Origin of the sequence: Cryobacterium sp. PH31-O1 (assembly GCF_030063455.1) — a bacterium.
In the GTDB taxonomy this organism is placed as follows: Bacteria; Actinomycetota; Actinomycetes; order Actinomycetales; family Microbacteriaceae; genus Cryobacterium.
On record NZ_JASITB010000006.1, the window covers coordinates 114,781 to 229,063 of the forward strand.

106 protein-coding genes, 2 tRNA genes and 1 pseudogene (2 of these 109 running past the window's edge) are annotated in these 114,283 nt (G+C 64.6%); 62 read left to right on the forward strand and 47 right to left on the reverse strand.

Annotated elements, in window-relative coordinates; all coding sequences use genetic code 11:
* The 7 genes from QMK31_RS13190 to QMK31_RS13220 all read right to left on the reverse strand — a co-directional run.
* Positions 1 to 1,162, reverse strand: the 5' portion of a protein-coding gene (locus QMK31_RS13190; RefSeq protein WP_283501407.1) for an L-serine ammonia-lyase. It extends 224 nt beyond the left edge of the window; 1,162 of the gene's 1,386 nt are visible here — the first part of the coding sequence; its start codon is at positions 1,160 to 1,162; its stop codon lies off the left edge, out of view.
* A 117-nt stretch (positions 1,163 to 1,279) separates the two neighbouring features.
* On the reverse strand, positions 1,280 to 1,867 hold the full coding sequence (locus QMK31_RS13195) for a WxL domain-containing protein (RefSeq protein ID WP_283501408.1): 588 nt from the start codon (positions 1,865 to 1,867) through the stop codon (positions 1,280 to 1,282).
* 249 nt (positions 1,868 to 2,116) lie between these two features.
* Positions 2,117 to 4,549 (reverse strand): ice-binding family protein, encoded by a 2,433-nt coding sequence (locus QMK31_RS13200; protein WP_283501409.1) that lies wholly within the window; start codon positions 4,547 to 4,549, stop codon positions 2,117 to 2,119.
* Entirely contained in the window at positions 4,546 to 5,673 is a 1,128-nt protein-coding gene (locus tag QMK31_RS13205) for a WxL protein peptidoglycan domain-containing protein (RefSeq protein WP_283501410.1), read from the reverse strand. The genes QMK31_RS13200 and QMK31_RS13205 overlap by 4 nt, the downstream gene beginning before the upstream one ends.
* Positions 5,674 to 5,797: 124 nt before the next feature.
* Positions 5,798 to 6,403 carry a hypothetical protein gene (locus QMK31_RS13210; protein ID WP_283501411.1) on the reverse strand — a complete coding sequence of 202 codons (606 nt, stop codon included), beginning with the start codon at positions 6,401 to 6,403 and terminating at the stop codon, positions 5,798 to 5,800.
* A 187-nt stretch (positions 6,404 to 6,590) separates the two neighbouring features.
* Positions 6,591 to 7,691: a fatty acid desaturase family protein gene (locus QMK31_RS13215; protein ID WP_283501412.1), complete on the reverse strand. Its 1,101-nt coding sequence runs from the start codon at positions 7,689 to 7,691 to the stop codon at positions 6,591 to 6,593.
* 155 nt (positions 7,692 to 7,846) lie between these two features.
* Complete coding sequence (locus QMK31_RS13220; protein WP_283501413.1) at positions 7,847 to 9,403, reverse strand: dolichyl-phosphate-mannose--protein mannosyltransferase; 1,557 nt, start codon at positions 9,401 to 9,403, stop codon at positions 7,847 to 7,849.
* A 62-nt stretch (positions 9,404 to 9,465) separates the two neighbouring features.
* On the opposite strand from QMK31_RS13220, the gene rsmI reads away from it, so the two are divergent.
* The 9 genes from rsmI to QMK31_RS13265 all read left to right on the forward strand — a co-directional run bounded on the left by rsmI (position 9,466) and on the right by QMK31_RS13265 (position 19,548).
* Entirely contained in the window at positions 9,466 to 10,329 is an 864-nt protein-coding gene (rsmI, locus tag QMK31_RS13225; protein ID WP_283501414.1) for a 16S rRNA (cytidine(1402)-2'-O)-methyltransferase, read from the forward strand.
* Between the two features lie 62 nt (positions 10,330 to 10,391).
* Positions 10,392 to 11,978 (forward strand): methionine--tRNA ligase, encoded by a 1,587-nt coding sequence (gene metG, locus QMK31_RS13230; RefSeq protein ID WP_283501415.1) that lies wholly within the window; start codon positions 10,392 to 10,394, stop codon positions 11,976 to 11,978.
* On the forward strand, positions 11,971 to 12,966 hold the full coding sequence (locus QMK31_RS13235; RefSeq protein ID WP_283501416.1) for a TatD family hydrolase: 996 nt from the start codon (positions 11,971 to 11,973) through the stop codon (positions 12,964 to 12,966). The genes metG and QMK31_RS13235 overlap by 8 nt, the downstream gene beginning before the upstream one ends.
* Complete coding sequence (gene rsmA / locus QMK31_RS13240) at positions 12,963 to 13,838, forward strand: 16S rRNA (adenine(1518)-N(6)/adenine(1519)-N(6))-dimethyltransferase RsmA (RefSeq protein WP_283501417.1); 876 nt, start codon at positions 12,963 to 12,965, stop codon at positions 13,836 to 13,838. The genes QMK31_RS13235 and rsmA overlap by 4 nt, the downstream gene beginning before the upstream one ends.
* A 48-nt stretch (positions 13,839 to 13,886) precedes the next feature.
* Positions 13,887 to 14,813: a 4-(cytidine 5'-diphospho)-2-C-methyl-D-erythritol kinase gene (locus QMK31_RS13245; RefSeq protein WP_283501555.1), complete on the forward strand. Its 927-nt coding sequence runs from the start codon at positions 13,887 to 13,889 to the stop codon at positions 14,811 to 14,813.
* A gap of 69 nt (positions 14,814 to 14,882) precedes the next feature.
* Entirely contained in the window at positions 14,883 to 16,676 is a 1,794-nt protein-coding gene (locus tag QMK31_RS13250; RefSeq protein ID WP_283501418.1) for an ABC-F family ATP-binding cassette domain-containing protein, read from the forward strand.
* Positions 16,677 to 16,857: 181 nt separating this feature from the next.
* A complete protein-coding gene (locus tag QMK31_RS13255; protein ID WP_502853175.1) occupies positions 16,858 to 17,760 on the forward strand; it encodes a MetQ/NlpA family ABC transporter substrate-binding protein in 903 nt (300 codons plus the stop codon).
* A 98-nt stretch (positions 17,761 to 17,858) separates the two neighbouring features.
* Positions 17,859 to 18,887 (forward strand): methionine ABC transporter ATP-binding protein, encoded by a 1,029-nt coding sequence (locus QMK31_RS13260; protein ID WP_283501419.1) that lies wholly within the window; start codon positions 17,859 to 17,861, stop codon positions 18,885 to 18,887.
* Between the two features lies 1 nt (position 18,888).
* Entirely contained in the window at positions 18,889 to 19,548 is a 660-nt protein-coding gene (locus QMK31_RS13265) for a methionine ABC transporter permease (protein WP_283501420.1), read from the forward strand.
* A gap of 3 nt (positions 19,549 to 19,551) precedes the next feature.
* Here the strand turns inward: QMK31_RS13265 and QMK31_RS13270 are convergent, their stop codons facing one another.
* Positions 19,552 to 20,043 carry a MarR family winged helix-turn-helix transcriptional regulator gene (locus QMK31_RS13270; RefSeq protein WP_283501421.1) on the reverse strand — a complete coding sequence of 164 codons (492 nt, stop codon included), beginning with the start codon at positions 20,041 to 20,043 and terminating at the stop codon, positions 19,552 to 19,554.
* Between the two features lie 122 nt (positions 20,044 to 20,165).
* On the opposite strand from QMK31_RS13270, the gene QMK31_RS13275 reads away from it, so the two are divergent.
* From QMK31_RS13275 to QMK31_RS13285, 3 genes are all read left to right on the forward strand, one after another.
* Positions 20,166 to 20,237: transfer RNA gene (locus tag QMK31_RS13275), tRNA-Gln, on the forward strand.
* A 48-nt stretch (positions 20,238 to 20,285) separates the two neighbouring features.
* Entirely contained in the window at positions 20,286 to 21,746 is a 1,461-nt protein-coding gene (glmU, locus tag QMK31_RS13280; protein WP_283501422.1) for a bifunctional UDP-N-acetylglucosamine diphosphorylase/glucosamine-1-phosphate N-acetyltransferase GlmU, read from the forward strand.
* On the forward strand, positions 21,747 to 22,724 hold the full coding sequence (locus QMK31_RS13285) for a ribose-phosphate diphosphokinase (RefSeq protein WP_283501423.1): 978 nt from the start codon (positions 21,747 to 21,749) through the stop codon (positions 22,722 to 22,724).
* Positions 22,725 to 22,870: 146 nt separating this feature from the next.
* Here QMK31_RS13285 and QMK31_RS13290 read toward each other — a convergent pair whose 3' ends face one another.
* The 3 genes from QMK31_RS13290 to QMK31_RS13300 form a co-directional block, all read right to left on the reverse strand.
* Positions 22,871 to 23,236: a hypothetical protein gene (locus QMK31_RS13290; protein WP_283501424.1), complete on the reverse strand. Its 366-nt coding sequence runs from the start codon at positions 23,234 to 23,236 to the stop codon at positions 22,871 to 22,873.
* A gap of 71 nt (positions 23,237 to 23,307) precedes the next feature.
* Positions 23,308 to 24,765, reverse strand: coding sequence for an NADP-dependent phosphogluconate dehydrogenase (gene gnd / locus QMK31_RS13295; RefSeq protein ID WP_283501425.1), 1,458 nt, complete (start codon positions 24,763 to 24,765; stop codon positions 23,308 to 23,310).
* A gap of 83 nt (positions 24,766 to 24,848) precedes the next feature.
* Positions 24,849 to 25,631 (reverse strand): FadR/GntR family transcriptional regulator, encoded by a 783-nt coding sequence (locus QMK31_RS13300; RefSeq protein ID WP_283501426.1) that lies wholly within the window; start codon positions 25,629 to 25,631, stop codon positions 24,849 to 24,851.
* Positions 25,632 to 25,769: 138 nt separating this feature from the next.
* On the opposite strand from QMK31_RS13300, the gene QMK31_RS13305 reads away from it, so the two are divergent.
* The 11 genes from QMK31_RS13305 (at position 25,770) to mfd (ending at position 38,664) form a co-directional block, all read left to right on the forward strand.
* A complete protein-coding gene (locus tag QMK31_RS13305; RefSeq protein ID WP_283501427.1) occupies positions 25,770 to 27,065 on the forward strand; it encodes an ABC transporter substrate-binding protein in 1,296 nt (431 codons plus the stop codon).
* Between the two features lie 81 nt (positions 27,066 to 27,146).
* Positions 27,147 to 28,070 (forward strand): carbohydrate ABC transporter permease, encoded by a 924-nt coding sequence (locus QMK31_RS13310; RefSeq protein ID WP_283501428.1) that lies wholly within the window; start codon positions 27,147 to 27,149, stop codon positions 28,068 to 28,070.
* A complete protein-coding gene (locus QMK31_RS13315; RefSeq protein ID WP_283501429.1) occupies positions 28,067 to 28,948 on the forward strand; it encodes a carbohydrate ABC transporter permease in 882 nt (293 codons plus the stop codon). Before QMK31_RS13310 ends, QMK31_RS13315 begins: the two co-directional genes overlap by 4 nt.
* A 26-nt stretch (positions 28,949 to 28,974) precedes the next feature.
* Positions 28,975 to 29,493: a gluconokinase gene (locus QMK31_RS13320; protein WP_283501430.1), complete on the forward strand. Its 519-nt coding sequence runs from the start codon at positions 28,975 to 28,977 to the stop codon at positions 29,491 to 29,493.
* Complete coding sequence (dgoD, locus tag QMK31_RS13325; protein WP_502853230.1) at positions 29,468 to 30,619, forward strand: galactonate dehydratase; 1,152 nt, start codon at positions 29,468 to 29,470, stop codon at positions 30,617 to 30,619. The genes QMK31_RS13320 and dgoD overlap by 26 nt, the downstream gene beginning before the upstream one ends.
* A 5-nt stretch (positions 30,620 to 30,624) precedes the next feature.
* Positions 30,625 to 31,290: a bifunctional 4-hydroxy-2-oxoglutarate aldolase/2-dehydro-3-deoxy-phosphogluconate aldolase gene (locus QMK31_RS13330; protein ID WP_283501432.1), complete on the forward strand. Its 666-nt coding sequence runs from the start codon at positions 30,625 to 30,627 to the stop codon at positions 31,288 to 31,290.
* Complete coding sequence (locus tag QMK31_RS13335; RefSeq protein ID WP_283501433.1) at positions 31,287 to 32,246, forward strand: sugar kinase; 960 nt, start codon at positions 31,287 to 31,289, stop codon at positions 32,244 to 32,246. Before QMK31_RS13330 ends, QMK31_RS13335 begins: the two co-directional genes overlap by 4 nt.
* Positions 32,247 to 32,292: 46 nt before the next feature.
* A complete protein-coding gene (gene manD, locus QMK31_RS13340) occupies positions 32,293 to 33,522 on the forward strand; it encodes a D-mannonate dehydratase ManD (protein ID WP_283501434.1) in 1,230 nt (409 codons plus the stop codon).
* Between the two features lie 246 nt (positions 33,523 to 33,768).
* Positions 33,769 to 34,380, forward strand: coding sequence for a 50S ribosomal protein L25/general stress protein Ctc (locus tag QMK31_RS13345; RefSeq protein ID WP_283501435.1), 612 nt, complete (start codon positions 33,769 to 33,771; stop codon positions 34,378 to 34,380).
* 56 nt (positions 34,381 to 34,436) lie between these two features.
* Positions 34,437 to 35,021: an aminoacyl-tRNA hydrolase gene (pth, locus tag QMK31_RS13350; protein ID WP_283501557.1), complete on the forward strand. Its 585-nt coding sequence runs from the start codon at positions 34,437 to 34,439 to the stop codon at positions 35,019 to 35,021.
* A 13-nt stretch (positions 35,022 to 35,034) separates the two neighbouring features.
* The gene (mfd, locus tag QMK31_RS13355; RefSeq protein WP_283501436.1) at positions 35,035 to 38,664 is read left to right on the forward strand and encodes a transcription-repair coupling factor; all 3,630 of its coding nucleotides are present in this window, start codon (positions 35,035 to 35,037) and stop codon (positions 38,662 to 38,664) included.
* 18 nt (positions 38,665 to 38,682) lie between these two features.
* On the opposite strand, the gene nhaA is transcribed toward mfd, so the two are convergent.
* A complete protein-coding gene (nhaA, locus tag QMK31_RS13360; protein WP_283501437.1) occupies positions 38,683 to 40,047 on the reverse strand; it encodes a Na+/H+ antiporter NhaA in 1,365 nt (454 codons plus the stop codon).
* Positions 40,048 to 40,215: 168 nt separating this feature from the next.
* Between nhaA and QMK31_RS13365 the strand changes: the two genes are divergently transcribed.
* A complete protein-coding gene (locus QMK31_RS13365) occupies positions 40,216 to 40,971 on the forward strand; it encodes a nucleoside triphosphate pyrophosphohydrolase (RefSeq protein ID WP_283501438.1) in 756 nt (251 codons plus the stop codon).
* 12 nt (positions 40,972 to 40,983) lie between these two features.
* On the opposite strand, the gene QMK31_RS13370 is transcribed toward QMK31_RS13365, so the two are convergent.
* Entirely contained in the window at positions 40,984 to 42,072 is a 1,089-nt protein-coding gene (locus QMK31_RS13370) for an ABC transporter permease (protein ID WP_283501439.1), read from the reverse strand.
* On the reverse strand, positions 42,069 to 43,067 hold the full coding sequence (locus tag QMK31_RS13375; RefSeq protein ID WP_283501440.1) for an ABC transporter ATP-binding protein: 999 nt from the start codon (positions 43,065 to 43,067) through the stop codon (positions 42,069 to 42,071). Before QMK31_RS13375 ends, QMK31_RS13370 begins: the two co-directional genes overlap by 4 nt.
* Positions 43,068 to 43,195: 128 nt before the next feature.
* On the opposite strand from QMK31_RS13375, the gene hisS reads away from it, so the two are divergent.
* The 7 genes from hisS (at position 43,196) to QMK31_RS13410 (ending at position 50,047) form a co-directional block, all read left to right on the forward strand.
* A complete protein-coding gene (hisS, locus tag QMK31_RS13380) occupies positions 43,196 to 44,464 on the forward strand; it encodes a histidine--tRNA ligase (RefSeq protein ID WP_283501441.1) in 1,269 nt (422 codons plus the stop codon).
* 138 nt (positions 44,465 to 44,602) lie between these two features.
* Positions 44,603 to 45,883: a phosphopyruvate hydratase gene (gene eno, locus QMK31_RS13385; RefSeq protein WP_283501442.1), complete on the forward strand. Its 1,281-nt coding sequence runs from the start codon at positions 44,603 to 44,605 to the stop codon at positions 45,881 to 45,883.
* A 115-nt stretch (positions 45,884 to 45,998) separates the two neighbouring features.
* Positions 45,999 to 46,502 carry an FtsB family cell division protein gene (locus tag QMK31_RS13390; RefSeq protein ID WP_283501443.1) on the forward strand — a complete coding sequence of 168 codons (504 nt, stop codon included), beginning with the start codon at positions 45,999 to 46,001 and terminating at the stop codon, positions 46,500 to 46,502.
* Entirely contained in the window at positions 46,499 to 47,047 is a 549-nt protein-coding gene (locus QMK31_RS13395) for a DUF501 domain-containing protein (RefSeq protein WP_283501444.1), read from the forward strand. The genes QMK31_RS13390 and QMK31_RS13395 overlap by 4 nt, the downstream gene beginning before the upstream one ends.
* Positions 47,044 to 48,360: a S8 family serine peptidase gene (locus tag QMK31_RS13400; protein WP_349361568.1), complete on the forward strand. Its 1,317-nt coding sequence runs from the start codon at positions 47,044 to 47,046 to the stop codon at positions 48,358 to 48,360. The genes QMK31_RS13395 and QMK31_RS13400 overlap by 4 nt, the downstream gene beginning before the upstream one ends.
* A 22-nt stretch (positions 48,361 to 48,382) precedes the next feature.
* Positions 48,383 to 49,897: an NAD(P)/FAD-dependent oxidoreductase gene (locus QMK31_RS13405; RefSeq protein WP_283501445.1), complete on the forward strand. Its 1,515-nt coding sequence runs from the start codon at positions 48,383 to 48,385 to the stop codon at positions 49,895 to 49,897.
* A gap of 73 nt (positions 49,898 to 49,970) precedes the next feature.
* Positions 49,971 to 50,047 (forward strand) — tRNA-Leu (locus QMK31_RS13410).
* A gap of 9 nt (positions 50,048 to 50,056) precedes the next feature.
* On the opposite strand, the pseudogene QMK31_RS13415 reads toward QMK31_RS13410, so the two are convergent.
* Both QMK31_RS13415 and QMK31_RS13420 read right to left on the reverse strand, forming a co-directional pair.
* Positions 50,057 to 50,248 (reverse strand): annotated as a pseudogene (locus QMK31_RS13415) (hypothetical protein); the annotation flags it as partial.
* A gap of 564 nt (positions 50,249 to 50,812) precedes the next feature.
* A complete protein-coding gene (locus QMK31_RS13420) occupies positions 50,813 to 51,550 on the reverse strand; it encodes a hypothetical protein (RefSeq protein ID WP_283501446.1) in 738 nt (245 codons plus the stop codon).
* 284 nt (positions 51,551 to 51,834) lie between these two features.
* Here QMK31_RS13420 and QMK31_RS13425 point away from each other — a divergent pair, with 284 nt between their 5' ends.
* The 3 genes from QMK31_RS13425 to QMK31_RS13435 all read left to right on the forward strand — a co-directional run bounded on the left by QMK31_RS13425 (position 51,835) and on the right by QMK31_RS13435 (position 54,205).
* Positions 51,835 to 52,653 (forward strand): hypothetical protein, encoded by an 819-nt coding sequence (locus QMK31_RS13425; protein WP_283501447.1) that lies wholly within the window; start codon positions 51,835 to 51,837, stop codon positions 52,651 to 52,653.
* 280 nt (positions 52,654 to 52,933) lie between these two features.
* Complete coding sequence (locus QMK31_RS13430; protein ID WP_283501448.1) at positions 52,934 to 53,476, forward strand: DUF7010 family protein; 543 nt, start codon at positions 52,934 to 52,936, stop codon at positions 53,474 to 53,476.
* Between the two features lie 180 nt (positions 53,477 to 53,656).
* Positions 53,657 to 54,205 carry a hypothetical protein gene (locus tag QMK31_RS13435; RefSeq protein ID WP_283501449.1) on the forward strand — a complete coding sequence of 183 codons (549 nt, stop codon included), beginning with the start codon at positions 53,657 to 53,659 and terminating at the stop codon, positions 54,203 to 54,205.
* A 171-nt stretch (positions 54,206 to 54,376) separates the two neighbouring features.
* On the opposite strand, the gene QMK31_RS13440 is transcribed toward QMK31_RS13435, so the two are convergent.
* The 5 genes from QMK31_RS13440 to QMK31_RS13460 form a co-directional block, all read right to left on the reverse strand.
* Positions 54,377 to 56,263: an HNH endonuclease signature motif containing protein gene (locus tag QMK31_RS13440; protein ID WP_283501450.1), complete on the reverse strand. Its 1,887-nt coding sequence runs from the start codon at positions 56,261 to 56,263 to the stop codon at positions 54,377 to 54,379.
* A gap of 122 nt (positions 56,264 to 56,385) precedes the next feature.
* Positions 56,386 to 56,781, reverse strand: a complete 396-nt coding sequence (locus QMK31_RS13445) for a RidA family protein (RefSeq protein WP_283501451.1) — start codon at positions 56,779 to 56,781, stop codon at positions 56,386 to 56,388.
* A complete protein-coding gene (locus QMK31_RS13450) occupies positions 56,778 to 57,329 on the reverse strand; it encodes a dihydrofolate reductase family protein (RefSeq protein ID WP_283501452.1) in 552 nt (183 codons plus the stop codon). Before QMK31_RS13450 ends, QMK31_RS13445 begins: the two co-directional genes overlap by 4 nt.
* A gap of 37 nt (positions 57,330 to 57,366) precedes the next feature.
* Positions 57,367 to 58,293 (reverse strand): Ppx/GppA phosphatase family protein, encoded by a 927-nt coding sequence (locus QMK31_RS13455; protein ID WP_283501453.1) that lies wholly within the window; start codon positions 58,291 to 58,293, stop codon positions 57,367 to 57,369.
* A 26-nt stretch (positions 58,294 to 58,319) separates the two neighbouring features.
* Positions 58,320 to 60,551: a hypothetical protein gene (locus tag QMK31_RS13460; protein ID WP_283501454.1), complete on the reverse strand. Its 2,232-nt coding sequence runs from the start codon at positions 60,549 to 60,551 to the stop codon at positions 58,320 to 58,322.
* Between the two features lie 138 nt (positions 60,552 to 60,689).
* On the opposite strand from QMK31_RS13460, the gene QMK31_RS13465 reads away from it, so the two are divergent.
* Positions 60,690 to 62,183: a glycoside hydrolase family 1 protein gene (locus tag QMK31_RS13465; RefSeq protein WP_283501455.1), complete on the forward strand. Its 1,494-nt coding sequence runs from the start codon at positions 60,690 to 60,692 to the stop codon at positions 62,181 to 62,183.
* 46 nt (positions 62,184 to 62,229) lie between these two features.
* On the opposite strand, the gene QMK31_RS13470 is transcribed toward QMK31_RS13465, so the two are convergent.
* The gene (locus QMK31_RS13470; protein WP_283501456.1) at positions 62,230 to 62,964 is read right to left on the reverse strand and encodes an ABC transporter permease; all 735 of its coding nucleotides are present in this window, start codon (positions 62,962 to 62,964) and stop codon (positions 62,230 to 62,232) included.
* The gene (locus QMK31_RS13475; protein ID WP_283501457.1) at positions 62,961 to 63,728 is read right to left on the reverse strand and encodes an ABC transporter ATP-binding protein; all 768 of its coding nucleotides are present in this window, start codon (positions 63,726 to 63,728) and stop codon (positions 62,961 to 62,963) included. Before QMK31_RS13475 ends, QMK31_RS13470 begins: the two co-directional genes overlap by 4 nt.
* A 161-nt stretch (positions 63,729 to 63,889) precedes the next feature.
* Here QMK31_RS13475 and QMK31_RS13480 point away from each other — a divergent pair, with 161 nt between their 5' ends.
* The 3 genes from QMK31_RS13480 (at position 63,890) to QMK31_RS13490 (ending at position 66,119) form a co-directional block, all read left to right on the forward strand.
* Entirely contained in the window at positions 63,890 to 64,474 is a 585-nt protein-coding gene (locus tag QMK31_RS13480; RefSeq protein WP_283501458.1) for an SOUL family heme-binding protein, read from the forward strand.
* A 182-nt stretch (positions 64,475 to 64,656) separates the two neighbouring features.
* A complete protein-coding gene (locus tag QMK31_RS13485) occupies positions 64,657 to 65,223 on the forward strand; it encodes a LemA family protein (protein WP_092108227.1) in 567 nt (188 codons plus the stop codon).
* Positions 65,224 to 65,234: 11 nt separating this feature from the next.
* Positions 65,235 to 66,119 (forward strand): M48 family metalloprotease, encoded by an 885-nt coding sequence (locus QMK31_RS13490; protein ID WP_283501459.1) that lies wholly within the window; start codon positions 65,235 to 65,237, stop codon positions 66,117 to 66,119.
* A gap of 16 nt (positions 66,120 to 66,135) precedes the next feature.
* Here the strand turns inward: QMK31_RS13490 and QMK31_RS13495 are convergent, their stop codons facing one another.
* Positions 66,136 to 67,341, reverse strand: coding sequence for a winged helix-turn-helix domain-containing protein (locus QMK31_RS13495; protein WP_283501460.1), 1,206 nt, complete (start codon positions 67,339 to 67,341; stop codon positions 66,136 to 66,138).
* A 161-nt stretch (positions 67,342 to 67,502) separates the two neighbouring features.
* On the opposite strand from QMK31_RS13495, the gene QMK31_RS13500 reads away from it, so the two are divergent.
* Together QMK31_RS13500 and ilvA are read left to right on the forward strand one after the other, a co-directional pair.
* On the forward strand, positions 67,503 to 68,918 hold the full coding sequence (locus tag QMK31_RS13500) for an AI-2E family transporter (RefSeq protein WP_283501461.1): 1,416 nt from the start codon (positions 67,503 to 67,505) through the stop codon (positions 68,916 to 68,918).
* Positions 68,919 to 68,921: 3 nt separating this feature from the next.
* Positions 68,922 to 70,157 carry a threonine ammonia-lyase gene (gene ilvA / locus QMK31_RS13505; protein WP_283501462.1) on the forward strand — a complete coding sequence of 412 codons (1,236 nt, stop codon included), beginning with the start codon at positions 68,922 to 68,924 and terminating at the stop codon, positions 70,155 to 70,157.
* A 214-nt stretch (positions 70,158 to 70,371) separates the two neighbouring features.
* On the opposite strand, the gene greA is transcribed toward ilvA, so the two are convergent.
* Positions 70,372 to 70,863, reverse strand: coding sequence for a transcription elongation factor GreA (gene greA, locus QMK31_RS13510; RefSeq protein WP_283501463.1), 492 nt, complete (start codon positions 70,861 to 70,863; stop codon positions 70,372 to 70,374).
* A 96-nt stretch (positions 70,864 to 70,959) separates the two neighbouring features.
* Positions 70,960 to 71,448 (reverse strand): DUF4307 domain-containing protein, encoded by a 489-nt coding sequence (locus QMK31_RS13515; protein WP_283501464.1) that lies wholly within the window; start codon positions 71,446 to 71,448, stop codon positions 70,960 to 70,962.
* A 99-nt stretch (positions 71,449 to 71,547) separates the two neighbouring features.
* On the opposite strand from QMK31_RS13515, the gene mca reads away from it, so the two are divergent.
* Together mca and QMK31_RS13525 are read left to right on the forward strand one after the other, a co-directional pair.
* Entirely contained in the window at positions 71,548 to 72,396 is an 849-nt protein-coding gene (gene mca / locus QMK31_RS13520) for a mycothiol conjugate amidase Mca (protein WP_283501465.1), read from the forward strand.
* A complete protein-coding gene (locus QMK31_RS13525; protein WP_283501466.1) occupies positions 72,393 to 72,650 on the forward strand; it encodes a hypothetical protein in 258 nt (85 codons plus the stop codon). The genes mca and QMK31_RS13525 overlap by 4 nt, the downstream gene beginning before the upstream one ends.
* Before the next feature lie 14 nt (positions 72,651 to 72,664).
* Here the strand turns inward: QMK31_RS13525 and trhA are convergent, their stop codons facing one another.
* Positions 72,665 to 73,366, reverse strand: a complete 702-nt coding sequence (gene trhA, locus QMK31_RS13530) for a PAQR family membrane homeostasis protein TrhA (RefSeq protein ID WP_283501467.1) — start codon at positions 73,364 to 73,366, stop codon at positions 72,665 to 72,667.
* 69 nt (positions 73,367 to 73,435) lie between these two features.
* On the opposite strand from trhA, the gene QMK31_RS13535 reads away from it, so the two are divergent.
* The 3 genes from QMK31_RS13535 to phoH2 all read left to right on the forward strand — a co-directional run bounded on the left by QMK31_RS13535 (position 73,436) and on the right by phoH2 (position 76,993).
* The gene (locus QMK31_RS13535; protein ID WP_283501468.1) at positions 73,436 to 74,221 is read left to right on the forward strand and encodes an isoprenyl transferase; all 786 of its coding nucleotides are present in this window, start codon (positions 73,436 to 73,438) and stop codon (positions 74,219 to 74,221) included.
* Positions 74,222 to 74,288: 67 nt separating this feature from the next.
* Entirely contained in the window at positions 74,289 to 75,410 is a 1,122-nt protein-coding gene (locus QMK31_RS13540; RefSeq protein ID WP_283501469.1) for an aminotransferase class V-fold PLP-dependent enzyme, read from the forward strand.
* Between the two features lie 272 nt (positions 75,411 to 75,682).
* On the forward strand, positions 75,683 to 76,993 hold the full coding sequence (gene phoH2, locus QMK31_RS13545) for an RNA 5'-3' helicase PhoH2 (protein WP_283501559.1): 1,311 nt from the start codon (positions 75,683 to 75,685) through the stop codon (positions 76,991 to 76,993).
* Positions 76,994 to 77,053: 60 nt separating this feature from the next.
* On the opposite strand, the gene QMK31_RS13550 is transcribed toward phoH2, so the two are convergent.
* From QMK31_RS13550 to xseA, 5 genes are all read right to left on the reverse strand, one after another.
* Positions 77,054 to 78,478, reverse strand: coding sequence for a class II fumarate hydratase (locus QMK31_RS13550; protein WP_283501470.1), 1,425 nt, complete (start codon positions 78,476 to 78,478; stop codon positions 77,054 to 77,056).
* A 64-nt stretch (positions 78,479 to 78,542) separates the two neighbouring features.
* Complete coding sequence (locus tag QMK31_RS13555) at positions 78,543 to 79,193, reverse strand: carbonic anhydrase (protein ID WP_283501471.1); 651 nt, start codon at positions 79,191 to 79,193, stop codon at positions 78,543 to 78,545.
* Positions 79,190 to 79,843: a DUF4245 domain-containing protein gene (locus QMK31_RS13560; RefSeq protein WP_283501472.1), complete on the reverse strand. Its 654-nt coding sequence runs from the start codon at positions 79,841 to 79,843 to the stop codon at positions 79,190 to 79,192. Before QMK31_RS13560 ends, QMK31_RS13555 begins: the two co-directional genes overlap by 4 nt.
* Positions 79,840 to 80,094 (reverse strand): exodeoxyribonuclease VII small subunit, encoded by a 255-nt coding sequence (locus QMK31_RS13565; RefSeq protein WP_283501473.1) that lies wholly within the window; start codon positions 80,092 to 80,094, stop codon positions 79,840 to 79,842. The genes QMK31_RS13560 and QMK31_RS13565 overlap by 4 nt, the downstream gene beginning before the upstream one ends.
* A 5-nt stretch (positions 80,095 to 80,099) precedes the next feature.
* Positions 80,100 to 81,341, reverse strand: a complete 1,242-nt coding sequence (xseA, locus tag QMK31_RS13570) for an exodeoxyribonuclease VII large subunit (RefSeq protein WP_283501474.1) — start codon at positions 81,339 to 81,341, stop codon at positions 80,100 to 80,102.
* A 162-nt stretch (positions 81,342 to 81,503) separates the two neighbouring features.
* Here xseA and QMK31_RS13575 point away from each other — a divergent pair, with 162 nt between their 5' ends.
* Positions 81,504 to 82,544, forward strand: coding sequence for a 4-hydroxy-3-methylbut-2-enyl diphosphate reductase (locus QMK31_RS13575; RefSeq protein WP_283501560.1), 1,041 nt, complete (start codon positions 81,504 to 81,506; stop codon positions 82,542 to 82,544).
* 12 nt (positions 82,545 to 82,556) lie between these two features.
* Here the strand turns inward: QMK31_RS13575 and QMK31_RS13580 are convergent, their stop codons facing one another.
* Entirely contained in the window at positions 82,557 to 83,132 is a 576-nt protein-coding gene (locus QMK31_RS13580) for a DUF6264 family protein (RefSeq protein WP_283501475.1), read from the reverse strand.
* A gap of 22 nt (positions 83,133 to 83,154) precedes the next feature.
* The gene (fbaA, locus tag QMK31_RS13585) at positions 83,155 to 84,180 is read right to left on the reverse strand and encodes a class II fructose-bisphosphate aldolase (RefSeq protein WP_283501476.1); all 1,026 of its coding nucleotides are present in this window, start codon (positions 84,178 to 84,180) and stop codon (positions 83,155 to 83,157) included.
* A gap of 209 nt (positions 84,181 to 84,389) precedes the next feature.
* On the opposite strand from fbaA, the gene glpX reads away from it, so the two are divergent.
* Positions 84,390 to 85,322, forward strand: a complete 933-nt coding sequence (gene glpX / locus QMK31_RS13590; RefSeq protein WP_092108627.1) for a class II fructose-bisphosphatase — start codon at positions 84,390 to 84,392, stop codon at positions 85,320 to 85,322.
* 144 nt (positions 85,323 to 85,466) lie between these two features.
* Here glpX and QMK31_RS13595 read toward each other — a convergent pair whose 3' ends face one another.
* Positions 85,467 to 86,909, reverse strand: a complete 1,443-nt coding sequence (locus QMK31_RS13595; protein WP_283501477.1) for a DNA recombination protein RmuC — start codon at positions 86,907 to 86,909, stop codon at positions 85,467 to 85,469.
* Between the two features lie 75 nt (positions 86,910 to 86,984).
* A complete protein-coding gene (locus QMK31_RS13600) occupies positions 86,985 to 87,614 on the reverse strand; it encodes a 3'-5' exonuclease (RefSeq protein ID WP_283501478.1) in 630 nt (209 codons plus the stop codon).
* Between the two features lie 61 nt (positions 87,615 to 87,675).
* Here QMK31_RS13600 and ychF point away from each other — a divergent pair, with 61 nt between their 5' ends.
* Positions 87,676 to 88,749, forward strand: coding sequence for a redox-regulated ATPase YchF (gene ychF / locus QMK31_RS13605; RefSeq protein ID WP_283501479.1), 1,074 nt, complete (start codon positions 87,676 to 87,678; stop codon positions 88,747 to 88,749).
* Positions 88,750 to 88,782: 33 nt separating this feature from the next.
* Positions 88,783 to 89,766 (forward strand): Ppx/GppA phosphatase family protein, encoded by a 984-nt coding sequence (locus tag QMK31_RS13610; RefSeq protein ID WP_283501480.1) that lies wholly within the window; start codon positions 88,783 to 88,785, stop codon positions 89,764 to 89,766.
* Between the two features lie 51 nt (positions 89,767 to 89,817).
* Here the strand turns inward: QMK31_RS13610 and QMK31_RS13615 are convergent, their stop codons facing one another.
* Both QMK31_RS13615 and QMK31_RS13620 read right to left on the reverse strand, forming a co-directional pair.
* Complete coding sequence (locus tag QMK31_RS13615; protein WP_283501481.1) at positions 89,818 to 90,447, reverse strand: MBL fold metallo-hydrolase; 630 nt, start codon at positions 90,445 to 90,447, stop codon at positions 89,818 to 89,820.
* Positions 90,447 to 91,541, reverse strand: coding sequence for an S-(hydroxymethyl)mycothiol dehydrogenase (locus QMK31_RS13620; protein WP_283501482.1), 1,095 nt, complete (start codon positions 91,539 to 91,541; stop codon positions 90,447 to 90,449). Before QMK31_RS13620 ends, QMK31_RS13615 begins: the two co-directional genes overlap by 1 nt.
* Before the next feature lie 204 nt (positions 91,542 to 91,745).
* Between QMK31_RS13620 and fadE16 the strand changes: the two genes are divergently transcribed.
* From fadE16 to QMK31_RS13655, 7 genes are all read left to right on the forward strand, one after another.
* Complete coding sequence (gene fadE16, locus QMK31_RS13625) at positions 91,746 to 92,885, forward strand: Rv1679 family acyl-CoA dehydrogenase (RefSeq protein ID WP_283501483.1); 1,140 nt, start codon at positions 91,746 to 91,748, stop codon at positions 92,883 to 92,885.
* Positions 92,886 to 92,892: 7 nt separating this feature from the next.
* Positions 92,893 to 93,717 (forward strand): Rv1680 family SBP-like protein, encoded by an 825-nt coding sequence (locus tag QMK31_RS13630; protein WP_283501484.1) that lies wholly within the window; start codon positions 92,893 to 92,895, stop codon positions 93,715 to 93,717.
* Positions 93,711 to 94,709: an Rv1681 family radical SAM protein gene (locus QMK31_RS13635; RefSeq protein WP_283501485.1), complete on the forward strand. Its 999-nt coding sequence runs from the start codon at positions 93,711 to 93,713 to the stop codon at positions 94,707 to 94,709. Before QMK31_RS13630 ends, QMK31_RS13635 begins: the two co-directional genes overlap by 7 nt.
* Entirely contained in the window at positions 94,664 to 95,281 is a 618-nt protein-coding gene (locus tag QMK31_RS13640; protein WP_283501486.1) for a DoxX family protein, read from the forward strand. The genes QMK31_RS13635 and QMK31_RS13640 overlap by 46 nt, the downstream gene beginning before the upstream one ends.
* A complete protein-coding gene (locus QMK31_RS13645) occupies positions 95,278 to 95,664 on the forward strand; it encodes an Rv1678 family membrane protein (protein ID WP_283501487.1) in 387 nt (128 codons plus the stop codon). The genes QMK31_RS13640 and QMK31_RS13645 overlap by 4 nt, the downstream gene beginning before the upstream one ends.
* Positions 95,665 to 95,748: 84 nt before the next feature.
* A complete protein-coding gene (locus QMK31_RS13650; protein ID WP_283501488.1) occupies positions 95,749 to 96,318 on the forward strand; it encodes an HhH-GPD-type base excision DNA repair protein in 570 nt (189 codons plus the stop codon).
* Between the two features lie 9 nt (positions 96,319 to 96,327).
* Complete coding sequence (locus QMK31_RS13655) at positions 96,328 to 97,047, forward strand: DUF2461 domain-containing protein (RefSeq protein ID WP_283501489.1); 720 nt, start codon at positions 96,328 to 96,330, stop codon at positions 97,045 to 97,047.
* 31 nt (positions 97,048 to 97,078) lie between these two features.
* Here the strand turns inward: QMK31_RS13655 and QMK31_RS13660 are convergent, their stop codons facing one another.
* The 5 genes from QMK31_RS13660 to QMK31_RS13680 form a co-directional block, all read right to left on the reverse strand.
* Entirely contained in the window at positions 97,079 to 97,882 is an 804-nt protein-coding gene (locus tag QMK31_RS13660) for a hypothetical protein (protein ID WP_283501490.1), read from the reverse strand.
* 92 nt (positions 97,883 to 97,974) lie between these two features.
* A complete protein-coding gene (locus QMK31_RS13665) occupies positions 97,975 to 100,311 on the reverse strand; it encodes a hydantoinase B/oxoprolinase family protein (protein ID WP_283501491.1) in 2,337 nt (778 codons plus the stop codon).
* 52 nt (positions 100,312 to 100,363) lie between these two features.
* The gene (locus tag QMK31_RS13670) at positions 100,364 to 102,490 is read right to left on the reverse strand and encodes a hydantoinase/oxoprolinase family protein (RefSeq protein ID WP_283501492.1); all 2,127 of its coding nucleotides are present in this window, start codon (positions 102,488 to 102,490) and stop codon (positions 100,364 to 100,366) included.
* 2 nt (positions 102,491 to 102,492) lie between these two features.
* Positions 102,493 to 102,948: an acetone carboxylase subunit gamma gene (locus QMK31_RS13675; protein ID WP_283501493.1), complete on the reverse strand. Its 456-nt coding sequence runs from the start codon at positions 102,946 to 102,948 to the stop codon at positions 102,493 to 102,495.
* A 48-nt stretch (positions 102,949 to 102,996) separates the two neighbouring features.
* Positions 102,997 to 104,853, reverse strand: coding sequence for a hydantoinase/oxoprolinase family protein (locus QMK31_RS13680; RefSeq protein WP_283501494.1), 1,857 nt, complete (start codon positions 104,851 to 104,853; stop codon positions 102,997 to 102,999).
* A 167-nt stretch (positions 104,854 to 105,020) separates the two neighbouring features.
* Between QMK31_RS13680 and QMK31_RS13685 the strand changes: the two genes are divergently transcribed.
* A complete protein-coding gene (locus tag QMK31_RS13685; RefSeq protein WP_283501495.1) occupies positions 105,021 to 106,883 on the forward strand; it encodes a sigma-54-dependent Fis family transcriptional regulator in 1,863 nt (620 codons plus the stop codon).
* 45 nt (positions 106,884 to 106,928) lie between these two features.
* Here QMK31_RS13685 and QMK31_RS13690 read toward each other — a convergent pair whose 3' ends face one another.
* Complete coding sequence (locus tag QMK31_RS13690) at positions 106,929 to 108,194, reverse strand: MFS transporter (RefSeq protein ID WP_283501496.1); 1,266 nt, start codon at positions 108,192 to 108,194, stop codon at positions 106,929 to 106,931.
* Positions 108,195 to 108,360: 166 nt separating this feature from the next.
* Here QMK31_RS13690 and QMK31_RS13695 point away from each other — a divergent pair, with 166 nt between their 5' ends.
* The 3 genes from QMK31_RS13695 to QMK31_RS13700 are packed head-to-tail and all read left to right on the forward strand — an operon-like array spanning position 108,361 to position 110,614.
* A complete protein-coding gene (locus tag QMK31_RS13695) occupies positions 108,361 to 108,729 on the forward strand; it encodes a rhodanese-like domain-containing protein (protein WP_283501497.1) in 369 nt (122 codons plus the stop codon).
* A gap of 43 nt (positions 108,730 to 108,772) precedes the next feature.
* Entirely contained in the window at positions 108,773 to 108,889 is a 117-nt protein-coding gene (locus tag QMK31_RS17420) for a DUF8730 family Cys-rich protein (RefSeq protein WP_502853204.1), read from the forward strand.
* Between the two features lie 60 nt (positions 108,890 to 108,949).
* A complete protein-coding gene (locus QMK31_RS13700) occupies positions 108,950 to 110,614 on the forward strand; it encodes an ABC-F family ATP-binding cassette domain-containing protein (RefSeq protein WP_283501498.1) in 1,665 nt (554 codons plus the stop codon).
* Between the two features lie 72 nt (positions 110,615 to 110,686).
* Here QMK31_RS13700 and QMK31_RS13705 read toward each other — a convergent pair whose 3' ends face one another.
* On the reverse strand, positions 110,687 to 111,061 hold the full coding sequence (locus QMK31_RS13705) for a LysR family transcriptional regulator (protein ID WP_283501499.1): 375 nt from the start codon (positions 111,059 to 111,061) through the stop codon (positions 110,687 to 110,689).
* 129 nt (positions 111,062 to 111,190) lie between these two features.
* Here QMK31_RS13705 and QMK31_RS13710 point away from each other — a divergent pair, with 129 nt between their 5' ends.
* A complete protein-coding gene (locus QMK31_RS13710; protein ID WP_283501500.1) occupies positions 111,191 to 111,793 on the forward strand; it encodes an LON peptidase substrate-binding domain-containing protein in 603 nt (200 codons plus the stop codon).
* Between the two features lie 20 nt (positions 111,794 to 111,813).
* Here the strand turns inward: QMK31_RS13710 and QMK31_RS13715 are convergent, their stop codons facing one another.
* Together QMK31_RS13715 and QMK31_RS13720 are read right to left on the reverse strand one after the other, a co-directional pair.
* Positions 111,814 to 112,647 (reverse strand): efflux permease Rv1217c-related protein, encoded by an 834-nt coding sequence (locus QMK31_RS13715; protein WP_283501501.1) that lies wholly within the window; start codon positions 112,645 to 112,647, stop codon positions 111,814 to 111,816.
* Positions 112,644 to 113,672, reverse strand: coding sequence for an ABC transporter ATP-binding protein (locus QMK31_RS13720; protein WP_283501502.1), 1,029 nt, complete (start codon positions 113,670 to 113,672; stop codon positions 112,644 to 112,646). Before QMK31_RS13720 ends, QMK31_RS13715 begins: the two co-directional genes overlap by 4 nt.
* A gap of 68 nt (positions 113,673 to 113,740) precedes the next feature.
* On the opposite strand from QMK31_RS13720, the gene QMK31_RS13725 reads away from it, so the two are divergent.
* A protein-coding gene (locus QMK31_RS13725) for a DNA-3-methyladenine glycosylase I (protein ID WP_283501503.1) crosses the window boundary here: on the forward strand, positions 113,741 to 114,283 show its 5' portion. 84 nt of this gene lie beyond the right edge of the window; the window shows 543 of its 627 coding nt (coding positions 1-543); its start codon is at positions 113,741 to 113,743; its stop codon lies off the right edge, out of view.

The window sequence follows — 114,283 nt, forward strand, 5'->3', positions numbered from 1 at the left end:
AGGTGAGTCCAAGGTGGTGCTCCATGGCGATCTCGGCCGCATTCTCGACCTGTCGGGGGGTGCCGCCGAGCACGGCACACAGCGCGCCGGACGCCATCGCGCACGCGGCACCCACCTCGGCCTGGCAGCCGCCCTCGGCCCCGGAGATCGACGCATTGGCCTTCACCAGGGAGCCGATCGCGACGGCGGTGAGCAGATACCGACGGATGCCGGCGGCATCCGCTCCTGGGACAAAGCGAAGGTAGTAGTGGCCGACGGCCGGGATGATGCCAGCGGCCCCGTTGGTCGGTGCGGTGACGACCCGGCCACCGGCCGCGTTCTCCTCATTCACCGCGAGGGCGAAAGCGTGCAGCCATTCGGTTGAGGTATCGCGGTCGCGCAACGGCTGGTCGTCATATTCCTCCAGGCGCATACGTACCGCGCGTGCACGACGCTTGACCTTGAGGCCGCCCGGGAGAATGCCGGTGGCATTGAGGCCGGCATCCACACAGCTGTGCATGGCCTCCCAGATGGCATCGAGCCCCGCATTGAGCGCTGCGACGCCGTGAATTGCTTCCTCGTTGCGGCGGGCGACCTCGCAGATCGAGAGGTCGTTGGTGTCGCACAGGCCGATCAGTTCGGCGCTGGAATCGTAGGGGAGCGGCTGCGTAATGCGGGTTTGGGCGCTCGAGCGTTCGGTTCCCCGCCGGATGAACCCGCCCCCGATCGAGTAGAACGTTTCCTCGAGCAGCGGCGCGGCATCCGCGGCACTGTCGCTTGCCCAGGCGGTGAGCGTGAGGGCATTCGGATGACCCGGCAGCCGGGTGCGCGGTTCGAAGCGCACGTCGTTGGCATTGATCGCGATGCTGTGCCCGCCCAGCAGGGTGAGAGTGGCGCCAGGCGTGAGGCCAGACCAGGCGGCGCGCACCTGAGCGGGGTCGCACGTCTCCGGGCGCAGACCGGTCAGGCCGGCGAGTACGGCATCCGGGGTGCCGTGGCCGAGTCCGGTGGAACCCAGAGATCCAAACAGTGAACAGCGGATGCGCACCACCTCGCTCAAGCGGCCGGTTGCCACGAGGTCTTCAGCGAACACGCGGGCAGCGCGCATCGGACCCACCGTGTGGGAACTGGACGGGCCGATTCCAATGGAAAAAAGGTCCAGGGCCGAGACGTACGCTGTCACGGTCCTCATGGTACGGCACGCACACGCACGCGGGTGCTTAACGCGACAATGCCCCGCACCGTGAAGTGCGAGGCATTACCCGATAGGTCCAACCGGCGGACCCATCGAGAACGGGGATCAGGCGATGGTGAACGTTATGGTCGACACGTAGGCGTTGACGGCGGTGGTGCCGACGGCGGCCGAGAAGTTGGAGCGGTACGTGTTGGCCGGAACGCTCAGGTTGAAGGTCGGGGCGAGGGTGAAGGTGCCCTTGCCGAGAGTCGTCGTGTAGACCAGCGACTGTGCAACGTTGCTGATGGTGATGGGCGCGGCGGTTGGTGCAGCGTCGGAACCGGAGCCGGCAGTGATGGTGCCAGGGGTGATGACGAGGTTGGATGCCGGCAGAGTGCGTGCGGTCGTGTCGATGGTGCCGGCAGCGCTGACGAAGTCGGTGGCGCTGGCGGAGAGCGACCAGGCCGTGTTGGTGCCGCGGGCGTTGGTGATGGTCCAGACGGCTGCGGTGCCGGTGGAGGACTGCGCGTTGACGCCGTCGAGAACGACCGCGGTCATCGCATCGGGTGCGGTCGGGTTGGCGGTGAGGTTGCCCGCGCTGATGGTCGCGTTGATCGTGTCGGTGCTGTCGACCGCCTGGGCGGGGGAGAGTGCGACACCGAACAGGATGCCGGTCGCGACGATGATGCCGGCGGTCTTGGTGAAAGCGTGCATGGTGTGTCCTCTGGGTTCGTGCATTCGATGTGGGCACGCTCAATAACGTGTCCACGCAAAGTGTGGGAGAAGCGGATGTCGCAGGTTGTGTACCGAACTCGTTATCCGCTGGAAACGAGTTCCGGTGGCGATAAATCAATACTCACATGGGGGGCACCCAAAAGGAGTGTTCGTCGCGCAGGGTTGAATCAGCGTTCGCTCAAGGTTGGCGCAATGCCCAGAATGGGGGATTGCGCTTGCCGCATCGGGCTAAGAAATTGTGAACGTGAGCACCGTGACGTAGGGGTTCATGGCCGAGTTGTCGATGGCTCCGGAATAGTTCGACCGGTAGGCGTTGGCTGGAATCATCAGGCTATAGGTGGGCGTCAGCAGGTAGGTGCCGCGGTGCGGGCCCGACGTGGCGATCAGGGTCTGCGAGGTCGTTGACAGTGCCAGTTGCGGCGCGGTGATACCAATGGCGGAATCGGTGTTCGGTCCGGTCGTGATGGCACCCGGCGTGATGCTCAGATTGGCTACCGGCAGCACGCGGGCCTGGGTTTCGATGGTGCCCGCCTCGCTGGTGGGCGCGGTCGCGCTCACCGAGAGGGTCCAGGCCGCGCCGGTACCGCGCGCATCCACGATCGACCACTGGCTGGAGGTGCCGGAGGCAAACTGCGGCTGGGTGCCGAGCAGGGTCACCCCCGACAGCATCGCCCCGGCGGTGGTAGCGGTGAGGTCTCCGGCGGCTGGTGCCGGGCTGGTCGAACTCGCCGTGCTCATGCTGACGGCGCCGTTGGACGTCAGTGCCCGGCCGACGTAGCTGACGCCGGCGCCAATCGAAATCGCGGCCATTCCGAGGATGGTGCCGGTGAAACCGGATGCCGCCCCCAGCGACACCGCCCCGGCGATCTGCCAGTAGACCCGCGATGCCTGCGCCCCGTTGATGAGAATGATGCTGCTGCCGGCGGCGGTGTTGAAGGCGGCATCCACCTGCATGATGAAGATGGCGTTCGGGTTGCCCTGGCCGTCGAGGGTGAGCGTGGTGCTGATCGCGAGGGCCGCGGCCGACTTGTAGACCCCGGAGGTGAGGGTGCGGCCGGCGAGATCGCCGGAGATCGCGGCGGTCGCTGGCCGCGCCGCGGCATCCTTGTATGCTGCGGCAAGGTCGACCTGTGCGGTGGCCGCGGCGGCGTCGCCACCGTGAATGGTGCCCGTGAGTACTCCCGGTGGAAACCCGGTGACCGCGGTGCCCGGGCTCACACCGATATCCCCGTCGAACGAGGAGTTTCCGGTGTTGGCGACCGAGGTGGTCGCCAGGATCGCATAGGTGCTCGCGCTGCCGAGATTGACCGTCGGTTCGGTCGTGAAGGTGTTGCCGCCCAGAGTGACGGTGCCGGAACGAGTGAGGGCGCGGCCGGTGAAGCTCGCATTGGTGCCCACGGTGATGGCAGCCCGGCCGACGATGCTGCCCGAAAACGACGACGACGCGCCCAACAGCACGGCGCCGTCGACCTGCCAGAACACCCGAGACGGCTGCGCACCATTGATGAGGCGTACAGTGCTGCCGGCACTCGTGGTGAGGGTGTCGTCGAGCTGAAAGATGAAGACGGCGTTGGGGGTACCCTGCCCGTCGAGGGTGACCGAGGATCCGACGTTCAGTGCCCCCGGTGCCGCGTAGACGCCAGCGTTGTAGGTATGCCCGCCCAGGTCGCCGGTTAGTGTAGTCGTCGGAGTGCGGGCAGCCGCGTCGTCTATTGCCGTTTGCAGGTCGCTCTGGGCCGTGCCGCTCTGGGCCGTGCCGAGGTGGGTGCTGCCGGTGACCAGCCCGGGTGGAAAGCCGGTCAGGCCAGTGCCGGGGCTCACGCCGAGGCTGCCGCTCATCGTGGTTCCACCCGAATTCACAACGGATGTCCCGGCCAGCACCGAATAGGTGCCGGCGGTTCGCAGGTTCACCGGTGGTTCGGTCATGAAGATGTTGCTCGCCATGGCGATGGCGCCGTTGGACGTCAGCGCCCGGCCGATGAAGCTCGTGTCGGCTCCGATCGAGATGGCCGCAAGGCCGAGAATGTTTCCCGTGAACGACGAGGCAGCGCCGAGCGAAACAGCGCCGACCACCTGCCAGAACACGTTGGAGGCTTGGGCGCCGTTTACGAGCACAATACTGCTCGCTGCCGCGGTATTGAATGCCGCGTCAATCTGAAAGATGAATACCGCTGTCGGGTCGTTCTGTGCGTCCAGGGTGAGCGTCGTACTGACGGCAAGGGCCGCCGATGACCTGTAGACGCCGGGGGTGAGGGTGCGCCCGGCCAAGTCTCCAGCGAGGGAGGCGGTGCTCGCGCGGTCGGCGGCATCGGTGTAGGCCGCGACCAGGTCGGCCTGGGCGATCATGGCGTGGCCATCGCCGGCGTGGATGCTGCCGGTGAGAATTCCCGGCGGGAATCCGGTGATCGCCGTACCCGGGCTGGTTCCGGCATTGCCGCTCAGGGTGCTGTTGCCGGTGCTCGCGATGGCATTTGTGGCGAGCACGGAATAACTGCCCGCAGTCTTGAGGTCGACGGTGGCGGGGAGGGCCTGCGCCGCGTCCTGCGGCGTGAGCAGACCGCATAGCAGCAGGAGAATGGTGAAGGTCGGCAGGCTTATAAGGTGTGTTCGGCGGCCCCCGAACCGCCTGGCGCGGCGTCGGGGTGTCTGCGGGGAAGTCATCGGTGTCGTCGCCGTAGCGGTTCGTCGGTTTCTGCGTTGGCGGTCGCGGGCACAGCGGCAGGCTCAGCTGCCAGACGGGGTTCGGCTTGGGCGACCTGAGCGAGCGCCAGGCGGGCACGCCGCACGAACAGCGTCATGCGCCAGGCACCGAAAGCGATCGCGGCCACGAGCAGCAGCAGAATCAGAATGATCCACCAGGGCACATCGTTGAACGTGGCGCTGACCTGCTCGGTACCGGCGTCAGACAGCAATTCGGCGTCGGCGCTGCCGATTTGGATGAAAGCAGCCTGCGGTAGTGTCGCCTCGAGGTCGAGAGTTGCCCCGGGGAGGATGCTTTCCGGTGTCGTGAATTGCAGTTCGGTCGTCACCCCGATCACACTGTTCAGGCTTAGTTTGGCCGTGGGATACAGAATGGTATTGCCGGTGTTCTCGATGGGCAGGGTGAACGTGACCTGGTCACCGGAGCGCTCCCAACGCAGGGCGCCATGGTTCAGCGCGGTCGTGGCCGTGCCGGCAACGGTCAGGTAGATGCGCACGCCTTGACGTTGGATGACGTCGAGCCGCAGCGCAGCGTCGCCCGTGGATGTGGTGGTCTCACCCTGAATCGGGGGGCTCTGAATGATGATCCCACCGGCGTAATCTCCGGGTGTGGCCGTGACGGGAACGCTCAGCCGAAACGGCACCTTGAGATCGGAGTTGGCGGGCACGGTGATCGATTCGGCACCGAGCGTTACCCAGCTTCCGAGCGCCGTTTGCTCGTCGGCCTGCGCGGCGAGGGCGAAGGAACCCTGCTCGGTGCTTTGCCCATCGACGGCATAATTGAGCAGCGTGACCGGGACATCCGTGTGGTTGCTGACGATCGCATTAGCCTCGATGGCGGCGCCAGCAGCGAGATTAATGTGAAAGAAGTCCGATTCCAGTTCCGGGCGGATGCCGAGGGTACCGTCATCGATAGCGGATGCCGGTGAACCGACAGCGAGGGTGGCCAGCACCGGGGCCAGCAGGGCGACGGCCAGCAGTAAGCACAACCGGCGCAACAACCGAGTGCGGCCCGTTTTTCTCGTAGACGAGCTCGCGGTGGAGGCGGTCGGTAGCGGGCAACGTGCGGTGGGGTGGTGCAACATGGGTGGACCTTTAGCTGGTATCCGGAATGACCCCCGAATGAGGTGCTCTCGCTATTCTCACACGGGCGCTTGCCTTCTCGGCTAATGGGGTCGTCAGTATTGACTCAAGGTTCGCGCAGAAACCTCAGGCGATGGTGAAGGTGAGCACCGAGACAAAGGGGTTTACGGGCGAACCGTCGATGGCGCCCGAGAAATTGGACCGGTAGGCGTTGGGCGGAATATTTAGGCTGAACTCGGGCGTCAGGGTGAAAGTGCCCTTGCCGAGCGTGCTGGTGTAGACCAGTGCCTGCGGTTGGTCGGAGACGCTGACCGGTTCGGTCGTGGGCGCCGCGTCGGCTCCCTCACTGGTTCGGGCCGTCACGACTCCGGGCGTAATGGTTAGATTCTCCACGGCTACCGTGCGTTCGAGGGTGTCGAGGGTTCCCGCGGCACTGACGAAGTCGGTGGCACTCACGGACAGGCTCCAGGCGGCGCTGGAACCACGGGCATTCGTAATGGTCCACTCCAACGATCTGCCGACGGAAGAGTGGCTGGAGCGGCCGTCGAGAACGACGGGCGACATCTCTGTTGGCGCGGAGACGACGGCCGTGAGCGCACCGCCAATAACGGCGGCGCTGACCGTGTCAGAGGAGGTGTCGGCGTTCGCCACCGGGGTGAGCACAGCGATCAGACCGGCAGCGAGGGCGAGGCTCGCGAACCCAATGAGACCGCGCTCGGTCTTACCGACCATGAATGACCCCCAAGAATCGCCGACAGTTTCGGCACCTTCAATTTAACGAGCCAAGTCGAAGGAATCTCATAGTAACAACATTCCGCTACTTGTGGTATCAAAACCCTAATACCCATATTTTTCAATCGCGTAGAAAAAACAGGCCACCTCCCCGAGGGGAAGCGGCCTGTCGTATTCTGCTGGCGTACTAGTGCGTGCGGAAGCGCTGCACCATGGGGCAGTCGAACGGGTCACGCGCCGCGAGGCCGACCTTGTTGAGGTAGGCGATGACGATGCCGTAGCTCTCGAAGACGCCCGTTTCGGTGTACTTCACGTTGTGCGAAAGGCAATATTCTTTGGCGATCTCCTGCGCCTTGCGCAGGTGCGGGCGGGCCATGTTCGGAAACAGGTGGTGTTCGATCTGGTAGTTGAGGCCACCCATGTAGGTGTCGATGAAGGTTCCACCGCGAATGTTGCGGCTGGTGAGAACCTGGCGACGCAGAAAGTCGACGCGGCTTTCGGCCGGAAGCTGCGGCATCCCCTTGTGGTTGGGGGCGAAGGATGCTCCCATGTACACACCGAACACGGCCATCTGCACGCCGATGAAGGCGAACGCCATGCCGAGCGGCAGAAAGTAGAAGATGACGGCGAAGTAGGCGGTAATGCGGGTGACGAGCATCGTGATTTCGACCCAGCGTTCGCTGACCTTGTTCTTGCCGAACACGGTCTTGAAACCCTGAATGTGCAAGTTGATGCCTTCGAACATGAGCAGGGGGAAGAACAGATAACCCTGCTTGCGTGTGACGATGGCTCCGATGCGGCTGACCTTTTTGGCATCCTCTTCTCGGAACACAATAAAGTCCGGTTCGATATCGGGGTCTTTGCCGATGACGTTCGGCTGGGCGTGGTGACGGCTGTGCTTGGTCATCCACCAGGCGTAGCTGATGCCGACGAAGAGGTTGGCGAGAACGCGACCAGCGCGATCGTTGGCCTTGCCGGAGGTGAACACGGCGCGGTGCGAAGCTTCGTGGGCCAAAAAGGCAAACTGGGTGAAGATGAGGCCGAGAGCGCCGGCGATGATCAGCTGATACCAGGTGTCACCAAGCAGAACGAAACCGGCCGCAGCACCGAGGGTGGCGACCACCAGAATGGAAAAGACCATCCAGTAGAAGCCGGTGCGACGGCCGAGAAGGCCGAGATTGCGCACCGTATGCAGAAGTGCCGAATATTCGGTTGTGGGGTTTTTGGTATCTCCACCCGGTCGGGTCCTGATGATGCGGACCGAGGGTGCGGCTAGTGCTTCCGACATGAGGCCTTAGTGGATCGGGACTTCTCAGCCGGGACGTGAGTAATTACTCGTGGAGCAGATATGCGCCAGTCTACGTTCGCGAGCGCCGTGATCATGTCTAATTCACACGCGTTTCTCAGTCATTATATGCCAAAAATGGAATGTATTCGACCGATCTATCGCCAACTTGGCATCCATATATGGAGCTGCCAGAACACGAACGGAGTCTGCATTCCGGTCCACACAGGGAAGAAGAATGCCGTGAGTGCTAGCGCGACCCCGAGGCCGACGGCCACCCCAACCAGTGCCCCGGAACGTGGTTGGGCGTCATATTCGCTCACCTGCGAATGTGCTGAATGCCGCCGAACAGGCCGCGCCAGATCCGGAATGCGCCCCAGTAGCATCCCAATGACGAAGGTGAGGCCCAGCAGCAGGTACGGCTCGAAAGCGATGGTGTAGAACTGGAAAACCGTGCGGTTCAGGTACATTAGCCACGGCAGGTAGCCGGCGACCATACCCATCAGAATGAAACCCACCCGCCATTCCCGGTAGCGGGCCAGCCGATAGACGAGGTAAAACAGTGCGGCCGTCGCCGCCCACCAGATCAGTGGGTTGCCCACGGATGTGATGGCCTCCGAGCAGTTCTGGAACTGGCAGCCGAATTCGCCCTGGCTGGAACCTCGGTAGTACATGCTGGTCGGGCGAATCATGAACAACCAGGTCAGCGGGTTGGCCTCGTACGGATGTGGTGTGGCCAGACCAACGTGATAGGTATAGGCGGCCGTCTGGTAGTGCCAGAAACTCTGCAGCGTGTGCGGTACCCAGGCGAACGGTCCGGTCCAGGCCGCTCCCGTTGAATCGGACCACTCCCGGTAATACCCGCCGCGGGTGACGAACCACCCGGTCCACGACACCAAAAACGTCACGACGGCTACGGGCACCAGGAGCAGGAATGTGGCCGGTGCTTGCTTCAAAATGGCGGCGCTGGCCCAGAACGAGACGCCGTTCCGGCGCCGGGCGAGTGCGTCAACAACGACGAGGTAGAGGCCGAACGCGGCCAGAAAGTAGAGCCCGGACCATTTCACCGAGCTGGTCAGACCGAAGGCGAGGCCGGCGGCAATCAGCCAGGGGCGCCACCACAGCGTGGGCCCCCAGCCGGGATCGACCAGGCCAGCCAGCCGGCCGGCGAGTCGCATCGAGTGCCACTCTCGGTCCATCAGGACGGCGCCGACGCCGAGCAGCGCGAAGAACATGACGAAGTTGTCCAGCAGGGCGACGCGGCTCATGACGATGGCGTGGCCGTCGATGGCGAGCAGAAAGCCGGCGATCAGCGCGAGCAGGCGGGACTGAAACAGTTTGCGCGCCACGAGCATGATGAGTACGACTGCGAGCACCCCGACCACGACGGTTGCCAGGCGCCAGCCCCAGGGGGTGCCAGGGCCAAGCAGGTTCATGCCGAGGGCGATGAGCCATTTTCCGAGCGGCGGATGCACCACAAATGAGGGATCCGTCGTGAAGATGTTGGTCTGCCCCGCTTCGAACAATACATTGGCATCGGCGGGCCAGGTGGACTCATATCCGTTGTTGAAGAGCGACCAGGCGTCTTTCACATAGAAGGTCTCGTCGAACACGAGGGCGTGCGGCGCACCGAGGTTCCACAGACGAAGCACGGCGGCCAGCAGGACCACGGCGAGGGGGGCGCCCCAGCGAACCCATCGACTAGTTGCGAGCACCTGACCATCGTATCGAGAGCCGGGCGAGCGCTCGTGCGGCCAGGGCTGCGAGAATTGCAGGCATGATCATCCTTGCTGCCACCCCGATCGGAAACCTCGGCGACGCCTCCCGGCGCCTGATCGAAACCCTGACGACCATCACCATCGTGGCCGCCGAGGACACCCGCGTCACCGTGCACCTGCTTAAAGCCCTCGGCATCGAGAACCGGCCCAAGCTCATCGCCTTGCACGACCACAACGAACGCGGTAAGGCGGCCGAACTCGTCGAACTGGCCCGCGACGTGGACATCCTCGTGCTGAGCGACGCCGGCATGCCGACCGTGTCCGACCCCGGCTTTCATCTGGTGGATGCCGCGGTGGCGGCCGGCGTGCAGGTCACCGCCCTGCCGGGCCCATCTGCGGTGCTCACCGCCCTCGCCGTGTCCGGGCTGCCGACCGACCGGTTCACCTTTGAAGGTTTCCTGCCGCGCAAGCACGGCGAACGGGTCAAACTGCTGCGGGGCCTCGCCGCCGAGCGCCGCACCATGGTGTTCTTCGAATCGCCCAATCGCCTGGCCGATTCGCTGCTCGACCTCGCCGCCACGCTCGGCGAAAGCCGCCGGGTCGTGGTCTGCCGGGAACTGACCAAATTCTTCGAAGAGGTCAAACGTGGCACGGCGGCGGAGTTGGCCGAGTGGGCGGCGGCCGGCGTGCGCGGCGAGATCTGCATCGTCGTCGCTGGCGCGGAAGTGCGGGTACTGGACCTGGCCATGGGCGTGGCCGAGGTGCTCGACCTGGTGGCCGGCGGCATCCGTTTGAAGGAGGCTGCGGCCGACGTGTCGGCGGCCAGCGGCCTTAGCAAACGCGAATTGTACGAGCACGCGCTGCAGGCCAAGGCCGGCGCCTCGACGCCGAAACCCGACCGGTCTGCCTTTCCGCTCGGGTAACAACAGTGCCGCTCGGCCGTAACAGGGCCAGAGTCCTCGCGCTCGCCGCATAAGATGAACGCATGTCCGCAGGCTCTTTCTACATCACCACGCCCATTTTCTACGTGAATGATGTGCCACACATCGGGCACGCCTACACCGAGGTGGCCGCCGATGTGCTCGCGCGCTGGCACCGGCAGTCCGGCGATGACGCCTGGCTGCTCACCGGCACCGACGAACACGGTCAGAAAATTCTGCGCACCGCGATCGCCAACGGCGTCACGCCCAAGGAATGGGCCGATCGCCTGGTCGAGACCGCGTGGAAGCCGCTGCTGGAAACAGTCAACATCGCCAATGACGACTTCATTCGTACCACTGACGAACGCCACGAGGTAAACGCGCAGAAGTTTCTGCAGCACCTGCACGATGAGGGCCACATCTATACCGGCGAGTATGAGGGCTACTACTGCGTCGGCTGCGAGGAATACAAGCAGACCAGCGATCTGGTCGACGGCACCGGCGCGTACACCGGCCAGCTCGTCTGCGCCATCCACTCCAAGCCGGTCGAGCTGCTGCACGAGAAGAACTATTTCTTCAAGATGAGCGCTTTCGCCGAGCGGCTGCTGGCACTGTACGAGGAGAACCCCAACTTCGTGCAGCCGGAAGCGGCCCGCAACGAGGTCATGTCCTTCGTCAAGCGCGGCCTCTCCGACCTATCGATCTCCCGGTCGAGCTTCGACTGGGGCATCAAGGTGCCGTGGGACGAATCGCACGTCGTCTACGTCTGGTTCGACGCGCTGCTCAACTACATCACCGCGGCCGGTTACGGCCAGAACGACGAAGAATTCGCCAGCCGCTGGCCGGCCACCCACATCGTCGGCAAGGATATTCTGCGTTTTCACGCGGTCATCTGGCCGGCCATGCTCATGGCCGCCGGCATCGAGGTGCCCAAACAGGTCTTCGGCCACGGCTGGCTGCTGGTCGGCGGTGAGAAGATGAGCAAGTCCAAGCTCACCGGAATCGCCCCGAGCCAGATCACCGACACCTTCGGCTCCGACGCTTTTCGTTACTACTTCATGCGCGCCATCAGCTTCGGCCAGGACGGCAGTTTCAGCTGGGAGGACCTGTCGGCCCGCTACCAGTCAGAGCTCGCCAATGGCTTCGGCAATCTCGCCTCCCGCGTGATCGCCATGGTCCTGCGGTACTGCGACGGCACGATTCCCGCGCTGTCTGAAGGCACAGCCGGCGACTTCACCGCCGACGACCTGGCCATCCGGGCCACCGAACAGCGCGTGACGGATGCCGCCACAGCGTTCATCGATACGCTCGCCATTCACGACGCCCTTGCGAGCGTGTGGCAACTCGTCGACGAACTCAACGGCTACATCACCCTGCAGGAGCCGTGGGTGCTGGCCAAGAACCCCGAAAGCCGCGAACGCCTCGGCACCGTGCTGCACACCGCGGTGCGCGGCCTCGGTACCCTCGCCGTGCTGCTGTCCCCGGTCATTCCGGTCGCCACGGGCAAATTGTGGACGGCTCTCGGCGGCGACGGTGACCTCGCCGACCAGCGCGTCGACCGGGCCTGGGAATGGACCGGCGGCGCCAAGGTCAGCGCACTCGAACCGCTGTTCCCGCGCATCGAATCGATCGTGGAGCCGGCCGATGGCTAGTGATTCCCCCACCAGCCTCGACGGCGGCGTCGACGGTTACGGCAGCGCCATTCGCAAGCGTGAGAACACGGCTGGTCGCGACCTGAGCTACCCGCCGCTGCCGGAGCCGCTCACGGTTCCTGTCTACGACAACCACACCCATCTCGAAATCAGCGACGGGGAGCATCCGCTCAGCTACCGGGAACAGCTCGACCGTGCCTCGAGCGTTGGCGTGCGCGGTGTGATCCAGGTCGGCGGCGATGTCGAAACCTCACGCTGGTCGGCCGCCGCAGCCCTGATCGAGCCGCGCATGCTCGCCGCCGTCGCGATCCACCCCAACGAGGCGCCAGCGCTCGAGACGGCCGGAACGCTCGACGAGGCCCTCGCGGTGATCGGCGAACTCGCCGGGCAGCCGCGCGTCGTCGCGGTCGGCGAGACCGGCCTTGACTTCTTTCGCACTCCCGAAGAAGGCCGCGCCGCCCAGTTTCGCTCGTTCGAAGCGCACATTCGCATCGCCAAAGAGCACAACCTCGCACTGCAGATCCACGACCGCGACGCCCACGAGGCAGTGATCGACACCCTGCTTCGGGTCGGGGCTCCCGAACGCACCGTCTTTCACTGCTTTTCCGGCGACGCCGACATGGCCAGGCTGTGCGCCGATCATGGCTGGTATATGTCGTTCGCGGGCAACGTCACCTTCAAGAACGCCTCCATGCTGCGGGCCGCCCTGTCGGCCGCCCCGCGCAATCTGCTGCTGGTCGAAACGGATGCCCCGTTCCTCACCCCGCTGCCCTACCGTGGCCGCCCCAACGCGCCGTACCTGCTGCCCAACACGCTGCGCGGCATGGCCGCCCACCTCGAAACGGATGTCTCCCTGCTCTCCGCCCAAATCACCGCGAACACCGAGTTGGTCTACGGCCGCTGGGACGCCGAACCGGTCACCGCTGCCTTCGCCGGTCAGGATGACGACTCCCGCCCCGAGCAGACCCCCCGCGGCGGGCTCGCATGACCGAGGAGGCGGCTGACGCGGTCAAACCTGTCAAAACCCTTCTCGGCCCGGCCGAGATTCGCGACCTCGCCGAGATGCTCGGCGTCAATCCCACTAAGAAGCTCGGCCAAAACTTCGTTATCGACGGCAATACCGTGCGGCGCATCGTCAAGGTCGCCCAGGTCATGCCGGGTGACACCGTCGTCGAGGTCGGCCCTGGCCTCGGCTCGCTTACCCTCGGCATGCTCGAGGTCGGTGCGAGCGTCGTCGCCGTCGAAATCGACGACCGCCTCGCCGAGCAGTTGCCGCTCACCGTGGAACTGATGCAGCCCGGCGCCAGCCTTTCGGTCATCCGCGCCGACGCCCTGAAAATCACCGAGCTGCCCGGCAACCCCACTAGGCTCGTGGCCAACCTGCCCTACAACGTCTCGGTGCCGGTGCTGCTCTACCTGCTCGAACACTTCGCGTCGATTCGCGCCGGTGTCGTCATGGTGCAGGCCGAGGTCGGCGAACGCCTCGCCGCCCCGCCGGGAAACAAGATCTACGGCAGCCCGAGCGTGAAAGCCGCCTGGTATGGCAATTTTCGTACCGCCGGCAAGGTGAGCCGCCAGGTCTTCTGGCCGGTTCCGAACGTCGACTCCATCCTGATCGCCTTCGACCGGCGGCCCCAACCTCTGGAATCCGATGAGCTGCGCCTGAAAACCTTCGCACTCATCGACGCCGCCTTTCAGCAGCGCCGCAAGATGCTGCGCCAGTCTCTGTCGGTCGTTCTGGGGGACTCGGCGTCGGCATCCGCTGTGATGACGGCGGCCGGCATCGACCCGACGACGCGAGGCGAGCAGCTGAACGTGCACGACTTTCTCGCCATTGCCCGGGTTTGGGCGCCGGCCTGACCCGCGTTGTTTTTTTGGTCCGACGGGCTGGGCTAAGTTAAAAGCATGATGACGACCGCCGCCACCACCGTCGTGCACGCGCGGGCTCCCGGCAAAATCAACGTCTTTCTCAAGGTCGGCGCCGTCATGGAAGACGGCTACCACGACCTCGCGACTGCCTACCAGGCCGTCTCCCTGGTGGAAGAGGTGCGGGCGAGCGCGGCCGGTGACTTCTCGGTCGAGTTCAGCGGCAGCATCGACACCTCCGGCCTCGCGACGGGCGGCAGCAACCTCGCGATCAAGGCGGCTCGGGCCCTCGCCCGCAAGTCCGGCTTTCGCGGCGGCGTACACCTCGAGATCGAGAAGAACGTACCGATCGCCGGTGGAATGGGCGGCGGCTCCGCCGACGCGGCAGCCACCCTGCTCGCCTGCGACGCGCTCTGGGGCACGAGTGCCACCAAAGACGAGCTGCTCGCCATCGCTGCGACCCTCGGCGCGGACGTGCCGTTCTCCTTCACCGGCGGTACCGCCATCGGTACCGGTCGCGGCGATCAGCTCAGTCCAGCCCTGGCCAAGGGCAAGTTTCAATGGGTGCTCGCCCTCGCCGACTTCGGCATGTCCACGCCCGGCGTGTATCAGGAACTCGACCGGCACCGCGATCGTCACGCCCAGGACATCTTTCCGGCCGAGCATCAGCCCTCCGTCGACGCCAACGTGCTGCAGGCGCTTCGCGCCGGCGATCCGCACATGCTCGCCGACGTGCTGCACAACGATCTGCAGGCCCCCGCCCTGCATTTGGCGCCGGGTCTGGGCAAGGTGCTGCAGCTCGGCGAACAGAACGGCGCCCTGGCCGGCATCCTCTCCGGCTCCGGACCGACCGTGGCTTTCCTGGTAGCGGATGCCGACAGCGCGCTCGAGCTGCAGGTCGCGCTCTCCGCCAGTCGCCTGAAGGTCGTGCGCGCCACCGGCCCCGTGCACGGCGCCCGTCTCATTTAGCCCGTCTGAGCTGGCCCGTCTGAGCTAACCCGGAATCCAACGCCTGGGCGTGCCGTAAACTCGGAGGCTATGGCACATCTTCTCGGGGCTGAGTCCCTGCACCTCGAATTTCCTACCCGCGTCATCTTCGACAGCGTCACCGCCGGCCTCAACGAGGGCGACCGCATCGGCGTCGTCGGCAAGAACGGTGACGGCAAGTCCACCCTCATGCGCCTGCTGGCCGGCCGGATGGAACCCGACGAGGGCCGCGTCACCCGTCGTCGCGGTGTCACCATCGGCATGCTCGATCAGGCCGACGACCTCGCCTCCGGCCAAACCGTCGGCCACACCATCGTCGGCGGCATTGAAGAACACGTCTGGGCGGGCGACGCCAAGGTGCGCGACGTTATCGGCGGCCTCGTTCGCGACATTCCGTGGGACGCGCTGGTCGACGACCTCTCCGGTGGCCAGCGCCGCCGGGTGGCCCTCGCCGCCGTGCTGATCGGCGACTACGACGTCATCTTTCTCGATGAGCCCACCAACCACCTCGACGTGGAAGGCATCTCCTGGCTCGCCGGGCACCTCAAGACTCGCTGGGCAGCGCAGAGCGGCGGGCTGGTAGTCGTCACCCACGACCGGTGGTTCCTCGACGAGGTCTGCAACATCACCTGGGAGGTGCACGACCGGTTAATCGAGCCCTTCGAGGGCGGCTACGCCGCGTATATTCTGCAGCGCGTCGAGCGCGACCGCATGAGTTCCGTCGTCGAGTCCAAGCGGCAGAACCTCATGAAGAAAGAACTGGCCTGGTTGCGTCGCGGCGCCCCGGCCCGCACCGCCAAACCCAAGTTCCGTATCGACGCCGCCAACGAACTGATCGAGAACGAGCCGCCGCCCCGCGACACCGTCACCATGCAGTCGATGGCCATGCAGCGCCTCGGTAAAGACGTGGTCGACCTCATCGACATCGGCGTGAAGTTTGGCGATAAGACCGTGCTCAACGACCTCACCTGGCGCATCGCGCCGGGGGAGCGCACCGGCATCATGGGCGTCAACGGCGCCGGTAAGTCGACCCTGCTCAACCTCGTCTCCGGAGTTTTGCAGCCAACGACCGGCACGGTCAAGCGCGGCAAGACCATCAAGGTGGCCGTACTTACCCAGCAGCTCTTTGAACTTGAAGACATTGCCAACGACAAGGTCAGTGAGGTTATCGGGCGCCAGAAGACCAGCTACATGGCCGGTGGCAAAGAGATCACTCCCGGCCAGATGCTCGAACGCATGGGCTTTATGAGCGCCCAGCTCTCTACCCGGGTCAAGGAACTCTCCGGTGGCCAAAAACGCCGGTTGCAGTTGCTGCTCATTGTGCTCAGCGAGCCGAACGTGCTCATCCTCGACGAGCCCACTAACGACCTCGACACCGACATGCTCGCCGCAATGGAAGACCTGCTCGACTCCTTTCCCGGTACCCTGCTCGTCGTCTCGCACGATCGGTACCTCATCGAGCGCGTCACCGACAACCAGTACGCGGTCATGGACGGTGGCTTTCGCCACCTGCCCGGCGGTGTCGACCAGTACCTCGAGGTGCGTCGCAAGGCCGTGGCCGGCCCGGCAGCCGGTTCCCCGACGGATGCCGCCGGCAAGCCCAAAAAGATCCCCACCCTCGGCGGCGCCGAACTGCGCAACGCCCAGAAGGAACTCGGGTCGATCGACCGCAAGGTGGTTAAGTTGCAGGAACGCATCGCACTCAAGCACGAGAAACTCGCCGCGCACGACCAGTCGGACTTCGCCGGTCTCGGAGCGCTCGGCGTGAAGCTGACCGAACTCGAAGAGACCATCGCAACGCTCGAAACCCGTTGGGTCGAACTTACCGAGCTGATTGAGGGCTGATTCGAAAGAAGCTGTGACGTAGTGTGTCGGCACCGGCCACGCGTCGCAGCTTCGGCACGTATCGTTAAGGGGTACCTGCGCAGCCGCGGTATCAGCCCCGCATGGGCGCAGCCTTCTGGTTTGACTGGTCGTTGCTGTGTGCCCGGGGCCAACGGAACCCAGAACGCCCGAAGGAATCATCGTGAAGAAGAAGAACAGACTCGCTGCACTCGCCGTGCTCCCGCTCGTCGCCCTGCTGGCCGGCTGCGCCGGAGCTTCAGGATCCGCTGACGGCCCCGCCACCGGCGCCGACGGTGACGCCATCAAGATCGGCGTCGTGGGCGCCAGCGACCCGTACTGGGCCGTGTACACGCAAGCCGCCGCGGCGGAGGGTATCGAGATCGAGATCGTCGACTTCGCGCAGTACCCGCAGGTGAACCCGGCCCTGTCCGCCGGCGAGGTCGACCTGAACCAGTTCCAGCACATCGTCTACCTGGCCGAGTACAACGAGGCGAGCAACGAAAACCTGGCCCCGATCGGTGCCACGGCCATCTACCCGATCGCCCTGTACTCCTCTGAGTACAGCGATGTCGACGACATTATCGCGGGTGACACCGTCGCCGTGCCCGACGACGACAGCAACCAGGCCCGTGCGCTTGTGCTTTTGCAGTCCGAGGGGCTCATCGAGCTGACCGACGGCGGTACCATCTACTCCAGCATCGACGACGTCGACGAGGACGCCTCAAAGGTGAAGGTCACGGCACTCGAAGCCTCGCTCACCGCGAGTTCGCTACCCGACGTCGCCGCCGCGATCATCAACAACGACTTCGCTGAGAAGGCCGGACTCAAGTTCGAAGACGCCATTGCCACCGATGATGCGGCCGACCCCAAGGCCCTGCCCTACGCAAATATCTTCACCGCACGCGACGAAGATAAGAACAACGAGACCTTCCGGAAGCTCGTCGAGATCTTCCAGACCACCAAGAACGTACAGGACGGCGTCTTCTCCGTGTCCGGCGACACCGCGGTTTTGCTGACGACCCCGGTCACCGACCTTGAAGCATCCCTGGCCAACATTCAGGGCGAGATTAAGGCCGCCGAGTAAGCATCTGTTTCTAATATCAACGCAGTCCGGGGGCGTACACGCTCCGGACTGCGTTGACGTGTTCAGCGGTACCCGAACGAAATGAGCGAGGCAAACGGATGGCTGTAGTCAGTCTGCGCAACGTGGGCAAGGTGTACCCGCCCACGGCCAAAGACGGCGCGAGCGTCACGGCGATCGATGCTGTGAGTCTCGACGTCGAGGCCGGCGACATTTACGGCATCATCGGCTATTCCGGTGCCGGCAAGAGCACCCTGGTGCGGCTCGTCAACGCTCTGGAACGCTCTACCTCGGGCGAGATCTGGGTGAACGGGCAGAATATCGCCGCGCTGCGGGAACGTGAGCTGCGCCGGGTACGCCTTGGCATCGGCATGATCTTTCAGCAGTTCAACCTGCTCGGCTCGCGCACGGTGGCCCGCAATGTGGCCTACCCGCTCGAAGTGGCTGGGTATCCCAAGGAGCAGCGCGCTGCCCGAGTGGCCGAACTGCTCGACTTCGTCGGCCTCAGCGATAAGGCGGGGTCCTTTCCCGACCAGCTCTCCGGCGGCCAGAAGCAGCGCGTGGGCATCGCCCGCGCCCTCGCCACCCAGCCGAGTATCCTGCTCGCTGACGAGGCCACGAGCGCGCTCGACCCCGAAACCACGCACGAGGTCCTCGCGCTGCTGAAACGGGTGAACGCGGAATTCGGGGTGACCATTATCGTGATCACCCACGAGATGGACGTCATCCAGACCATCGCCACGAAGGTCGCCGTGATGGACCAGGGCCGCGTCATCGAGCGCGGACCGGTCTTCGACGTGTTCTCGAACCCGCAGGCCGCGGCATCCGCTCGTTTTGTCTCTACGGTGGTCAAGGGCGTGCCGTCTGCGGCCGAACTCGCCGTGCTGCGCGAGCGGCACGCTGGCCGCATCGTCACGCTCACATTTCGCGACAGTGCGGTCGACCAGAAGGCCGTCTTCGGCGAATTGTCGACCGCTGGAGTGGCCTTCGAGGTCGTCTACGGCGGCATCAACGAGATTCAGGGACGCCCGTTCGGACACCTCACCCTCGCCCTCACCGGCGCCGACGCGGTAATCGACCAAGTGCTCGACCATATTCGAACCCTCACGACCGTCACAGAGGTGCGCTGATATGGATGCACTCATCGATCTGCTGCCCGAACTGTGGAAGGCCAGCATCGAGACGCTCTACATCGTCGCGCTCACCCTGTTCTTCGGCGGCCTCGGCGGACTGCTGGTGGGCCTCGGGCTCTATCTCACCCGCGCCGGCAGCATTCTCGAGAACAAGCCGTTGTTCTTCGTGCTCAACCTCTTGGTCAACTTCATCCGCCCGATTCCATTCATCATCTTTCTCGCGGCGGCGCAACCGCTCGCCAGGGCCGTCACCGGCAGCGGCATCGGCAACAACGCGATCATCTTCACCATCGCCCTCGCGGCCTCCTTCGCCATGGCTCGCATCGTCGAGCAGAACCTGCTCACCGTGACCCCCGGTGTGATCGACGCAGCGCGCAGCGTCGGCGCCGGGCCGGTTCGCATCATCTTCACGGTGTTGCTGCCCGAAGCGCTCGGACCGCTCATTCTCGGCTACACGTTCATTTTCGTTGCGCTCGTGGACATGTCAGCGGTCGCCAGCTATGTCGGCGGAGGCGGCTTGGGAAGTTTCGCCCTGACCTACGGTTATCGCCAGTTCAACCCGATCGTCACCTGGGCGGCCGTGCTGCTCATCATCGTGCTGGTGCAGTTCGTGCAGTTCTTCGGCAACTACCTCGCCCGCAAGGCGCTGCGCCGGTAGGTTTTAGTCGAAGTCGAGGCTGAGCTTTCTCAGGAGCGCGGCCAGCCGCTCCTGATCGGTTGCCGAGAGGGTGTCGAGCAGGTCGGCTTCGGCGTCGACCAGCCGGGTGATGGCTGCATCCACTCGGGTGAGGCCGGCTGGCGTCATACCCACCAGGATGCCGCGGCCATCATTGGGGGCAGAGCGGCGCTTCACCAGCCCCCGGTCGACGAGCCGGTCGATGCGATTCGTCATGGTGCCGCTCGAGACGAGGGTTTGCTGCAACAGCGCCTTCGGGCTCAGCTCGTAGGGGGTGCCGGCCCGGCGCAGAGCCGAGAGTACGTCGAACTCCCACGACGAGAGCTCGGAGCGGGAGAATGCGGTGCGGCGAGCCCGGTCGAGGTGTTTTGACAGGCGGGCGACACGGCTGAGCACCTGCAGCGGGGCAAAATCAAGATCGGGGCGTTCGCGCAGCCACGAATCGACGATTCGGTCGACTTCATCATGGCCAGGCATTGCTCCATTATCCCGCCTACCGGGGGGTTTCTTCGCCCAGAACGTCGCGAGCGCGCCAGTCGGTGCATGCTGGCCGCCGGAATCTGGCAGACTTGACAGGTTGCTGGCCCCGGTCAGCATGGTCCGCCATAGTGTAACGGCAGCACGGCAACCTTTGGAGTTGTTCGGTCCAGGTTCGAATCCTGGTGGCGGAGCACGCATTGACATGCGCCTTTCTCTATTACGACCGTGTTAGGAATCCTGTGACAGACGCCCGCCTCGCCATCATTGTGTTGGCCGCCGGCCAGGGCACTCGCATGAAGTCCAGCCTGCCCAAGCTGCTGCATCCGCTGGCTGGAGTGCCGATCGTCAGCCACGTGCTGGCGACCGCGCGCGCGCTCGAGGCCGCCCACGTCGTGACCGTTGTGCGGCACGAGCGGGACCTGCTCGCTGCTGTCGTGGCCGAAGACCTGCCGGAGAGCACAATCGTCGATCAGGACGAGATCCCCGGAACCGGCCGCGCCGTCGAACAGGCCGTCGCAGCGCTGCCCGCAGATTTTGACGGAGACGTGCTCGTCATTAATGGTGACGTGCCGTTGCTGAACGCCGCCACACTCGCCTCCTTCATCGCCTCGCACCGCAAGGGCCAAGCCGCGGGTACCGTGCTCTCCGCCTATCCGGATGATGCGACCGGCTATGGCCGCATCATCCGCTCGGTCGAGGGCGCGTTCGACCGCATCGTCGAGCAGAAAGATGCGACGGATGACGAATTGGCCGTCACCGAGATCAACGCCGGCGTCTACCTGTTCGGTCTGGCCGCGCTGCGCGAGCAGCTCGCCCAGCTGACCACCAGCAATGCTCAAGGCGAGAAGTACCTCACCGATGTGATCGAACTGCTGCGCCGGGCCGGCTCCGAGGTGAGCGCCGTTCCCGTCGCCGACGCCTGGATTGTCGCGGGCATCAACGACCGCGCCCAGCTCGGCGACACCGCCCAGAAGCTCAATGCCCTGATCGTGCGCGGCTGGCAGTTGGCCGGTGTGACCGTGCAGGACCCGGCCACCACGTGGATCGACCTGAAGGCCGTGCTCGCGCCCGACGTTACCCTGCTGCCGGGCACCCAGATCGTCGGGGCGACCGTGGTGGCGACCGGTGCCACCATTGGCCCGGATACCACTCTGCGCGACTGCGAGATCGGCGAGAATGCGCGCGTGAATCGTACCGACGCGACCCTCGCTGTGATCGAGGCCGGCGCATCCGTTGGCCCGTTCTCCTACCTGCGGCCGAACACTGTGCTCGGCACCGACGGCAAGATCGGCGCCTTCGTCGAGACCAAGAACGCCCAGATCGGCGCTGGAAGCAAGGTGCCGCACCTGAGCTATGTGGGCGATGCCACGGTCGGTGCCCAGTCGAACATCGGCGCCGGAACAATTTTTGCCAACTATGACGGCGTAGCCAAACACCACTCCGTGATCGGTTCGCATGTGCGTACCGGATCGCACAACGTGTTCGTCGCGCCGATTACAATTGGAGACGGAGCGTACACGGGCGCAGGCACGGTCGTTCGCAAGAGCGTACCCGCCGGCGCGCTGGCCATCAACGTGGCCCCGCAACGCAACATGGACGGTTGGGTTCACGCCAACCGTCCGGGCACAGCCGCGGCGACCGCCGCGACCGCCAGCCTGAGCAACACAGAACCCGTGGACAGCACGAAGACTGGAGAATAGGTGTCGGAAATCAAGTCAAGCGGCGATAAACGACTAGTACTGGTTTCGGGGCGAGCGCACCCGCAGCTCGCGATCGACATCGCCACGGAGCTTGGTTCAGAGCTGCTCCACACCGACGCTCGCACCTTCGCCAACGGCGAACTGTACGCCAGGTTCGATGAGAGCGTGCGCGGCTCGGATGCCTTCGTCATTCAGTCGCACACCGCGCCGATCAACGAGTGGCTGATGGAACAGCTCATCATGGTGGACGCGCTCAAGCGGGCCTCGGCCAAGCGCATCACCGTGGTGGCGCCGTTCTACCCCTATGCCCGGCAAGACAAAAAGGGTCGTGGTCGCGAGCCGATCTCGGCACGCCTCGTCGCCGACCTGTTCAAGGTCGCCGGCGCTGATCGCATCATGTCGATCGACCTGCACGCCGCCCAGATCCAGGGCTTCTTCGACGGCCCGGTCGACCACCTGTTCGCCATGCCGGTGCTGCTCGAGCACTTCCGTGCCCGGCTCGACCCGGCCACCCTCACCGTGGTCTCGCCCGACATGGGCCGCGTGCGCGTCGCCGACATCTGGAGTGACCGCCTCGGTGTGCCGCTCGCCATCATCCACAAGCGTCGCGATCCGCTCGTGCCCAATCGGGTATCCGTGCACGAGATCGTTGGCCAGGTCAAGGGCCGTGTTTGCCTGCTCGTCGATGACATGATCGACACCGGTCGCACCATCGCCCTGGCCGCCGAGGCCCTGCGTGAGGCCGGTGCCATCGGCGTCGTCGTAGCCGCGACCCACGCCGTATTCAGCGACCCGGCAGTAGACATGCTGCAGAACCCGGCGATCAGCGCCGTTGTCGTCACCGACACGTTGCCAATCCCGCCGGAGAAGCGCTTTCCGACACTCACCGTGCTGCCGATCGCCCCGCTGCTGGCCCGCGCCATCCACGAGGTCTTCGACGAGGGTTCGGTCACCTCGATGTTCGACGGCGCTGCGTAGCCGGTAGAACGCTCAGCCTCGTAAACGGCTGATTTTTGGAGGCGGTGGCTGCGGCTGCCGCCTTCACTTTCTTTGACGCCACCGAGACCCTCGAAATCACGGCTCGGCGAGCGAGCGGGGGCCCGCACAGTGCGCGAGCGAGGCCGCTAGGCCGGGGTGCCGGGGGCGGGCTGGCGCGGTGCTGACGGAATGATGCCGAGCGATTGCACGAAGGTGTCGCGCTCGTTCAGGTCGACGGCGTAGCACTGCCAGCCGAACCCGCCGGGCCCGGCGACTTCGAAGCGGGCATCGAAGTCGACCGCGGCGGGATAATACTGAGCCACCGCCGTCGCGCAGGCGTTGGCGGCGGTGTCAGAGGCGACGCGCATGGTCGTGAGTACGCCAGGCACGACCAGGGCGATCAGCCCGAGCACGACCACGATCCGCAGAATCGACGTGAAGTGTTTGCCGCGCAAGGGGCGGTAAGCGTCGTTCGGCTCGTAGCCGGAGAGTTCTGGATGATTGTCAGTCATGAGTACTCACATTGTTCCAGACCCGGGTGTTAAATGACCGGTGAGAATATGCCGGCCGGCAACGCAAGTCGTCAGTGCGTGGACGCCTCGGTGACGATCTCGCTGCGGTCGCCGGACCACAGGGTGTGGAAGGTGCCGGGCACGTCAACGCGGTGGTAGGTGTGCGCTCCGAAGAAGTCGCGCTGTCCCTGCACCAGGGCGGCCGGCAGGCGAACGCTTGCGAGCGAGTCGAAGTAGCTCAGGCTCGAAGCGAAGCCGGGAACCGGGATGCCCGAGAGGGCTGCGGTCGAGACCACGCGGCGCCAGGCTGCCTCGCCGGAGGCGACGGCTTCGACGAAGTAAGGGTCAACGAGCAGGCTGGGGATGGAGGGGTCGTTGTTGTAAGCGTCGACGATGCGGTTGAGGAACTGGGCGCGAATGATGCAGCCGCCGCGCCAGATGGTGGCGATGGCGCCCTTGTCGATGTTCCAGCTGTACTTCTTCGCACCGGCGATGATCGCATCGAATCCCTGGGCATAGGCGACGATCTTCGACGCGTAGAGTGCCTGGCGCACGTCTTCCTGAAAGGTGTGGCCGACGACGGCGATCTCGGGGCGCGCGGTGAGGGTGGCGCGCACCGGTCCACGCTGCTCCGGGTGCGACGAGACGGCGCGGGCGAAGACGGCCTCGGCGATGCCGCCGACGGGAACGCCGAGGTCGAGCGCGTTCTGCACGGTCCAGACACCGGTTCCCTTTGAGCCGGCCTCGTCAAGGACGACGTCGATGAAGGGCTCGCCGGTTTTCGCGTCGACCTGGCGCAGAATCTCCGCGGTGATTTCGATCAGGTAGCTGTTGAGTTCCCCGCTGTTCCAATCGGTGAAGACATCGGCGATGGCTTCGGGGGAGTGCCCGCCGACCTTGCGCAGAAGGTCGTACGCCTCGGCGATGAGCTGCATGTCGGCGTACTCAATGCCGTTGTGGATCATCTTGACGAAGTGGCCGGCGCCGTCCGTGCCGATGTGGGTGACACACGGCACACCGTCAACGACGGCGGCAATTGATTCCAGAATGGGCCCGAGGGTCTTGTAGGCCTCGACCGAACCACCGGGCATAATGCTCGGGCCGTTGAGGGCGCCCTCTTCACCACCAGAGATTCCGGCGCCGACGAAGTTGAGGCCCTTGGCGCTCTGCTCCTTCTCGCGACGGATGGTGTCGGTAAATTCGGCGTTTCCGCCGTCAACGATGATGTCACCGGGTTCAAACAGCTCGGAGAGCTGTGAGATGACGGCGTCGGTTCCGCGGCCGGCCTGCACCATGATGATCGCGGTGCGCGGCTTGGTCAGCGAGGCGACGAAGTCGGCGATGTTCTCCGAGGCCACGAAATTGGCCTCCGGGTGCTCGGTCGTGAGCAGGCGGGTGCGTTCGGGGGAACGGTTGTAGACCGCGACGGTGTTCCCCTCGCGGCCGGCGAGGTTGCGGGCGAGATTTGAGCCCATCACCGCCAGACCGACGACACCAATATTTGCCTGTGCTGAACCGGACTCTGACACGTTTTCTCCTTTGGGGCTGAGATCAACAGACCACTGTCAAGGGTAGTCCACCCGTCGGGTGGCCCCACATTGGGGTTTAGCGTTCAGGCGACTGGCTTACCATCCCAGATCGAACTCATCTCGCTAAAGGCGCGTTCCATGATGCCGAGCATGGCTTCGTGAGCGGCCTCGGGGTTGCCGCGCTGAATTGCACTGGCGACATCCACGTGCAGTTGTAAGGCCTCATTGTGCGGATGCCGCGGCATCAGGCCGTAGTTCGTCCGTCCGGTCAGCACCTCGGCAACGAGGGTGTTTAGTTTGGCGAACATTTCATTGCCCGAACTGGCCAGGACGAGGCGGTGAAACTCAATGTCTAGCACGAGAAAGGCGTCTGGGTCATCGGCCTGGCCGGCGGCCCACAGCTTGCCGGCCAGTCCCATGAGCTCACTGGCATTCGCGAGCGGAGCTCGGATAGCCGCCAGCCGTGCGGCCTGCGGTTCGATGGCGGTGCGTAATTCGGTCAGTGAGCGCAGCTGGGCGATGCGTGCCGGCGATGCCAGGCGCCAGCGAATGACCTGTGGGTCGTAAAGGTTCCACTCCGATGCCGGCAGGATTTGCACGCCCACCCGGCGCCGGGAAGCGAGCATGCCCATTGAGGCGAGGACGCGGATGGCCTCGCGCACCACAGACCGGGAGACACCAAATCGTTCTTCGAGCTCCTCGATGCGAAAAACGGACTTGCTCGGGAGCTCGCCGGCACAGATGGCGAGCCCGAGCATATCGACGACGCGGGCGTGCAGGCCGGTCAGGGTTCCGCTGTCGTTCAGCGCGGAGGGCAAGTCAACCAGCGAGTTCGTGGCCGAGGGCGGCATCACAGAGTGCGTCATGCGCTTGATCATATCGGTCGGCGGGAAGACTTGAATAAGTATGCTTTATTAGGTAGCGTTTCTTTTCGAGACAGATGTAAAGATGCATTTTGTTGGGGACCGTGCGTCAGAGTGCCGGTTCTGCGAATGGGAGACACAGTGAAGCGTCATTCAATTGTTCGTGTTGCGGCCATCGTCGCTGCGACTTTTATCGCCGCGGGCACGCTGACCGCGTGCAGTGCCGGTACCGGGAACGACGACGGGGGCTCGAAAACCCTTCGAGTCACCCTGGCCAACCACGTCTGGACCGACACCATCAAGGCCAAGCTGCCGGAATTCGAAGCGGCGACCGGTCTCAAAGTGGAGCTCAGCCAATACGGTGAAGACCAGCTCTCAGACCAGTACAACGTGAAGCTCAACGCCGGCACCGACGAGATCGACGTCATGATGTATCGCCCATTGCAGGAAGGCAAGCTGTTTGCCAAAAACGGCTACCTCGCTGACCTGAGCGACGACGTTGAGTCGAATGCAGAATGGGACTGGAGCGACTTCCAGCCAGGTCCAGTCGGCTCAACCACCTACGAAGACAACGTTGTCGGTATTCCCATCATTACCGAGCAGGAAGTGTTGTATTACCGCAAGGACCTGCTCGCTGCCGCTGGGCTCGAAGTTCCCACCACGATGGAGGCACTGGAAGCGGCGGCCAAGGCCGTCACTGAGCAGAACCCCGGTGTTGCCGGATTCGTGGCTCGCACGGGTAAATCCGCCGCTGTCACCCAGTTCTCCAGCTTTTTGTACAGCTTCGGCGGCGACTTCATCGACAAAAACGGTGATTCCGCTATCGCCAGTCCGGAAGCCAAAGAAGCCTATGCCTTCTACGGCAAGCTCATTCGCGAGTACGGACCCGAAAACGTGAGTACGGACATGAGCTGGCCCGAAGCCATGGCCATCTTCACGCAGGGCCAGGCCGCTTTCTACACCGAGGCGGACAGTCTCTACAAGAACGCGACCGACCCCGAAACCTCCAAGGTGTCCGACACCGTCGGTTTTGCGCCGATTCCGGCCGGCCCCGGCGGTTCCGTCGCCTACAACGTTCCGTCGTGGGCTCTCGGTATCAACGCCGAATCGGCAAACTCGGCGGAAGCGTGGAAGTTCATTGAATGGGCAACGAGCCAGGAACTGACCTTGGCAGTGCAGCAGGATGGTGTTCCGGGTGCACGCCAGTCGGTGTGGGAAGACCCCGCTGGCACGTCAACCTATCCGGCCGACCTCGCCGCTGCAATCGCCGCGAGTACCAAGAACGGTGTCGGCCATGACCGCCCTCTCGTGATCAAAGTGCCCGAAGCGCGCGAGATCGTGGGAGACCCCATTGTTATCGCCATCACCGGCGGCGACTCCGATGCGGCAGCGGACGCCGCGAGCGACGCCTTCCAGGGCATCCTCGACGACGAATAGAACCATTGACGGGGCGCACGCTCACACCGATCGAGCGCCCCGTCGCCTTCTGACCAAGCAACACAAAGTGTGAGGTGAACGATGACCACGATGGTCAGCACCAAGCCCACAGCGTGGGAAAAATCTTCCACCTGGGCCAACCATCATCGAAAGTGGCTCTTCGCCTCTCCCGCGATGATTTTCGTCGGACTGCTCATCGCTGTCCCACTCGGCTGGACTCTCTACCTCAGCATCACGGACTCCGAGGGGTCGGTTCGCGCCGAATCTAACTTGGTCGGCCTCAGTAACTACGCCGAGGTGCTCAGCGACTTCGACCGATTCTGGCCAGCCGTGATGCGCACCTTTATCTTCACCGGGGGAGCGCTCGCTATCGAGCTGGTACTGGGCATGTGCATTGCCCTCCTGCTCTGGCGTCCGTTCCGTGGCGAGAAATGGGTGCGCGTCGCCATTCTCCTGCCGCTCGTCGCGACCCCTGTTGCCGTCGGAATGATGTGGCGCCTCATCTTCGATCCGAACATCGGGTTCGCCAATCAGGTTCTGAGCTGGATCGGTATTCCCGCCCAACCATGGCTCTCGGGTCAGTACACGGCGTTGCCCACGCTGATGTTCGTCGACATCTGGCAATGGACGCCGATGGTCGTGCTGATGCTCCTCGCGGGCCTCACCTCGCTATCGGACGAACCCGATGAAGCAGCCCGCATCGATGGTGCAAACTCGTGGCAGCGTTTTTGGTTCGTCACTCTGCCCCTGCTTCGGGCTACCGTCATTGTCACCATTGTTTTGCGCGGAATCGATGCGCTAAAAACATTCGACATTCTCTACGCCACCAAGGGCAAGGGTGGTGGCTCGTTCCACGAGGTCGAGACACTCAATATCTATGCCTTCGGCTTGAGCTTCGACTACAACGACTATGGGATCGCCTCCACCGTACTCATCCTGTTCTTTCTGCTCATCATCGCCATCATGTGGGCCCTCACCTATCGCAGAAAGGCGAACCGGTCATGACCACGACACTGCCCACTCGTCCCGTCATTCAGCCACCGCGCTCCCCGGCGAGTGCCCCGCGGCGCCGCAAGCCGCGCGCCTACAAGATCTTTCGCGTTGTCGCTCTCACTCTGACGGTGCTTTTGTTCATTGCGCCACTGGTCTGGATGTTCATCGCCTCGCTCAAAACAAACGTTGACATCTATGACGCCAGCAAGACCCTGTTCTTCACACCGACCCTCGATAACTACGACAACGTGCTCAGCCGCAACAACTATTTCGGATTCATTTTCAATAGTTTCTGGGTCGCGTTCATGTCGACAATCTTCTCCCTACTTATCGGGGTTCCCGCCGCTTATGCCATGAGCCGGTTTGCCATGCATCGCTCGGCATTGGTCGTGCTCATGGCGCGCATCATTCCGGGTGTCAGCCTCTTGGTGCCGTGGTACTTCATCTTCGCGAACATGCGCATGGTGGGAGGATTCGGGGTGCTCATCCTGTCGCACATGTTTGTCGCGCTGCCGCTCATCGTCTACATCATGATCAGTTACTTCGACTCGACGCCGCTCGAGTTGGAGGAGCAAGCGCAGGTCGACGGCCTCACCCACATCGGCGCCTTCCTGCGCATTACGTTGCCGCTGTCCGTCCCTGGACTCGCCACCGCCGGAATCCTCTCATTCATCTTTTCGTGGAACAACTTCATGTTTGCCCTCGTGCTGTCCGGTGCAAATACCAAGACCCTCCCGGTGGCCATTTTCAACTTTGTCTCCTATGCGAGCATCGACTGGGGAAGCCTGATGGCAGCAGCGGTCGTGGTGACCGTCCCGATCATGGTGATTGCCCTCTTTACGCAGAAATACATCGTCTCCGGCCTCACCGCCGGGGCGACCAAGGGCTAAGGGTGAGATTCCCCCCGATCGTTGTCATGGGCGTGCAAGGCTCGGGTAAATCGACCATCGGAGAGCTGCTGGCCGAGCGGATCGGTGCCCGGTTTCTCGACGGCGATACGCTTCACCCCGCCGCCAACAAGGCGGTGATGGCCGCCGGACAAGCATTGCAAGACGTACATCGGTTGCCGTGGTTGCACGAGGTCGGGTTCCAGCTAGCTCTGGGACGCGAAAGCGGCATAGTCATCGCCTGCTCGGCGCTCAAACGCAGCTACCGCGACCTGTTGCGCAGTCACGCTGGCGACCTGTTTATCGTCGATCCGGAAGGACCGATTGACGTGATCGCGGGGCGACTTCGGGCCCGCACCCATGAATTCATGCCGCCAGCGCTGCTGCAGTCTCAGTACGACACGCTTCAGGCGCGCACCGATGATGAATCCGGGATCACCGTTGACATTGTCGAGCCGCCCGGCACGATCATCGAACGGATAGTTGCGGCCTTAGCCGCCGAAACAGAAGGTGGTGAGGTCGATCGTGTCGACAATCACACGCGTTGAGACTTTTCTCGTCGCGCCCCGCTGGTTATTTGTCCGGCTCGAGACCAGCGACGGCGTTGTCGGTTGGGGCGAGGCGAGCCTCGAAGGACACTCCGATTCCGTGCGCGCCGTGGTCGAGCAGTTTGCCGAGTACCTCGTCGGGGCGGATCCGGGCCGCATTGAAGACCACTGGCAGGTGCTAACCAAGAGTGGCTTCTACCGCGGGGGTCCGGTGTTTGGGAGTGCTGTTTCCGGCATCGACCAAGCGCTCTGGGACATTCTCGGTAAAACCCTGGGGGTGCCGGTGCACCAGCTGCTCGGCGGTGCCGTACGCGATCGCGTCAGAATGTATGGCTGGGTCGGCGGGGATAATCCGAGCGGCATCACGGACGCCATTGCGGCGCAGTTGGACGTGGGTCTGACGGCCGTTAAAATGAACGCTTCCGGAATTATGGGGCGTGTGGGCACGGTCGCTGAAATTGACGGTGTGCTTGAACGAGTCGCGGCGGCACGGGCCGTGCTCGGCCCGGACCGAGACGTTGCCGTGGATTTTCACGGGCGTTTCACCCTGGCAAACGCACGGAGAATCGCGCCGCTGCTGGAGCCCCTGCGTCCGTTCTTCATCGAGGAACCCGTCGTTCCGGAAAACTCCCACCTGATCGGCCAGCTGGCCCAGGCCACCTCCATTCCCATTGCAACGGGCGAACGACTGTATACCCGGCAGGATTTCCTACCGGTATTTGCCGCAGGCATCGCAGTCGCGCAACCCGACCTCTCCCACGCCGGGGGAATTTCCGAGGTGCGTCGCATCGCCGCCATGGCCGAGGTCTACGACGTGCAGCTTGCTCCGCACTGCCCGCTGGGGCCGATCGCGCTCGCCGCGTGCCTTCAGGTGGGCTTCGCCACACCGAACTACCTCATCCAGGAACAGAGCATTGGCATCCACTACAACCAGGGTGCCGAGGTGCTCGACTACGTGCTCGACAAAGGACCGCTGAAATTTGTGGACGGCAATATTGAGCTCCTGACCGGCGCAGGCCTGGGTATCGACGTCGATGAGGCCGCCGTGCGGAGAGCCGATTCGCGCGGGCACACCTGGCGATCACCGATCTGGCGTCACGCCGACGGCGCGCTGGCGGAGTGGTGAATGTCATGACGACCCCACACACTCCTGTCGAGTTTCTCGCTCAACTCAAACGAGAACGCCTGTTGGCCATCGTGCGGGGTGCGAACGCGGAGGCAGCATTGGCCGCCTCGCTCACACTTTTTGCCAGCGGCATCCGCTTTCTTGAGGTATCGCTGGTCACGACGGATGCGCTCGCCGTCATTGCAGAGCTCGCCCGGCTTGCCCCGAACGACTGTCTCGTCGGCGCAGGAACCGTGCTGACCATCGATGATGTGCACCGTGCGGCTGCGGCCGGCGCGACTTTCATGGTGACACCGGCCGTCACCGATGCCATCGCAGAATCGGCCCGGCTGGGCCTGCCGGTCTGTGCGGGTGCTCTGACGCCCACAGAGGTCGTGGCGGCCCGCCGTGCCGGCGCCACTGCGGTCAAGCTTTTTCCGGGATCGTTTGGTGGTGTGGGCTATTTGAAGGCACTTCGCGATCCACTTCCCGATGTACCTTTCGTTCCCGTCGGCGGTGTCGATGCCGCTCGTGCCGCGGAATACTTCGCAGCGGGCGCGATCGGTGTTGGAATTGGAGGTCCCCTTCTCGGTGACGCTGGGCGCGGTGGAAACCTCGACGACCTCCGGGCCCGGGCGGCGAGCTTCCTCACCGTGCGCGACGAGGCCAACCGCATGGGCGAGCGGGCATGACCGGCCTGGATGTTGTCACCCTCGGTGAAACGATGGTGAGTTTGCGCACGAGCACGCCATTGCGTCTGGGGGGATCCCTGCAGATGACCATGGCGGGCGCCGAGTCCAATGTGGCCATCGGCCTGGCCAGGCTGGGGCACACGGTGCGCTGGGGCGGTCGCGTGGGATCAGACGAGACGGGCGAATACCTACTGCGTACCCTGCGCGCCGAGTCGGTTCTCGTCGACACCGTCGCGATCGACCCCGAACGAGCCACCGGCCTTATGCTCGCCGAGCGCCGCATCAACGACGTCTCCCGCGTGAGCTACTATCGCAGCGATTCTGCCGGTTCGGCACTGAGCCCAGCGGATGCTGCCGCCTGCCTCGCCGACCGGCCGCGGCTCCTGCACGTCACGGGAATCACCCCGGCGCTCTCGCACTCGGCTGCGGAAGCCGTGGCTGAGGCCGTGCGGCTCGCTCGCGCCAGCGGAGCTCTCGTGAGCCTGGACGTGAACTATCGTTCGAAGCTGTGGAGCATCGCCCAAGCGAGGTCGAGCCTGTCGGTATTAGCGCGAAGCGCAGACATCGTCATCGCTTCCGATGACGAACTCGCACTGATCATGAATGACGCGCCAGGGCCAACGGACGAGATGCTGGCAGCGGATGACCTCGCGAAATCTGGCGTCCGCATGCTGGTCGTCAAGCGCGGTGCACGGGGTGCGAGCGTCTACAGCGAGGGCATCGTTGTGCATGCTGCCGCCATCTCCGTGCCTGTGCAGGACACTATTGGCGCGGGCGACGCGTTCAGCGCCGGCTTTTTGTCTGGCGTGCTCGATGGAGCGACCATTTCTGAGTCATTGCAGCGCGGCGTCACCACGGGCGCCTTCGCCGTCGCTGCCGTTGGCGATTGGGAGGGCGCGCCGAACCGTTCTGAACTCGCCCTGCTCGCGGCTTCGTCCGGGCTCACCCTGCGCTGACTCGAATCCGCACGCACCATCACCACCTGTATGACCAAGGAGAACCATGAAGATCGATAAAGCAGAAGTCATTGTCACCAGCCCGGACCGCAACTTTGTGACCCTGCGCCTCACTACCGACGATGGTCTCGTCGGCCTCGGCGACGCCACCTTGAACGGACGCGAGCTCGCGGTAGTGGCCTACCTGCAGGAGCATGTTGTTCCGCTGTTGCTCGGTGTCGACGCGCACCGCATCGAAGACACCTGGCAATTTCTATACCGCAGCGCCTACTGGCGTCGTGGACCCGTTACCATGGCAGCGATCGCCGCTGTCGACGTTGCACTCTGGGACTTAAAAGCGCAAGCGGCCGGAATGCCCCTGTACCAGTTGCTGGGTGGCGCCAGTCGGGACAAAGTTTTGGCCTACGGCCACGCCTCGGGACGGGACCTGCCGGAACTATTCGACTCCATCCGTAAGCACCAAGCGCTTGGCTATCAGGCCATCCGGGTGCAGACGGCTGTGCCCGGCCTCACCGCTGTCTACGGCGTCGCCGCCCAAACGCAGACCAGCGGCAAGCGTTACGACTATGAGCCGGCCCAGCGCGCGGCTCGACCGGCCGAGGAAGACTGGGACACCCGCGCCTACCTCAAGCACCTGCCGACCGTGTTCGAGGGCGTGCGCGCGGAGTTCGGCAGCGATCTGCCCCTGCTGCACGACGGGCATCACCGAATGACGCCGATCCAAGCCGCGAAGCTCGGCAAGTCACTCGAACCGTATGACCTGTTCTGGTTGGAAGACTGCACCCCCGCCGAAAACCAGGACGCCCTGCGGTTAGTTCGGGCGCACACTACGACACCGTTGGCGATTGGCGAAGTCTTTAACACCGTCTGGGACTACCAAACCCTCATCAAGGACCAGCTGATCGACTATGTACGGTCGGCCGTGACCCACACCGGTGGCATCTCACCCATGAAGAAGATTCTGGACTATGCAGCGCAATATCAAATCAAATCCGGAATCCACGGACCAACGGACATTTCCCCGGTCGGTATGGCCGCCGCACTGCACCTCGACCTGGCCATTCACAATTTCGGGATTCAGGAGTACATGCAGCACGGTGAGGCCACCAACCGGGTTTTCGAGCAGTCCTTTAGCTTTACCGACGGCTACCTGCACCCGGGCAACAAGCCCGGACTGGGCGTGAGCCTCGACGTCGATGAGGCCGGTCAGTACCCGTACCAGACCGCCTATTTGCCGTTCAACCGCCTCGCGGACGGCACCGTGCACGACTGGTAGCTCGGCGCGCGCGACACGCCCGGGCTGCAGCCGTGGCCCGAACTGTGTAAGATTGGCAACGAACTTCGGCGAGGGATGACGCCGGGCCAGATTAGGGGGCCGGCGGCATCCGTTATCGACGCGGCGGACGAGGCCTTGGGCTTTTCCTCACGCTGACATGCGTTCGAGTTGAATCAGTACCCCTCATTCCCGGGCTTCGGTCCGCGATCCACGACCGGGGCACTACGCCCCGCTAGGAGAAATACCATGGCTAAAGAAGTAAACGCCGTCGCCGCTGAACTGCGCGAAAGTTTCGGCAAGGGCGCGGCCCGCAAGCTGCGCGTGCTCGGCATGATCCCGGCCGTCATCTACGGCCACGGCACCGAGCCGGTGCACGTGTCGCTTCCCGCACACCGCATCGGACTGCTGCTGCGCCGCACCAACATGATCCTCGAACTGGACATCGCCGGCAAGAAGCAGCTCGTGCTGGTTAAGGACGTTCAGAAGGACCCGGTCAAGTACATCATCGAGCACATCGACCTCATCGTCGTGCGTAAGGGTGAAAAGGTTCAGGTTGACGTTCCCGTCCACCTGACCGGTGAGACCTTCGCCGGTACGATCGCCGACCTCGAGAACAAGTCCCTCCTCCTTGAGGTTGAAGCCACCGACATTCCGGAGCGGATCGTCGTTTCTGTCGAGGGCCTCGAAGACGGCGCCCAGATCCACGCGTCCGAGATTGAACTCCCCGCCGGAGCCGCGCTCATCTCCGACCCGGAGATCCTCGTCATTTACGTGTACACCCCGCGTGGCGAAGACGAAGAAGAAGCCGAGACCGAGGTCATCACGGCCGGCACCCCGGCTGCCACGCCCGCCGCGTAACACCGATCATCAACTGGTTCCGTCTGGGCTTTCGCCCGCTGACACGGAGGAATCTCCTGGATACGAACCTGTGGCTCGTAGTCGGGCTCGGCAACCCCGGGCCCGACTACGCCGGCAACCGGCACAACGTCGGACAGATGGTGGCGGCGCAGCTCGCTGACCGTCTCACGTCTAACTTCAAGCGTCACAAAACGGCTGCCCTGGTCGCTGAGGGGCGGCTCACACCCGGCGGGCCCAAGCTGGTGCTGGCCAAACCCACCACGTTTATGAACGTCTCTGGCAGCCCGGTCGCCGCGCTGCTGCGCTTCTACTCGCTGCCGGTCTCCCGGCTCATCGTGGTGCACGACGACCTCGATCTGCCCTTCGACACGCTCAAGATCAAGGTTGGCGGCGGTCACGGCGGCCATAACGGCCTGCGCGACATCATCGCGGCCACCGGCACCAACGAGTTCATCCGTCTTCGCATGGGCATCGGGCGCCCGCCCGGTCGCCAGAATCCGGCCGATTTCGTGTTGCACGACTTCGCCTCCGCTGAGCGCAGCATTCTGCCCAATCTCATAGCGGATGCCGCCGACGCGATCGAACTGATCGCCTCCGACGGCGTCGTGGCCGCGCAGCAAAAGTTCCACTCGCCCTCGTAGGTAGACTCGTTCAGTGATCCTTCAGGGCTTAATCGCAGCGCTTGCGCGCGCCTCCACGTTCGACAATGCCCTCGCCTACGCCAGCCGGGATGCTGATTTCTCGCTGACCGAGGGCTTGCGTGCCCCACTGCTTGCCGCGCTGCTCGACCTGCGGCCGGGCGATGCCCAGGCCCTGTTCGTTATCACCGCTACCGGCCGCGAGTCCGAGGCACTGCGCGACAACCTCGGCTGCTTTGCTACGAGTGCCGAAATCATCGACTTTCCGGCCTGGGAAACCCTGCCGCACGAACGTCTCAGCCCGAGTGCCGAGATCGTCGGCAAACGCCTGCACGCCCTGCGCCGCATGCGTGAGTGGCAGGAGGCGGACCCGGCCACGCGGCATCCGCTCATCGTGGTCGCCTCGGTGCGGGCGGCCCTGCAGCCGGTCGCCGACAACCTCACCGACTACGAACCGATCGAACTCACCGTCGGCGCGCGCGGCCACGACCTCGCGGCCATCGTGCTGCAACTGGTCAACCTGGCCTATGCCCGCGTCGACATGGTCACCCGGCGCGGCGAGTTCGCCGTGCGCGGCGGCATCCTCGACGTGTTTCCGCCGGTTGCCTCCCACCCCTACCGGGTGGAGTTCTTTGGCGACGAGGTCGAGCAGATTCGCCTGTTCAGTGTCGCCGACCAGCGCTCCCTGCCCGAACCGGTTGCTTCGGTGAGCCTGCCGCCGAGCCGGGAACTGCTGCTAAGCCCCGCCGTGCGGCAGCGCGCTCGGGAGATGCAGCACGAATTTCCCAGCTTGTCCGGCCTGCTCGCCAAGGTCGCCGAGGGCATCCCGGTTGAGGGCATGGAGAGCCTCGCGCCGGCCCTGGTCGACCGGCTCGTACCCGTCACCCACTATCTGCCCATCAACGCCGCCATCGCCGTCATCTCCCCGGAGCGGGTTGCCAGCCGGGCGATCAGCCTCGCCGAAACCAACCGTGAGTTTCTCGGCGCCGCCTGGAGCGCCGCCACGGCCGGGGCCGACGCGCCGATCGACCTCGAATCCGGCGATTTTCTCACCCTCGGACGCCTGCGCGACAGCGTGAAATACTCGGCGCCGGGCGCGCCGGCCTCCGGTCACAGCTGGTGGACCCTGAGTACCTTCCAGGCCGCACCGACCGACGCACAGGTGTTGCCCGAACATCTCGAGCTTGACGAGCTGCTCACCATCCGCATCGACGCGGATGCCGTGCCCACCTTCGCCGGCAGCGTCGACGGCGCCGTCGGTCACGTCGCCTCCCGACTGCACGACGGATGGGTCGTCGGCATCGTCGCCCAGGGCGCCGGGCTGGTCGAACGCGCCGCCCAGGTGCTCGCCGAGCGTGAACTGCCGGCGCGGGTGGTTGACGTGTGGCCGCTGGAGCCGGAACCGGGTATCGCCTACCTGCTGAAGGCATCCGTCGATCATGGTTTCGAACTGCCGCAGAGCAAGCTGACGCTGATCAGCGAGAGCGAGTTCTACGGGCGTACCGTGGGTTATTCAGAGCGGCAGATCAAGAAGCTCGCCAGTCGGCGCAAGAACGTCGTTGACCCGTTGCAGCTTGTGGCTGGCGACCACGTCGTGCACCAGACGCACGGCATCGGCCGATTTCTTGAACTCACCCAGCGGGAGGTGTCCAGCGGTGGCCGCAACCCGGTGAAAACCACCCGCGAATACCTCGTGCTGGAATACGCGCCGTCCAAGCGCGGGCACGCCGGCGACCGGCTCTACGTGCCGACCGACCAGCTCGACCTGGTCACTCGCTATGTCGGCGGTGAAGCGCCGACCCTGAGCAAGATGGGCGGTAGCGACTGGTCGAGTGCCAAGACCAAGGCGCGCAAAGCGGTGCGTGACATCGCCGTGGAACTGGTCAAACTGTATTCCGCGCGGATGGCCAGCAAGGGACACGCGTTCGGGCCGGACACGCCCTGGCAGCGCGAGCTCGAAGAAGCTTTCCCCTTCGTCGAGACGCCCGACCAGCTCACCACCATTGACGAGGTCAAGGCCGACATGGAACGGCCCATTCCGATGGACCGGCTGCTCAGCGGCGACGTCGGTTTCGGCAAGACCGAGGTCGCCATTCGCGCCGCGTTCAAGGCGGTGCAGGACGGCAAGCAGGTGGCCATGCTCGTGCCGACCACCCTGCTGGTCAGCCAGCACATGGAGACGTTCAAGGAACGCTTCGCCGGTTTTCCCATCCACCTGCGTGCCCTATCGCGGTTTCAGACCGACAAGGAGTCGCGGGAAACGATCGCCGGTATGCTCGACGGCACCGTCGACGTCGTCATCGGCACCCACCGGTTGCTGTCGCCGTCGATCATCTTCAAAGACCTGGGCCTGGTCATCATCGACGAGGAACAACGGTTCGGTGTTGAGCACAAAGACGCGCTAAAAAAGCTCAAGACCAACGTTGATATTCTGGCGATGAGTGCCACGCCTATCCCGCGCTCCCTCGAGATGGCCGTGACCGGCATCCGAGAAATGTCGACTCTGGCCACCCCGCCCGAGGATCGACACCCCATCTTGACCTTCGTCGGGCCGTACTCTCAGCGGCAGGTGGCCGCGGCCATCCGTCGGGAGTTGCTGCGCGAGGGCCAGATCTTCTTCGTGCACAACCGGGTCACGAGCATCAATCGCATGGCCACGCAGCTGGCCGAGCTCGTGCCGGAGGCCCGTATTGCCATCGCGCACGGGCAGCTGCCCGAGGCGCAGCTGGAACAGGTGGTCGGTGATTTCTGGGAGCGCAAGTTCGACATCCTGGTCTGCACCACGATCATCGAGACTGGCCTCGACATCAACAACGCGAACACCATCATCATCGACCGCGCCGATAAGTTCGGTCTGAGCCAGCTACACCAGCTACGCGGTCGGGTCGGGCGCGGGCGCGAACGCGCCTACGCCTACTTTCTTTACGACGAGAACAAGCCGTTGTCGGAGACCGCGCACGACCGGCTCGCCACCATCGCGGCGAATAACGAGCTCGGCGCGGGCATGCAGGTGGCCCTGAAAGACCTCGAGATTCGTGGAGCCGGTAACCTGCTCGGTGGCGAGCAGGCTGGCCATATTGCGGGGGTCGGGTTCGACCTCTACCTGCGCATGATCGGCGAGGCCGTGTCGACGTTCCGCGGCGACGTGGCAGAGGGGCAAACCGAGCTGCGGCTCGAGCTGCCGGTCGACGCGCACATTCCGCATGATTTCGTCGACAGTGAACGACTGCGGCTCGAGGCATACCAGAAGCTCTCCAGTGCCAGCTCGCCAACCGCGACCGACGACCAAATCGACCTCGTGCTCGACGAGCTCACCGACCGTTATGGCGAACCGCCCGTACCCGTGCAGAACCTGGTGGCCGTGTCGCGGCTGCGCTGGCAGGCCCAGCAGGCGAACCTGAGCGAGGTCGTCGCCATGGGGTCGAACTTGCGTGTCGCGCCGGCCGATCTGGCCGACTCGATCCAGGTGCGCCTGCAGCGGATGTATCCCGGCTCGCGTTACGTCTCGGCGACGGGAGCTCTCAGCGTGCCGATGCCGCGCCCGAACGGCGAGCCGCTCGCCGACGACGCCCTGATCGACTGGACCAAGACGCTGCTCACGGCGATCTTCCCCCGCCAGGTCGAATCAACCGTCCCCACGACCTGACCGTCGCTGCGCCGTGGGCTAAAGCGCCTTCGGCTCGGGCTCGAACACGTCGGGCACGCCATCGTTGTCGGCGTCTAATGCTTCGCGTTCGGCGACGAGGCGGTAGTGGCGGTTTCGTCCGCGCAGAATCGCAGTGGCCAGCAGCGCAGCGAGCAACGAACCGACCAGGATGGCAACCTTCGCGTGGTCATCGTGCGGGCTGCCCTGCCCAAAGCCGAGTTCACTGATTAGCAGTGACACGGTGAAGCCGACACCGGCCAGTGTTGCCACACCGATTACGTCGATCCAGGCCAGGTCAGGGTCGAGTGTCGCCCTGGTGGTCTTGGTGACGATCCACGTAGCCAACAACACTCCGATCGGTTTGCCGATCACGAGTGCGACGACGATTCCGACGGCGACCGGGTCGGTGATCGCACGGAACAGGCCGTCGACACCACCGATTGTGACACCGGCTGAGAAGAACGCGAACACCGGAATGGCGATGCCGCTCGACAGCGGGCGAATGCGGTGCTCCAGCGTCTCGGCCAGCCCCGGCCCGGCATTGGGGCCGCCGCCGCGCTTGCTCCGCAGCACCGGAACGGCAAAGCCGAGCAGCACACCGGCGACGGTTGCGTGTACACCCGAGCCGTGCACGAGAGCCCACACGATGAAACCGAGCGGCAGCAAAATGAGCCAAGCGCTCCAGCCTCGGGTGCCGAAGAAGTACGAGAATTTGTGGGTCAAGATCCAGAACAGGGCGAGTGGAACGAACGCGACGATCAACAGAATGAACGAAATATCGGTGGTGTAGAAGAACGCGATGATCGCAATCGCCAACAGGTCATCGACCACCGCGAGGGTGAGCAAGAAGATCCGCAGGGCTGCGGGCAACTTTGAACCGATGACGGCGAGCACGGCGACGGCGAAGGCGATGTCGGTGGCGGTGGGAATCGCCCAGCCGCGCAGGGCATCCGACCCCGAATTAAGGTTTATCAGAGTGAAGATGATGGCGGGAACGATAACCCCGCCGACCGCGGCCGCGACCGGGACGATGGCCCGGTTGACGCTTCGCAGGTCGCCAGCGACGAATTCACGTTTGAGTTCGAGCCCGGCCAGAAAGAAAAATATGGCGAGCAGCCCGTCGGCGGCCCACGTGCCGAGGCTGAGATTCAGGTGCAGCGGCTCAAATCCGATTTTGAAGTCGCGGGCAGCGTAGTACGCGTCGGCGAGTGGCGTGTTGGCCATGATGAGCGCGCCGACCGTAGCCACGAGCAGAATGGCTCCGCCAACGGTCTCCTTGCGCAGGATCGCCGAGATACGAACGAATTCGAGGTAGCGGCCCCGGCGAAAGACGGGCTCGGTCGGCGTGCGCGGGGTCGTGGGCAAGCGTGCAGGTTGGGTCACAAGGGTCCTCTGGTTCTGGAGCGCGACTTTTGAAGGCGCAGCGAAATTGTGCCGACCAGACTTCCCGGCTCACCAATACCCAGAATACACGACCCGTCTGAATGGGTACCGGTGCGGGGCCGCAGCCTACGATTGTGGGTGACCAGTCGTTTGTGATTGAGGAGCACTGTGACAAACCCCCTATTCTCGAATCAGCCTTCCGCCGAGTCTCGTGTTGCTGTACCGACGGCATCCGCTACCTCGCTTGACACCCTCATCGCGACGGTTGCCAGGCTGCGTGCGCCCGGCGGATGCCCGTGGGACGCCGACCAGACGCACGAGTCACTGGTGCGGCACCTGGTCGAGGAGACGCACGAATTGATCGAGGCGATCGAAGAAGGCAGCCGCGATGATCTGCTCGAAGAGCTCGGCGACGTGCTGTACCAGGTGTTGTTCCACGCGGATCTGGCCGCGCACACGCCCGGGGAGAACTTCGACATTCAGGATGTCGCCGCTCGCCTCACCGAGAAGATGGTCGGACGGCACCCGCACGTGTTCGGTGATGCCACCCTCGACACCGCGGCGGACGTTTCGGCCGCCTGGGACGGTTTCAAAGCGCAGGAGAAACCGGGGCGCACGAGCGTACTCGACGGCATCCCGGCGGGCATGCCTGCCCTCGCGCTCGCCGACAAGGTGTTGGGGCGGGCCGAGAAGATCGGCCTGCTCGAAGCCGATGCCGGCTTCCCGCTTCCGATCGAATCCGAAGTCGACCTCGGGCCGCTGCTACTGGCAATCGTGGCGTCGGCCAGAGCGCAGGGCCTCGACGCGGAACGTGCACTTCGGTCCGCCGTGCGCGACCTGCAGGGGGAGATCCGCGCAGCGGAAGCCCCCGCGGCACCCGATGACGACGACTTCGACGCCGGGGTGATCGCCTTCCCCGCCTAGCGGGAGACAGCCTTACGCGATGCGGCTTCCGGCGGGGAGGTGTAGCGCGGGGGTTCGGGTGCGACGCCAGGCCCAAGTTAGAGTGCCGGCGCCAAGCAGCAGGTGCATGGTCAGGCCAATGAACCAGCTCGGCACGGCGCCGTCGTAGGTCTCCTGCGGCGTCGGTCCCAGCCCGTAAGCCTGGCCGGAATATCCCTCGGCGGCCTCGTCGCACCAGTTGTTTTCCTCGTACAGCTTTGGCGGGGCCTGCGCGCTGCGCACTCCCACAGCGATCTGTCCGAACAGGTCGGTCGGGTGGCCGCCGTCGTCGAAGCTGCCGGGCGCGGCATCCGCTACCACCACGTAGGGGTTGGCGGCGAGAATCCACCAGAAGTAGTCGAAGCGCGGCACGTTGTGGGTCGAGGTCTGCGCCGTGGAGCAGACAATGTTCGACTGTTTGCCGGTCTGTTCGTCGTAGGTCGACGACACGACTTGATAGTTCACGCTGGTCGCCTGCTGTTGGGTCGCCGTGCCGAGCAGTGCGAAGGCGATGAGCGTGCCGAGACTGAGCGCCGCGACCACGAGATAGGTCAGCACGATCGAGAACAGTGGTCGGGTCAGGATGCCCGACAGGCCCACTCCGACCGCCGCGATGACGCCGAGCTCGGCGGCGAGCACGAGCACCGACACCGCGATCGTGGCGAGCGAGACCTCGCCGAGCACGACCGCGAATATGAGGAATGGCAGGGCCGCAGCGAGGAAAGCGAGCGCTGTGATCCACGCGGCCAGAAATTTGCCGAGTACGATCTGGCCGGTGCTGATCAGCGTGACCTGGGTGGTGGCGAGGGTGCCAGCATCCCGGTCGCCGTTGACGGAATTGCCCGACAGCGCCGGCGAGACCAGGGTGCCGAGCAGCAGCACGAAGAAGATGATCGTCGAGAACACGCCGCCGCCGCCAGACAGCCATGCCGAAGTGGCCAGCCAGAGCAGAAACGTGACGATGCCCACGAGCAGCATGAAGACGCCGAGCAGCACGTACCACGAGACGCCGCGTACCCGCTGGCGCAGTTCGAGGGTGACGATCAGCCAGAGTCCGGCGAGGAACACCCGTGAATCGGTCATTTCATCTCCTCCGCGTCGGGGCCGGTCGACCGTGTGAGATCGAGAAAGGTGTGTTCGAGGTTGCCGACGGCCGGACCGAAGTCGCACACCGGCACCCCGCTGAGCACGAGATTGTGCAGCAGGGCGGCGGCGGAAGCTTCGTTCTCGACCTGCACCAGGGTGCCGAGCTGGTCCACTCCAAGAATTTGCACGAGTGCGCCGACCACTCCGGGGGTCGCTAGCGCGCGTTCCAGTGCTGGCGCATCCAGGGAGCGGATGCGCCAGGCCCTGGCGCTCGCGCCTGCCGCGGCCACCTGCTCCGGGCTGGCGGTGCGGCCGTCTGCGAGGTACACCGCGGCATCCGCCATTTCGTCTAGCTCGGCGAGCACGTGGCTGGACACCAAAATGGCGCTACCCTCGCCGGCCAGTCGACGCAGGAGGTGACGCAGCGAGGTTCGGGCGGCGGGGTCGAGGCCGGAGGCCGGTTCGTCGAGCAGGAGCACGCCGGGGGAGTGAACCAGCGCCCGGGCCAGGCTCAGACGCTGTTTCTGGCCGCGCGACAGCACCCGAGACGGCCGGTCGGCGAAGTCGCCAAGATCGGTCAGCGCGATCAATTCGTCGGCGCGAACGGCGGCCTGCTCGCGGGTCATGCGGTACAGGCGCCCGGTGGTCTGCAGCGCCGCGCGGGCGCTCAGGCTCGGCCAGGAACCGAGGGTGTCGGGCATCCAACCCATGATCGCGCGCACCCGTTCCGGCTCGGTGACCGGGTCGTGACCGTTGATGCGGATGGTGCCAGTGTCGGGGGTGAGTAGCGTGGCGAGCATGAGCAGCAGCGTCGTTTTGCCGGAGCCGTTCGGTCCGATCAGGGCCGTGACCGATCCGGCCGGAACGGTCAAGGTGGCGTTCAGCAACGCCGAGACAGCGCCGAACGACCGGCTGACCCCGGTCACCGCGATGCCGCTTGGTACGATCGCGTGGCCCGCGCCCGCCGCGTCGAAAACTGTCGTCACCGACATAGAAACACCCCCGTTTGTTTTCTCGAGTCTACGGCGCTCTCCCGTTCGGGGCAGAGCGGTGAATCTCACCCACCGCCCCTGAGAGACCACCGCCCCTGAGAGACCACCACACCTGCAAGACTGGCCCCATGGCTATTGCAGTGACCCCGCCGCGCGGAATGCGCGATTTTCTTCCCGCCGACAAGGCCGTGCGGGAGCGTTCCCTCGGCATCATCCGCGAGAGTTTTCGGGCGCACGGCTTCGACGAGATCGAAACCCCGGTCATGGAAGACTCCATTCGCCTGCACTCCGGCCTCGGCGGCGACAATGAGAAGCTTGCTTTTGCGGTACTCAAGCGCGGCCTCAGCGCAGCGGATGTCGCGGCGGCGGCCGCGCAGGACGACCTGCTGTCCCTCGCCGACCTCGGCCTGCGGTTCGATCTGACGGTTCCGCTGGCACGGTTTTATGCCACCCACCGCGCCGCGCTGCCGAGCGTCTTCCGGTCGATTCAGATCGCACCGGTCTGGCGGGCCGAACGTCCGCAGAAGGGACGCTTCCGCCAGTTCATGCAGTGCGACATCGACATCATCGGCGAGGCCGGCCCGCTCGCCGAGATCGAGCTGATCACCGCTACGGCCGCGGCGCTCGACAAGCTCGGCCTGACGGGCTGTTCCATTCGCATTAACGACCGGCGCATCCTGACCACCCTGCTCGCCCACTGGGGTGTCGCCGCTGAACTGACGGAGCGGGCGCTGATCGTGATCGACAAACTTGACAAGATCGGTGTCGACGGCGTCGCGACCGAACTCGGCACGCTCGGCATCGACGCCCCCGACCTGGCCACGCTGCTCACCGAGCTCGGTACCGGCGGCTGGGCGCTTGGCGCTGATGCTCCGGGCGGCAGCGTGCCGGACTGGCTCGATCCGGTGGCCTTCGGCGACCTCGAAGCCCTGCGCGCCGCCCTGCCCGGCGTGGAACTCTGGTTCGACCCTACGCTGGTGCGCGGCATGGGTTACTACACCGGCACCATCTTCGAGATCTCCCATCCAGATCTGGCCTATTCCCTCGGCGGTGGCGGTCGGTATGACGGCATGATCGGCCGGTTCCTCGGCACTGACGTGCCCGCCTGCGGATTCTCGATCGGTTTTGAACGCATTGTCGACCTGCTGCAAGCGGACGCCGCATCCGCTCTTAACGCCGTCGTGTTGGTACACGAGAAGGACGCCGATCCAGCTCGCCTGGTTGCCCTCAAGCGCGACCTCGTCGAGGAAGGCCTGCGCGTGCGCCTGGAACGACGTACCAAGAACCTCAAGGCCCTGCTCGACCGAGCCGGCGAGGCCGGCTATGGCCGCTTTGCGTTCGTGACGAACGACACGAACACGGCCGCCGATCTCGACTTCAAACCGCTCGGCGCCTGAGCCTGGGCAGGTTCAGCGGATCGGCCGACGGGTTTGGTTAGACTGGATTCGCCCGGACCACCGGCACACCCCACTTTTATCCCGACCCATACCCCGGCGTCTGCAGAGACGTTCACCCCGACAAATCAGGAGACAGTTGTGGCCCTAATTGAGGCAGTAGACGCACGCGAAATTCTCGACTCCCGCGGCAACCCGACCATTGAGGTCGAGGTTTTGCTCGGCGACGGAACCGTCAGCCGTGCCGCTGTGCCGTCCGGCGCGTCCACCGGTGTGTTCGAGGCCTACGAGCTGCGCGACGGCGACAAGGCCCGTTACCAGGGCAAGGGTGTGCTCAAAGCCGTCGAAGCGGTCATCGACGACCTCGGCCCCGCGGTCGAAGACATCGACGCGACCGATCAGCGCATCGTCGACCTCGTACTGATCGAAGCCGACGGCACCGACAACAAGGAGCGTCTCGGCGCCAACGCCATCCTCGGTGTGAGCCTCGCCGTAGCCAAGGCCGCCGCGAGCTCGGCCGGTCTGCCACTCTTCCGCTACCTCGGCGGTCCGAACGCGCACACCCTGCCGGTGCCCCTGATGAACATCATCAACGGCGGCTCGCACGCCGACAACGATGTCGACATCCAGGAATTCATGATCGTTCCTCTCGGTGCAGAGTCGTTCAGCGAGGCCCTGCGTTGGGGCGTCGAGACCTACCACTCGCTCAAGGCGCTTCTGCAGTCCAAGGGCCTGTCCACCGGCCTCGGCGATGAGGGCGGCTTCGCCCCCAACCTGCCGAGCAACCGGGCTGCGCTCGACCTCATCGTCGAAGCCATCGAAAACGCCGGCTACGTTCCCGGCAAGGACATCGCCCTCGCCCTTGACGTTGCGGCGAGCGAATTCTTCAAGGACGGCAGCTACAACTTCGAGGGCAAGAAGCTTTCGGCCGCAGAGATGAGCGCCTACTACGCCGAACTCGTCACCGACTACCCGCTCGTCTCGCTCGAGGACCCGCTCGAAGAAGACGACTGGGACGGCTACGTGCACCTCACCGCTGAGCTCGGAGACAAGGTGCAAATCGTCGGAGACGACCTGTTCGTGACCAACCCCGTGCGCCTGGCCAAGGGCCTTGAGCTTAAGGCCGCGAACTCTATCCTGGTCAAGGTGAACCAGATCGGTACTTTGACCGAGACGATGGATGCCGTATCCCTCGCCCAGCGCGCTGGCTACACCGCCATCATCTCGCACCGCTCAGGCGAAACCGAAGATACCTTCATCGCCGACCTCGCCGTCGCGACCGATGCCGGCCAGATCAAGACCGGTGCGCCGGCACGCAGCGAGCGTGTCGCCAAGTACAACCAGCTGCTGCGCATCGAAGAAGAACTCGGCGAGGGCGCGGTCTACGCCGGCCGGGCCGCGTTCCCCCGCTTCAGCGCCTAACCGCGCCGTACCAGCTCCAGGGCTCCCGACCACCGAAATTTAGGCTGGTCGGGAGCCTCCAGCTACACTCGGTAGCATTTTTTAAAGTACGTCCACCACACGGAAGGGAGTTGCCATGAACCAAAAACGACCAGTTCAGCGGCAACCCGCGCTCTCGCAAACCGAGACGCCAGCTGGTGGCTGGCTGCGCAGCATCCGCTTCTCGGGATTTTCCCTCGTGATGATGGTCGTGCTGGTGCTCGCGGTCGTGGTGCTCGCGCCGAGCCTGCGCACGTATGCCGAGCAGCGGCAGCAGATCAGCCAACTCAGCGCCACCGTCGCCGACCAAAAAGCGGAGGTTGACCGGCTCACCAGCCAGAGGGAACGCTGGAACGATCGTACCTACGTCACGACGCAGGCACGCGAACGACTCTCCTACGTGCTGCCGGGTGATATCAGCTTTCTCGTCATCAACGATCTGCCCGTCGTCGCCCCGCTTGAAGCGGAGGCGAGCCCGGTCAGCACCAATATTCAAAGCACCACAATTGATTGGCTGGGTTCCTTGTTCGCCTCCACCATGACCGCCGGCCTGGCTCCGCAGGCGGCTGCGCCCGCCAACCCGGAAACCGTGGTTCCGTGACCCGGCCGCCGTTCGACCCGTTCACTCCGGCCGATATCGACCTCGTCTCGGCCCAGCTCGGGCGCCCGGCCCGCAACGTCGTCGGCATCGCTGCCCGGTGCGTCTGCGGTGCACCGACCGTGGTCGCGACCGCGCCGCGCCTCGCCGACGGCACCCCGTTTCCCACCCTGTACTACCTCTGCCACCCGGCCGCGACAGCAGCGATCTCCTCGCTCGAGGCCACCCAGGTCATGAACGAGTACAACGACCTGCTTGCCGCCGATGACAACGTGCGCTCCGCCTACGAGCGCGCGCACGCGAGTTTTCTATTCGATCGGGACCAGCTCGGTAGTGTGCCGGAGATCGCCGGAATCTCCTCCGGCGGCATGCCGAGCCGGGTCAAATGTTTGCACGCCCTTGCCGCCCACTCCCTGGCTGCCGGTCCCGGCGTGAACCCGATCGGCGATCTCGCGCTCGAGCGCGCGACCTGGTCGCCCACGGTCTGCGTTTGCCTGGACTATTTTGCCGAGGCCTCTGCCGGTGAATCCAGGTCGGCCCCGGCGTGACTGTGACCACCCGTCGGCTGGGCACGATCGTCGGTCTCGTGCTCGCCAGCGCCCTGTTTGGCGGCACCGTGGCCGGTTCCGTCGTGTTCGACGCACCGGCCGCGCACGCCGACCAGATTCGTGACCTGCAATACTGGCTCACCGACTACGGGTTCACTGAAGCCTGGAATACGACCAGGGGCGCTGGCGTCACGGTCGCCGTGATCGATTCGGGGGTCGACGGCAGCGTTGCCGAGCTGAACGGGGCGGTGACCGGGGGAACGGATGTTTCCGGCCTCGGCTCTCCCAACGGCCAGACTCCGGTCGCCGGCGATGACGATGAGGGCGAACACGGAACCCTCGTGGCCTCACTGCTAGCGGGTCGTGGAACCGGTGATGGCACCGGTCTCGTCGGAGTGGCCCCTGAGGCGTCCATCCTGGCCGTCTCGGTCGGGTTTGGCAGCACCCGATCCACCGTGAGCAACGATGACCAGATCGCGCAGGGCATCCGCTGGGCTGTCGACAATGGTGCCGACGTCATCAACATGTCTCTGACCCGCAATACGTTGTACTGGCCGGAGAGCTGGGACGACGCTTTTCTCTACGCCTTCGAAAACGATGTCGTCGTTGTGGCCGCGGCCGGCAACCGGGGGAGCGGCACCACCGAGGTCGGCGCTCCCGCGACGATCCCCGGGGTGCTGGCGGTCGGTGGGGTGGATCGCAATAAGACAGCGAGCTTTGACGCCTCATCACAGGGCATCACGATTGCCGTGTCGGCACCGAGCGAGAAACTGGTCGGCGTCATGCCCGATTCGACCTATGTGCAGTGGGACGGTACCAGCGCGGCTGCACCGATTGTGTCGGGGCTGGTGGCTTTGGTGCGGGCGGCCTACCCCGACCTGGATGCGGCTGGCGTCATGAATCGGGTTATCTCAACCGCGAACGCGAACGGGCAGTCGGTGCCCAGCCCGATCTACGGCAACGGCCTGATCGATGCCGCCGCCGCCGTGACCCGTTATGTCGCGCCGGCCACGGGCGCCACCCCCACCGAGCTGTTGACGGAGTGGATCACGCTGCATCGTCGCGCCGAGATCGAGGTCGTACCCACCGAGGTGCCCGTCGCCGAAGCGCCGGCTGCCGCCGACAAAGACCCGGTTTTGCCAGCCCAGAACCCGCTCACCGCGTGGCTCCCGAACCAACTGACCTTAACCTATATCAGCCTTCCGCTCGCTGTACTCGTTGGGTTTGGTATCCTAGTAATGCTGTTCGGCATTGGGGCCACTCGGCATATCAAGCGAATTCGGCGCAACCCCAAAGATTTCGCACAATCATAATCATGTAGGAGGCTTTCTCATCGTGCCCAAAATTCTCATTGTTGGTGGCGGCTACGCCGGTTTTTACACGGCGTGGAAGCTCGAGAAGTGGCTGCGATCCGGCGAAGCCGAGGTCACCATTGTTGACCCGCTGCCATATATGACGTACCAGCCGTTCCTGCCGGAGGTCGCGGCCGGGTCCATCGAACCGCGCCACGCGGTCGTGTCGCACCGGCGTCACCTCAAGAAGACCAACGTCGTCTCGGCCAAGGTCACGCACGTGAACCATGCCGAGAAGACCGCCACGATCGCGCCGCCGACCGGCGAGCCGTACGAGTTCAAGTACGACATCGTCGTGGTCACCGCCGGTGCCGTGTCGCGCACGTTCCCCATCCCGGGCGTCGCCGACCAGGCCATCGGCCTCAAGACCATCGAAGAGGCCGTCGCCATCCGCGACCGCGTGCTCACCAACTTCGACAAGGCCGCCGCCCTGCCGGCCGGCCCCGAGCGCGAACGTCTGCTGACCTTCGTCGTGGTCGGTGGCGGGTTCGCCGGCATCGAGGTCTTCGCCGAGCTGCGCTCCTTCGCGACCTCGCTGCTCACCCTGTACCCGGAGATCAGCTTCGAAGAGACCAACTTTCACCTCATTGAAGCCATGGGCCGCATCATGCCAGAGGTGTCGCTCAAGACGAGCCTGTGGGTCATTGACAATCTGGCCGGTCGCGGTGCCCAGATTCATCTCGACACCCAGCTGACCAGCGCTGTCGACGGCAAGATCGAACTCTCCTCCGGCGAGACTTTCGAAACCGACCTCATCGTCTGGACGGCCGGCGTCATGGCCAACCCGACGATCGTGCGCCACACCGACCTTCCCATCGAAGAGCGTGGTCGTCTGCAGGTTCGCGCCGACCTTCGCGTCGGAACCGAAGACGACATCATCGCCGACGCCTGGGGCGCCGGCGACGTGAGCTGCGTTCCCGACCTGAGCGGCGGCGGCGTTGGCGGCAACTGCGTGCCCAACGCGCAGCACGCTGTGCGCCAGGGCAAGCTGCTCGCCAAGAACCTCGTCGCCGTACTGCGCGGCGAAGAGCCGGTGCAGTACCTGCACAAGAACTTGGGCGCTGTCGCCGGCCTCGGCATTGGAGTCGGCGTGTTCCAGAGCGGCAACCTGGCCATCACCGGCATGCCGGCGTGGTTCGCCCACCGCGGCTACCACGGCCTGGCCATGCCGAGCTGGGAGCGCAAGCTTCGCGTCGTCTGGGGCTGGGTCAATAACGTGGTCCTCGGCCGCGATGTCGTCTCGCTCAGCGCCACCGAGAACCCGCGCGCCGTGTTCGAAGAGTTCGCGTCGCGTCCGAAGCCGCCGGCACCGGCCGCAGCAGCTCCCGCAGCCAAGGCGCCGACGGCCCCGCGTGCGCCCCGTGCGCCGCGCAAACCCACCGTCAAGGCTGCCGCAGCGGATGTCGCTGCTGGCGCCACGAAGGCTCCCGCGTCAAAGCCCGCCGCCAAGGCACCGGTCGCCGAGAGGGCTGCCGCCGAGGCATCCGCTTCCAAGTAGGTTCCTGGTAGGTGTTGCCGGGCAATCTCGTCGCCCGGCAGCACCTACGCTGTAATTGCCCGTCTTCGGGTACGCCCCCATAGCCCAATTGGCAGAGGCAGACGACTTAAAATCGTCACAGTCTGGGTTCAAGTCCCAGTGGGGGCACCACGAATATTTCTATTTTGATCTGGGCTTTAACTTGGTAATAGGTGCCTCAGGCGCCCCGAATGCCCACATTTTGCCCACATTTGAAATCATTCGGGCCTGATCGAGGGCCACTGCAACGCTGTTCAGGTCGTCGTCGAAGAGGTTGGCGTACACGTCGAGGGTCATGGCGGCCGAGGCGTGGCCGAGCATCCGCTGCAGCGCCATTCTGGTCAATGAGGGGTTGAAGGCCCGCGGCGAAGGCGAACACGCCGTTCTGCTTGAAGTGGCCATCGCTCAACTCGAACCACCACGTCAGGTTGAAATTCGTTGCGCGATCCGTTCGCTGGTATCGGCAAACCCGAGGCCTGTGCTCCTTCGGGGCCTAGGCCGTGACCGCGCACCGCGGGGTCGACGAAGACATCATAAAGCCAGGCAAACGCGACACTGTCGGTGATGACGCGCGCGTAGGCGACCTGCCAGCTGAACACGCTGTCATAGACGCCGAAATGGCGCGAGCCCTCCATCGCTGCGTCCAGCCGTGAGCGTGATCGCCCGGGCGCCCAGTAGGTCTGCTCGCTGATCCAACGGTGCACCTGGTCACGGTTGATCTCGGCAACGTCGGATGAGAACCGATAATTTGCATTCATCGTCTCCTCTAATCGTGTTGACACGGTTGGTGCTGAGTTCGGTGGCCTTGACCGATGCCTACCCCGAGTGAGCGAGGCTTTTGCGTTTGTCGGCTGCAGTCAGTGAGTTCGGTGCTTTCTGCTGGCTGGAAACTTCAGCTCACGATTTTTGAATCCAGCTCGTCAGTTTGATTGCGTTGGGATTCACGGTTGAGAGGCTTGACGTCATTTCTGGCGTGATAATGCGCACCAGCGCGTATGCAGAGAATTGGCCAGCCGGGTGCATGAACTTCCCGAAGGAGAGAAGACCATCTGCGAAATCATATTCTTCAAAGAACTCATCAATGAGTCTGAGATCGTGCGGTGTCCAATCGACTTCCACAACAGCTAGCGCATGACCCAGAATTGGCTTCAGCGCGTGCTCGACTGGCGCGGAATCTGTTGCGCAGGCTATGCCAATCCATCCATCTGTCATGTTGTACGCGCAGTAGAAGAGTAATGAGTCGTCGCTCAGCTCTTGGGTGATGCCCAGAACGGTGGAGGCGAGAACTTCGTTTCTGGCAAGCCGGCCCGCGGGCACAATATCCGGATCAATCCCATCACCGAGCCGGTCGGGCATGGAGATCGGAGCGACGAGATCCACGACGCGGGCATTCCGGATCGACTCTCCCGCCCAAAACCCTTGAACGGTAACCACACCCTCCATGGCCGAGTCCGATGGGAGATCAGTAGCTACGCTGATGCCTCCAGCGCCCCGGATGACCTGGTCGTAGAGCCCGTAGGCAACCGCATCAAGTCGCGTGATTCCACCATCGCTGACCAGCCGCCCAGTGGCAAACACCCCATCGTCGACGGAAACCGTTTGATTCTTCTTTGTGGTCGTTGGCTCATTTTTCATCTTGTCCCCCCAGAATCGAATTCGTAATGCTTGACTGCGCTGTGGCCAACTGGTGACGCTTATTCTGCACGCGAGCCGGGCCAACCGCAAGAAGTCGACGCTTAAGCCGCCGCCGTTTTGGTCGCGAAGCCGCCAAGCACTGCTGCAAACCTCGCCCGCCCAGAGTCGCAGTTGCTCGCGGCCATTCTGGTTGAAGGTCCGCGGCGAGGGTGCGCATGCCTTAGGGCTCGAGGTTGCGATCGCTCAACTCGAACCTCCTCCTCGGTGTGATCTAGGCTATGCCTATGATCGGGCAACGTAGAGGATCAGGCATATTTCTCCTTGTGCTGACCGTGCTGCTTGCGGGTTGCTTAGCTGAGGGCTCAAGCGCGCAGAGTTCCCGTGCTCGGCACCTTCTTGGTGAGGTAGTCAAGTCGGTGGCGGGGGACCGGCCCGATGACATCAACGGTTTTGCGCGGTCCGTTGTATCGTCTATCGACGGCGACAGGTCTGCGCGCGGTCTGGTGCACCTGGTCGGAATCGAAGAGAAGGAGCCCGCGTCGCTGAGCGAGCCGTTCGGCGTCCTGACGTTTCGAGTTCAGCTGGCAGGTGGCGAAACTGGAGTGCAGGGTGAGGGGCCGTTCGACGCCTGCTTTGCGGTCGAATTCGACTACTACGGGGTAAGTGACCAGCGAATATGGGAGAGCTCCGACTATCTTCGCGAAGAGTCGTGTTCCGCGAGTGTCTCTCCTGTCACCCCGCCGATTGACACGAGCATCCACTTTGTTGTGGCCGACAACGCAGAGGCTGCGGCCACAGAGGTTCTTTCCGACGAGACCTCGCGCTTCAAACCGGACGGCAGTGATATCACGGCGCGAATCTTGGGCCTTCTCGACGCACCTGTTGGCGAATTTCAGCAGGTTGCCCCGCCGACCGTGATCGTCGACAAGGGAAACGTCGGCGTGGCGATGGGGTCCACGCCGGATGATTGCGTGCTCGTCTCCCGGATCGACGGCATTGTTTCACGAGTGATGCCGGCCCCCATCTTGCTGGAGCGGGGAGAACTCGGCTGCCAGCCCGGTACAGCGCTCCAGGACCCCGCGCAGCTTCGATCGCCACATTGATCCCGGCCCACACCTTGGGGACACGTTGCTGGTGGCCGTGTCAGCCGATTCGCGCGGCCAAAGCCAGGTCCTGAACGGTGACACCGACGTGGTCAAACCGAAGGATTCGAGGCATGGGCAGAGCCTCCAAGAATTGGTTCGACACGGCTACGACGGAGCCTACGACGAATCCAACACGATTAGCACTGTCGCGACCGGTGCGCCATGATCGAGGTAGGGGCATTGTCGTGAGCGTGCCCGTTTCTGCGGGTATCTCTTCGCCGTGATCTTTGGGGATGACATGGAAGTTTCACAAGCCCAGGCCGACGTGCGCCGCATCTACCGCGCGGGATTTCCTGGACCGTTGGTTTCCGCTATCGTATGGGCCGCGGCCAGCGCAGTGTTCACGTGGGGGTCGGTGCCTGCGGGCATGGCTACGCTGTTCTTCGGCGGCATGTTGATCTTCCCGCTGAGCACCCTTCTCATGAAGCTCCTGGGCGGCCCGACCGCCTTGCCGAAGGGGCATCCGTCAGCTGCTCTGGCCCTGCAGTGCGCGTTTACCGTGCCCCTCGGGCTGCTCCCCGCCATCGCGCTCGGCAGCTACGAGCCCGTTCTCTTCTTTCCCGCGGCGCTCATAGTCGTTGGAGCGCATTACCTCGTCTTCATCTCGCTCTACGGCATGCGCATATTCGCCGTTCTGGCCGGGACGCTGATGCTGATCGGAGTGAGTGCACTCTTTTTTGCGCCAGAACTCGGAGGCATCAGCGGCTGGCTGGGCGCCGGAGTTTTTCTGCTCTTCGCGGTGCTCTTGTTTCGTGCGCAGGACGAGACCCAGTCGGTTTGACCTCATACTCGAGGCCGGTTCCTCTTCGGTAAGCACGTCATCCTGACCTCGACGGACCGGCGCCGAGAGTCGACGATGACGATCAGGCCGTGCCCGCGGCGCGAGCGACTGTCTTGTCTGCATTGCTACTCATCGAACGGATGCCTGTGTGCTGTGAGTGTCGTCAGGTAGATTCGGCCCATGACGAAACCACACGGCGTCGGCCCCTACGTGAAAGTGACGCAACGCAGTTGGCCCGAGTGGGTTGCCCTGATCGACGCGATGGGCGGAAGGCAACTTGCCCATCCCGACATCGTGCCACTGGTGCAGGATGCAATCGCGCATCTGGAGCTGAAGAATCACGGCTGGTGGGCGCAGGGCATCACGATCGCCTACGAGCAGCACATCGGGCGCCGCATCCCGGGGCAGCAGGGGGACGGCACCTTTGCCGCCAGTGCCAGTAAGTCAGTATCAGGCTCGATGGACGCGGCAATTGCCGCGTGGATAGCCGTGGTCGACGGGCGCACCTCGTTCAACGGGCTAAAGGTGACAGACAAGCCCAGCACTTCCGCCACCGCGAAGTGGCGTTATTGGCGTTGCCAATTGGAGGACGACTCACGGGTCAATGTCACGGTCAACGAAACGGCAGCCGGCAAGTGTCGCGTCGCAGTGCAACACAACCAACTAGTCTCGCCCGAGGCGGCGGTTGAGTGCAAGGCATATTGGAAGACTCAACTCGCACGACTGTGATCAAGGCAGCGCGGCCGGGTAAGGGCCTGGCGGCACGGATCGGCCTTTAAAGCATCCTGATCGCGTGCCCCCTCGTCTGCCCCGAACATCCCAAGCATCAGCTCAGGGCGTGGCTTGGAAAAGGCCGGCGGAGAAGCTGGCGGGGGCCAGCGGGCGGGGCCATCCGCGCTCCTAGAATGGTGCGGGATTGGGGTCGTCGGCAGTGGGGATATCGGCCTTGGGGGCGTCCAAGTTCGGCAATGTGGTGTCTGTGGTGTCTGTGGTGTCTGTGGTGGTGGGGTCGTTGTCGCTGGTGGCATTCCAGTCGGAGGTCCAGGGGTCGTTCAGGGGTGGTGGTGGGGCTGGTTTTGCTGGTGGTGGGTCGGTGTGTTGTCGTGGTGGGCTGATGCGGGTGGCGGGGTCGGTGGCGTAGTGTTTGCCGGTGGGGCTGGTCCAGTGCAGGGTGCCGTCGGGGGTGGCGATGGCTTTCCAGTCGCTGAAGTGCTTCAGGTTGTGGTGGGCGGGGGAGAGGAAGTGCAGGTTGGTGGCGGTGGTGGGGCCGCCGAATTGTTTGTCGATGGTGTGGTCGAGGTCGCTGTGGCCGGCGGAGCGGTTGCAGCCGGGGAACCGGCAGGTTCCATCGCGCAGCCGCAGGTACTTCTTCAGGCTGGCCGGTACCCGGAAGGGTTCTTGGCTGACGTCGAGCACGATGCCGGTGTGGGGGTGGGTGAGGATGCGCAGGAAACTCGTTGCGGTGCCGGCGAGGCGGCGGGCGGTTTTCGGGTCGATCGGGCCGTAGCCTTCGAGGTCGCCGGGTTGTTCGCTTCGTCCCATCAGCGTGAGCACCGGCACGGTGATATTGACGTTGGCGGTCAGGCCGGCGCCGAGGCCGCTGCCGGTGACGCCCTGCTGGAGGAGGTCGACGGCGACATCGGCGCGCAGCTGGCTGAGGGTGCGCTCTTCGTCGGGGCCTTGCAGGCTGAGGGCGGCGTCGGTGACGCGGGTGTAGACCGCCTGAAGGTCCTCACCGGCGGCGCGCAGCCAGAGGGTGGCCATGCCGTCCTTGTCGGGGAAGAACTGCACTCGGCGATCAGCCAGGCACCGGGCGCGACGCAGGGTGATGCTGTCGGGGTGGAAGCGTTCGCGTAGTTTGCGGGCCTTACCGTCGAACTGGGTGGGGGTGAGCCTGCGGGCGTGCGGGAGGAGCACCGCTTCCAGTTCGGCGCGAGCGGGCTGCGGCACGGAGCCGAGCTGGTCGAGCAGCCGGCGGGCATGGCGGAGGGAGATCTCGCCGCTGCGGAGCGCGGTGAGAGTATCGGGCCGCTCGACCACCAGTTGCCGGCTCTCCTGGAGCAGGCCGGAGGCGGTGCCGGAGGGGATGCGCAGCGCGCACGCCATCTCCGCGACCAGGCCCTGCTGCGCGGCGAAGGTCGCATCCCAGTCATGTTCGTGGCCCGGCCCGGACAGGGGCCGGCCGGTTTCGGCGGTGTTGGTGGTGTAGTCCCACGCCTCGGTAAGGACGTCGGCTTTGCCGGCTTGGGCCCAGGCGATGATCTTCTCGAGGTAGAGCACCCGGTCCACGAACTGCGCCTGATGCCGCTGGAACGGACTCAGCGACTCGGCCGGGCCGCCGTCGGCCGGGTCGGGGTGCTCGGCCGGGTCGGGGTGCTCGTCCGGGCGAAAATCGGCCGAGAGAAAATCGGCCGGGCGGAAATCGTCCGGGCGGAAATCGTCCGGAAGGAAATTGGCCGCGAGGTACTCGGTGTAGAGGAACTCCTCGCGGAGGTCCTGGTCGAACAGGTGCTCGGGCGGCACCGCGGCGAACACCTCGGTCAGGTCCAGGCCAGCCGGGATGGGCGGGCCGTCAGCGAGCCGGGGGTTCTGCGCCGCCGCCGCTTTGGCAGCAGCGGCATCGGAAGCTTCTTCGGCCTCCCAGACCACCCGGCATTCCTCCCGGAACGCAGCCTTCCAGGCTCGGTCTTCATCGGACGACCAGTACGCATAGTCGCTGTCGGGCAGCCCCGCCAAGAAGCGCTCAATCACGCCCTGCTCGTGGGGGGTGTCGCCGCTCTGGCTCATAGAACAAGTGTACCAAGCTCAACCCGCAAAGTCGAGGGATTCTCACATGTGCTGGGATTTCTGACCGAAGCTGCATTCGCACTGGAGGTCGGGTTTTCGAGACCGGTCCGTGCGACCCCGAACTAATAGCGATCGGGGATAGCGGCCACCGCGTCGATCTCGACCAGCGCGCCTGCCCGCGCCGGTGTGACGGCGAGCACCGTGACGGTGGTTCGGCGATCTCCCCAAACTGCAGCGGTCGCGGCATAGGCCTCGCCGGGGTCGATGCCAATCGCGAGGTAGATCGTCAGTTTCACCACGTACTCGGGGCCGGTCCCAGCTTCGGCGAGGACGGCGAGCACATTGCGCAGTGCCTGCTCGGTCTGCGCGCCGAGCCCCTCAAGAAGCGCGCCCGTGCTGTCGGAACCGTTTTGCCCGCCAACGTACAGCGTCGGCCCCGCCGGAGCGATCATGCCCTGCGCGAAGGCGTGGCTGCGAAAAAGCTCGGGCGGGTCGATCGGTGTGGGAAGCGAGGTCATGGTGCGCGCAGGCCGTAGGTGAGCAGCGCGTTGCCCTTGCTCGTCATCAAGGAATTCTGCAACGCCAGCCGGGTCATCGGGTCGGTCGGTTCGAACAGGTGACGGCCTTCGCCCGCGATGACGGGGTGCGTCATCACGGTGAGGGAGTCGAGCAGGCCGGCGAAGAGAAGTTGACGCACCAGCGAAATGCCGCCAACCAGCGAGATTTCGCCGCCCTCGGTGTTCTTCAGGTCGGTCACGAATTCGTTCAGGTCGCCGGTGATCAGCGTGGAATTCCGCCAGGCCAGGTCGCCGGTGAGCGTGCGCGAGGCGACGAACTTCGGCACTGGATTGATGAAGGAGCCGAACGGATCGTCATTCTCGGCGCTGGGCCAATAGCCAGCCCACTGCTCGTAGCCGACCCTACCGAGCAGCACCGTGTCGACCCGGTTCATCATGGCGGTCATCTCGACGCCCAGCTCCTCGTCGAAGCTGTCGAATTGCCAGAGGTTCGGCGACTCCACCACGCCATCGAGGGACATGAACAGGCCGGCGGTCAGTTTTCGCATCAGAGTTCTCCCAAGTTCGGTGAAATGCTAGTACCGATCAGCGCAGTCGGTCGAGATAGCGCAGAATGACGCCCTCGCGCAGCGCCCACGGTGAGACCTCGAGTTCCGCAGCCCCGAACGCAGCCATAGCCGCTCCGAGCACAATACCTCCGGCGACGATCTGAAAGGTGCGGTCGGCGGTGATGCCCGGTAGGGCTGGGCGGGCTTCAGCGGGAATGCGGGCGAGACGGGGCACCCAGTCGTCGAGTTCGGTTCGGCCCAGCCGCAGTCGATCCGCGGCTCCGACGCCGTCTGACGTCGTGCCGGCCAGTCGCGCCAGGGAACGAATCGCCTTCGACGATCCGACAATGTGCTGCGGTGCCGGCAACTGGGCGAACGCGCCCACCGCATCGCGCAGAACGGATGCCGCATGCCCCCGCAGCGCAGACACCTCCTCCGGCAGCGGAGGATCGTGGTGCAGGAACCCGATCGTGCTGCGCCCAGCGCCGAGCGGCAGCGACAGAGCGACGTCGGGAAACTCACTGCCACCGGCCGCGATCTCCAAGGACCCGCCGCCGATGTCGAACAGCAGAATATTGCCGGCCGACCAGCCGTACCAACGTCGCACGGCCAGAAAAGTCAGCCGGGCTTCGTCTTCACCCGACAATACCTGCAGGGCGACACCGGTTTCTCGTTCGACACGGTCCAGCAACTCCGGGCCGTTGGTTGCGTCGCGCAGGGCTGAGGTGGCGAATGGCAGCAGTTCGTCGATATTGTGCCGCGTCGCGACATCCGCTGCGTGCTGCACGGCAGAGAGAACCTCCGCGACGCCCTCGTCATTGATGGCGCCCTCTGGCGTGATGTAGCGCATGAGACGCAGCACACTCTTGTCGGCGGCCATCGGCACGGGCGGAGCGCCTTCGTGCGCGTCGACGACCAACAGATGGACGGTATTGGAACCGACGTCGAGAACTCCTAGGCGCACATTGGTACGATACAGCCTGCGGCGGCCTAGCGTTGGCTCGGTGTTACGAACCGCTGCCACACCCACGCGCTGGCGCACAGCGCGGCGAAGGTTGCGGCGGCGATCCAGAGTGCCATCCCGGCACCCTCGCTCTGCCACTGTTCGACCACGGGGGCGAGCGCTGCGAACAGGATGCCGTAGGTGACGACGGTTAGACCGGTCCACAGCGTCGGCGACCAGGCCAGAATGCGTCGCCCACTGGTATGGCCGACGGGCACCAGAATCAGCACCGCCGAGCCGATCGCGGCGAGCACGATGGTGTTGCCCGTTTCCGCAGCGAGCGACGTGGCAAAATTGCTCGCACCGGGCAGCAGCGATCCGAGCGACCAGGCGAGCACGGCGATCGTGGCGAGAGCGCCCACCCGCACGGCGGCGAGTTGGCCGCGCTGCGCGGCCGTGGGCTGCTTGGGCTGGGCGCCGGCCTGGCCAGCGGCATCCGTTGTGGTGCTGAAAGTGACGCTGCCGAGCAGTCCGAACAGCAGGGCTGGGTGCACGTCGAACAACCGTGACGCGATCGCGGCGGCAGCAATGAGAAGCAGGTAGCGCGGCAGAAAAGTGACCGTTCCGCGCAGTCTCAGCACGCGCGAACTCCACCACAGCGGAACCAGAATGGCCACCGCGTTCACCAGAGCCAGCCCGATGATCACGGCGACGAGCAAGCGCAGGTAGGCGGGCTGATCCACGACCGGCCCGGAGAGCATGACGAACGTCGCCGCGGCCAGTAGCGCTGCGCCACCGCGCAACCAGCGATTGAGGCGCACCGTCGGGGCGACTTCGAACTCCTCGCGAACGCGATTCCGTCCGGCCAGGGACGGCATCTGGCGCAGAAGCCGGCCGCCGCGCGTGCGCGAAATGGTGCCAGCGAGCAGGCGCAGTGGTACCGCGATCAACAACAGGGCGCCGAGAGCGAGCAAACCGGCCTGCAACCAGGGAAACGGCGATCCGGTGCCGGTTGGGCCGATGGCCGCGGCGAACCGGGTCGGGTCATTCCACTGGCCGGGAAAAGCGGATGCCCCCGCCGCGTCGGGCTCCGCCGCTTCCGGATCCGGAGGGGCGGCACCCGGTCCCGGCGTCGGCGAAGGAGCGGCCGTCGGGCCGGGAACGGCCGCCGAACCATCCGGTGACGGCGAGGCCGCCGGGCTCGGGGTCGGCGTGACCGGTGGCGTTGTCGATGCGGACTCAGTAGGCGTCGGCGTCGTTTCGGCGACGTAGCTGATCGACCGGGGAGTGCTGCCCTGGCCGACGTTGCCGGCGACATCCTTTTGCACGGCGACGACCGAGTACGACCCGGCGGCCACTCCGCCGGCCGAGCAACTCCAGCTGCCGCCGGTCACCGGGGCGGAGCAGACCGAGTACGCACCCGCGAACACCGTCACCGTGGCGCCCGTTTCGCCGGTGCCGGTGTATTGAGTGCCGGCGACCGGCACTTGCGCACCGGCATTGGGAGCCGTCACGACCGGGGCATCCGGTGCGGTGAGGTCGAAAGCGATCGTGAGAGGCTCGCTCGCGTTCGACGACGACGGTTCACTGAACGACGACGTCTGGCTCGCCGATACGTCGCGGCTGCCATCGCTCAGGCCAGAGAACAGGCACGCCCAGGCGCCGGAAGCGTCGACGGTGCTGGTGCAGGTGTCATTGCTGGGCAACGTCGCGGTCACGATGGCCTGGGGGTGCCCGGTTCCGCGTACCCAGCCGTTGGATTCCGGCCCGGTCAGGCCGCCGAGTACAGTCGGGGCGCCGAGCACGGCCACGGCAATTTCGTCGCTCAAGCTCGGATCACCGGTCACGACCACGCGAAGGTTGATATTGGGCCCGTTTTGCAGGAAGACGTTGTCGCAACTCCACGACGTCGACGAATCGCCGACTATGCACAAAGGGTCTCCACCGCGCGGCGACAGCAACTGAATTTCCTGGTCGACAGCCTTCGAACCGGAGACGGTCGTGCGATTGCTGCCAATGAATTGTCCGTCGCGTGGGGTTTCGACCTGCGGGCTCGACGCGGGCGCGAGGGTGGTGTTCGGCACCGGATTCTCGGTCACCGACGTCGTCGACTCGGCCGTGGCCGGTGCCGGTGCGTCGTCGGCCTGGGCCGTCGGCACGACGGGCGCAGCGAGAGCCAGGGCGCAACCGAGCAGCAGGGCCGCGACCACCGCCACGCTGCGCGAACGTCGCGCGCGCGCCAAAATGTTCGATCCCTCGATTCGAGCCAAATCTGACACACGGCACCCCCTGCCCCAATTTGAGGGGCAGACAGCGCGAAAGTCAACCTTCCACGCCCGGAATCACGTAACAAACTATGGGAATTCTTCGAGGCGCCTCCACCCGCCCCCAAACGTGACACCCTTAACACGAAGCGGATGCCCCGCGTCGCCGCCGAAAAGAGTCGCACCCCGATGAATCCCACGCCCAGACCGTCCTCGACGCGCGCCGTCGCCGCCCGCGACTGGGAACACCGCGCCGGTGAGCTCGGTGATCGCCTGCCGACCGGGTTCGAGGTGGCCGTGGCCACCTCCGCTTTCCAAATCGAGGGGGCCGCCCGGGACGGCGGCCGCGGCGACAGCGTCTGGGACGCCTTCAGCCAGCAGTCCGGGCGCATCCGCGACGGCTCCAACGCCTCCGTCTCAGCCGACCATGTCAAGAACTACGCAGAGGACGCCGCGCTCCTGCACGACCTCGGTGTCGATTCCTATCGGTTCTCCTTCGGCTGGACCCGGCTGCAGCCGGACGGTCGTGGGGCCCTGCACCGTAACGGACTCGCGTTCTACGATCGTTTGCTCGACGCGCTGCTGGCCGACGGCATCCGTTCGACCGCCACGCTCTCGCACTGGGATACGCCGGTGGCCCTGCGCGGTGGCTGGCTGAACCGCGACACTGCCGGCCGCTTCGCCGACTATGCCCACGCGGTGGGGGAGGCCTTCGGCGACCGCATCGACGCCTGGATCACCCTGAACGAGCCGGCCACGGTCACCATGAATGGCTATGCCCTCGGCAGCCACGCGCCCGGCCGAACCCTGCTGTTTGACGCATTACCGAGCGCGCACCATCAGTTGCTCGGGCACGGACTCGCGGTGCAGGCGCTGCGCGCCGCCGACGTGCGGGGGCGTATCGGCCTCGTCAATTGCCACACCCCCGTGCAACCCGCGACCGATCGCGACCAGGACCGCTCCTATGCTGCGCTCTACGACCTGCTGGCGAACCGGCTGTTCGCCGACCCGGTGCTGCTCGGCCACTACCCCGACCCGCTCGAATCGTTCGCCGTGGAGCTCCGCAGCGTGCTCGAGACCGACCCCTCCGACCTGCGCACGATTCAGCAGCCGCTCGATTTCTACGGCCTGAGCTACACCCCGCCCGCCCGCATTGCTGCCGGTGCGACGCTGCGAAAAAACCCAGAGGGCCAGCCCATCCCCACTCCGTCGTGGCCGTTCCACTTCGAGCCGTTTCGCGAACATCCCACCACGTCCGCCGGCGCCGTCAACGCACCAGAATATGTGGCCGTGGCGCTGGCCGAACTGGCCGTGCGCTACCCCGATTTGCCCCCCGTCTACCTCTCATTGGCCGGCGGTGCCTTCGCCGACCATGCGGATGCCCGCCACGCCGTGCACGATCCCGCCCGCATCGACTACCTCGCCGAACATCTCATCGCAGCCTTCGACGCGACGGCGCCTGAGGCCCCTGCCGCCGCCATCGACCTCGCCGGCGTCGCTTTCTGGTCCCTGCTCGACGCCTTTGAGTGGGACGCCGGCTACACCCAGCCCACCGGCCTCGTGCACGTTGACTTCGCCGATGACCGCCGCACCCGCACCCCCAAGCAGAGCTACCGCTGGCTGCAGCACGCTCTCGCCAACCGCTAAAGGTCCAAAAACCGCACCGGCGTTCGTGTTTATCCCTGAGCATTCGCTACGGCGTGCGCCGCCGCAGCGTCACCGACCCCAGCACGACCGCCCCGACGATCCACGCGCCGATGATGAGAAGCTCCCCGCCGATATAGGCGGCGTCTTGGGTATCGGTCGCGACGGCCTGCAGGGCATCGATCGCGTGTGACAGCGGTAACCAGTCGCTGATCGCGCGCAGCGCGTCGGGCAGCTGGTCGCGCGGCAGAAAAATGCCTCCGAGCAGAATCTGCGGAAAGACCAGCGCCGGCATGAACTGCACGACCTGGAACTCCGTGCGGGCGAACGCGCTCGCGAGCAGGCCGAGCGTCGTGCCGAGTACCGCGTCCGCCACGGCGACGGCAAGCAGCAGCCAGATCGATCCACTGATCTGGAGCCCACAGACCCACACCGCGAACCCCACCGCCACCGCGGACTGCGCTACCGCGAGCAGCCCGAACGCGAGCGTGTACCCGAGAATGAGGTCGCCCTTGCCGAGCGGCATTGACAGCAGCCGCTCGAGCGTGCCGGTGCGGCGTTCCCGCAAGGTCGTGATGCTCGTCACGAGAAACATCACGATGAATGGGAACAACGCGATCATGCCCGGCCCGATCGTGGCGAACACGGGCGTGTCAGAGAAAATCCAGGCGAGCAGCCCGATCAGCAGGCTCGGCACCACGAGCAGCAGCACAATCGTGCGGGGGTCGTGTCGCACCTGGCTCAGCACCCGGCCGGCGGTCGCGAGGGTGCGTTGCGGGGTCATGAGGGGTTCCCGTCGCTCGAATCACGCAGTGAACCATCAGGGTGCGGATGCCGTCGGATCAGCGCCAGAAATGCCCCCTCGGTGTCCTCGGCGCCGGTCGCGGCCAGCAACCCCGCCGGGGTGTCATCGGCCAGGATCTCGCCGTCCCGCATGAGAAGTAGTCGGTCGCAGCGGCTGGCCTCGTCCATCACATGACTGGAGACAAGAAGACTCGTTCCAACGGCGGCAAGCTGATGGAACAGGGTCCACAGCTCGACCCGCAGCAGCGGGTCGAGGCCCACGGTCGGCTCGTCGAGAACGAGCAGGTCGGGAGAGCCGAGCAGGGCACCGGCCAGCGACACCCGGCTGCGCTGCCCGCCGCTGAGCGAGCCGACGAGTTGCCCCGCCTGGCTCGTGAGATCGGTGAGGGCCAGAACCCGGTCGACGTCCCGGCGCGGAGCACCCAGAACGGCCCGAAAATACTGCAGGTTTTGCCGCACGGTGAGGTCGTCGTAGACGCTCGCGTCCTGCGTCACGTAGCCCACCCTGTGCCGGAGTGACGCCGACCCGGCCTCGTGGCCGAGCACCGTCACCGTACCGGACTGCACCACCTGCACGCCGACAATTGTTCGCATCAGCGTCGTTTTACCGCATCCGCTCGGGCCGAGCAGCCCCACCACGACGCCGCGGGGAACACTGACCGACAGCCCATGCAGCACCGGATGTTTCCCCCGTCGTACGTGCAGATCGGTCACGTTGACCGCTGGGCTGGAACTGTTCACCATGTCCGAACTCTCCGCCGCTGCAGACTTCCTGTCAAGCCCACAATGGGCGACGTGGTACCGCTCGTGTCGCGGTCGGCACTCGGTCCCTCGTTGCCTATTCAACTCTGATGCGGATCCGAGATGCAGAGCGGGCACCCAGCCACCTGCAGTAGCTTCGGTGCGTGACCGAGCAACAGCCGTACCACGTCGTGAAAAGTTACGACGCTTTTGAATTGCGCCGATACCCCGCGCATCTGGTGGCCGAAGTCACCACCGATGGTCCATTCGAGGACGCTGGTAATCGCGCCTTCCGATATTTGTTTGCCTACATCACCGGAGCCAACCAGTCACTGCAGAAAGTTGCCATGACGGCGCCGGTGGTGCAAGCGGATGCCGCAGAAAAGATCGCGATGACCGCGCCAGTGCTGCAGGAGAGAGCGGAAGACGCGGCTGGCGCCGCAGCCGGTGAACGATTCCGGGTGGCTTTCGTGCTGCCCGAGGGTCTGACGGCCGAAACGGCGCCGCAACCCACCGACCCCGCCGTGCACGTGCGCACGGTACCCGAAAGTCTGGCCGGTGCACTCCGCTTCCGTGGACGCTGGAGCCAAACCAGCTACGAACAGCATCTCGATGAATTACGCGGGGCGCTCACCGCCGCCGGACTCACCGCCCTAGGATCGCCGAGGTTCGCGCGATTCGATCCGCCGTTCAAGCCGTGGTTCTTGCGCCGCAACGAGGTCCTGCTCGACGTCGAAGATCCCGGCTGACCAGCGCTCGCCCTGCCTTCGCCGGGCTCCCCGCCCAGAGGTTGCTTGGAGTGTCATGGGAAGCGGGTGGGAGCCTCCGGGGTCGCGGTTAGTATTGGCAGGTACGCACGGGGGGTCGTTTTGGCCAGTTCATGTCTCCGTGCCAACCTACACATCGTGCCAATTTGCAAGGAGACGCTGCCATGGAATGGCTCATCCCGGTTTTGATCGTTGTCGCACTCGTCGCCATCGTGGGTATCTACCTGTGGTCGACGTACAACTCACTCGTGACGCTCAACGTGCGCGTGGACGAAGCGTGGAGCGACATCACGGTGATGCTCAAGCGTCGTGCCGATCTGCTGCCCAACCTGATCGAAACGGTTAAGGGCTACGCAGCACACGAGAAGAGCGTGTTTGAGAACGTGACCAAGGCCCGGGCCGAGACGCTGTCTGCACAAGGCCCGGCCGACGCATCCGCTGCTGAGAACCACATGCAGACCGCGCTGAAGAGCATCTTCGCCGTGGCAGAGGCGTACCCGCAGCTGCAGGCCAGCCAGAACTACCTGCAGTTGCAAGGCGCAATCGTCGACACCGAAGACAAAATCCAGGCCGCACGTCGGTTCTACAACGGTGGCGTGCGCGAAATGAATACCAAGATCAAGGTGTTCCCGAACCACCTGTTCGCCGTCAACCTCGGCTTCACCGAACGCGAATTCTTCGAGGTGGCCGACTCCGCAGCGATCGCGGAGCCGCCCCGCGTGCAGTTCTAACGGAGCACTAGATGTACAGCGCAATCGCTAAGAACAAACGCAACACCGTCTTCATCATCTTTTTCTTTGTCGCCTTGATCACCGGCCTCGGCTGGCTCGCCGGCGTGGCCTACGGCATCAACGGTTACACGGCGCTCATCATGACCGTCGTGATCGCCTCGGCGTACGTACTCATCCAGTACTTCGCGGCGGGTCGCCAGGCCATCTCGATGAGCGGCGGCATCCGGGTCAACAGCCAGTCTGATCACCCTCGGCTGTGGCGAACGGTCGAGAACCTGTCGATCACGACCGGCACGCCGATGCCAGAGGTCTACATCATCAACGACCCCGCGCCGAACGCGTTCGCCACCGGCCGCGACCCCAAGCATGCGATTGTCGCCGCCACCACCGGCCTGCTCGACATCATGGATGACGCCGAACTCGAGGGCGTCATGGCCCACGAGATGGGCCACGTGCGCAACTACGATATCCGGCTGTCGATGATCGTGTTCGGCTTGGTCGTCGCGATCGGATTCGTGTCTGACATCTTTCTTCGCATGGCCTTCTTTGGCCGCAGTAACAACAGCAACGGCAACCCGGTGGTGATGGTTTTCGGGCTCGTCGCCATGATCGTGGCTCCGCTGATCGCGACCGTCGTGCAGCTCGCGGTCTCCCGGCAGCGTGAATACCTGGCGGATGCGACGGGCGCGTTGACCACGCGCCACCCAGACGCTCTCGCTTCCGCGCTGGCCAAGCTCGGCGAGTATGGCCGCCCGATGAAGAAGCAGAACACCTCAATGGCGCACCTGTGGATTGCCGACCCGCTCAAGAAGGGCGCCATGGCGAAGCTGTTCGCCACTCACCCTCCCCTCGAAGACCGCATCGAGCGCCTCACTGCCATGGGTAGTAAGTTCTGACCAGGGGATGTCCCGCCTAAGCCAGTTCCGCAGCTAACCCGTCGGCCAGGTTGCCGCGGGCAACGACAACGATTTCATCGAGTCCCTGCCACCCAGCAGCCTCCCGCAGCACCTGCGCGAGCCGACCCGCCGCATCCGCTGGAGCAGCCGGTTCGGACCAGGCCGCCTGCACCCGCAGCACGCCGGCCTGGCGGTCGTTCTTCAGATCAACCCGGCCGACGACCATGTCGCCGAGCAGGATCGGCAGCGAGTAGTACCCGTACACCCGTTTCGGTTCGGGCGTGTAAATCTCGATGCGGTAGTGAAAGTTGAACAAACGCAGGGCACGGGCACGTTCCCAGACCACCGGGTCGAACGGTGACAGCACCGCCTGCACGTCCATCGCCCGGGGCAGCCGTGCCTCCCGATGCAGCCAGGCCGCACCGGCCGCGCCGAGCGGCCCCCAGCCCGGTACGGCCACAGGTACGAGCTCGCCGGCCTCGGCCAACTCGCGAATTGCCAGCAGGGTCGGCGCCGACTTCAACCGAAAGTAGTCCGCGAAATCTTTCGCCGTACCGATGCCGTGTGCGCGGGCCGCGCGGCGCACCAGCTCGCGGTGAGCATCTGCTGTTGAGATTGTTTGCCCGAGCAACTCGGCAGAAAAGACCTGCTCCGGCAGGGCATACACCCGTTCGAAGCGACGGCGCCCAGCGCTCACCACATCGCCCCAGCGGAACAGCACCTCGAGTCCGGTCTTGACGTCGGACCAGCCCCACCACGATCCGCTGCGTTTGTTCGCGTCGTGCTCGATCTCGCTCGCCCGCATTGGCCCGTTGGCGGCTAATTCGGCCAGGAGCCAGTCGAGCATCGGCCGGTTGGAGTTCGACCAGTTGTCGGGCGTGCGGGCCGAACGATCACGATTCTCCTGCATGCGCCAGCGGAACAGCGGCCACACGTCGATCGGCAGAAAGGATGCCTCGTGCGCCCAGTATTCGGTGAAGCGGGCCTCGCGCCCGGTCGTGAGGCGGTCGAGTTGGGCTTTGTCGTACGGGCCGAGCCGGCTGAAGGCCGGCATATAGTGGCTGCGTTCGAATACATTGACCGAGTCGATCTGCAGCAGTTCGAGCCGGTTCACCAGGGCGGTCAGCTGGCGGATGCCCACGGGAGCGGCCGGGCGCGCGCCGAAACCCTGCGCGGCCAGCGCAATACGCCGTGCCAATGCTGCAGACACTGTATCGACCATTCGACACACTCTAGTTGCGCGTGCTGCTTGACGATCAGGCCCGCCCGGTTTGGCGTCTTTGTCGCCCGTGTCCTGTCAGGCGACCGGCAAGCTCCGCCCATGGGATGCGGCCATTCAGTGTGGTGCCGCACCAGTCCTCATAGCAGTCCTAGACTGATCCGGTGAGCGAATCAACCGGTAATCCTGGCGCGCGCGCGCGGCTACGGCTGCAGCGTCGACGTTCCGCCGAGCAAAAGCGTGACGGAGTTATCGGGAGTGCCGATCAGCTCGGTGCCGAGCTCGTCGTGACGCCGGTCGATGTGCCGGCACCGCCGCTCAATGGCGTCGACGAGAACCTGCCCTCGGGCATCCGTTTGGCCGGTGCGTGGTCCTGGCGGTTAATCGTTATTGCTGCGGCCATTGCCGTCCTGATCTTTCTGGTCATTCAGCTGCGACTCATCGTCATTCCGCTGCTCGTCGCGGTGCTCGTGTCGGCCCTGCTGGTACCCCTCGTGGCTTTTCTGGTTCGACACCACTGGCCCAAAGGGCTGGCCGTTGCCGTGGCCATGGTGGGCACGCTCGTACTCGTTGCCGGGCTCGTCACCCTGGCATCCACGCAGATCGCCGAAGGAACGGTTGGGCTCAGCGATCGGCTCTCAAAATCGTTCGCTGCTTTCAAGACGTTCCTGGCCGGCTCGCCGCTGCAACTGTCCGAAACCGAGATCAACACCTACGTGCAGCAGGCCTGGGAGGCCATCCAGAACGATAGTGCTGTGTTCATCAGCGGAGCCTTGTCGGTGGGCACCACGCTCGGGCATCTGCTCACCGGGCTGTTGCTCGCCCTGTTCAGCCTGCTGTTCATTCTCATTGACGGCAAAGCTATCTGGGGCTGGATTGTGCGGTTCTTTCCCCTGCGTTCACGTGCCGCCGTCGACGGCGCCGGTATTGCCGGTTGGACCACCCTTGGCAACTTCGCTCGGGTGCAGATTCTGGTCGCATCGATTGACGCGGTCGGTATCGGAGTCGGCGCCGCCCTGCTCGGGGTCCCCATGGCCATCCCGATCGGCATACTGGTCTTCCTCGGCTCGTTTGTTCCCATCATCGGCGCGGTAGCCACTGGTTCTGTGGCCATTGTCATCGCCCTGATTTTCAACAACTGGGCCGTCGCCCTCGCCATGCTCGGGGTCGTGCTGCTCGTGCAGCAGGTCGAGGGGCACGTTCTGCAGCCGTTGATCATGGGAACCGCCGTCAAGGTGCATCCGCTGGCCGTCGTGCTCGTGGTCGCCGCGGGGGCATTGCTCGCCGGAATTCCCGGGGCACTGTTCGCCGTGCCGATCGCGGCAGTGTTGAACGCGATGACGAGCTACATCGCTGGCGGCACCTGGCGCTCGAGTCCGCCGGCGGCGGTGGCGACGACGGGGTCGGTGCTGTGGCAGACCGTGCCGCAGAGTCGACCGGGTTACCGACCGACGGGGGCACCGGCCCGCGCCGCACGGATGCGGCCGCGGAGTATCCGCACGACCCGCGACGGGTCCGCTCGCAGCACGCCTTCAGATTTGAGCGCACCTCGCGCCGCGCACGACAGTTCGGAGAACTAAGCCATGCCAGAGACTACCCTCGCCGCACCCACCCTCGCCGAATTCGAGGCCGCGCGCGCAGTTGTCGCTCAGGTCGTCGATATCACCCCGATGGAGAGCTCGCGCTACCTCGCCGACGTACTGGGCGCGCCGGTCTACCTCAAGTGCGAGAACCTGCAGCGCACCGGTTCGTACAAGATTCGCGGCGCCTACAACCGACTGTCTAAACTCACCGATGCGGAGAAAGCACGCGGCGTCGTTGCGGCCTCGGCTGGCAACCACGCCCAGGGCGTAGCCTTCGCCGCGCGCGAGCTGGGCATCAAGGCCACCATCTTCATGCCGGTCGGCGTCGCCCTGCCCAAGCTGTCGGCCACCCGTGACTACGGTGCCGAGGTAATTCTGCGCGGCACGACCGTCACCGAACCGCTTCTCGCCGCGGCCGAATACGCCCGCGAGACCGGCGCGATCCTCATCCCGCCGTTTGACCACGTGGATGTCGTCACCGGGCAGGGCACGCTGGGCCTCGAAATTCTCGACCAGATTCCCGACCTCGACACGGTCATCGTGCCCATCGGGGGTGGCGGACTAATCTCCGGTGTCGCCAGTGCGATCAAGCAGCGTGCCGCTCGGGACGGGCGCCGCATCCGGGTGATCGGGGTGCAGGCCGAGAATGCAGCCGCATACCCTCCATCCCTCGAGGCGGGTGAGGCCGTGATGATCAATATCCTGCCAACCATCGCAGACGGCATCGCCGTCGCCAAGCCCGGGCTGCTCAACTTCGAAATCGTGCGCGACACCGTCGACGAAATCGTCACCGTCAGCGAAGACGATACGGCTCGTGCGCTGCTCGTTCTGCTCGAACGCGCCAAGCTCGTCGTCGAACCGGCCGGAGCTGTGGCGGTCGCCGCCATTCTGGCCGGCAAGGTCACCCCGACCGGGCCGACGGTCGCCATCCTCTCCGGCGGCAACATCGACCCACTGCTGATGCAGCGCGTGATCAGTCACGGTCTGGCCGCGTCAGGGCGTTACCTCACGCTGCGCATCATGCTGCCGGACCGCCCCGGCCAGTTGGCGCGTATCTCCGAGCTGCTCGCCGAGGCGACCGCGAACGTCATCGAGGTGTTGCACACCCGGCACGGGGTCGGGCTGCGGATCAGCGAGGTCGAACTCGATGTCAGCGTTGAGACACGGGGGCCAGAGCACCGCCAGCACGTCGTCGACACCCTGCGCGCGGCCGGCTACGACCCGCAGATCGACTAGTCGCTGCCACTGCACCCCCTCGGAGACCTTTCGGAGACCTGCCGGAGTGCGCCGTGTGCGCATAACTCCTGCAATTCGTTCCGGCCGACAAACACTTCCCCGGAATCTCGGGCAACTCTATTGCCGAGGCCGTAAATTGCAGGAGTTATGCGTGATCGCGTGATGCGCGGCGAGGCGCGGCGCGGCCGTTCGGGCCGGAACGCGACAGCAGAGGTCAGGCGCCGGTGAACGTCTCCACGTTGGAGATGTGCACGGTTATCTCCTTGCCGTTCGGCGTGGTGTAGCTCGTCTTTGCGCCAACCTTGAGGCCGATAATGGCTGCGCCGAGCGGGCTCTGCTCGCTGAACACGTCGAGGTCGCTGTTCGCGCCGATCTCGCGGCTACCGATCAGAAAGCGGCTCTCGTCACCGGCGATGGTGGCGGTGATGACGGTGCCGGGAACGACGATGCCGTTGCTCTCTGGAGCGTGACCGACCTCGGCGGTGCGCAGCAGCACGGTGAGGGTGCGAATGCGCGCCTCCATCTTGCCCTGCTCTTCTTTCGCCGCGTGGTAGCCGGCGTTCTCCTTGAGATCGCCCTCCTCCCGGGCGGATTCGATCTTCTTCGCGATGTCGCCCCGGCCGAAGTTGCTCAGTGTCGCCAGTTCCGCTGCGAGGCGGTCGTGGGCCTCCTGAGTTAGCCAGGTGACCGTTGTGTCGGTTGTCACGAGTGATCTCCCTTAGTACGCTCGAGCGCGAAAAAGGCCCTGAGGCCGCTCAGATATGGTTGACGCCCCGGGGATTGCCGAGGCGAATACGTCAGTTTAGGTCAGCCAGCACTGGTAAATCAAACCCGTGTTGCTCAGGTCGGTGGTGCGCAGAATCTCGGTGAAAGAGCGGTTGTACAGCGTCGACGGCGGCAGGTCGATGATCTTCCAGCCGACCACAGAATAACTCTCGTTGAGGGCCTGAACCGCGCAACTCGCCGTGCGGTTCACCGGAAGCGATACCTCAAAGGTGACGCTCACCGTGTGCTCATCGATGATGGTGTGGCCGATATCGCGCGCCTCGATTTGAGTGGATGCTCCGTCGAGCCCGGTCCACAGCACCCACGCTCCGAGCACCAACACAAAAATGCCGCCCAAGCCCCAGAGGATTCGACGGTCGCGGCGGTGGCGGGAGGGCGTGCGCCCGTACCGCGATTGGATCGCCCCGCTCTCGATCGGCGCCGGGGCGGACGAGGCCTCCGATTCGTCGAGACGGTAGGGCTCGGGGCTCGGTTGAATTCCGGCAGGCGTGCTGTTGAGGGGCACTGGTGATTCACACTTTCACGGGAGCGATTAGGCTGGTAACTAGGTTATCTGGCCTAAGGTTATCCGGCATTCCTGAGGAGTATGGTGACGCTGCGATTGATGGCTGTGCATGCCCATCCCGACGACGAGTCGAGCAAGGGCGCTGCGACGTACGCGTACTACCGCAGCCGCGGCGCTGAGGTGCTCATCGTGAGCTGCACCGGCGGCGAACGCGGCAGCGTCCTGAACCCCGCCCTCAACGGCCATGCCATGGCGGAACGGGATATCTCGGGACTGCGGCGCATCGAAATGCAGAGCGCGCAGCGGGCCCTCGGGGTACTGCACCGCTGGCTGGGCTTTGAAGATTCCGGCATGAACGAAGATAAATCTGTGCCGCCGAACTCGTTCGCCGCCATCCCGTTGGAATATTCGGCCGAACCGCTTGTCGCCCTCGTGCGTGAGTTCCGGCCGCAGGTGCTCATCACCTACGACGAAAACGGCGGCTACCCGCACCCCGATCACATCCGCTGTCACGAGGTCTCCCTCGAAGCATTTCGCGCGGCTGCCGACCCTGACCGGTATCCGAACGCGGGTGCGCCGTGGCAGATCGACAAGTTGTACTACGACCGCATCTTCAACCTGGAGCGCGTTGACGCGATGTACCTCGCACTCAGTGTGACCGAGCCCGATTCTCCGCTTCTGGAACCCCTCGGGGCCGCGCGGGAACGCATGGGAGAGTACCCGCAGCTGGCCACCACGCACGTGCCGGCCGGTGAATTTCTCGAGGTGCGCGACGAGGCACTGCGCGCCCACGCGAGCCAGGTCGCACCCGACCACACCTTCTTCTTCTGGCCCAATGATCTGGTGCGCGAGGCCTGGCCGTACGAAGACTTCCAACTCGTCGAATCGAAAGTAGACACCATAATGCCCGAATATGATCTCTTCGCCGGAATTCAGGACGACGAATGATCTCATTGATCACCGTCGTACTCGCCGTCACCCCCACCCCTGACCCCGACTTCGACCCGAACACGGTCACCCCCGGTGTCATCGGGTTCGTGGCCTTCTTCTTCATCGCCGTGGCGACCCTGCTGCTCTGTCTCGACGTGGTCCGTCGCATCCGTCGCACCACCTATCGCGCACAGATCAAGGAACGCCTCGACGCCGAACTCGCGGTACGCGCCGCCGACCCTGACTCTCCGCGCGACGACAAGATCGAGTAGTCGCGCTCAGCCCGTTACGGGTAGAGCGGATGCGTGGCGATCAGCAGGATCGCCGCGAAGTGACACAGGAACGCCACGACCGTGAGGGTGTGGAAGATCTCGTGGAAGCCGAATACCCCTGGGACCGGGTTGGGCTTCTTGAGCCCGTAGACGACTGCACCAATCGTGTAGCAGAGCCCGCCGACCAGAATCAGCGTCATCATGGTGGCGTTGGCCTGAAAAAAGTCCACGATGAACAGCAGCGCGCCGTAGCCGAGTACCAGGTAAAGCGGCACGTAGAGCCAGCGTGGGGCGTGGATCCAAAACACCCGAAAGAGGATGCCCAGCCCGGCGCCGCCCCACACCAGCCACAGCAGCAGCGTCGATTTCGCCGGCGGCAGCGCGAGCACGGTGATCGGGGTGTACGAGCCGGCGATCAGCAGAAAGATGTTGGCGTGGTCGATGCGCTTGAGAATGATGCGGGTGCGTGGCTGCCAGTTGAAGCGGTGGTACAGCGCAGAATTGCCGAACAGCAGCATCGAACTGAGCACGAAAACGGCTGAACTGATCTTCGCTGCCGAGCCTTCGGCGAGGATCAGCAGCACAATGCCGGCCACGATCGTCACGGGAAAAGTTCCCGCATGAATCCAGCCGCGCCAGGTCGGTTTGACGTCCTCCGGATGGGCGTCCGCCGCCTCGATCAGTGGCAGATTAGGGATTTCGTGCTCGGTGGCCATGCTGCAAGGATACGACAGGGCTCGGCCCGTGTGCCCGGAACCCTCGCCGGAGTGGACTAGCGTAACTGTGTGCAGAAACCCCAAGTACCCTCAGCGCGCGGCCTCCTCTACAGGCTCTATCAGAGTCGCCTGAAGCGTGGACTGACGGCGGAGCACCTTCCCCGCCACGTGGCCATGATCATCGACGGAAACCGGCGTTGGGCCCGGCAACTGGGCTTTCAAACGGCCGCACACGGGCACCGCGCCGGTGCCGCCAAGATGCGCGAATTTCTGGAATGGTGTGACGACCTTGGAATTTCTGTCGTCACCCTGTACCTGCTCTCCTCCGACAACCTCACCCAGCGCCCAAGTGATGAACTGGCCGATCTGATCGAGATCATCGCCGATCTCGCCGAAGAGCTCTCGCACTACCGCAATTGGCGGGTGCAGCAGGTGGGGTCGAAGGCCGGACTGCCCCTTCCGCTGGTCGCAGCGCTCGATGCAGCGGATGCCCGCACCAGCGACCATTCCGGACTGCACGTGAATCTCGCGGTCGGCTACGGCGGCCGCACCGAGATCACCGACGCAATGCGCAGCATCGTCGCCACCCACCACGCGCACGGCGGCACGCTGGAGGACCTCGCGGAGACTCTCACACCCGAGCTGATCGGCCAGCACCTGTACACCGGGGGTCAGCCAGACCCCGACCTGGTTATTCGCACCTCGGGCGAGCAGCGGCTGAGCGACTTCATGCTCTGGCAGAGCGCGCACAGCGAATTTTATTTCGTGGAGGCCCTCGGCCCTGACCTGCGACAGATCGATTTTTTGCGTGCCCTGCGTGACTTCTCGCGTCGCCAGCGCCGGTTCGGCGGTTAGACCACGTTTCTTCTTCGGGGGTGACTTGCTGGGGAGTATTTTCTGACAACCGATTGGACCCGCTTCTATGAATTCACTCTTGAGCTTCACCGACGGTTTTCGTGACGAGCCCGGCTACCTCGACTTCGGCCGGGTCGGCCCGCTCTCCGAGGCCGTCGTCGCCGAGACTCTCGGCCAGACCGAAGTGCTCTCCCGCGCCCGCTATGGCAGCCTCGACCACCTCTTCGAACAGGATCTGCGGGCCCGCACCGCGGTATCCGCTCTCACCGGTTTCACGCCAGACCAGGTCGTGCTCCAGCCCAACACCAGCTCGGGGCTGATGCAGGCCATGTTCGGCCTGACCGGCGGCGTGCTGCTGTCCGCCGGGGATTTTCCCAGCGTGCCGTTCGCGGCCGTGCGCGCAGCTGAGGCCCTGCACGTGGTCACCCCACTCTGGTTGGAGACGGCGCAGGGCCGCGTCACTCCCGGTCAGATCCGTGACCAGCTCACCCCGGCCGTTGTCGCCGTCGCGGTGTGCCTCGTCGACTCTCGCACCGGGTACCGCACCGACCTCGACGGCATCCGTCAGGTCATCGGCGACCGACTGCTGATCGTCGATGCCATCCAGGGCTTCGGCGTCGTTGACGCCGCCTACGAGGCAGCGGATGTCGTCGCCTCTGGTGGTCAAAAATGGACCAGGGCCGGCTGGGGCACCGGGTTTCTCGCCCTCAGCGACCGAGCGCTGGAACGACTCGTTCCGGTCTACTCCGGCTACGTCGGCACCGATACCGACGACCCGTGGGACGACGTGCCCGCGCCCAGCCACAGCGCCCGCGCTTTTCGGGTGACCAACGGTGACGCCATCGCCCAGGCCCGGTTCGCCGCGGCCCTGGAACAGACCGCTACGGTCGGGGTGAACGTGATCCAGACGGCAATGAACGACAACGTCTCTCAGATCATCGAACTCGTCGACGAATTCGTCATCGACGTGGTCTCACCCCGGGACGCTCGGGAGCGTGCCGGCATTATCGTGCTCGAGCCCCCGGCGGAACTGCTGACCACCCTCGTGGCGAGCCTGCACAACCACGGCATCACGGCGACCACCCGCGCAACCACCGTGCGATTGAGCGTGCACGCGGCCCTCGACCCCGACACGGTGACCATGCTGAGGGGTGCCCTCACCGCCTACGCTCTCGCCGCTACCTACTAGCAAAGACTCCTCGGCAGACCCGGCGTCTGCCCCAACGCGAGGTGAACGACAGATTTTCGTGGGCGTGTCGGGTTCCTTTTTGCGCCCGTTCGTCGTAGCGTCACTTGCATCAGGTACGGCACCTGATCGAGACGGCCATATAAGTACGGCTCGAGAATTGCTTGATGGCCAGCTCGCCAAAGTGATCCGCGTCCTCGTGGCGCAGGGTGGGAGTGGCTGTGACCGACGTTCGAAATAACGGCGCGAGAACCGACCTTAATGCGACTGACCGGGTGGAGACATCCGCTTCGCAAACCGAGCGCACCTTTGTGCTGGACACCTCGGTGCTGCTGTCCGATCCGAAAGCGATTTTCCGCTTTGCCGAGCATGCCGTCGTGTTGCCCGTGGTGGTGATCAGCGAACTGGAATCGAAGCGCAACGACCCGGAGATCGGTTATTTTGCCCGGCAGGCGTTACGCAATCTCGACGAGTTGCGGCTCAAGCATGAGCGGCTCGACTTCCCGATTCCGGTCGGCGAGGGCGGCACCCTTCGAGTAGAGCTCAACCACTCCAACATGTCGGTGCTGCCGTCCGGCTTGCAGCTGGGCGACAACGACTCTCGCATTCTCGCTGTTGCTCTCAACCTGGCCAACGACGGAATGACCGTGACCGTGGTCTCGAAAGACCTGCCGCTGCGGGTGAAGGCGGCGTCACTCGGCCTCGCTGCCGATGAATACCGGCACGAGCTCGCCGTCGATTCCGGCTGGACCGGCATGGACGAGATCACGCTCAGCGCCGAGCAGATGAGCGTGCTCTACGACAAGGAGACGCTCGACTCACGCACGGTGCAGGACATGCCGATCAATACCGGCCTGGTCATCCACTCCGACCGCGGGTCGGCCCTGGGCAGGGTGACCAGCCGGGGCACGCTTAAGCTGGTGCGCGGCGACCGGGACGTCTTCGGACTGCACGGCCGCTCGGCCGAGCAGCGCCTCGCCATCGACCTGCTACTCGACCCGGAGATCGGCATTCTCTCGCTCGGCGGTCGGGCCGGAACCGGCAAGTCTGCTCTCGCCCTCTGCGCGGGGCTGGAAGCGGTGCTGGAACGCCAGCAGTATCGCAAGATCATGGTGTTCCGCCCGCTTTACGCGGTCGGCGGCCAGGACCTCGGCTTTCTGCCCGGTGACCAGGGCGAGAAAATGGGGCCGTGGGCGCAGGCCGTCTTCGACACTCTCGGCGCGATCGTGTCGGAGAACGTGGTCGAGGAGGTGATGGAGCGCGGCATCCTCGAGGTGCTTCCGCTCACCCACATTCGCGGCCGGTCCCTGCACGACGCTTTTGTGATCGTCGACGAGGCGCAATCGCTCGAGCGCAACGTGCTGCTGACGGTGCTCAGCCGCATCGGTCAGAACTCGCGCGTGGTACTCACCCACGACGTCGCCCAGCGTGACAATCTGCGGGTCGGCCGCTTCGACGGCGTGGCCAGCGTGATCGAAACGCTGAAGGGACATCCGCTGTTCGCGCACATGACCCTGACCCGGTCGGAGCGCAGCGCCATTGCGGCGCTCGTGACGGAGATGTTGGAGGGCAACGAGGTCATGTAGCTGATACTGCGAACCGCCCGGCTCCATTGAGGGGCCGGGCGGTTCGTGTGGGTGGCGCTGTTACTTCTTTTGCGGCGGCCGCGTCATGCTGAGCACGTCGAGGGCCGTGTCGAGCTCGGCGAGCGTGAGGTCACCACGTTCGACGTGGCCGAGCGCGATGACCGACTCGCGCACGGTGAGTCCCTCGGCAACAGCCTTCTTGGCCACCTTGGCGGCGGCTTCGTAGCCGATCACACGGTTGAGCGGCGTGACGATGGAGGGCGACTTCTCGGCCAGGGCGCGCGCGTGATCGAGGTTGGCGACGAGGCCGTCGACGGTCTTGTCGGCGAGCACGCGGGTCGCATTGGACAGCAGACGAATCGACTCGAGCAGGGCTGTTCCCATGACCGGAATGCCGACGTTGAGCTCGAAGGAGCCCGAAGCGCCAGACCAGGCGATGGTGGCATCGTTGCCGATGACGCGCGAGCAGACCATGAGCACGGCCTCGGGGATGACCGGGTTGACCTTGCCGGGCATGATCGAGGAGCCGGGCTGCAGATCGGGAATGTTCAGTTCGCCGAAGCCGGTGTTGGGGCCTGAACCCATCCAGCGCAGGTCGTTGTTGATCTTGGTCAGCGAGACGGCGATGGTGCGCAGGGCGCCGGACGCGTCGACGAGGCCGTCGCGGTTGGCCTGGGCCTCGAAGTGGTCGCGCGCTTCGGTGATCGGCAGTTCGGTTTCGGCGACGAGCAGTTCGATGACGAGCTGCGGAAAACCGTAGGGCGTGTTGATGCCGGTGCCGACCGCGGTTCCGCCGAGCGGAACCTCGGCCACGCGAGGGAGCGCCGTGCGGATGCGCTCGATGCCGAGGCGCATCTGGCGGGCGTAGCCGCCGAACTCCTGGCCGAGGGTGACCGGGGTGGCGTCCATCAGGTGCGTACGGCCGGCCTTGACGGCCTCCTTCCACAGCTCAGCCTTGGCCTCGAACGAGACGGCGAGGTGATCGAGCGAGGGAATGAGTTCGTCGATCAGGGCGCTCGTGACGGCGATGTGCACCGAGGTGGGGAACACGTCGTTGGACGACTGGCTCGCATTGACGTGGTCGTTCGGGTGCACCGGGCGGCCGAGGGCGCGGGTCGCGAGGGTCGCGATGACCTCATTCATGTTCATGTTCGACGAGGTTCCGCTGCCGGTCTGATACACGTCGATCGGAAACTCGGAGTCGTACTGGCCGGTGATGACCTCGTCGGCGGCGGCGGCGATCGCGTCCGCGATGTCCGCATCGAGCACGCCGAGCTGGGCGTTGGCGAGGGCAGCGGACTTTTTGATGCGAGCCAGGGCCGCGATCTGCGCGGACTCCAGTGTGGAGCCCGAGATCGGGAAGTTCTCCACGGCTCGCTGCGTCTGGGCACCGTAGAGTGCGTCCGTTGGAACCTGGACCTCACCCATCGTGTCGTGTTCGATCCGGTAGCCGGCGTTTGCGGAGGTGTCCACCACTGTGTGCATTCCCTTTCGGTGCTGTATGAGAGTCGTGCTGTGCGCAACGGGTGCGCGATTTAAACCTGTGAGTCTAGATGAGGCCCACTTTAATGTGAGGATCGGCGTGCCCTTCGCGAAGAACGTAGTTCGCACCGACGATAGCCAATGTACCTTCTGCGATGGCCGCGCTGATCACCTCGGACTGTTCGAGCAGCTCGGTGACCGTGTCCCTGAGATGTTCCCGGCCCACATAGCCAGCGTCGACCAGGGTCGGGTCCACGAAAGCGGATGCCGGCTGCCCGCTCACGCGACGCACCGCCGGAACGATCTTCTCGATCACGTGCGCGATGTGAACGGGCAGGGCCGGGGCATCCGTGCCTTGCGAATCGATCGCGGCGCGCACCGCACCGCACTCGTCGTGGCCGAGCACGAGGATGAGCGGGACGCGTAGCACCGCGACGGCGTATTCGAGCGAGCCCAGTACGGATTCTGAGATGATCTGGCCGGCATTGCGCACGACGAACAGATCGCCAAGGCCCTGGTCGAAGATGATCTCGGCGGCGAGGCGGGAGTCGCTGCAACCGAACAGTGCGGCGTGCGGGGTCTGCTGGCCGACGAGCTCGGCGCGCCGGTCGACATCCTCGCGGTGCCGCGGGGCGCCGGCGACGAAGCGCACGTTTCCCTCGCGCAGTTCATTCCAGGCCTCGGCCGGAGTTGGGGACGCTGGCGATGAACGGTTCATTCGGCTGCATTCTGCGCCACATTGGAGGCCAGCGCGGTGGCGAGAGTTTCGAAGTCGCCCGTGGGCGCTGTGCCGATTAGCACGTAGGTGCTGGTGCCGGCGGTTGTGACGAGGGCGTAGTCGAAATTGCCTCGATCGGCCTCCGCCGCGCTGTTCCGATAGACGTCCCAGGTGACGCCGGCAATGCTGGCAGTGTCGACGACGGGCGAGTCGGGGAGTTTTTGGGCGAGCCAGGTGGGGTTCGCGTCGAAGGCCTGGCTGAAACCGATGAACTGGTTACCCGGCGTGAGTAGCCCGATATACCAGGACGGCACCTGGCCGTTGGTTCCGGCCTGCCACTCGGCGATGTTGGCGCTCCAACCTTCGGGTAGCTCGGGGCTGGCGAGGGCCTGATCGACGACCGGTTGCAGCTGGGCGGCCACGCTCGCATAGTCGATGTCGCGAGTGATCGGGTTGTCGTTCCGCGGCACCAGAAGGACAAGCACGAGCACGGCGCCCACCGTGACGAGCAGGGAGAGCACCAGATTGTTCACCGTTTTGTGTGACCGGTACTTGCGCGAGTTCTCGGCGAGTCGGTCTGCGGTCTCCTGCACAGTCTCCGGCCGGCCCAGTTCGGCGACGACGCGCGGCGGCTTGGGGGCGCGGCTCATCTGGTTGTCACGGCGTCGTCGCTCGCTGGCGCCGTCGCTGCCAGGCGGGCGGCATCGAGTCGGGCCTTCGCTCCGATCAGCCATTCTTCGCAACGGCGGGCGAGGGCTTCGCCACGCTCCCACAGCGCGAGCGACTGTTCCAGCGTGCTCGAGCCCTGCTCGAGCTCATTCACCACGCGGACGAGCTCATCTCGGGCCTGTTCGTAGCTGAGATCACTGATGTCTTGGGCAGGCGAGGTCATGGCATCCATTCTATTTAGGTCAGGGCGGTGGCGGGCACGGCAGCGGGCACAGCGGCGTTCGCGGTGGCCGGTACCGTTCCGCTGGCCAGGGTGAGCAGCAGTTCGGTGCCGGCCGGGGCGTCGCCGGCGCTGCGCAACACCTGCCCGCCGGGCAGCTGGGCAATTGCATAGCCGCGATCGAGGGTGCCCTGCGGCGACAGGGCGCGCAGCTGGGAGCGCAGTTCCACCACGGCGGCCCCGGCGCGCTCGAGAACGCGCCCGGTCAGTTCGGCGCCGCGGGCAACGTAACGGGTGAGGTCTTCGCTGCGGGAGTCGATGATCCAGCGCGGGTCGACGAGCACCGGTCGGCTACGCAGCTGCGAGATCCGGTCGATTTCAAAGGAGAGGATGCCGGTGAGTCGGCTGCTCAGGCGCGCCCGCGCCTGCTGCACCCGGTTCAGTTCATCGCTGACATCGGGAACGACGCGCTTGGCGGCATCCGTCGGGGTGGACGCCCGCAGGTCGGCCACTTCATCGAGCAGGGGCCGGTCGGCCTCGTGCCCGATCGCGCTGACCAACGGCGTCACGCAGGCGGCCGCAGCGCGCACGAGGCCTTCATCGCTGAAGGTGAGCAGGTTCTGAAAGTCGCCGCCGCCGCGCGCGACGATGATCACATCGACCTCCGGGTCGGCGTCGAGCCTCTGAATGGCGCTGGTGACCTCGCCGACGGCGCGATCGCCCTGCACCGCTGCGTGCACGATGCGAAAGTTCACGGCCGGCCAGCGAAGCTGTGCGTTGCGAATGACATCCTTTTCAGCGTCGGAGTCCTTGCCGGTGACCAGTCCGATGCAGTGCGGCAGAAACGGCAGCCGCTTCCTGCGGGAGGCGTCGAACAGGCCCTCGCTCGCGAGCTGCTTGCGCAGCCGCTCGAGCCGTTCGAGCAGGTCGCCGAGCCCCACGTGGCGCATCTCGAAGGTCTGCATGGTGAGCGTGCCGCCCTTGACCCAAAAGTTGGGCTTGACCAGCACGACGACGCGGTCACCTGCCTTGAAATCGGCGGTGAGTTTGGCGCGCACCGACGACCAGATCGTGAAACTGACGGTGGCGTCTTCGCTCAGGTCTTTGAGCTTGCCGTAGACGTTGCCGCCGCTCGCCCCCCACTGGGTGATTTCGCCCTCGACCCAGACCATGCCGAGCCGTTCAATATAGCCGCGAATTTTGTTGGAGAGCAGGGCGACCGGCCACGGTGTTTCGACGGTGGCGGGGGCATCCGTCATTCGGTGGTCCTGAAGTTGGTGTTGATCGTGGCCGTGTTGATCGTGGCGCTGGCGTGGGGCACAGGCGGGTCCTCCCAGAGTTCTTCGGTCGTGCGTGCGTAGACTGAGGCGGTGAACACCAGCATGCACACCCAAAGCAAGCCGACCGCTATCGGCCTGGGTATGCCGCGCATTCCCAGCGCTCGCAACAGGCTTAAGGATACCCCGGTCATCGGACATAAGCGGGTGCTGCTTGCAGCCCCGCGCGGTTACTGCGCCGGAGTCGACCGTGCGGTCATCGCCGTTGAGAAGGCGCTGGAGCACTACGGCGCCCCGGTATACGTGCGCAAGCAAATCGTGCACAACATCCACGTGGTCTCCGAGCTCGAGAATATGGGCGCCATCTTCGTCGATGAGGTCGACGAGGTGCCGCATGGCGCACACATCGTCTTCAGTGCCCACGGCGTCTCCCCGGCCGTCGTCAACGCAGCCGCCGAGCGTGGACTGCAGGCGATCGACGCGACCTGCCCCCTCGTGACCAAGGTGCACCGTGAGGCCGTGCGTTTCGCCCGGGACGATTTTCAAATTTTGCTGATCGGTCACGAAGGCCACGAAGAGGTCGAGGGAACTGCCGGGGAAGCCCCAGAGCACACCACCCTGGTCGGCAGCCCCGACGAAGCCGACACCGTCGTCGTGCGCGACCCCGCGCGGGTGGTCTGGCTGTCACAGACCACGCTGAGCGTCGACGAGACCATGGAGACCGTGCGCCGACTGCGGGCGCGGTTTCCGCTCCTGCAGGATCCACCGAGCGACGACATCTGTTACGCCACCCAGAACCGCCAGGTGGCCATCAAGAAGGTCGCCCGGGACTCCGACCTGGTGATCGTGGTCGGTTCGGCCAACTCGTCCAACTCGGTGCGCCTGGTAGAGGTCGCCCTGGAATACGGCGCGAAAGCGGCTTATCGCGTTGACTTCGCGAGTGAGGTCAAACAGGAGTGGCTCGACAACGCGGCGACCGTCGGGGTGACGAGTGGGGCATCCGTTCCCGAGGAACTCGTCGACGAATTGCTCGAAGCTCTCGCCGACGCCGGCTACAGCGATGTGGAACAGGTCAAGACCGCCGAAGAAGACCTGATCTTCTCGCTGCCCAAGGAGCTGCGCAAGGACCTCTCCGGCGAAACGGATGCCCGTGCGTTCGGTGGGCGCGCCGCCCCGGTCGAGTAGCAGGCTCGGCCGCTACTGGCGGCTGAGGAACTCGATCAGGGTCGGGTCGATGAATAGCGCGGCTATGGTGAAAGCAAACAGCACCACGAGCGACACCGCACCACCGACGATGGGCACGAAGAAAGCGCGTCGACGTACCATTAGTTTGCGCACCGACACCGCTGTTGCGGCCAGCCAGACGAACACGAGAGTGATGGCTCCGACCGTCGTGATGGTGCCGATGGACGCCGCCGGAGTGTAGGTGCCAAGGCCCTGATCGGTGTAAAAGGCCTGCATCGCGATCGGGAATCCGCCCAGGGAGAACACGCCGTAGACCGTGGCGAGAAGCCCGAAGCCTAACAGCGCGACGGTCCACGGACGATCCCAGGCGGGCACGGTGCGCGGTCCGGGCGCCGGCTGAACAGTCGGGGTGGATGTGTGCGGTGGTGCGCCCGCTCCCGCCCCGATGGTGGGGGAGGGAGCGGGACGAACCCGGTCTTCGTCCTGCGTCGGTTGCCAGGTCCAGCCTTCAGGGGCGAGTTCGCCGTATTGCGGGCGTGGGCGTGAATCTGGCGCGGGGGGTGGAACGGAGTCCGGGTTCTCTGTCATTTATCCAACTGCTGTCATTGCTCTAACTGTTTGAGTGCCCGGCGGAGCCGAGCTGGCGGGTTGAATCAACGACGCGGGCAGCCATGGCCGACTCGGCCACCTTGCCCCACGCGCGCGGGTCGTAGACCTTCTTGTTGCCGACTTCTCCGTCGACCTTGATCACGCTGTCGTAGTTCTTGAGCATGTAATCGGCGATGGAGCGGGTGAAGGCGTACTGGGTATCGGTGTCGATGTTCATCTTGACGACGCCGTTGGCGACGGCTTCAGCGATTTCGGCGTCGGTCGAGCCGGAGCCGCCGTGGAAGACCAGGTCGAGTGGCAGCGCGGCGAGCCCGAACTTGGTGGAGAGGCCGGTCTGGATCTCCTTGAGCAGTTCCGGGCGCAGCTTCACGTTGCCGGGCTTGTAGACGCCGTGCACGTTACCGAAGGTGAGGGCGGCCATGTAGCGGCCCTGCTCGCCGAGGCCAAGGGCCCCGACCATCTTGATAGCGTCGTCGAGGGTCGTGTACAGGTTCTCATTGACGTCGGCCTGAACGCCGTCTTCTTCGCCGCCGACTGCGCCGATCTCAACTTCGAGAATGGCATTGATTGCGCGGGTGCGCTTCAGAATGTCGGTGGCGATCTCGAGGTTCTTGTCGAGCGCGATGGCCGAACCGTCCCACATGTGCGACTGGAAGATGGGGTGGCCGCCATCGGCCACCGCCGACTCCGAGGCTTCGATGAGCGGAATCACAAAGTCACCGAGTGCGCCCTCCGGGCAGTGGTCGGTGTGAAGTGCCACGGTGATCGGGTAGTTATCGGCAACCGAGTGCGCGAACCGGGCGAAGGCGAGTGCGCCGGAGGCCCGGTTTTTCACGGTGTGGCCGGCGAAGTAGTCGGCACCGCCGGTGGTGACCTGGATGATGCCGTCGGATCCTGCTTCGGTGAGGCCTTGGAGAACAGCATTGATGCTCTGCGACGATGACACGTTGAACGCCGGGTAGGCGAACCCGCCTGTCTTCGCTTTGTCGAGCATGGCGGCGTACTGGTCGGGGGTTGCGATGGGCATTGCTTCTCCTCGAGAGTGTGCGGGGGGTGTCACCCGAGTCTAGCCACGCCCGTCTCGGTGCGGTCGGTCGCGATAAGGTGACTCGGGCGGACAATCCGCGCGACCCGCCGCGCATCCGTCGTATTCGAAGTCGAACTGACGTCCGGGAGGACCTTTTGAACAGCACCGAGACCGCCACTCTGTTTCAACACCCCGACCGTAACCTTGCCATGGAGCTCGTGCGTGCCACCGAGGCCGCAGCCATCCGCGCCGTGCCCTTCATCGGCCGCGGCGACAAGAACGCCGCAGACAAAGCCGCCGTCGACGCCATGCGCGCCTTCCTCGGCACCGTCAATTTCGACGGCCTCATCGTCATCGGTGAGGGCGAAAAAGACGAAGCCCCCATGCTTTTCAACGGCGAGCACGTCGGCAACGGCCGCGGCCCGGCCTGCGACATCGCCGTCGACCCCATAGACGGAACCAGCCTCACGGCTGCCGGTCGCCAGAACGCCGTCTCGGTCATCGCAGTCTCTGACCGCGGCACCATGCTCGACGCCTCGTCGATCTTCTACATGGACAAGATCGTCACCGGTGCGGCCGGGCGCGGCGTCGTCAGCCTCGACCAGTCGATTGCCGACAACATTCGCGACCTGGCTCAGGCTATGAAGAAGCCGATCGGTGAAATGACCATCGCCGTTCTTGACCGCCCCCGCCATGCCGGCCTGATCGACGCCATTCGCAGCGCCGGCGCCGGAACCCGCCTCATGCTCGACGGTGACGTGGCCGGCGGAATCAACGCTGCCCGTTACGAGACCCGCATCGACATGTGCGTCGGCATCGGTGGAAGCCCGGAAGGTATCACCACGGCCTGCGCACTTAAGGCGCTCGGCGGCTACATGCAGGGACGCCTTGCCCCGAAGGACGACGCGGAGCGTGCCCGTGGCGTCGCGGCCGGCCTCGACATCGACAAGCTGCTCGAAATCGACGACATGGTCAGCGGTGACAACACGTTCTTCGTGGCGACCGGCGTCACCGATGGCGGACTCGTCGACGGTGTGCGTCGCAAGGGCCCGATGATCCGCACCGAAAGCATCGTGCTGCGCTCGCGTTCGGGCACGGCCCGTCGAGTCATCGCGGAACACCTCGCCGAGAAGTGGCTGTAGGCGCTTCGATCTTCTCGTAGCTTCAAACCAAAACTGCACGCTCGGGTCTGTTTGGTCAGACTCGAGGCGTGCAGTTTTCGGTTTACCGCCCCTAATTCACCGCCCCTAATTCACCGCCCCTAATTCACCGCCCCTGGCGCCGACTTAAACGTGTACCTCGGAATCCGATTCGTCGACTTCAGCGAGACGCCGGTTGATCAAACTGTGCTTAGCGTCATTCAATTCAGCGCCGTCCAGTTCAACGGGCAGGTCCAGCTCGTCGGAGACGGATGCTGGCGTTTCGATCGGGGGCGTTTCCAGCTCGGGCGCGGTCAGTTTGCGCGGGGAATCGTGAATAATGGCCGGTTCGGTGAGCAGCCCGATCTTGGTCTGGTCGATCCCGGGAAACTGCCGGGCGGTCACGAGCACCCGGGACTCCAGCGAGTTGGCGAACTTGTTGTAACTGTCTACCGTGCGTTCGAGCGCCTTACGCAGCGATTCGGCATGGCCGCTGAGCGCACCGAGTCGCTGGTACAGGGCGTTGCCGAGGTCGAACAGCTTCTGCGCCTCGTCGGTGACCGCCTGCTGCTGCCAGGTGAAGGCCACCGTCTTGAGCACCGCCCACAGGTTCACCGGCGACGCCAGCGCCACCCGCTTGCTGAACGAGTAGTCAAGAATAGACGGGTCGGCTTCAAGCGCCGCCGACAGCAGCGACTCGCTCGGAATGAACGCGATCACGAACTCCGGACTCGCATCGAAACCTTCCCAGTACGTCTTCTTGGCGAGCGCATCAATGTGGGCGCGCACGGCTTTCACGTGCTTGTCAATCAGTAGCTTGCGGCGCGCACCCTCCTCGCCGGTGGCGGTATAGGGAATGGTGCTCGCTTCGATGTAGTGCTCGAGCGGCACCTTGGCATCGATCGCGATCGACTTGTTGCCGGGCAGTCGCACGACCATGTCGGGTCGGCCGAGGCCGGCATCTGTTGTGATGTTGGTCTGGGTGTTGAAGTCGACGTACTGGGCGAGGCCGGCCGCTTCGACCACACGCCGCAACTGGGTCTCACCCCAGACGCCGCGCGTGCTGTTGGAGCGCAGCGCGCTCGCGAGCGACTCGGTGGTCACCCGAAGTTGCTGATCAGAAATCTGCGCCTGCTTAAGCTGCTCAGACAACGAACCGTACTGTTCGCTGCGCTGTGTCTCCAGCTCGGTGACCTTTTCCTGCATGGTACGCAGAGTCTCCCGCACCGGGCTGAGGGCTTCGAGCACGAGGTGTTCCCGCTTCTCCCTCTCGGACTGAAGCTGCTGGTCGGAGCGCTGCCGTTCAATGGTTTCACGCGTCGTGGCGCGGTCGTGGTCGATCTGGGTGGTGAGGCCATCCACTGTGGCCAGGGCGGCGGACAGCTCACTCTGCAGGGCCGCTCGCACGGTTGCTTCGCTCGCCCGCGCCTCGGCGAGAGCGACCTGGTGACGTGCCTCGACCACGGCCGGGGCGAGGGCTCCCTCGGCGGGGAGGTCAGTGCGGCGGCGTTGCAGCAGCACCATGGCCAACAGGGCACCTACAGCGGCACCGATGATCAGACCGATAATCAAACTCAGCAGTGGATCCATGCATTAAGTCTGCCAGTGCCAACCGACATTGCCGGAATGACACTCGGACCAGCTTAAATGGTGCTTGAGATGGTTCTAGTTGAGCGCCATCGGCCCGTGTGTCGACGCGTGCTCCTGGGTGGCAACCGGTCCGATCACGCCGACCTTGACCCGGGTCACGTGGGCGAGCTGCTCGAGCGTGTCGACCTCGTGACGCGCGGCCGCGTGAATCATGATGGCCGCGCAGGCCTCGGCATCAGCGAGCGCGTTGTGGTGCGAGAAGTCCTCGAAGCCGGCCGCCATCGCTGCGACTGGCAGGCGATACGACTCCAGGTGGTAGGTGCGGCGGGCCACCTGCAGGCTGCAGACGTACCGAAAATCGGGCACTGGCTGGCCCGTCGCGAGCGACGCCGTCTTGATCACGCCGAGGTCGAAACTGGCATTGTGGGCGACCAGATAGTCGTCACCAACGAAGGCGATCAGCCGGGGAAGCTGCTGGACCCAGGTGGCCGCACCCACGACATCCGCTGCGGTGATGCCGTGAATTTGGGTGTTCCATTTTGAGAAGGAATCGTGGCCGGGCGGTGGCTGGATGAGCCAGTAGGCCGAATCGACGATCACGCCGTCACTCACCTTTACCATCCCGACCGAGCACGCCGAGGCGCCCGAGGAGTTGGCGGTTTCGAAGTCGATCGCGGTGAAGTTCAGCACGCCTAATGGTCTCACGGGCCGCCGACATGGCCCGCCGACGCGGCCCGCCGTGGCGTGGCCGGTAGAATAGGCTCTCGTGGCTCTTACAATTGCAATCGTCGGACTCCCCAATGTGGGAAAGTCCACCCTCTTCAACGCCCTGACCAAGAACAACGTGCTCGCCGCGAACTACCCGTTCGCCACGATCGAGCCCAACGTTGGAATCGTGAACCTTCCCGATTCGCGCCTGGCCGATCTGGCAACCATTTACGGCAGCAAGGCGCTACTGCCGGCTCCGGTGTCGTTCGTTGACATTGCCGGAATCGTGCGCGGCGCCAGCGAGGGGGAGGGGCTCGGCAACAAGTTTCTAGCAAACATTCGCGAAGCGGATGCCATCGCCCAGGTCATTCGCGGATTCGCCGACCCCGACGTTGTGCACGTCGACGGCAAGGTCAACCCGGCCGGCGACATGGAGACCATCAACACCGAGCTGATCCTCGCCGACCTGCAGACCCTCGAGAAGGCCGTGCTGCGCTTCGAAAAGGAGACCAAGGGGCGAAAGCTCGCCCCGATCGTGTTGGAGACCGCGCTCAAAGCACAGGCCTTTCTCGACGGTGGCAAGCCGCTGTCGTCGTCGAGCATAGACATCGAGCCGATCAGCGAACTCGGTTTGCTCACCGCCAAGCCCTTTATCTACGTTTTTAACGTTGACGAGGCCGTGCTGCAGGACCAGGCCAAGCTCGACACCCTCGCGGCGCTCGTCGCCCCGGCGAACGCCGTGTTCCTCGACGCCAAGCTGGAGAGTGAACTGAGCGAACTCGACGCGGAAGACGCCGCCGAGATGCTCGCCTCCACCGGTCAGGCCGAAAGCGGCCTCGACCAACTCGCCCGCATCGGCTTTGACACGCTCGGTCTGCAGACCTACCTCACCGCGGGCCCCAAAGAGTGCCGCGCCTGGACCATCCACAAGGGGTGGACCGCGCCGCAGGCCGCCGGAGTCATTCACACCGACTTTCAAAAGGGTTTCATCAAGGCCGAGATCTTCTCCTTCGAAGACCTCATGGCCGCCGGCTCGATCGCCGAGGCCCGGTCCAAGGGCAAGGCCCGCATCGAGGGCAAAGAGTACGTCATGCAAGACGGCGACGTCGTGGAGTTTCGCTTCAACGTTTAGCCGTGCGAAACGATCCGCGACTAAGGAGCCGCAATGACCCGTGTTGCCGCCATTGATTGCGGAACGAACTCGATCCGACTGTTGATCGCCGATCTCGACGGGCAGGGTGGCCTGCACGATGTGGTGCGAACGCTGGAGTTGGTGCGGTTGGGCGAGGGCGTCGACCGCACCGGTCGATTCAGCGAGGCAGCGCTTGAGCGCACGCTCGCCGCAACCCGTCGGTATGCGCAGCTGTGTCGCGAACACGAGGTCGAGCGCATCCGTTTTGTGGCGACGTCGGCGACGCGGGATGCCGCCAACCGCGCTGAATTCACCGATGCGGTCTACAAAATTCTGGGCGTACCAGCGGAGGTTATTCCCGGCACCGAAGAAGCGGCACTGTCGTTTCGCGGCGCGTTGACCGCCGTTAGCCGACAGAGCGCTGACGCAGCGGCCAGCGCGGCCCAGCACCTTGTTATCGACCTCGGTGGCGGATCCACCGAATTAGTGCTGGGCGGTAGCACTCCCGACGCTGCCTATTCCATGGATATCGGATGCGTGCGCCTGACCGAACGGAACATGCTGAGCGATCCGCCGCTCGAGGCAGAGCTGGCCGGCATCCGACGCGACGTCAACTCTGCGCTGGACCTGGCCACCGGCACCGTGAACCTGGCGCAGGCTACCGAGGTGATCGGCGTGGCCGGCACCATCACCACGATCACGGCGCACGCCCTGGGCCTCACGTCCTATGACCCCGTGGCCATCAACGGCGCTCGAGTTTCGCTTTCCGAGGTGCTTGCCTCCTGCGATGCGCTCAGCCACATGCCGCGCGCCGAACGCGCAGCACTGCCGTACATGCACCCCGGCCGGGTCGATGTGATTGCTGCTGGAGCGGTAATCTGGGCGACTATTCTGGAGCGCATCGCGGCTGTCAGGGCCGCTACCGCGACACCGCTTGCGTTCGTCGCCACCAGTGAGCACGACATCCTCGATGGCGCTGCCCTGTCACTCGCGTCGAATCACGCCAGTATGGGCTGACGAGTACCCGGCCGAACGGTCGTGCAGGCGCGCCGCAGGCATCCGTTTCGGTTAGTGCCCGCGGGCGATCCAGTCGGCCAAATCGGGCGCCTCGGCACCGATCGACGTCGACTCGCCGTGACCGGTTTTGACGACGGTCTCGGCGGGCAGCGTCAGCAGCTTGGTGGTGATCGATTCGATGATCGTGGGGAAATCACTGTATGAGCGACCGGTCGCACCCGGGCCGCCGTGAAAGAGCGTGTCGCCGCTGAACAGGGTGCCCAATGCTGGCGCGTAGAGACATACCGAACCGGGCGAATGACCGGGAGTGTGAATGACCTGCAACTCGATGCCGGCCACCTCGATGCGCTGCCCGTCGGCGAGATTGGCGGTGGGAGCGAGCTCCGGGTAGATGACGTCCCACAGCATCCGGTCGTCGGGGTGCAACCAGACGGGAGCATCCCGGGCAGAGGCTACCGCGCCGGCAGCACCGATGTGGTCGTTGTGGCCGTGAGTGCTCACAACGGCGAGTAGCCGACGGTCGCCGACGGCCGCGAGAATGGCATCCGCGTTGTGAGCGGCATCGATGACCACGCATTCGGTCTCGTCGCCGACGATCCACACATTGTTCTCCAACGCCCAAGTGCCGCCGTCGAGGCTGAAAGTACCCTCGGTGACCAGGTGCTCAATGCGCGCGGTCATTACAACACCACCACGGAGCGCAGCACGTCGCCGGAGGCCATCTTGGCGAAGGCGGCCTCGATATCGTCGATACCGATACGTTCGCTCACAAAATCAGCCAACGGTAATCTCCCTTGCAGATAGAGGTCGGTGAGCATGGGAAAGTCACGCTCGGGCAGGCAATCGCCGTACCAGGAGGATTTCAGTGAGCCGCCGCGGCCGAACACATCGAGTAGCGGGATCTCGAGCATCATGTCGGGCGTTGGCACCCCAACGAGAACGACAGTTCCGGCGAGATCGCGGGCGTAGAACGCCTGGCGCCAGGTTTCGGGGCGGCCCACCGCGTCGATGACGACGTCGGCGCCAAAGCCGCCGGTGAGTGCTTGCACGGCCGCTACCACGCCATCCTCGTCGAGTCCGGAGGAGTCGATCCGGTGCGTGGCACCGAGCTCTTGGGCTTTTTGCAGCTTCTTTGCGTCGCGATCAATGGCGATGATGACGGATGCCCCGGCGAGCCTCGATCCGACGACGGCCGCGTTTCCGACGCCGCCGCAGCCGATCACGGCAACCGAGTCGCCATGGCTCACGTTGCCCGTGTTCATTGCCGCTCCGATGCCGGCCATAATGCCGCAGCCGAGCAGTCCGACCGCCGCCGGGTCGGCATCCTGGTTGACCCTGGTGCACTGTTTCTCATGCACGAGGGTTTTTTCGGCGAAGGCACCGATTCCGAGGGCCGGGCTGAGCTCGGTGCCGTCGGTGAGGGTCATCTTCTGGGTGGCGTTAAAGGTGTTGAAGCAATACCAAGGCTCGGCGCGTTTGCAGGCCCGGCAGTCGCCGCAGACGGCCCGCCAGTTGAGCACGACAAAGTCACCGACGGCGACATGGGTGACGCCCTCACCGATGACGCTTACCCGGCCGGCGGCCTCATGCCCGAGCAAAAAGGGGAAGTCGTCGTTGATGCCGCCCTCTTTGTAGTGAAAGTCGGTGTGGCACACGCCGCAGGTCTCGATGTCGACGACAACCTCGCCCGGGCCGGGGTCGGGAATGACAATACTCGTGAGCTCAACGGGAGCCCCCTTCGAACGGGCGATCGCGCCTTGAACGGTGATGGGCATAAAACTCCTCGTAACTGGCCGGGGCAGTGAAAATCGTAAGTTCAAGCCTACCGAAGCATTCTGTCGAGGCCGGGTCGGAGTTGGACGCCGTGAACCGCGGGCACAGCGAGCCCTTTGAATTGCCACCGCTCTAGGGGATACTTGGCCGCATCGGTACTGCGGCTGCGGTGGCGAGATACTTCTGCAACGATGCTAGGAGACCGCATGACCATGACCATTTCGCAGACGAGGATCGACGAGGCCGTTGCGGAGGTTGCGGCAGTGGCTGCAGCTCACGCCGAACAGGTCGATACTGACGGTGACTACCCGGTGGATGCCGTCGAGGCGTTGCGAGGGAGTGGGCTACTCGGGCTGGTGATCAGCGAGGAATCTGGGGGCATGGGTGCCGGTCCAGTCGAATTCATCGAAGTAGTCGGCGCCATCGCTGCGGCCTGCGGATCGACTGCCATGATCTACCTCATGCACGTCGCGGCGGCGGTAACAGTGGCCTCCGCCCCTCCGGCCGCGCTGCCGGGCCTACTGCGCCGAATGGCGTCGGGTGAGGTGCTGGGTACCTTGGCTTTCAGCGAAAAGGGTTCGCGTTCGCACTTCTGGGCTCCAGTGTCCGAATCCGTCGCCGACGGCGACGACCTGCAATTCACCGCCTATAAGAGTTGGGTGACCTCGGCCGGTCACGCCGACGTCTTCGTGATGTCGTCCAAGAGCGCGGTCGATCCGGAAACCGTCGACCTTTACGCGATCCCTGCGGACACACCCGGTCTGGAGATCGCCGGCCCGTGGAGTGGGCTGGGGTTGCGCGGCAACGCCTCGAGCCCAATGTCGGTATCGGTAACGATTCCATCCGGCTATCGCATCGGTCAGGCGGGCAGCGGGTTCGGCACGATGATGGCCACCGTGCTGCCGTGGTTCAACCTGGGTAACTCAGCCGTGTCGCTTGGGCTGTCGCGGGCGGCGGTGGACGCAGCGACGACGCACGTGACGGGTGCCCGATTGGAGCATTTAGATCAGGCGCTGTCGTCATTGCCGACCATCCGCGCTCAGGTGGCGAAAATGAGCATCGCCCTTGCCGCCCAGAACGCCTACCTGGCGATGGCGGCGTCACGGGTCGCGAGCCCCGCCGACGATACCGGTCTGTTCGTTCTTGGCGTGAAAGCCTCGACCAACGACGCCGCGCTGACAATTACCGAAACGGCGATGCGGGTCTGCGGTGGGGCGGCGTTCTCGAAGCATCTTCCCATCGAGCGGGCCTTTCGGGATGCCCGCGCCGGATCGGTCATGGCCCCAACAGCCGACGTGCTCTACGACTTCTACGGTAAGGCCCTCACCGGCCTTCCGCTGTTCTGAGCGCCGGATGTCTCAGCTCAGCGGAGCCCCTCTTCTCGTCGGAGCGGTCGCCTACACGCCCAACGTCGTTCCCATCTGGGAGGGCATCCGCGACTACTTTGACACGCCCGATACGGCCATGGACTTCGTACTGTTCTCTAATTACGGTCGCCTCGTGGATGCCCTCCGGGCCGGAATGATCGATATTGCCTGGAATACCAACCTTGCCTATGCTCGCTCTGTACTGCAGACCGACGGCCATGTGCGGGCGCTCGCGATGCGGGACACTGACGCCGCATTCTCGACGGTGTTCGTGGCGGCGGCGGGAAGCGGCTGGTCTGGCCCCGGTGACATCGGGTCCCGGCGGCTGGCACTCGGGTCGGCGGACTCGGCGCACGCCGCGATCCTGCCCCTGCACTATCTCCGGGCGGCCGGGATAGATGTAGAACATATGCAGCTCAAGCGCTTCGACAGCGATATCGGTAAGCACGGCGACACCGGGCGCAGCGAGCTCGACGCGATCGATGCGGTTCTTGCGGGGGATGCCGACGTTGCCGCTATCGGCATCACGGTCTGGGAGAACATCGGCCGAGGTGACCTGATGCCGGGCACGCTGGAACAGGTCTGGCAAACGGAGAAATACTCGCACTGTATGTTCACCGCCCTCGACACCCTTCCCGAGTCAGTGAGTGCTCCGTGGGTGGCGAAACTGCTCGCAATGGACTGGGAGGTGCCCGCGCATCGACGCATCCTTGAACTGGAGGGGCTCACCCGGTGGGTCGAGCCACATCTGGACGGTTATACCGGCCTGTTCGAAGCGATCGCGCAGCAGGGCGTCGATTCCCGATGGTAGTCATGGCGCTCATGCGCATCGTGGAACAGCTCGCAGAGGGGGACACCGCCCAGTTTGCGGTGGCGTCGGCCAGCGAACTGGAATTGGTGCGCCGATGGTGTGCGAAGACGGGCAACACCGTGGTCAGCACGATGATGGTCGAGCAGGATGCCGGCCACGTCACCGTTGGCCGCGGGCGTCCGCGCGACCCGGCTACGATGATTCCCGCCGACCGGATGCCCGGAGCCAGGCTTTGGTTGTACACCAACTTTCACTGCAACCTGGCCTGCGATTACTGTTGTGTCGCCTCTTCACCGAAAACCGATCCTCGCTTGCTCGGGATTGAGACAATTGAGACCCTGGTCGTTGAAGCGGCAGCGTGGGGGGTGCGGGAGTTGTATCTCACCGGCGGTGAACCATTTCTCCTTCCTGACATCGACGCGATCGTTCGGGCCTGCGTAGGGCAGCTGCCGACAACGCTGTTGACCAATGGAATGCTGTTTCGTGGCTTAGGACTGCGCAAGCTGCGGGCGATGCCCCGCGAGGGTTTCGCGCTCCAAATCAGTGTGGACTCGTCGACCGCTGAGGTGCACGACTCGCACCGCGGTGCCGGGAGTTGGAAGCGGGCACTTGCCGGAATCCGGGTGGCACTCGACGAGGGCTTCACCGTTCGTGTCGCGGCGACCATCTCGGCCCACGACGATCCGGCCCTGGACGAGCTGCACGCCCTGTTCGACGGACTCGGGATTCCGCGGGCCGACCAGGTCATCCGTCCGATCGCCCTCCAGGGCGTCGCCGATGAAGGGGTGACGTTCTCCCGGGAGTCGCTGATCCCCGAGGTAACGGTGACAGCGGAGGGCATCTACTGGCATCCGGTTGCCGCACTTGACGCGGACGCCCTCGTCAGCCGGCAGATTCTCCCGCTGGCTCCCTCCCTCGACCTGGTCAGCGACCTTTTTGCCAAGCAGTGGTCGTCGATGACGGCCGCGTCAGCCATGTTCGCCTGCGCCTGAAAGGGAATGTGAATGCGATGATCGGAAGCAAGACCCCAATGAGGGTCAACGAGTTGGACGTCAATGCGATCGCGGCCGGTCGGCCCACCCGCGTGGTGCTGGCGGCAGTGCGGATCGCGGTCGGGCTGATGTGGCTGCAAAACGTGAATTGGAAACGCCCGCCAGACTTCGGGCAGGCTTCGGGAAATGGCCTCTACCAGTACACCGCTGACGCGGTCAAAAATCCGGTTCTGGAGCCGTTCAGCTGGCTGGTGACGAACGTCATATTCCCGAATTTCGCTCTCTTCGGCTGGGGGGTACTCATCGTCGAGTTCTGCCTCGGTGCGTTCCTGCTGGTTGGACTCCTGACGCGGTTCTGGGCAATCATAGGCATTCTGCAGACGATTGCGATCACGCTCTCGGTGCTGAATACCCCGGCGGAGTGGCAGTGGAGCTACTACCTGATGTTCGCCGCGCAATTCGTGCTCTTCGCTACCGCCGCCGGGCGCGTCGCGGGGGTCGATGGGCTGCTTCGACCACGGTGGTCACTCCACTCGGGCCGGTCGGCCCGGATCGCGATGGCGCTCTCATGACCGGCACAGCGCCGGCACGGGCTCGCCGCACCCTAAGCTGGCGCGCCCGCGGACTACTCGTCGCCGGGTTCACGGCGCTCAGTGCATTGTTCGCCCTGGTGGACTACACGCCGCTGCATTTTGTTGCGGTGAACCTCGTGCAAGGGTTGTTGCTGGTCGGTCTGGCAGCGGTGGCCGCGCTGGGCTGCGCGCTTCGGCTTCCAGCGTTTATTCTCGTCGCCGGCTCGATCTTGATTGTCGCCGGTCTGGTGCGGCTCGCCACCTACGGGCAAACAATCGGAATCATCTCCGGTTCGGTCAACGCCGCCGCGCTGATGGTCGCGCTCGGCACCGCGTTCGTCGCGATCTGGCTCACCTCGCGGCCGCTGCCAGCACTGCCATGAGTGCCGCCGGATCGGGCAATTTTGTTGCAGGTACAAGTTCGCGCTTGGACGGCGCGGTAAGGCTCCCGGTGGCACAATGGGCGCATGACGACACTGCACCTCACAGACAATGCCGACGCGGATAAAATTCTTAGCGAGAACCCATTTGCCCTGCTCGTCGGGATGCTGCTTGACCAGCAGATTGCCATGGAAGTGGCCTTCAGCGGCCCGGCCAAAATTCAGGAGCGCATCGGTGCCCTGGACCCGGCCACCATCGCGACCTACGACGCCGATGCCTTTGTCGAGGTCTTTCGCGTGACACCAGCGGTGCACCGGTACCCCGGCTCGATGGCCAAGCGGGTGCAGGAGGTTGCCGAGGTGATCGTAAACAACTGGAACGGCGATACGGCATCCATCTGGACTGCCGACACCCCCACCGGGCCCGAGATACTGCGCCGGCTCAAGGCCCTGCCCGGGTTCGGTGAGCAGAAGTCGAAAATTTTCCTCGCCCTGCTCGGCAAGCGCTTGGAAGTGGATGCGCCCGGCTGGCGCGAAGCATCCGCTCCCTATGGGGAGGAAGGAGCATTTCGGTCGGTGGCTGACATTGTCGATCCCGAGTCGCTTCGTCGCGTTCGGGAGACCAAGCGGGCGGCCAAGGCCGCAGCGAAGGCGTAGTCTCGCGTGGTGAATCCCCATTTCAGCGCGCAGACATTTGACTTTCTCGACGAGCTCGAGCACCGCAACGAACGCGAATGGTTTCAAGAACACAAACCGATCTATGAGCGGGAACTGAAACAACGGATGCTGACGGCCATCGAGTCGCTCAACGACACCATGGCTGGTTTTGCGAGTGACTATATTCGCCCGCCGAGCAAGGCCATGCTGCGCATCTATCGGGACGTGCGATTCTCCAAAGACAAAACTCCCTACAAAACGCAGTTGAGCGCGTTTTGGCCTCGCCAAGGCTTAGAGAAGACCGGTGGAGCCGCCTTTTTCCTCCAGGTGGGCGTGCACGGGGTTTTGGTGGCCGGTGGTGCCTACTCTCCGCAGCCTGTGCAGCTGCGGGCTATTCGTGACTACGTGCTCGATCATCACGGTGAATTGCGAACGCTGTTGAAAGCGCCCGCTCTGCTCGCGATGGCCGAACCATTTGGTGGCAACAAACTCATCCGCCCGCCGCGCGATTTTCCGGTCGATCATCCGGCAGCAGATTTACTGCTCAATCGCAGCTGGGCGCTGATGGCCCACCTGCCCGGCGACGCCGCCCTTGAGGAGAACTTCACCGACCTGGTCATTGAACGGTTTCGCGCATTCATGCCGGTCGTGAATTTTCTCAATGTGCCGCTTGCCTTTGCCACCCCACTTGAGCAGGAGGCGGCAACGGGCCGACGCCGCTCCGCCTAAGCGTCACCACCACACCGGATGGCGGCGCCAGCTACACCAGGGCGGTGATTCGGCTTAGTACCCGCTCGGGAACGGCCTCCCGCGGCACCTCGCCGAGCAGAAAATCGCCGTCCGGAAGAACCGCGGTGTCGGCCGACCAGAACTGAGGCTTGATTACCGCGCCCGTTCGGGCACTGCCGTGCAGTTCGACCCCATCGCCGGTGCGCTGGCCCAAAGCCCACCGATAATGGTCGGTCACGTTGGCAATCGGTGAATACGTCGACAGGGGTACCGAACCGGCACTCACGATCGGCCCGCGGTCATCGAGCAGCACGGCAACCAGGGGCAGGGCAGCGAAACCGCGCAGCCAGTCAGCCACATACATGGACGCATTTTCGGCACTATCGGCGTCGAGCCCCGAGACATCCGCTGATCCCGAAAACGCATGCGTCCGCGCCAGCCACTGCATCGGCGACGGAATCTGCAGCACAACGGGCACCCGCTGGGTCTGGCTGAACGTGGTCGCAAGTTCAATGACAAACGCGGTTGTTTCCGCGTCGTTCAGCAGAGTGCGGAGCGCAAAACCGGTTCGTGACTTGGCTCCCATAGCCGCTTGCAGCCTGGCGTCGTTGTTCAGGCACTGGGCATAAAAACGATCGAGGCTGAGCAGTGCAAAGTCAGATTTCAGTACGCCCTGAACCTGGCCGAAAAAATTTGCATAGGCCATCGGCTCCTGCCATGGCACGGGCTTGCCCTGCAAGAAAACGGATTGCGCATAGTCATGGCTGTCCAGTAGCACGGCCCGACTCCGACCAGACGTTGGCTCAGCCAGAAGCTCATCCAGTGAAAGTGTCACGGTATCTCCCATCAATCATTCAAACGACGTTCGACCCTTGGCTGCGGGACCCTAAGGAGACGGCCCCACAGCCAAGGGTCAGCAGGTGAAAATCAGGACTTGTGCTCGACGACTTCGCCGTATTTCTGTTCCAGCTCCCGCACCCGGGCCTCAAGCTTGTTGATCTTGAGTACGCGGCGGTCGGGAACCATAATCAGCGGCAGCTCGGCGAGCCTGCCCGTGACCCGTTCCGGTTCGGCGCCACCCCAGTGGGTGGCGATCAGGTTCTCATCATTGTCCTGGCCCCAGGAACCGAAGTAGTGCAGCTCGGCCGGCGGCTCTTCCTGCACGAACTTCTGCACGAACTCACGGTAGGGAGTGCCGCGTGAAATGCGATCGCGTCGCATCTGTGCCCGCAGCTCGGTGGTCTGGTCTTCGTGCACAACGTAGGTGCCCGGTTCCCAGACCACGCCGTACATGCTCGACGCGGTGTGGGCGCTGATACGGTCAAGCTCCAGGTCGGTCACCACGAGTTCCGGGTCGCGTTCCAGCACGTCGCCGTAACCGCCGCCGGCGCCCTGGGCGATCATGTAGAGCTCGCCCTCCTTTGCCACGTCGAACTGCAAGCCCATATGCGAGGACTGGTAGTCGCCGCCCTCAAACGGCTGCTCGTTCATCACCCGTTCCATCGAGAGATTGAACTGGGTCGGATCCTTTTTGATGATGTCGTAGATGTTGACATTTTTTACCATTGCGAGGGGATAGACCGGGCAACCGTAGCCGCCGAACATGCCGGGCACGGAGGAGAACTTGGATCCGCTCGTGACGGTCATGAACCCCCAGCTGGGTGTGCCGCGGGAGGCGACCATCATTTCGTATCCCATCCCGCCGCGAAACTTGCCGAACCCCTGGTTGTCGCGCACCAGACGCTTACTGACGAGTTGCAAGAAGGGAACTTCTTCTTCCATGACTTCCTGCTCGCCGATGTCGGCCATCGCGCAGAACAGCGGGGCGACAGCGTCTTCACCGTCACGAAAGGCCTTCGCTCCGCCGCCCATGCCGTTCAGATCGGCGCAGAGGTTGCCCACCTGCTCGCCGTTCTGGGTGGTGCCGCCCCAGAGAAAATCGTTGATCTGGTTGAACCAGGGCGCGACGACGTTGGAGTATTTCTGCGGTGCGGAGAACTGCATTTTGGCGAAAGCGCTTTGCAAGGCCGAGAAGCCGCGGAAGGAAGCCTGCAGCGACTGGCCTACGGGTGCGTCGTATCCGGCATCCGCCCAGCTGTGCTCTTCGGTGATGACTTCAATCGGGCTCATCGCGCCGGTGGAGCGCGGCAGGTCGGGCCACCAGTACGACAGGATGGCCTGCACCATGAACGCCTTGGTTGAGGCGAGCGGTGAGTTGATGGCCCGATTGAGAATTTCAGGGCCGGTGCCGGTGAGGTCCACAATCATGCGTTCGCCCTTGATGGTGATCTTGCAGGCGAACTTGATCAGAATGTTTTCTTTCAGCGTCGAATCAACGAACTGATTGAAGGTGACTGTGCCGTCGGGCAGTTCGCCGATACGACGCCGTACCTCGGTTTCAACGTCTTCCACCGTGACGCGCAGGGAGGCGACGAACGTCTCCTGGCCGACCTCGTCGATCAGCCGGTCGACGGTGTCCATGATGCGGCGCACGGCGCCCATCTTCACCTTGATGTCAGCGAGCATGAGCTTCGGGTCGCGGGTGGAGTGTTGCAGAAAGGTGAGGAGGTCGCGGCGCAGGTGACCCTTTTCCACGATCTTGATCGGTGAGGCGCGCAGGCCGTCATCGAACGGTGTTTCAGATCCCGAGGGCATGCCTCCCGGCTCGCAGGCGCCATTCTCTCCTTCGTGAATGGTGGCGCCCACCCAGGCGATGATCACGCCGCCGCGAATGACCGGCACCAGCATGGACTGGTCGGTGTTGTGCACCATGCCAAAGCGGGAGTCGTTGTGGAAGAATCCGTCACCCTCGTTGATGCCGACGGTGGGCTCGTCCTTCCAGTTCTTCATGATGTAGCGGATGGGGTGGTGCAGCACCGCGGAGAAGGCGATGACGCCGCGGTTGGAGAGATAGGTGACGTCGCCCTCGGCGGTGTACACGGCGCAGGAGAGGTCAGCCCATTTGGCGCCGGGAGCGGCGCCCATGCTCTCGCACATCTCAAACGCTTCATCTAAGGCCCCGGCCAGGCGCTTACGGATGCGGTCGACCTCTATCGGGTCGATGCCCTGGGCGATGCACTGCTCCTCATAGGCGGTACGCGGCATGATTTCGTGGTGGCGCATGATGGCCGGGTCCGGTCCGAGAAAAAGGGTCGTCTCGTCCATGAATTTGTCGACCCACTGCTGTTCCTGGTCGGTCAGTAGCTGCGATGCGTCGTCGTCGTTTCCGCTGGTGGGCACGAACTCGTCAGTTGTCAGTGTCATGGTGCTCAAACTCCTTTGCTTATGCGAGGTGTTGCGGGGATGAGAGAAGCGGTCAGTCGCTGAGTAGCCATACGGCACCCTGCACGGTCGGTTCCAGACGCCAGCCAGGTTCTACCAGGTAGGTGGTGTTCTCGGTCGTTACGATCGCCGGCCCGTGAATGACGTACTCGTGTTTGAGTGCCTCGGCGTCGTAGACGGGGGTATCCACCGCGCCGGCGATGCTCGTGAAGTGCACCGACCGGTGCGAGACCGGAGCCGGCTTGGTCTTTTCACCGCCGATCTTGATCGACTCGAACTGGATGACCTCACCCTCGATAAAGGACGCCACACGAATGGTCTGCACCCGGATGCCCGCCTCCGGTGCCTGGGTGCCCTCCCCATAGCGCTCGCCGAAGATTTCGGAGAACGTTTTGATCAGGTGCAGCACATCAGCGACCCCGTTGACCCGGTTGATGTCGAAGGCGACAGCGGTGGTGACGAGCTGGTTTCCGTAGCGCATGTCCATTTCGAGGCGGTAGCGTACGTCGGCGCGGTCGTACCCCTGGCGCACGAGGTCTTCGGCACCCTTGGCCTCGAGCTCCTCGATGTACCCGTTCAAAGCCGCATATTCGCTGTACAGGCTGCGCTTGATCGCTTCGTAGAGCACGACGTAAGCGCTGCGTTCGTGAATGTGCAGCGGTCGCATGTTGCCGGCGCCGAGCGCCGAGAACACCGAGGCGAACGGTGGAAACAGGATTCGGCTGATGCCGGCGCTCGCCGCGATTCCGCAAGCGTGCAGGGGGCCGTTGCCGCCGTAGGCGAGCATCGTGTAGTCCTCGATCAGGCCGCCGCGCGAGCGCAGCTCCTTTTCGATGCCGATCGCCATCTGCTCGTCGACGGTTTTCTTGATCACCTTGGCGACCTCCACCGCGTCAAGGTCGAGCTCATCGCTGAGAGTCTCGTCGATGACGTAGATCGAGCGCTTCCTATTGAGCTTGATGTGCCCGTTGGCGTAGTTATCGGGATCAAGGTAGCCGAGCACGAGGTCGGCATCGGTCACGGTCGGGCGCAGCCCGCCACGGTCGTAGCAGGCCGGGCCCGGATCGCTGCCCGCCGATTCCGGCCCAATCTGGACGGCGTGGTGAATGCGATTGTAGGCGGCGATCGAGCCGCCGCCCGCACCGAGGGTGTTGAGGTGGATCATCGGCGCGGAGACCATCCAACGACCAATGGTGGGCTGAAAGTCGTAGTGACGCACTCCACCCTCCGGTACCAGTCCGATATCAAACGAGGTACCGCCCATATCCATCGACACGACGTCGCCGAGCCCGGTCGATTCCGACAGGTGCTGGGCCGCGCCCACTCCGGCGATCGGTCCGGAGTGAATCGTTTGCAGGGCATCCGTCGAATTGGGCTGGGCCATGCCGCCCGAGTTGTGGATAACGAGCATCGGCTTCTCGTAACCGGAATCACGCAGGTTATTGGAGAGCTGGTTGAGGGCGTGGAACATGGTCTGGTGCAGAAAGGCGTCAACAATGGTGGCCATGGCCCGCACGTATTCGCCCTTGCGGCCAGAGACCTGGCTGCTGAGCAACACCGGAATCGACCCGAGCTCATGCGTGGGGTACTCGTCGAGAATAATCTCGAGGATGCGGTCTTCGTGCACCGAGTTCTCGGTGGCATTGGTCAAGGCAATGACAATGGCTTCAGCGCCGTTGTCGACGAGTTCGCGCACCTGGGTGCGCACATCGTCATACATGAGCGGCACAAGAACCTCACCGACCGAGTCGATGCGTTCCTTGACCGAGCGGATGAGCCGGCGCGGCACGAGCGGGTCGGGCCGTTGGGCATCCGGCATGTCGCCCTGCTTGACCCCGTCAAGACCTTCGCCATAGCCTCGGCCACGCGAGAGCGGAATGGTGTCTTCGAAGCCGTGCGTCACGATCGCTGCGACCCGAGGACCCTTACCCTCGATCAGGGCGTTGGTGCCGAGCGTGGTCGCGTAGCGCACCGAGTCGACCTCTTTGAGCGCTTTTTCCCGGCTGATGCCGGCCCGCTCGCAGGCCCGGTCAAGGGCCTCGTTGAAACCGAGGGCGAGGTTGTGGTGGGTGGTGAGTGCCTTGGACTCGATATAGACGTCGTTCCAGACGAAGAAGCAGTCACTGAACGTGCCGCCGATGTCTACGGAAATTCGTTTCACGGTCAGTGCCCTTCGGTGCGGTGGGAGTGGGAATGTGCGGACGCGGAATCAAACCGGGCGCTGAGGTCGGTCTCGGCGTTCTCGCCGGGGCCGTAGTTGACGACCTCCTCGGGGTTGCCGCCGTGGGCTTCCCACTTCTCGCGCAGGGAATCGATGTCCCAGAGCATGTCGACGGTCGGCGGATGCCCCGGCGGCAGGTATTCCGCTTCAATCTGCGTGCCGCAGGTGGGGCAGTAGAACTCCAAGATTCGACAGAAGCGCGGGTCGGGGGAGAACGTGAACTCGTACTTCTCCGGGTCGATCACCGGCGGGTGGATCTCCCGTGGGTCCCGGTCGTAGACCAGGGTGCCTTCCTTGTAGTTGCCGCGGGCGTCGCCGAAGTCGTGGGCGCAGACGCGGCAGATCCACCGCTCGGTGTCGAGGTCGATGAGCAGGTATTCGGTCATGGGAACGCGCATTTTGTTTGTACCTTCCTTGGGAAACAAAGTGGGTCGAGGGTTCGGAGGTCAGTGCGTGTCGGTGAGCTGCAGATCGCCGGCGGTCGAGACCAGGAGAGTCCAGCCGAGCGGCACCCGCGCGGTGAAGAAGGGACCCTCGACGATGGCCGGGCCGGCTGCCGTGGCACCGGGCTTCTGGTCGTCGAGCTGATAGACGGCCACGCTGTCGACCTGCGTGGTAGCCCCGCGCACCTGCCGAGTTCCGGCAGCCACGGCGGCGCTCGCCGCTGCCGGCGCACCGTTCGCAATGGTCGGGTGCGGCAGCCGGTAGGTGGCCTTGAGGGCGAGGATCTCTTCGCCGTTTTCAACCAGGGTCGACCACTCGAGTTCGCACTCGCTCAGGTCGTGCCCTTCCTGGAACATGTCCTTGCCGGCATCCGCTTGCATGGCGGTACGCACTGCCGTGATTTCGGCGGGCGAGAAACCGGTGACGCTGGTTTCATACGATTGGGCGATGTCCGAGAAGCTGATGCCGTAAGCCGAGAACACCGCGGCGAGGCGCGGTACGAGCACCCGTTTCACGCCGGCAATACGCGCGGCGCTGCAGGCATTCATCGGTCCGCCGCCGCCGAACGCCGCGACCGTGGTCTCGCCGGTCGGGCTCACGAGGTCGGCGAAGGAGCGCGCCAGGTGGCTGGAATAGCTGGCCTCCATGCGAATCAGCGCCTCGTCGACACTGATGCCGAGCGGGTCGGCGACGGTCTTGGTGATGACCGCGCGAGAACGCTCGGCATCTAGGGCCATCTCCCCGTTCAGGTAGGTGGCGGGGTCGAGAATTCCGAGCAGCAGGTTGACGTCGGTGATGGTCGCCGAGGTGCCGCCGAAACCGAAACAGGCCGGTCCTGGCGCGGCGCCGACGCTGTCCGGCCCGACGGTGATCTCGCCGTTATGTACGGCGATGATCGAGCTGCCGCCCACTCCGGTAGAACGCACGTCACTCATTTCATAGGAGATGTCGACGCCCTGGATCGATCCGCGCCGGGCGACGGCGATGGCCTTGTTGGAGACCGCGCCGACATCCGTTGTGGTTCCGCCGACATCGATCATGAGCACGTTGTCGAGTCCGTAGGCCTCGGCGAGAGCCCTTGTGCCCTCGAGTCCGCCGCGCGGTCCCGAAGAGTACGTCTTGAGTGCGACGGACTTGGCGACGCGGGAGGACGCACCGTCGTTGCGGTAGATGAGCAGCGGGTTCTTCACCTTGTAGGCGCGCAGTCGGTGTTCGGCGCTGTACAGAAAACGCTCGACCGTGGGGTGCAGGAAAGAGTTGAGAATGCCAGACCAGACCTGTCGCGGCCGCGACGTGTCGGCGGCGAACTCGCGGGAGAACAGGATCGGCACGGAGCCGAGCAGGTGCCGGGGAAAATTTTTGAGCATGGTGCGCTTGAACAGGTGCTCGCGTTCCGAACTCAGGCCGGCGACGACGAGACGTTCAGCCCCGGCGGTGGTCAGCCGGTTGATCTCGGCGACGAGCTGCTGGGAGAGTTCCTCCGGGGTGCCGTCGGCCGTGATAATGCCGATGCGGCCACCGATCAGGTCCGTGAACAGTGCCGCCGTCTCCTCCGATGTGCCGAGCGCCTCTGGCAGGGCAGGATCATCGGTGATCAGCCCGATCAGCGGGCCCTTGCGCTGCACCAGTGCGTTGGTGCCCTGGGTCGATGAGTAGCGGATGTGCTGGGTCGAGTGCAGCAGATCGGCCAGGTTAGCCTCACCATAGATCTGCGCCGATGCCTTTGTCATCGCGTCAAAAAGACACTGCGAGAGATCGACCGGGGTGGTGAGGGTCTTGGTGAACGTGAAATCGGTGCCGCTGGCGACGACAATATCGGTGAGGGTTCCACCATTGTCGATGTTGATCAATCGTTCCATGAGCGCTCCTTTGCGGTTTGTGGTGAGTGACCGATGCTCCCGAAGAAGCAACAACATCAACAGTGACCCGGCCGGGACATGGTGGCGTGTCCCACATTGGGACACCGCCCGGCTAGCGCTCGGCGGGTCGCAGAGTGCATGCTTGCAGAGTCCACAAGGGAGTAGATATGCACAGGATCGCTGAGCGTCGAATGAAAATTGCCGCTGCTCGGGCCAACTTTCTGCGCTCCGGCCACGCGGAATCCCTGGCCGTGCCTGGGCCCGTAGCGGCATCGTGGCAACGATCTTTTACAGCTGGAGTCAATGCCGAAACGTCGCAGGCAGTGTTTCAGAGCGACCTGGACCTGACCGGTCGGCTGATGCGCTGCTCAGAACCGGTCATTACCCGATTGAGCGATGACATGGCCGAGATGCCACTGTCGATTGTGCTCACCGACTACAAAGCGAGAATTCTCAGCCGCTTAGAAACGGACAAAACAATTGGCACACTGCTCGACGAAGTGTCCCTGGCGCCGGGGTATAACTATGCCGAGGCGAGCGTAGGAACCAACGGGATCGGCACGGTGCTCGAATCGGGGCAGCCGCTCTATATCGTTGGCCCGGAGCACTTTACGGAACACCTGCAGCCATTCGCTTGCGCAGGCAGCCCTATTCGTGACCCGCTCACCGGTCGCGTCGAAGGGGTGCTGGACATCAGCTGCCTCAGCGAACATGCCAGCCCACTCATGCAGTCCCTCGTGCGGTCTGCCGCGCACGAGATTGAACGCAACCTTCTCGTCGATCGCAGCCAGCGGCAGCAGGCTTTGTTCGAGGCCTACGTTCGGGTGGATGCCCACACGCGGGGCGCCGTCATGGCGATCGGCGGCACCGTGGTGATGGGGAACGCGGTCGCGCAGAGCCTGTTCGCGCCCGACGAACAGTGGACCATCCACCAGCACGCACGATACCTGATGATCTCCCCCGGGCAGCCGGTCGACCAGATCGAGCTCTCCTCGGGCAAAGTCGTACACATGCGAGGCAAGCGCGTTGTGGTGGGCGCGGATGTCGCCGGCATTGTCGTGGTCGTCGAGATCAAATCGGAGCCGGTACCGATGCGCCCCGCGGGCCGCGATCTGGAACGCCGCGACGAGCCTCGCCGCGTTGCATCGACCATTGCCGGGACGGCCCCGGCCGGGGAGATTCTCAGTGATGTGGCCTCACTCCTCGGCAAGCGAGCGGCCGGCAGCGTCTTGGAAGCACTGGCTGCGGGCGAGGTACTACTCGTTCTGGGGGAGGCCGGTGGTGGCAAAGTATCGCTCGTGGCTGAACTTTATAGCCACGTGATACCCACCGGCCGTAGCGTTATCTACGGCACAAAAGAACTCAACGAGCACGGGCTGCAGCGGACTCTTGACGATGACCGGCCCCAAGCAGAAGCTCAGCCCACTCTCTACATTTTTCGAAACATTGACCGTCTTGAGGCAACAGCGCTTGCCGAACTCGACGCCTTTCTCAGCGCGCGTGAAGAAAACATCGGCAACCGAAACGACGCGGTCGCCCTCACGGTGTCTCAACCCGATCTTCACGCCGACCTCGCCGTTTCTGCTCCGTACACCGCCGTACTGCAGCATTGTCAGACCTCGGTCACGGTAGCTCCGCTGCGGCATCGCCTCGATGACCTGGCTGACATCGTCGCCAAGGTACTCGCGCGACGGGCCGGATTGCGCCCTGCCACGGTGAGCGCCGGAGCTATGCGGGTGATCTCTCGTTACCCCTGGCCGGGCAACATTCGCCAGCTCGAAGAAGCCATCGATATCGCGCTGCTCACCCGGCCGGTCGGTGCCGTCCAAGCGGAAGACCTGCCGGCGTACTGCCACGGCGGGGCGCCGCGACTGTTATCGGCGCTCGAAGCCGGAGAACGAGATCTCATTGTCGGTGCGCTTCATAAGTCAGACGGCAATCGGATGCGCGCGGCCGAGTCCCTGGGAATTGCGCGGTCATCGCTCTACCGCAAGCTCAAAACGTTCGGCATAACGGTCACCGACTCGTAGCCTCAGCCGACGGCATCCGCTGATCACGATCTTGGTACGGGTGCATCAGCGCGCAGCCATGCTGGCACGAACCTCAAGCACCGACCATACGACAATGACGGCGACGAGCGCCATGGCGGCGAGGCCGAGTCCGGAATAGCCGGCCAGCGTCAGAATCGGCCCGGCGAGGGCGCCGCCGAGCGCGCCGGCTGCGTTCATGGCGAGGTCGGAGAACCCTTGCAGCGACGAGCGATCCTCAATGTCGACGGCCTCGGACACCAGTGCCGAACCGGCGACGACGGATGCCGACCAGCCCAGTCCCAGAAAGATCAGGCTCAGTGTCATCGTGCCCTGCGACCCGTCGCTAAGCCAGGCCACAGTGAGGGCGACCAGCAGCATCGACTGCCCGCCGAGAATGACCGGAACTCGTCCCACTCGGTCGGACAGTGCGCCGAAAACGGGGGAGAGGGCGTACATGCCGGCCACGTGCAGGCTGATGGTCAGTCCCACGATCGTCAGGGTCGCGCCGTGGTCGCGCAGATGCACCGGCGCCATGGACATCAGCGCCACCATGGTCATATGGCTCAGCGCGATGACGACAACGGCATATCGAGCCGCCGCATTGCCGCGAAGAATGGCCAGACCCCCGCTGGCGCGACGGATGCCCGCACTCTTCGTGCGTGCGGCCAGCGCGGTCAGCAGCGGGTCTGGTCTCAGCCCGAGCGCGTAGACGCAGGCCGCCGTGACAGTGGCGGCGAGTGAGAAGGCGAACGCCCCGGTCATCGCCGGCAGTCCGAGGGCCGCGCCGAGCGCTTCGCCCGGTCCAAACAGGTTCGGGCCGAGCACGGCACCGATCGTCGTGGACCAGACCACGATCGACAGGTCACGGGCGCGAAAGCGCGAGGTGGCGAGGTCGGTCGCGGCGAATCGAGCCTGCAGATTCGTCGCCGAGCCGGCGCCGAGCATCATCAGGGCCACCAGCAGCAGGGCGAAAGTGTCGATGGAGACCGCGGTGATCGCGAGCACGGCGCCCGCGCCGGCCACGAGCGAACCGGTTGCGAGCGATACACGGCGCCCATGGGCCTGCGCCAGCCGGGCGAGCGGCACAGCCACGATCGCGGCCCCAAGGGTGCTCATGGTTGCGGCCATGCCCGACCAGGCGCTCGACCCCGACAGTTCGGCGGCGAGCAGCGCACCGAGGGACAGGGTCGCTCCCATGCCGATGCCGCCCAGAATCTGACCGGTGATGAGTACCCGCACCACGCGCTTCTGCAGCGTGGCGTGCTCGCTGTGCGGCGTTTCCGCTTCAACGCCTGTCGTGTCGTTGTTCACAATCGTTCCCCTTGCCTGCGGCCGGATGGCTCAGCGCCTCGACCGGTGGCGTGTGCCTGAAAACACTCTAGCGAGGCCGCGCGCGCCCGGACTTGCCTCACCGCAAGATACCCCATAGGGTATATATGAATCCAGCCCCACGCCGCAACGCCGACGAAAGCAGTTCATGAAGAAGACCCTCGCCGCCCTGGCCATCGCCGTCACCGTCGTGCTCGGCCTGGCGGCCTGCTCAGTCACAGCCGAACCGGTTGAACTGGCTGCGGGCACAGTCATCGTCGATGTGCGCACGCCGAGCGAATACGCGGCCGGCCATCTCGACGGCGCCGTAAACATCGACGTGCAGTCGGCGACGTTTGACGTGGACCTGTCCGCGCTCCCGGCTGACGGCGAGTACGTCGTCTACTGCGCTTCCGGCAATCGGTCGGCCTCGGCCGTCGCCCGCATGACCGATCTCGGCTTCACCGGCCTGACCGACGCCCACGGGATGTCGGACGCTGCGGCATCCACTGGTCTGGCCATCGTAACCGCCCCGTAGCCCCAGTGCTCACCCCACCACCCACGTTGATCAAGGAGACACTATGTGCAGTCCCATTCGTTGCGAAAACTGTTCGAAAATCGGCTGGACCGGCTGCGGCCAGCACGTCGACGAGATCATGACCGATATTCCCGTCAGTGAGCAGTGCACCTGCCGCTAAAGACGGCAAGGCCGTTGCGCACGGTCGCCTGCCGCGTCGCCGCAATGAGAATATGGGGTAATGACCGGAACACTCGTGGCCAAGGGCCTGGCCGGCGGCTACGCACACCGCACCCTGTTTGAATCGCTTGACCTCACGGTTGCCCCTGGCGACGTCATCGGCGTGGTCGGGGCCAACGGCGCGGGAAAATCCACCCTGCTGGGCCTGCTCGCCGGCCTCGTTGAGCCGCAAGCCGGCACCATCACGCTCAGTCCAGCGGATGCCTTCGTCGGCGCGCTCCCGCAGGAACACGAGCGGATTTCCGGCGAAACCATCGCCGGCTATATCGCCCGGCGCACCGGCTGCGCCGCAGCGACCCGTGAAATGGATGCCGCGGCATCCGCCCTCGGAGACGCGCAGCCGCATACTGACGGTAGCGACCCGGCCGACGCGTATTCGACCGCGCTCGAGCGGTGGCTGGCCAGTGGAGCGGCGGATCTCGAGGAACGACTGCCCATCGTGCTGGCCGATCTCGGTCTCGCCCTCGGCACCACGCTCACGGCCGACAGCCTGATGACCGCGCTCTCCGGCGGCCAGGCCGCTCGCGTTGGACTCGCCGCGCTGCTGCTCTCCCGCTTCGATATCGTGCTGCTCGACGAGCCAACCAACGACCTCGACCTCGACGGACTCGAACGCCTCGAAGCTTTCGTCACCGGCCTGCGCGGCGGTGTCGTGCTGGTCAGCCACGACCGTGAATTCCTCGCCCGCTGTGTCACGCGCGTGCTCGAACTCGACCTTGCTCAGGGCGCGAACCGGGTCTTCGGAGGCGGTTACGATTCCTACCGGGAGGAACGCGAAACCGCCCGCCGGCATAACAGGGAGAACTACAACGAGTTCGCCGCCAAGAAAGCCGACCTGGTGGGGCGGGCCAGAACCCAGCGCGAATGGTCGAGCCAGGGCGTGCGTAACGCCATCAAGAAGGCGCCGGACAACGACAAGATCCGCCGCAAGGCCTCCGTGGAATCGAGCGAGAAGCAGGCCCAGAAGGTACGGCAGATGGAAAGTCGCATCGCTCGCCTCGACGAGGTCGAGGAACCCCGCAAGGAGTGGCAACTCGAGTTCACCATCGGTTCAGCCCCGCGCTCCAGCGCCGTCGTCGCGACCCTGAACAATGCCGAGTTTCGGCAGGGCGACTTCGTGCTCGGCCCGCTGTCCCTGCAAGTCAACGGCGGCGAACGCATCGGCATCACCGGCCCCAACGGCGCCGGCAAATCCACCCTGCTGCGTGCCCTGCTCGGCCGCCAACAAGCGGATGCCGGCAGCGCTCACCTCGGTCCCAGCGTCTTGATCGGCGAAATCGACCAGGCCCGGGCGCAGCTGACCGGTGCGCGAGCGCTCGCCGAGAGTTTCGAGATGCTCGTTCCCGAGCTCTCATCGGCCTCGGTGCGCACCCTGCTGGCCAAGTTTGGCCTGAGGTCCGACCACGTGAACCGGCCGGTCGACGAGCTGTCGCCGGGGGAGCGCACCCGCGCCGGGCTGGCCCTGCTTCAGGCGCGCGGTGTCAACCTGCTGGTGCTCGACGAACCCACTAACCACCTCGACCTCGCGGCGATCGAACAGCTTGAACAGGCGCTCGACAGCTACGAGGGCACGCTGCTGCTGGTCACCCACGACCGGCGCATGCTCGCCACCGTGCACACTGATCGGCACTGGAACGTCGACGCTGGCCGGGTCACCGAGCTCTAGCCGCGCTCTGGCCGAGCTCTGGCCGAGCTCTGGCCGCGCTCTGGCCGCGCTCTGGCCGCGCTCAGGCCGCGCTCAGCGCGACTGGCGCTTCTTGCCGAGCTTGGGTTGGCCCTTCACCGCTGGGGCGCGGCCCTTGCCCTTGTTGGCCTTAGCCTTGCCGCCGCCGGACCCACCGCCGGAACCGCCTGAATCGCCGGAACCGCCGCCGTTCTGCGCACCGCGGCCAGCGGCCAGCTCTCGGCGTGCATCGTCCAGAAAGGCAACGCCGATTTCGGTGAGCGTCGTGCTCTGTGCTTTGCGGTCAAACAGGGCGTAGCCGAGTTCGGCTTCGACTCGTTTCACCGAGGTGCTGAGGGTTTCCCGGGTGACGCCGAGCGCCTGCGCAGCGCGGGCGAAATCGGGTGCCTCAGCGGCGGCCACGAAGTGACCCAGCAGGGTGATGTCCACGAACAGCCTCTCGTCAATGGCGCGGAATGCGCCCTAGACCTTCAAGGCTACGCGTCCAAAACCGCCCGACCCGCCGCGTGTTCGCGGCGGGGGCTAGGCGGCAGGTCGCCGACGTGGTTCGCTGGAGGCATGACGACCCTGCCGATGTTCCCCCTGGGATCCGTGCTCTTCCCCTATATGCCGCTGCAACTGCGCGTGTTCGAGGAACGATACCTGATCATGCTGGCCCGGGTACTCGACTCCGAGCCCGCCGAATTCGGTGTCGTCCTCATCGAACGTGGTCAGGAGGTCGGCGGCGGTGAACGGCGCTTCGGCATCGGCACCGTCGCCCGGGTCACCCAGTTGGAGGCGCCGGAGGGCTACCTCGGTCTGGTCGTGCAGGGCGAGCGCAGAATCGAGGTGACCGAGTGGATGCCGGAGGACCCGCATCCGCTGGCCACCGTGCGTGAGCTGCCCGACCTGGAGTGGGATGACTCGCTGCTGCCGCGCCGCGAACAGGCCGAGCAACTTGTTCGTCGCACCCTGTCCCTCGCCAGCGAGTTCGTCGACCAGGAGTGGTCGCCCGATGTCGAGCTCTCCCACGACCCGATCGCGGCCGCCTGGCAGCTCGCCGCAATCGCCCCGGTTGGACCGCTCGACCAGATCGTTCTGCTGCGCTCCGACACCATGGCGACCCTGCTCGACAACATCATCGAACTCACCGAGGCTGCGGCCGAGTCGATGGCGTGGTGACGCGCCTGGACCCGACGGGCTTAGACCCCGATGTCGCGCTGACGCAGTGCGAGAGCCGCCGTCGCGGCGAGCAGGAGCGAAAGAGCGTAGAACACGGCAATGGTGGTGGGATCAGCGCCGGTGCTCAAGGGGCTGTTGCCGAAGGCCCAGTAGTAGGGGCTGACGTTGTGCAGCCATTCCAGACTCGCACTCTGATTGCCGAGCGCATTAAAGATATACCCGACGACCGCCACTCCGGCTCCGGCGGCGATACCGCCGATGCGCCGCCCGCTGAGCGCTCCGCCGAGCAGTGCAACGGATGCCGTCAGCAGCGACACCCCACCAAACATCAGGCTCGTACCGAGCAGGTTCTCCACCTGAATCTCAAGCCGGGCGGAATCATTCAGCGTCAGCACGGCCAGGAATGTCAGCGTTGACAGAGCAAGGATCTTCACCGCAATGGCACAGAACCGTGCCGCCGCCACCTGCACCCGAGTCACCCCGTGGGCCAGAGTGAGCTCGAGTCTTCCCGACTCCTCGTCACCGCCGAGCGCACCGGCGCCCCAACTGGTTGCCGCGATTGTCATCAGCACAAACCCGATCAGTCCGAACACGGTTGCTTGGGCGTAGCCGGCACCGGTGCCGATCTGGTCGTAATTGAGAGTTTTAATCAGTTCCGGCGGCAGGTTCTTGATGATGTCCTGCATTCCAGAGCCCCCGCTGATGCTCGGGTAGAGCGGGAGGTAAAGAAAAGCGGCCGCGGCGAGCCCGAGCGCCCAGCCCAGTAGTCCGCGCCAGGAATCGGTGAAGACCTTGCCAAAGAGTGGCAACGGCGCCCGACGTACGTTTCGCGCACGGTCCTGTACGGCGGTCATTTCGTCACGTCCGTCTGGGCATCCGCGTGCCTCGCCAGCCCGGCAGCGGCCGCCGCCGGCATTGGTGCGGAATACAGTTTCAGCACGGACTCCTCGAGGTCGGGCTCCTCGAGCATGAGATCTTTCAGTTGCAGGGTCGAGATCGCCTGCAGGAACGGCGCGATCTCGCTGCTGAGTGTGGCGACGGCCTCGGCATCACCGGCCGGCGTCACCGTGCACTCGAGGGTCGTCACACCCTCGAGGGCGCCGAGGGCAGCGGCCAGATCGGTGGGTCGAATGCCACTGGCCACCAGACGCAGGTGGCGAATAGCGGTGGTGCGCAACTCCTCGACGCTGTTGATCGTGACGATACGACCGTCGCGCAGGATGGCCACCTCGTCGGCGGCCTGCTGAATCTCGCTGATCACGTGGGACGACAGGAATACCGTCTGACCGCGGTCCCGAGCCTCGCGCACCATTTTCAAGAACTCTTGCTGCATGAGCGGGTCGAGGCCACTCGTGGGTTCGTCGAGCACGAGCAGTTCCGGCTGGTGCATGAAGGCCTGAACGATGCCGAGTTTCTGCTTGTTGCCCTTCGATAATTTGCGTACCGGCCGGTCGAGGTCGAACCCCAGCCGTTCGGCCAACTCGTGCACGTGGCCGGCTGCGACCGGCCCCGAGATATCGGCGTAGTGCGCCAGTAGGCGTCGACCGCTAGTGCGCCCCTCCAGAATCAGCTCGCCAGGCAGATAGCCGATGCGTCGCCGCAGCTCGGGCCCCGCGTTCCGTGACGGGGTGCCGAGCACCGTGGCGTGGCCCGAAGTCGGGCGAATGATGTCGAGCAGCGCCCGCATGATCGTGGTCTTACCCGCTCCGTTTGGACCGATCACGCCAAAAACCGAGCCGCGCGGCACCTGAAAGGTGACACCGTTCAGCGCACGATTACGGCCAAACTGCTTCACCAGATCGACCACGTCGATGGCGGCGTCCGGTGCCTGGCCGGGCCCGAGAACTGCGCGGGGTTGGGTGAGTGCATCGTGGCTCATGACGGCTCCTTGGCTCTGGCTGCGATTTTAGTCCTCGCGTGCGCGTCAGCCGGTGTCTAATGGTTCAGATGACACAAATCACGCCAGCGGATGCGCCGCCCCCCGCTTCCGACGCCATCATCGGCCCCGACGGCCTCGCCAGGCCGCGCTGGGCCTCGGTCGATCCGATGCTGCGCGACTACTACGACACCGAGTGGGGCGTTCCGGTTCGGGAAGAACAGGCGTTGTTCGAGCGCATCAGCCTCGAGGCGTTCCAGTCCGGGCTGTCCTGGGCCATCATCCTGCGGAAGCGTCCCGGGTTTCGCACGGCCTTCGCCGACTTCGACCCCGACCGGGTCGCCGCCTTCGACGAGAACGACGTGGCCCGACTGCTCAGCGACGAGAAGATCGTACGCAACCGCCTGAAAGTACGCGCCACCATCACCAACGCGCAGGCTGCCGTCGCCCTGCGTGAGCACGGCGGACTGGTCGACTTCGTGTGGTCGTTCCAGCCCGACGACACTCCCCGGCCGCAGAGGCAGGCCGACGTGCCGACCAGCTCGGCGGCATCCGTTGCGCTGTCGAAAGCGCTGAAGAAGGTCGGCTTCGTCTTTGTCGGCCCCACCACCATG

Excerpts from the sequence above, each read along its gene's own strand:
- QMK31_RS13630 (WP_283501484.1), top strand. The coding sequence starts at position 92,893 with ATGTCTCAGCTCAGCGGAGCCCCTCTTCTCGTCGGAGCGGTCGCCTAC.
- QMK31_RS13215 (WP_283501412.1), bottom strand. The coding sequence starts at position 7,691 with ATGTCGGAAGCACTAGCCGCACCCTCGGTCCGCATCATCAGGACCCGA.
- QMK31_RS13370 (WP_283501439.1), bottom strand. The coding sequence starts at position 42,072 with ATGACCGATTCACGGGTGTTCCTCGCCGGACTCTGGCTGATCGTCACC.
- QMK31_RS13560 (WP_283501472.1), bottom strand. The coding sequence starts at position 79,843 with ATGAGCCGCGCCCCCAAGCCGCCGCGCGTCGTCGCCGAACTGGGCCGG.
- QMK31_RS13715 (WP_283501501.1), bottom strand. The coding sequence starts at position 112,647 with ATGACCGCCGTACAGGACCGTGCGCGAAACGTACGTCGGGCGCCGTTG.
- QMK31_RS13465 (WP_283501455.1), top strand. The coding sequence starts at position 60,690 with ATGCCCCGCGTCGCCGCCGAAAAGAGTCGCACCCCGATGAATCCCACG.
- QMK31_RS13435 (WP_283501449.1), top strand. The coding sequence starts at position 53,657 with ATGACGAAACCACACGGCGTCGGCCCCTACGTGAAAGTGACGCAACGC.
- QMK31_RS13580 (WP_283501475.1), bottom strand. The coding sequence starts at position 83,132 with ATGACAGAGAACCCGGACTCCGTTCCACCCCCCGCGCCAGATTCACGC.
- QMK31_RS13235 (WP_283501416.1), top strand. The coding sequence starts at position 11,971 with ATGGCTAGTGATTCCCCCACCAGCCTCGACGGCGGCGTCGACGGTTAC.
- QMK31_RS13200 (WP_283501409.1), bottom strand. The coding sequence starts at position 4,549 with ATGACTTCCCCGCAGACACCCCGACGCCGCGCCAGGCGGTTCGGGGGC.
- QMK31_RS13315 (WP_283501429.1), top strand. The coding sequence starts at position 28,067 with ATGACCACGACACTGCCCACTCGTCCCGTCATTCAGCCACCGCGCTCC.
- QMK31_RS13195 (WP_283501408.1), bottom strand. The coding sequence starts at position 1,867 with ATGCACGCTTTCACCAAGACCGCCGGCATCATCGTCGCGACCGGCATC.
- QMK31_RS13700 (WP_283501498.1), top strand. The coding sequence starts at position 108,950 with ATGACCGGAACACTCGTGGCCAAGGGCCTGGCCGGCGGCTACGCACAC.
- QMK31_RS13390 (WP_283501443.1), top strand. The coding sequence starts at position 45,999 with ATGAACCAAAAACGACCAGTTCAGCGGCAACCCGCGCTCTCGCAAACC.
- xseA (WP_283501474.1), bottom strand. The coding sequence starts at position 81,341 with ATGACGGATGCCCCCGCCACCGTCGAAACACCGTGGCCGGTCGCCCTG.
- manD (WP_283501434.1), top strand. The coding sequence starts at position 32,293 with ATGAAGATCGATAAAGCAGAAGTCATTGTCACCAGCCCGGACCGCAAC.
- QMK31_RS13345 (WP_283501435.1), top strand. The coding sequence starts at position 33,769 with ATGGCTAAAGAAGTAAACGCCGTCGCCGCTGAACTGCGCGAAAGTTTC.
- rsmA (WP_283501417.1), top strand. The coding sequence starts at position 12,963 with ATGACCGAGGAGGCGGCTGACGCGGTCAAACCTGTCAAAACCCTTCTC.
- QMK31_RS13720 (WP_283501502.1), bottom strand. The coding sequence starts at position 113,672 with ATGAGCCACGATGCACTCACCCAACCCCGCGCAGTTCTCGGGCCCGGC.
- QMK31_RS13270 (WP_283501421.1), bottom strand. The coding sequence starts at position 20,043 with ATGCCTGGCCATGATGAAGTCGACCGAATCGTCGATTCGTGGCTGCGC.
- QMK31_RS13210 (WP_283501411.1), bottom strand. The coding sequence starts at position 6,403 with ATGGTCGGTAAGACCGAGCGCGGTCTCATTGGGTTCGCGAGCCTCGCC.
- QMK31_RS13430 (WP_283501448.1), top strand. The coding sequence starts at position 52,934 with ATGGAAGTTTCACAAGCCCAGGCCGACGTGCGCCGCATCTACCGCGCG.
- QMK31_RS13310 (WP_283501428.1), top strand. The coding sequence starts at position 27,147 with ATGACCACGATGGTCAGCACCAAGCCCACAGCGTGGGAAAAATCTTCC.
- QMK31_RS17420 (WP_502853204.1), top strand. The coding sequence starts at position 108,773 with ATGTGCAGTCCCATTCGTTGCGAAAACTGTTCGAAAATCGGCTGGACC.
- QMK31_RS13635 (WP_283501485.1), top strand. The coding sequence starts at position 93,711 with ATGGTAGTCATGGCGCTCATGCGCATCGTGGAACAGCTCGCAGAGGGG.
- QMK31_RS13495 (WP_283501460.1), bottom strand. The coding sequence starts at position 67,341 with ATGGTCGATACAGTGTCTGCAGCATTGGCACGGCGTATTGCGCTGGCC.
- QMK31_RS13335 (WP_283501433.1), top strand. The coding sequence starts at position 31,287 with ATGACCGGCCTGGATGTTGTCACCCTCGGTGAAACGATGGTGAGTTTG.
- QMK31_RS13650 (WP_283501488.1), top strand. The coding sequence starts at position 95,749 with ATGACGACACTGCACCTCACAGACAATGCCGACGCGGATAAAATTCTT.
- QMK31_RS13420 (WP_283501446.1), bottom strand. The coding sequence starts at position 51,550 with ATGAAAAATGAGCCAACGACCACAAAGAAGAATCAAACGGTTTCCGTC.
- QMK31_RS13645 (WP_283501487.1), top strand. The coding sequence starts at position 95,278 with ATGACCGGCACAGCGCCGGCACGGGCTCGCCGCACCCTAAGCTGGCGC.
- QMK31_RS13450 (WP_283501452.1), bottom strand. The coding sequence starts at position 57,329 with ATGCGAAAACTGACCGCCGGCCTGTTCATGTCCCTCGATGGCGTGGTG.
- QMK31_RS13290 (WP_283501424.1), bottom strand. The coding sequence starts at position 23,236 with ATGACTGACAATCATCCAGAACTCTCCGGCTACGAGCCGAACGACGCT.
- metG (WP_283501415.1), top strand. The coding sequence starts at position 10,392 with ATGTCCGCAGGCTCTTTCTACATCACCACGCCCATTTTCTACGTGAAT.
- hisS (WP_283501441.1), top strand. The coding sequence starts at position 43,196 with ATGGCTATTGCAGTGACCCCGCCGCGCGGAATGCGCGATTTTCTTCCC.
- QMK31_RS13610 (WP_283501480.1), top strand. The coding sequence starts at position 88,783 with ATGACCCGTGTTGCCGCCATTGATTGCGGAACGAACTCGATCCGACTG.
- fadE16 (WP_283501483.1), top strand. The coding sequence starts at position 91,746 with ATGACCATGACCATTTCGCAGACGAGGATCGACGAGGCCGTTGCGGAG.
- QMK31_RS13615 (WP_283501481.1), bottom strand. The coding sequence starts at position 90,447 with ATGACCGCGCGCATTGAGCACCTGGTCACCGAGGGTACTTTCAGCCTC.
- mca (WP_283501465.1), top strand. The coding sequence starts at position 71,548 with ATGGCTGTGCATGCCCATCCCGACGACGAGTCGAGCAAGGGCGCTGCG.
- QMK31_RS13550 (WP_283501470.1), bottom strand. The coding sequence starts at position 78,478 with ATGCACACAGTGGTGGACACCTCCGCAAACGCCGGCTACCGGATCGAA.
- QMK31_RS13695 (WP_283501497.1), top strand. The coding sequence starts at position 108,361 with ATGAAGAAGACCCTCGCCGCCCTGGCCATCGCCGTCACCGTCGTGCTC.
- QMK31_RS13260 (WP_283501419.1), top strand. The coding sequence starts at position 17,859 with ATGGCTGTAGTCAGTCTGCGCAACGTGGGCAAGGTGTACCCGCCCACG.
- QMK31_RS13250 (WP_283501418.1), top strand. The coding sequence starts at position 14,883 with ATGGCACATCTTCTCGGGGCTGAGTCCCTGCACCTCGAATTTCCTACC.
- QMK31_RS13300 (WP_283501426.1), bottom strand. The coding sequence starts at position 25,631 with ATGACGCACTCTGTGATGCCGCCCTCGGCCACGAACTCGCTGGTTGAC.
- QMK31_RS13710 (WP_283501500.1), top strand. The coding sequence starts at position 111,191 with ATGACGACCCTGCCGATGTTCCCCCTGGGATCCGTGCTCTTCCCCTAT.
- QMK31_RS13470 (WP_283501456.1), bottom strand. The coding sequence starts at position 62,964 with ATGACCCCGCAACGCACCCTCGCGACCGCCGGCCGGGTGCTGAGCCAG.
- QMK31_RS13490 (WP_283501459.1), top strand. The coding sequence starts at position 65,235 with ATGTACAGCGCAATCGCTAAGAACAAACGCAACACCGTCTTCATCATC.
- QMK31_RS13320 (WP_283501430.1), top strand. The coding sequence starts at position 28,975 with ATGGGCGTGCAAGGCTCGGGTAAATCGACCATCGGAGAGCTGCTGGCC.
- QMK31_RS13445 (WP_283501451.1), bottom strand. The coding sequence starts at position 56,781 with ATGACCTCGCTTCCCACACCGATCGACCCGCCCGAGCTTTTTCGCAGC.
- QMK31_RS13425 (WP_283501447.1), top strand. The coding sequence starts at position 51,835 with ATGATCGGGCAACGTAGAGGATCAGGCATATTTCTCCTTGTGCTGACC.
- QMK31_RS13575 (WP_283501560.1), top strand. The coding sequence starts at position 81,504 with ATGCCGCGCATTCCCAGCGCTCGCAACAGGCTTAAGGATACCCCGGTC.
- QMK31_RS13475 (WP_283501457.1), bottom strand. The coding sequence starts at position 63,728 with ATGGTGAACAGTTCCAGCCCAGCGGTCAACGTGACCGATCTGCACGTA.
- QMK31_RS13205 (WP_283501410.1), bottom strand. The coding sequence starts at position 5,673 with ATGTTGCACCACCCCACCGCACGTTGCCCGCTACCGACCGCCTCCACC.
- QMK31_RS13555 (WP_283501471.1), bottom strand. The coding sequence starts at position 79,193 with ATGAACCGTTCATCGCCAGCGTCCCCAACTCCGGCCGAGGCCTGGAAT.
- QMK31_RS13620 (WP_283501482.1), bottom strand. The coding sequence starts at position 91,541 with ATGCCCATCACCGTTCAAGGCGCGATCGCCCGTTCGAAGGGGGCTCCC.
- trhA (WP_283501467.1), bottom strand. The coding sequence starts at position 73,366 with ATGGCCACCGAGCACGAAATCCCTAATCTGCCACTGATCGAGGCGGCG.
- QMK31_RS13265 (WP_283501420.1), top strand. The coding sequence starts at position 18,889 with ATGGATGCACTCATCGATCTGCTGCCCGAACTGTGGAAGGCCAGCATC.
- QMK31_RS13680 (WP_283501494.1), bottom strand. The coding sequence starts at position 104,853 with ATGGAACGATTGATCAACATCGACAATGGTGGAACCCTCACCGATATT.
- QMK31_RS13675 (WP_283501493.1), bottom strand. The coding sequence starts at position 102,948 with ATGCGCGTTCCCATGACCGAATACCTGCTCATCGACCTCGACACCGAG.
- QMK31_RS13565 (WP_283501473.1), bottom strand. The coding sequence starts at position 80,094 with ATGGATGCCATGACCTCGCCTGCCCAAGACATCAGTGATCTCAGCTAC.
- QMK31_RS13525 (WP_283501466.1), top strand. The coding sequence starts at position 72,393 with ATGATCTCATTGATCACCGTCGTACTCGCCGTCACCCCCACCCCTGAC.
- QMK31_RS13485 (WP_092108227.1), top strand. The coding sequence starts at position 64,657 with ATGGAATGGCTCATCCCGGTTTTGATCGTTGTCGCACTCGTCGCCATC.
- QMK31_RS13440 (WP_283501450.1), bottom strand. The coding sequence starts at position 56,263 with ATGAGCCAGAGCGGCGACACCCCCCACGAGCAGGGCGTGATTGAGCGC.
- rsmI (WP_283501414.1), top strand. The coding sequence starts at position 9,466 with ATGATCATCCTTGCTGCCACCCCGATCGGAAACCTCGGCGACGCCTCC.
- fbaA (WP_283501476.1), bottom strand. The coding sequence starts at position 84,180 with ATGCCCATCGCAACCCCCGACCAGTACGCCGCCATGCTCGACAAAGCG.
- QMK31_RS13685 (WP_283501495.1), top strand. The coding sequence starts at position 105,021 with ATGCACAGGATCGCTGAGCGTCGAATGAAAATTGCCGCTGCTCGGGCC.
- ilvA (WP_283501462.1), top strand. The coding sequence starts at position 68,922 with ATGCCAGAGACTACCCTCGCCGCACCCACCCTCGCCGAATTCGAGGCC.
- QMK31_RS13375 (WP_283501440.1), bottom strand. The coding sequence starts at position 43,067 with ATGTCGGTGACGACAGTTTTCGACGCGGCGGGCGCGGGCCACGCGATC.
- glpX (WP_092108627.1), top strand. The coding sequence starts at position 84,390 with ATGGAGCTCGTGCGTGCCACCGAGGCCGCAGCCATCCGCGCCGTGCCC.
- QMK31_RS13595 (WP_283501477.1), bottom strand. The coding sequence starts at position 86,909 with ATGGATCCACTGCTGAGTTTGATTATCGGTCTGATCATCGGTGCCGCT.
- QMK31_RS13540 (WP_283501469.1), top strand. The coding sequence starts at position 74,289 with ATGAATTCACTCTTGAGCTTCACCGACGGTTTTCGTGACGAGCCCGGC.
- QMK31_RS13665 (WP_283501491.1), bottom strand. The coding sequence starts at position 100,311 with ATGACACTGACAACTGACGAGTTCGTGCCCACCAGCGGAAACGACGAC.
- QMK31_RS13245 (WP_283501555.1), top strand. The coding sequence starts at position 13,887 with ATGACGACCGCCGCCACCACCGTCGTGCACGCGCGGGCTCCCGGCAAA.
- QMK31_RS13330 (WP_283501432.1), top strand. The coding sequence starts at position 30,625 with ATGACGACCCCACACACTCCTGTCGAGTTTCTCGCTCAACTCAAACGA.